The sequence below is a fragment of the Nocardia shimofusensis NBRC 100134 genome (assembly GCF_001613125.1).
In the GTDB taxonomy this organism is placed as follows: domain Bacteria; phylum Actinomycetota; class Actinomycetes; order Mycobacteriales; family Mycobacteriaceae; genus Nocardia; species Nocardia shimofusensis.
Genome location: NZ_BDBT01000020.1, coordinates 1 through 112033, shown reverse-complemented (window position 1 = coordinate 112033; position 112033 = coordinate 1). Strand labels below are relative to the sequence as shown.

Sequence of the window (112033 nt, the reverse complement as noted above, 5' to 3'; positions counted from 1 at the left end):
GCGTTGGTGGGGCTGATGTAGAGCCGGGGCATCGGACGGCGCGCGGTGGTCGCCAGCTCGCGCACGATCCGGTACATCACCGGCGCTTCCAGCTCGCTGACCGGGATCGCCCGCATGGCCTTCAACGCCAGCTTGTCGCTGTTGAAGTACGCCCAGCCGTTCACCGCGACGGCCAGCACGACAGCGAAGATCAGGATCGTGGTGTCGCCGAACATGGCTCCGGCGAACACGATCAGCGCCGAGAGCCCCGCCATGAGGCCGAACGTCTTCAGATCGTTCGCGAATCCGCGCCCGTGCATGTGCCTCCTGCCAGTCCCCCGTTCTTCGCTTCGCCGGCATCTCGGCCGACATGATGGCAACGATCGCCGACGCGCCGGAGTTCCGCGCCGCCGCGTGCCTGGCTCGCCGATGTCCGCTGGTCACGGCAGGATCGACCGCTCAGGCGGACAATGGCGCGCGACCACAGCGGCGGGTGGGGCAAGCGCGCGGCCCGGACGGTGGGAGGCGGCTCAGCCGACCCGTTCGATGGTGTAGCGCACGAGCTGCTCGAGCGCGTCGTTGGCCGGGCCCGCGGGCAGTGCGGCCAGTTCGGTGTAGGCCTGCTCGGCGTAGTCGCGCAGCTTCTGCTTGGCCAGCACCATCCCGCGCGAGCGGGCGAGCAGGTCGATGGCTTCCGCCACCGCCTCGTCGGTCTGCGGCGGCACGGCCAGCAGCTCACGCAACCGGTCGGCCTCGGGGCCGTCCTCGCGCAGCGCATAGAGCACCGGCAGGGTGTGCACGCCCTCGCGCAGGTCGGTGCCCGGCGTCTTGCCGGACTGCTCGGAGGCCGAGGAGATGTCGATGATGTCGTCGGCGATCTGGAAGGCGGTGCCGACCACGTCACCGAGCCGGGCCAGGCGTTCGACGTGTCCGGCGTCCGCGCCGGAGAAGGTACCGCCGAAGCGGCCCGCGGCGGCGATCAGCGAACCGGTCTTCTCCCACACCACCCGCAGGTAGTGCTCGATGGGGTCCTGGGTCTCGCGCGCGCCCATGGTCTCGCGCATCTGGCCGGTGACCAGTTCGGCGAAGGTCTCGGCGATGATGCGCACCGCGTCGGGGCCCAGCGTCGAGGTGAGCCGGGAGGCGTGCGCGAAGAGATAGTCCCCGGCCAGGATCGCGATGTTGTTGCCCCAGCGGGAATTCACGCTCGGTGCGCCGCGGCGCATGGTGGCCTCGTCCATCACGTCGTCGTGGTAGAGGGTGGCCAGGTGCACCAGTTCGACGACGGTGCCCGCGGTGACCAGCGCCGGATCGGTGGGGCGAGGGCCGAGCTGGCCGGTGAGGATGGTGAACAGCGGACGGAACCGCTTGCCGCCGGCCTTGGCCAGATGCAGTGCGGCGTCCTGGAGGAAATCCGCGCCGTCGGAGAGTTCGGCGATCAGCAGCTTCTCGACCTCTTCGAGGCCGTTGCGCACGGTCGCGGCGAGCTCCGCGTCACCGAGTTCCACTCCGGCGACCACCGTGCTCGAGGCACTCTCCGAGCCGCTCACTGCCGATGTGCTCATCTCGTCTCCCAGCGCCGCGTCCGACCCCACGGGTAGAGAACCTAGCGTGTCCCCGCCGCGCGGCCCATGAACACCGCCATTCGGCGGCCTACCGCACACTTTTCCACACGCCGCGCGGGGCTGGTCGTGCGGCGTGCCAGTATGGATCGCATGGGTTCAGCCGATGTCGTGACCGGTCGCGTCCTGCCGGAGCATGTGGAGGTGCTCGTGGTCGGCGCGGGTCCGGCCGGATCGGCAGCCGCGACGTGGGCGGCGCGCGCGGGCCGCGATGTCGCGCTGACCGACGCCGCGGTCTTCCCCAGGGACAAGACCTGCGGTGACGGTCTGACGCCGCGCGCCACCAAGGAATTGGAGCTGCTCGGTCTCGGCGGCTGGCTACGGGCGCACACCGTCAACCACGGCCTGCGGATGACCGGCTTCGGCCGCGAGGCGCTGCTGCCCTGGCCGGGCGGATCGTTCCCCTCCTACGGAAGCGCCGTCCCCCGAACCGAACTCGACGACAAGCTGCGCGAGACGGCGGTGAAATCCGGCGCGCGGATGGTCGAGGGCGCCAAGGCCGTCGAGGTGGTCCGCGACGGCGAGCGGGTGAGCGGGGTGAGCTTCACCGTCGGCGAGCAGACCGTCACCGTCACCTGCGACATCCTGGTGGTGGCCGACGGCGTGCGCTCCCCGATCGGCAAGCAGCTCGGCCGTACCTGGCATCGCCGGTTCGCCTTCGGCACCGCCGCGCGCGCCTACATCCGCTCCGCCCGCAGCGACGACCAGTGGATCACTTCGCATCTGGAATTGCGCGACGCCGACGGTGAGCTGGTGCCCGGCTACGGCTGGGTGTTCCCGCTGGGCAACGGCGAGGTCAATATCGGCGTCGGATCGCTCGCGACCGAGCGGCGGCCTTCGCACGTGGCGCTCAAACCGCTGCTGCGCCACTACACCTCGCAGCGTTTCGAGGAATGGGGTTTCGAGGGCGAACTGCGGGCGGTGGCCTCGGCACTGCTGCCGATGGGCGGCTCGGTGTCGAATGTGGCCGGGCGCAACTGGGTTCTGGTCGGCGACGCGGCGGGGTGTGTGAACCCGCTCAACGGCGAGGGCATCGACTACGGGCTCGAGGGCGGGCACATGCTCGGCCGGATCCTGGACTCCGAGAGTTTCGCCACGCTCGACTTCACGGCGCTGTGGCCGGACCTGCTGCGCGAACGCTACGGCCGCACCTTCTCGGTAGCGCGGCGGATCGCCGGGCTGGCCACCCATCCGCGGATGGTGCCCACCGGCGGGCCGCCGGTTATGCGCTCGAAGTACTTGCAGCGCACCGCTGTTCGAGTGATGGGCAATCTCGTCACCGACGAGGACGTGGATCTGACCGCGCGGGCCTGGCGCACCGCGGGCCGGTTGTCGATGCGCGCGGACGATCTGGTGCCGTTCGGCTGAGCCGCCGACCGGGCCGGACCACCGTCCGAGGGGCCGTCGACCAGCGCTCTCGGGCAGCGCCCGGGCCGAGGGTGCCGCAGGTTCGCGACCAGCTGTACTCGGCGAAACCAGCCCGCGGTCAGCGCGCTGGTTGCTCCCGATGCCCGCGGCCGCTGTCGAGCGGGCCGGTATATCGGGCAGGCAGCGCGTGGGAGGCTGCCCGCCGGCGACGATCGGTTCAGGACGGCGAGCGTTGAGTGCACCATTGTTCGAAGAAGTGGCGCTCGCTGTTCAGCACCCGGTGCAGCAGTTGTTCGGCGAGCGGTTCGATGGCGCGCCCGACCAGCGGCACCTTCACCTCCAGCGTGCCGGTGACCTCGAGTTCACTGCCCTCGGCGGTGGGGCGCAGGCGATGACTGCCGGTCATGGCGGCGGTGATGCCGGTGGTGGCTACCCGGAAGTCGCCTTCGGCTGTCTCACCGGACAGTGCCCGCCAGTTGTCGGTGCGGTCGAAGACGAGGTCGCCGGAGAGCACTTTGCCGACGAGGGCGGGGATCTTGTCCTTCCTGGCCCGTTCGGTCATATGGATGCGAGCGGTGCCCGGTCCGTCGGGGTGCGAGACGTCCAGAGTCGCGGTGGGGGCTTCGGCGAAGCGGGTGCGCCAGGCGTCGCCGCTGGTGAAGGCCCGGTGCAGATCATCGACCGGAACGCTGTACGGCACGGTGAAGCGAATTTTTCGGGACATGGCGGTCACGCTAGCCGAGTGCGTCGGTAGCCTGTGGCCGTGTCGGAAACCAGCCAGTCCGAAAGGCGGACGACCCGGCTGCGGCGATGGCGCGCCGGGGTGCTCGTCGCGGCGACGGCGGTCAGTGTGCTCATGGTGCTGCTGGTGTTCGCGGCGTGGCGCAACGATCACCTGATCTCCTCGGACAAGGTCGTGGCGACCGGCGAAGTGCTCTCGGCGGGCCGGTTGCGTTCGGCGGTGGTGTATGTCACTCCGGACGGCGTGACCCACAATCCGAAGGTCGGCATCCTCTACCCGACCAATCTCACCGCGGGCGAGCGCATCAAGGTCGAATACAGTCGCAGCGATCCCGATCTGGTCCGCGTCGCCGGGCGCGATGTGCGGGTCGCCATCATTCCCGCGCTGTCGGTCATCGTGGTCACCTGGTTGCTGGCGCTGCCGGTGTGGTGGCTGCTGGTGCGCGCGGGGCGGCGCGAGCCCGGAGTTGCCGGGGGCGGGTGAGCGGACAGGTGTTCGCCGGAACTTCGCGCGCCGGTCATGTCGCTGTGACGCGGAGGCGGCGCCGACACGACAGCCTGTCAGGGTGCGCGTAGCCATTGTTTCGGAGTCGTTCCTGCCGAACATGAACGGCGTCGTCAATTCGGTGCTCCAGGTGCTCGATCATCTGGACAGGCACGGCCACGAGGCGCTGGTGATCGCGCCCGACACGGTCCGTGGGCAGCCCGCGGCGCCGTGGGAGCACGGGCGGGTACCGGTGTACCGGGTGCCCGCGGTGATGGCGCCGAAGATCAGCTCGCTGCCGGTGGGGCTGCCGCAGCCGGGGATCACCGGGGTGCTGGCCGATTTCGACGCCGATGTGGTGCATCTGGCCTCGCCGTTCCTGCTCGGCGCGGGCGGGCTGTCCGCGGCGCTGCGGCTGGATCTGCCCACGGTGGCGGTGTATCAGACCGATGTCGCCGGGTTCGCGCGCAGCTACGGTCTCGCACCGGCGAGCAGGGCCGCTTGGGCGTGGACCCGCCGCATCCACCTGCGCGCCACCCGCACCCTCGCCCCCTCCACCGCGGCCGCGGCCGATCTGGCCGCGCACGGCATCCCCCGGGTGCATCGCTGGGGCCGAGGCGTCGACATCGCCCGCTTCACGCCGTCGGCGCGCAGCACCGCGCTGCGGGAGCGGTGGCTGCGCGGTCGGGACCGGCTGGTGGTCGGGTTCGTCGGTCGGCTCGCGCCGGAGAAGCATGTGGAGCGACTGGCGGCGTTGGCCGGGGACCCGCGGATCCGGCTGGTCGTGGTCGGTGGTGGTCCCGAGCGGGAGCGGCTGGGCCGGGTACTGCCCGGCGCGGTGTTCACCGGTGAACTGGGTGGCCACGATCTCGCCGAGGCGTACGCGAGCCTGGACGTGATGGTGCATCCGGGCGAGCACGAGACGTTCTGCCAGGGCGTTCAGGAAGCGCTGGCCGCCGGAATCCCGGTGATCGGCCCGGACGCGGGCGGCCCGCGCGATCTGATCTCACACTGTCGCAACGGATATCTGCTGCCGGTGGACAGATTCGAAGAACTGTTGCCGAGCGCGGTCTCCGCTCTACGCGATCCGTCCCTGCGCAGGCGCTTCGGCGCGGCGGCCCGCAGGTCGGTGCTACGGCGCACCTGGCCCGCGGTCTGCGCGGAGTTGATGGGCCACTACGCCGAGGTCACCGGCATCGACGACCGGCGCAGGCACACCGCCTGACCCGCTCGTCGGCTCGTCGGCTCGTCCGGAGGAAACGCGCACCCGGCGAGACGAATCCGGCTGTCCCGAACTAGGGTCGAGGGGTGGCGAAGACAGAGCAGCAGCGCGAGTCGTTCCGGGCCTCGCTGGACAAGCAACCGCACGAAGTCGCGACGATGTTCGACGGTGTCGCCAAGCGCTACGACCTCACCAATACGGTGATCTCGGCGGGTCAGGATCGCTACTGGCGGTGGGCGACCCGCAAGGCGCTCGACCTGCGGCCCGGCGAGCGGGTGCTGGATCTGGCCGCGGGCACCGGGGTCTCGACCGTCGAATTCGCCAAGTCGGGCGCGTGGTGCGTGGCCACCGACTTCTCCAAGGGCATGCTCGCGGCGGGCAGTTTCCGTCCGGTGCCGATGGTGGCCGGTGACGCGATGGCCCTGCCGTTCGCCGATGAATCCTTCGACGCGGTCGCCATCTCCTACGGCCTGCGCAATGTCTCGGACCCGGATCTGGCGATGCGGGAGATGCTGCGGGTGACCAAGCCCGGCGGCCGGCTGGTGATCGCCGAGTTCTCCACGCCGGTCCTGCCGCTGTTCCGCACCGTCTACATGGAGTACCTGATGAAGGCGCTGCCCCGGGTGGCGCGCGCGGTCAGCAGCAATCCGGACGCCTACGTCTACCTCGCCGAATCCATCCGGGCCTGGCCGAACCAGCGTCAGTTCGCCATGCGGATGGCCGAGGCGGGCTGGTCGGAGGTGAAGTGGCGCAATCTGAGCGGCGGTGTGGTCGCCCTCCATCGGGGTTACAAGCTCGGCTGACCCGCCCCTCCCCGCTCTGCACACCGTTCGGCACCACGCCTACCAGCTCGAACGGGGTGACGCAGGTGATATCGGACACACCTCACAGCCGCGATCCGGCGCGGTGAGGTGGATTGTCATCTGTCGCTAACGCGGGGTAAATCCGGCGCAATCGGAGATCCGCATGATCGAGGGCATGTCGGACGCATCCATCGACCCCACACCGGGTACCGCCCGAACGGCGTGCTCGTACTGTGGCGTGGGGTGCGGAATCACTGTGCAGACCTCGCCCGGCGTGACCGGCGCCCCGGTGATCGCCAAGGTCGCCGGGGACAAACTGCATCCCGCCAACGCGGGGCGGCTGTGCACCAAGGGCGCGACCCACCTCGAACTCACCCGGGCGCCGGGCCGGATGGAATCGGCCTACCGCCGTCCGCAGCGCGACCAGGTGCCGGTCCCGATCCCGGTCGACGAGGCGGTGCGCGAGGCCGCCGACCGGTTGCGGGCCGTCCTCGACGAGCACGGGCCGGACGCGATCGCGCTCTACGTCTCGGGGCAGATGTCGCTGGAGGCGCAGTACCTGGCGACGAAACTGGCGAAAGGCTTCGTGCGCACCAAGCACATCGAGGCGAACTCGCGGCTGTGCATGGCCAGTGCGGGCACCGGCTACAAGCAGTCCCTCGGCGCGGACGGCCCGCCCGGCTCCTACGACGATCTCGACCACGCCGATGTGTTCTTCGTCATCGGCGCGAACATGGCCGACTGCCATCCGATCCTGTTCCTGCGCATGGCCGACCGGTTGAAGGCGGGCGCGAAGCTGATCGTGGCCGACCCGCGCCGCACCGACACCGCCGCCAGGGCCGACCTGTTCCTGCAACTGCGTCCGGGCACCGACCTGGCGCTGTTGAACGGCCTGCTGCATCTGCTGGTGGCCGAGGGCGCGATCGACGAGCAGTTCATCGCCGAGCACACCGAGGGCTGGGACCCGATGCCGGAGTTCCTGGCCGACTACCCGCCCGAGGTGGTCGCCGAGATCACCGGCCTGGCGGAGTCCGACATCCGGACCGCGGCCCGCTGGATCGGCGAGGCGGGTGAGTGGATGACGCTGTGGACGATGGGGCTCAACCAGTCCACCCACGGCACCTGGAGCACCAACGCGATCTGCAATCTGCATCTGGCGACCGGAGCGATCTGCCGGACCGGGTCGGGGCCGTTCTCGCTGACCGGTCAGCCCAATGCGATGGGCGGGCGCGAAATGGGCTACATGGGACCGGGACTGCCCGGTCAGCGCTCGTTGCTCTCGGCGGCGGACCGGGCCTTCGTGGAGACCGCGTGGGGCCTCGAGCCGGGCACGCTGCGCACCGAGGCCGGACCGGGCACCATCGAGATGTTCCGGGGCATGGCCGAGGGCGAGATCAAGGCGGCCTGGATCATCTGCACGAATCCGGTGGCCTCGGTGTCCAACCGCAAGACGGTGATCGCCGGTCTGGAGGCCGCCGAACTGGTGATCGTCCAGGATGTCTACACCGACACCGCCACCAACGCCTACGCCGATCTGCTGTTGCCTGCCACGCTGTGGGCCGAGTCCGACGCGGTGATGGTCAATTCCGAGCGCAATGTCACCTTGATGCGGCGCTGCGTGGACCCGGTGGGCGACGCCCGCCCGGACTGGCAGCTGATCGCCCAGGTCGCCGCCGCCATGGGCTTCCCCGGCTTCGACTACGCCTCCAGCGCCGAGATCTTCGACGAGATCGTCTCCTTCGCCAATCCCGGCACCGGGTACGACCTGCGCGGCATGAGCTACGACGCGCTGGCCGAGGGGCCGATGCAGTGGCCGTGCCCGGACCCGGCGCAACGGCGCAACCCGATCCGCTATCGCAACGACGGCGTCAGCCAGGACCTGTTCACCGACGCCGGAGGCCACCGCCCCGCACTGGCCTTCCCCACCCCGAGCAGGCGCGCCGCGTTCTTCGCCCGCCCGCACATGGAGCCGGCCGAACTGCCCGACGACGACTATCCCTTCGTGCTCAATACCGGCCGCCTGCAACACCAATGGCACACCATGACCAAGACCGGTCGTGTCGCCAAGCTCACCAGGCTCGACGCCGCGCCGTTCGTGGAGGTGCATCCCCAGGACGCCGAACGGCTCGACGTGCGCGCCGGGGACCACCTCGAGATCGCCTCCCGCCGCGGCCGGGCTGTGCTCCCTGTCCGCGTCAGCGACCGGGTGCGGCCCGGTGACTGCTTCGCGCCCTTCCACTGGAACGACGAGCAGGGCGAGTACCTGACCATCAACGCGGTGACCAACGACGCGGTCGACCCGCAGTCGCTGCAACCGGAGTTCAAGCAGTGCGCGGTGTCCCTGCGCCGGGTCGCGCCGATGCCGCGTGCCGGTGACGGGCAGGCGGACACGCGACAGCGAGCGGCTGCCGATCACGAGGGCGGTCCCGGCGGGGCCGGACCGCATCCGCTGGCGGCCGCGCTCGGCCTGGACACCGTGGTCGCACCGACGCTGTCCGAACTCGAACGCGTCTATCTGGGCGGGTTTCTGGCGGCGCTGCAGACGATTCCGGTCACGGGAACGCCCGTGCTGCCGCAAGCCGCGCCGATCTCCGGATCTCGGCGGGTGTGGGTCGACGGGCTACTGGCAGGCATGTACTCACGCGGCCTCGCCGTGGCCGAGCCCAGGGCCGACACGGAAGGCTCGGCGGGCACGGAGACCGAACCCACCGCCGCGCTGCCCGCGCCGGTCACCGTGCTGTGGGCCTCGCAGACCGGTACGGCCGAGGAGATCGCCGCCGAGATCGCCGAGCGGCTGGCCGCCGAGGGATTCGCGCCGCGACTGCTGGACATGGACTCCTGCGCACTCGACGCGCTCACCGGCGACGTGCTGATCATCAGCAGCACCTTCGGCGACGGCGGGCCGCCGGACAACGGCGTGGACTTCTGGGAACGCCTGTCGGACTCCGCCGTCCGCTTCCCCGGCCTTCGCTACGCGGTCTTCGCGCTCGGCGACTCGTCCTACGACGACTTCTGCGGCCACGGACGCAAACTCGACGTTCTGCTCGCCGAACGGGGCGCACGGAGACTGCTCGAGCGCGTCGATTCCGAGCCCGATCACCAGGAACTCGCCGAAGCCTGGCTCGACGAGGTCGTCCTCGCCCTGCGCGGATCTCCGGGCGCCCCGGCGACTTTCGCCGGGGCAACGACTCCCGGTGGAGCCGCGCTCCGCGACACGGCCCCCGCAGGAGCCGATCATCGCGGCAGAACCGCGGGCCACGGCGCTCTCGGCGGCACGAGTGCCGGTGCGGGGCGCAACGCCGACCCGGCCGGAGCCTCGGCCTCCGCTCCCGCAGGCAGCGGCTCGACCATGCTGCTCACCAAGCCCGGCGGGCGGGCCGCGCTGTTCACCCGGAACGCGCCGGTCATCGCGCCGCTGGTGCGCAACGAGACGCTCACGCATCCGGATTCGGTCAAGGAGGTCAGGCGGTTCGGCTTCGATCTGCGCGGGCTCGGCGTGGAGTACGAGGTGGGCGATTCGCTGGGCGTCTGGCCGTCGAACTGTCCCGATCTGGTCGAGGAATGGCTGTCGGTGACCGGGTTGGACGGGCGGCGGACCGTGGCGATCGACGAGCGCGAGATGCCGCTGGCCGAGGCGTTGCGCACCCACTACGACATCACCAGGGTGGGCTCGGATCTGCTGGATTTCGTGGCCAGGCACAATCCGAACCAGCAGCTCGCCAAGCTGCTGCGCCGGGACAACCGCAACGAGCTGGAGAGCTTCCTGTGGGACCGGCAGGCGGTGGACGTGCTGCGCGCGTTCCCGGTGCACGCGGATCTGATCGAATGGCTGGGCGCCCTGAAGAAGCTGCAGCCGCGCCAGTATTCGATCTCGTCGAGCCCGCTGGTCGATCCGCACGAGGTACAGCTGACCGTCGGCGTGGTGCGCTACGGGGACCACGATCGCCGCGGCGGGGTGTCCTCGACATTCCTCGCCGACCGCGCGGGTACCGAGGTGCCGATCTATCTGCAACGCACCCCGCACTTCCGCCCGCCCGCGGACCCCGCCGCGCCGATGATCATGGTCGGTCCCGGCACCGGCATCGCCCCGTTCCGCGGCTTCCTGCACGAACGCCGCGCGCTCGGCGCGACCGGCCGCAACTGGCTGTTCTTCGGCGACCAGCACGCCGCGCAGAACTTCTACTACCGCGGCGAACTCGAGGACATGTTCCGCACCGGCTTCCTGACCCGCCTCGACCTGGCCTTCTCCCGCGATCAGCGGGAGCGGGTCTACGTCCAGCACCGGATGATCGAGCACGGTGCGGAACTGTGGTCCTGGCTTCGCGACGGCGCCTACTTCTATGTCTGTGGTGACGCCGCGCGGATGGCCAAGGACGTGGACGACACCCTGCTCGCGCTGGCCAGGATCCACGGCAAGCTCGACGAGCAGGGCGCGATCGCCTTCCGTAAACAGCTCGTCGCGGAGAAGCGCTACGTCCGCGATGTGTATTGAGTCGCGTTATACGGCAGGCGGATTGATCCGGGTGAAATCCGGGAGACGGTAGTAGGGGTAGTACGGGTACGGCGGTGTGGTGGCGCTCGCCTTGTCCAGGCGGGCGATCTGCTCGTCGTCCAGACGCCAGCCGACCGCGCCCAGATTCTGGCGCAGCTGTTCCTCGTTGCGGGCGCCGACGAGGACGGAGGAGACCGTCGGGCGGGTCAGCAACCAGTTCAGCGCGATCTGCGCGACGGTGCGGCCGGTCTCGGCGGCGATCTCGTCGAGCACATCGACCACCCGGTAGAGCAGTTCGTCCTCGACGGGCGGCCCGGCCTCGGCGGTGCTGTGCAGCCTGCTGCCCGCGGGCAGCGGTGCGCCGCGACGGATCTTGCCGGTGAGCCGCCCCCAGCCCAGCGGGCTCCACACCACCGCGCCGACGCCCTGATCGCGTCCGAGCGGCATGAGTTCCCACTCGTAGTCCCGGCCGACCAGCGAGTAGTACACCTGGTGGGCGACGTAGCGCGGCAGCCCGTGTTCCTCGGCGGCGGCAAGCGATTTCATCAGCTGCCATCCGGCGAAGTTGGACGCGCCGACGTAGCGGATCTTGCCCGCTCGCACCAGATCTCCGAGGGTGGCAAGCACTTCGGCGACGGGGGTGTGCGCGTCGAAGGCGTGCAGCTGGAACAGATCGATGTGATCGACGCCGAGCCTGCGCAGCGAGCCCTCGACCGCGGCGATCAGACGGGCCCGGCCCGAACCCGACTCGTTGGGACCGGGGCCGGTGGGCAAGCCGGCCTTGGTCGAGATGAGCAGCCGGTCCCTGCGGCCTTTGACGGCCGCGCCCAGCACCTCCTCGGACGCGCCGTCGGAGTACACGTCGGCGCTGTCGAACATGGTCAGACCGGCCTCCAGGCAGATGTCGACCATGCGCCTGGCCTGTGCCACGTCGACATCGCCCCACGCGCCGAACAACTCGCCGCGGCCGCCGAAGGTGCCCGCGCCGAAGCTCAGAGCGGGCACCTCGAGCCCGGAGACACCCAGTCGCCGATACTCCATGATCCCTCCTAAAGGGATTATAGTTCCGTTAACAACGACGACTGTACGCCCTGATGGCTATAAATGGAACTGGAGTCCCGTTATGACCAAGCCAGCGCAGACCGAGGATGACCGCTCCCCCGGCTCGGTGCGCCCGGGCGGCCGCACCGCCCGGGTGCGGGCCGAGGTGCTGCGGGCGGCCGGCGATCTGCTGGCCGAGCGCGGTTTCGCCGGCCTGGATCTGACCGATGTCGCCGCACGAGCCGGTGTGGGCAAGACGACCGTCTACCGGCGCTGGGGCACCCCGACCGCGGTGGTCGCCGACCTGCTCGAGGACATGGCCGAACAGTCGGTGCCGCGCGCGGATACCGGCTCACTGCGTGGCGATCTCACCGAGAACGCGCGCCTGATCGCGCGCACCCTCACCGATCCCCGGCAAGGCAGGCTGTTCCGCGCCGTCATCGCCGCCGCCACCTGCGACCCCGAAGCCGAGACCGCCCTGCACCGCTTCTACGACATCCGACTGCGCGAGTGGGGGGCGTGCGTGACCGATGCCGTCGAGCGCGGGGAGGCGCCGAGCGGCACCGATCCGCGCGCCGTGTTCTCCTCGGTCGCCGCGCCGCTGTACTACCGGCTGCTCGCCAGCGGAGACCCCATCGACGACGCGGCGGCGGTGGTGGCCGCCGAAGCGGTGATCGCCGCGATCGAGGCGGGAGTGTTCGTCGTCTCGTGAGCGACCGGTACGGGAGCAGCCGCCGCCTACCAGGTCGACAGTGCGACAGCGGCGGCGGCGGCCGAACCACCGGAGCGCCGACCACGGCCGTCGCTACAGAACCCGTCCGCGGCGCGTGTCGATCGGCGTGAATTCACCCGGCCCACTCCGGGTCGCGGCCGGTGAGGCCGAGTACCCGGTGCAGGGGCGGGGCGGCGTGCGAGACCGCGACGGAGGGACCGAACAGGCCGGGCACGCCCTCGGGCGGAGTGCCGCTGAGCATCTCCAGCAGCACCTCGATGTGGGCGTCCGCGCAGTCGAACGGCTGACCGGTCGCGCGAGCGAGATCCCAGCCGTGCACGACCAGTTCGTCGAGCGCCACCGTGGCCATGACGGGGGCGGCTTCGCGCACACCGCCCGCCTCGGTCTCGCCGTCCCATGCCTCCGGTGCGCGCCACGCATCGGTCAGCGCCCGCAGGCGCTCGGCGATGCGCGGACGCCAGTCCGGCGGCAGGTCGGGCAGCGCCGCGAGGTCGGGGGCCTGTGAGCGGCCGAGGGATTCCTTGGTGGCCGCCTGCCGGAATGCCTCGGCCAGACCGAGGACATGCACGAGCAGGGTGCGCACCGAGGTGTCCGCGCAGGGGGTGTCGGCGTCGAGTTGGTCTTCGCGTATTCCGGCCACCACTTTCTCGAGGGTGCTCGTGGCGGGTTCCATGTCGAAACGGGGCTGCATGTAGTCCTTCCAGGATGGGCGGGTCGAAGTCGGGCTCGCAATGCAGACGATGCGAACGGCCGGAAGTCATCGCCGGAACGACATCGACGCGACCGATCTCGCGGCTGCGTCGAACGATCGAGAGCGGGTAACACCGACTTCGGGCATGATCGGGGAAGGCAATTCTCGAAGTGCACGAGCGGAGAGGAGCGCACGATGGTCGATCGCAGCGCGTTCGATGCGGCGGACGAGGTGTCCGAGCCGGATCTCGTCGATCAGACGACACCGGCGGACTACCAGGAACCCGACGACCCCGAGGTGACCGCGCAGGATCCGCCGCCGGAAGCGGACCCGCGCGCCGGATGGGACGCCGACCCGGCCGATGTCGTCGACCAGTTCCTCGCCGTCCCGATCGACGACGAGGACATCGAGGAGATCTGACCGGGCAGCGTGACAGCGGCCCGGAGACGGGCTCCGGCTTGCTCAGCCGGCGATCTTGCTCCGCACGGTGGCGTGCAGTTCGCGCAGGCTGGAGCGCTCGGTGACGACCTCGAGCACCCGCAGGCCGTGGGCGTTGCCGGTGAGTTCGGCGGCCAGCTCGGCCGGGTCGACCTGGCGGTGCGGGATGCGGTAGGCCGCGCACAGCGCGGCGAGGTCCATGCCGTGCGGGGTGCCGAAGACCCGCTCGAACACGCCCGCGTACTGCGGGTCGCCCTGCTCGAGCAGTTCGAAGATGCCGCCGCCGTCGTCGTTGGCGACCACGATGGTCAGATCGGCCGGACGCGGTTCGCCCCGCCCGATCAACAGGCCCGAGGCATCGTGCAGGAAGGTCAGGTCGCCGATCAGGGCGATGGTTCGGCCCTCGTGCGCGAGAGCCGCGCCGACCGCCGTCGAGACGGTGCCGTCGATGCCCGCCACACCGCGGTTGGACAGCACCCGCACGCCGGGACGCGGCGTGGAGACCAGGGCGGCGTCGCGCACCGGATTCGAGGCGCCGAGCAACAGCTGATCGCCCTCGCGCAGCGCGTCCATCACCACGGCGGCCACGTGCAGGCCGGTCGGCTTCGGATGCCCGGCCAGCTCGGTGCGCACCGCTCGCTCGGCGGTGGCGCTCAGGTCGGCGCAGTGCCCTAGCCATTCCGGGCGCGGCGCGCCGGAGGTCACCGCGCGGGTGCCGGTGCCGACCACATTGCCGGAGACATCGGGCCAGCGCGGGCCGGTGGTCAGGGCGTAGACCGTGACGTCGGGATCGGCGAGCAGTCGCGACACCTGGCGATGCAGGGTCGGGCGGCCGGTGATGATCGCCTGGCGCGGCTTCAGCAGCGGCAGCGCCAGCGGATGCAGGGCCGGGCCGTGCATGGGGGCGGTCGGTTCGGCGACGGTGGGCAGTTGCGCCAGTTCGGGGCGCGGGCCCGCGCCGTGCCCGGAGACCACCACGGTGTCGATGCTCAGATCGATCTCGAGCGGCACGTCCAGCGTCGCGTACTGGGTGGCCGTCCACGGCGTGCCGCCCGGGCGGCCCGCGGGCTCGGATTCGCCCGCGGCGAGATCGGGGACCAGCGGTTCGCGCAGCGGAATGTCGAAGTGCACCGGCCCGGCATTGCCCGAACGGGTGCCGCGCGCGGCGGCCAGCACCCGGCAGACCGAGGATCGCCACACGCTGTTCTGCTGTTCGTAGGTGCCCGCCCCCGCGCCGTCGGCTTCGGCGATACCGAGGCTGACCGTGGCGCGCACCTGGCTGCCGAACAGGCCGAGCTGTTCGATGGTCTGGTTGGCGCCGGTGCCGAGCATCTCGTAGGGCCGGTTGGCGCTCAGGACGATCAACGGCACCCGCGCGTAATTGGCTTCCAGCACAGCCGGTCCGAGATTGGCCACCGCGGTGCCCGAGGTCATCACCACCGGGACCGGCGCGCCGGCCGAGATCGCCAGGCCGATCGCCAGGAATCCAGCGGTCCGTTCGTCGATGCGCATGTGCAGGCGCAGCCGCCCGGCCGCGTCGGCGGCCTGCAGCGCGAAGGCCAGCGGGGCATTGCGCGAGCCGGGGCACAGCACCACGTCACGGACGCCGCCGCGCACCAACTCGTCGACGACAACCCTGGCCTGCGCAGTGGACGGATTCACCTCACCAGCCTGTCAGATGCCGACGCTCTCGGCTCGGTCGGCCTGATCACAACCGGCACCCTGGCACCACCGGCGCCGATCACCGCCTGCTTCCGGTGACGAACCACCGGGAAACGCGTCGAGGTGGCGACGCGAGTCGCGTCGCCACCTCGCTCGGGAGCGTCGGCTCAGTTGGCGTGCTTCTGCACCAGGTTGCCGACCCGGGGCAGCGCCTCGATGACGTTCTTCTTCGCCGAGGAACGCAGCGAGTTGTACACCTTCTGCAGGGCCGGACGGCTGGACGACTCGGCGCGCGCGTCGGTCACGGCCAGCAGCGACTCGGCGACCGCGTCGGACTTGGCGACGAGCAGGTCGGCGAAGGTGCCGGTGCCCGCGGCCTGGTACTCCGCCCAGTAGGGCTGCAGCTGCTCGAGCAGCTTGGGCGCCAACGACTCCAGGGCGTCGGGCACGATCGACGGGCCGATCTTGTTCACGGCCGCGTAGCCGCCCTTGACGGCCAGGCCCGACGCGCCACCCTTGTCCGACACCTCAGCGTCCAGAACCTCCTTGGCTTCGGCAAGGAAGGCCGAGCGCTTCGTGTCGTCGAGCAGGGATTCAGACAGTGCTGCAACCACTTTGAGGGTCCTCCGAATAGATGTCGATGAACGAGCGCACGCCACTATACGCACAGGCGCGCCCGCGCACGCTACGGAAGTCCGGCTATCGGCTCGCAGCCTGGTCGATCAGGGCTGCCAGGGCAGCAGCTGAACCATCAATCCTTCGGCGTCGGCAAGCACTTCGCCCTGCTCGTCGCGCAATTCCGCGGTGACGAACGTCTTTCGGCCCTCGATGCGATCCGCGCGACCGGTGACGGTCAGCTGCGTCTCGAGCGGAGTCACCTTGCGGTAGTTGACGTGCAGGTACGCGGTCCGGCTGATCGGCCTGCCCGCGTAGTGCACGATCATCCCGAACAGATCGTCGAACAGCAGCGGCAGCACACCGCCGTGCGCGGCGCCGTTGCCGCCCAGGTGGTATCGGCGGAACACACCGGTGGTGGTGATGCCGTCCGGGCCCGCTTCGACCACGGTCCACGGCAGCATCAGCAAACTGCCGCGACCGGGCAGTTCGACCGAGCGGCCCGCGGGCGAATGCCCTTCGGGCGCACGGTAGGGCTCGAGCAGGTCGATCAGCTCGCGGGCCTTGCCGAGCGCGGCGCCGTAGACCTCGTCGGGGGCGTCGGCGGAGACGGCCAGGTCCTGCAGCGTCCGCATGGCTTCCACGAACGGGCCGAACTCCGGGCCGGGCGATGCGGGGGCGATCTTGGGGAATCCGCCGTGCGATTCGTAGCGGTCCGGATCGATCGCACTGGTGTCGATGCGGCGCGTGCTCGTGGCCACACCGCTCCCTGCTGCCGCGTCATCGGGAACAGGTGTCACTTCCTCGCTCATACCTGCACGGTATCGCGTGGCTTTACACCGTCAAGTCGACGGGTCGGTACCGCCGGTGACCGTGGCGCGAGCCGCGTCACGTCGGGCCGGGGCGATAATCACCGGCGTGACTTTCGATCCCAAGCTGTGGCGACCGGTCCCCGGATTCGAGAACCTGACCGACATCACCTACCACCGGCACATCGAGCAGGGCACCGTGCGTGTGGCGTTCGACCGGCCGGAGGTGCGCAACGCGTTCCGTCCGCACACCGTCGACGAGCTCTACCGGGCGCTCGACCACGCGCGGATGACCTCCGACGTCGGCGCGGTGCTGCTCACCGGCAACGGCCCCAGCCCGAAGGACGGCGGCTGGGCGTTCTGCTCCGGCGGCGACCAGCGCATCCGCGGGCGCAGCGGCTACCAGTACGCCGACGGCGAGACCGCCGACACGGTGGATCCGGCGCGAGCGGGCCGGCTGCACATCCTCGAGGTGCAGCGGCTGATCCGGTTCATGCCCAAGGTGGTGATCGCCCTGGTCAACGGCTGGGCGGCGGGCGGCGGGCACAGCCTGCACGTGGTGTGCGACCTGACCCTGGCCAGCCGCGAGCACGCCCGCTTCAAGCAGACCGACGCCGACGTGGGCAGCTTCGACGGCGGCTACGGCAGCGCCTACCTGGCCAAGATGGTGGGCCAGAAGTTCGCCCGCGAGATCTTCTTCCTCGGCCGCCCCTACACTGCCGAGGAGATGCACCAGATGGGCGCGGTCAACAAAGTGGTCGACCACGACCGGCTCGAAATCGAGGCGCTGGAGTGGACCGCCGACATCAACGGCAAGTCGCCGCAGGCCCAGCGCATGCTCAAGTACGCGTTCAACCTGCTCGACGACGGCCTGGTGGGTCAGCAACTGTTCGCGGGCGAGGCCACCCGGATGGCGTACATGACCGACGAGGCCGTCGAGGGACGCGACTCCTTCCTGGAGAAGCGCGCCCCCGACTGGACGCCCTACCCGTGGTACTTCTGAGAAGGGACATCCCGTCATGGACATCCTCGGCAGCCGAGTGATCCTGCGACCGCGTGACTACCAGGCCACCCTGGCCTTCTACCGCGACGGGCTGGGCCTGGCCGTGGCCAGGGAGTACCCGGGCGGCACGGTGTTCTTCGCGGGGCAGTCGCTCATCGAGGTGGCCGCCCACGGCGGCTCCGGCGAGGCGAGCACCTTCGACGGCGCACTCTGGTTGCAGGTCCGCGACGTCCAGGACGCGGCGGCCGAACTGGCGACCAAGGGCATCGTGATCGACCGCGCGCCGAAACAGGAGCCGTGGGGACTGATCGAGATGTGGACCAAAGACCCCGATGGAGTGCCGATAGTCCTGGTCCAGATTCCGGCCGAGCATCCGCTCCGGCGGGATTCGCGCAGGTCACAGAACTGACCGGGGCCCGGCGGGCGGGCCGGGACGCGGGCATCGAGTTGCCTTTCGCCCACCCGCCGGGGACGATTACACCCGTAGCGGCTCCCGGCCGTCGATGCCCGGGGCCCGTCAGTCCCGTCTGCCGAGTGAATCGCAGTCCCGATGTCCGGCCCAGCGCACCCCCTGTCCCCGAGGCCCACCCGTTCCGCGTGCGGGCCCGCCGACATGACACCATCCCTATCGTGAGGCCCTGCTGCGAGCGAACCATGAGCTGGAACGAGGTCGCGTCGTGAGCAACACCCTGCGAACACTGCCCATGCCCACGGGCTCGGGCGTCGTCGAGGTGCTCCCGCATCTGCGTGAGGCGCTCGAAGGTGAGCACGGTCCCGCCTGGCTGCCGGTTCCCACCTCCGACCGCCGGGAAGCGCGCAGGCTCGCCGACGCGCTCGCCCCCGGCGAGCCGATCGACGACGACGTCGCGCTGGTGGTCACCACCTCCGGCACCACCGGCGTGCCCAAGGGCGCGATGCTCAGCGCATCGGCGCTGCGGGCCAGCGGCACCGCCACCCACGAGCGGCTCGGCGGTCCGGGCACCTGGCTGTTGGCCCTGCCCAGCCACCACATCGCCGGTCTGCAGGTGCTGTTGCGCAGCATCCTGGCCGGCACCGAACCCGCCGTGCTCGACGTGTCCGGCGGGTTCCTGCCCGAAGCGCTGGCCGGCGCGATCTCCGGGATGCGCGGCGAGCGCCGCTATACCGCGCTGGTTCCCACCCAGCTGATCAAGGCCCTGGACGAACCCGACGCCGCCGCCGCGCTCGCCGACTTGGACGCGGTGCTCGTCGGCGGCGCCGCCACCCCCGCGCCGGTCTACGAGCGGGCCCGATCGATGGGCATCAACGCGGTGCGCACCTACGGCATGAGCGAGACCTGCGGCGGCTGCGTCTACGACGGAGTCCCGCTGACGGGCGTCGAGGTCCGCGTCGAGGACGGCCGGGTGGTGCTCGGTGGACCGATGATCGCCCGCGGCTACCGCGGTCAGCCCGACCATCCCGCGTTCGCCGAACCCGGCTGGTTCCGCACCGACGACGCGGGCAGCTTCGACAACGGCGTACTGCGGGTGACCGGCCGGCTCGACGAAGCCATTCTCACCGGCGGCCTGCTGGTCATTCCCCAGGTCGTCGAGGACGTGCTCGTCACCCATCCGTCGATCAGCGAGTGCGCGGTCCTCGGCCTGCCCGACGAGCGACTCGGCCAGCGGGTCGCGGTGGCCGTCGTGCCCGCCGCGGGCGCGACGCCGACGCTGGAGGATTTGCGGGTGCATGTGGAGCGCGAACTCGACCCCACCTCCGCCCCGCGCGAACTCGCCATCGTCGACGAACTGCCGCTGCACGGCCCCGGGAAGCCGAACCGGAACAAACTGCGCGAACTGCTGACGGCTCGGTCCGCCACCTGACCCCGTGCCGGGCCGTCGCGGAAGACCGGGCGAGCGGGCGCATTAGGCTGCCCGCATGGCCACAGCAGCGCAATGGATCGAGGGGGCGCGGCCGCGCACCCTGCCGAACGCGATCGCCCCGGTGATCGCGGGCACCGGAGCCGCCGCCGCGCTCGACGCCGTCGTCTGGTGGAAAGCCGTTGTCGCGCTCCTGCTCTCGGTGGCGTTGATCCTCGGGGTGAACTACGCCAACGACTACTCCGACGGCGTGCGCGGCACCGACGACGATCGCGTCGGTCCGCTGCGGTTGGTCGGCTCCGGGCTTGCCTCTCCCACCGCGGTCAAGACCGCCGCGATCGGCTGCTTGGCCCTCGGCGCGGTCCTGGGTCTGGTGCTCGTGTTCAGCACCGCCTGGTGGCTGCTGTTGATCGGCGCGGCCTGCCTGGCGGGCGCCTGGTTCTACACCGGCGGCGGCAAGCCCTACGGCTACAGCGGATTCGGCGAGGTGGCCGTGTTCGTGTTCTTCGGCCTGGTCGCCGTGCTGGGCACCCAGTTCGTGCAGGCCGAGCGGATCGACTGGGTGGGCACGGCGCTCGCGGTCGGGGTCGGCTCGTTCTCCAGTGCCGTGCTGGTGGCGAACAACCTGCGCGACATCCCGACCGACACCGCCACCGGCAAGATCACCCTGGCGGTCACCCTCGGCGACGCCCGCACCCGCACACTGCATCTCGTGCTGCTGACGGTGCCGTTCCTGCTCACCCTGGCACTGGCCCTGCACACGCCGTGGGCACTGGCCGGCCTGCTGGCCGCGCCGCTCGCGGTGCGGGCCAACGCCCCGGTGCGCGGCGGCGGCAACGGGCTCGAACTGATTCCGGCCCTGCGGGATTCCGGCTTGGCGCTGCTGGCCTGGTCGATCCTCTGCGCGGTCGCGCTCGGGCTGGGCTGAGCCGTTCCGGAGTCCGCGGCGCCACTACGCGACCGGCGCCACCACACATCCGGCACCACCGCGCAGTCGGCGCACCTCGGATACGGCGCCACATTCCGCGCGAGCGACTGTGGCCGCGCCGTACTCGGCGGAGCTCAGTCCCCGTCCGGAACCAGCACGCCGAGCACCCAGTTCACCAGCGAGATGATGATGCCGCCGAAGACCGCCGCCCAGAAGCCGGTGACCTCCAAGCCGTAACCACCGGTGTCGACCACGTCGGTGAGCGCCGCGGTCAGCCACAGCATCAGGGCGTTGATGACCAGCAGGAACAACCCGAGGGTCAGCAGGATCAGCGGCAGCGCCAGCAGCTGCACGATCGGCTTGACCAGGGCATTGACCAGGGTGAACAGGGCGGCGATGGCCAGCACGACGACGATCTTCGCCCCCGTCCCGGCATCGTCGGGACTGAGGATATCGATACCGCTCACCCACGCCGCCGCCAGCCAGATGGCCACCGCGTTGATGATCAGTCGGATCACAAGCTGCATGCGCCCATGCTAAGCGGCACAGGCCTGTTCGCGCGGGTCTCGCGCGCAGACGGCCGGAAGCCGCTCAGGCCGCGCGGCCGGCGTCGAGCAGCACGTGCACCCGCGGGCGCAGATCCTCGACGATGCCCGCGCCGCCGAACAATCGCACCGTGGCCGGGTTCGGGGCGCGCAGCACGGCCAGCAGCATGTGCCCGGATTCGATGCTCTTGTCCTTGCGCGCCAGCGCCTCTCGTAAGGACAATTCGAGCACCTTCTTCGCCTCGCGGGTGAACGGGACGTGCCCGCCGCTGCGGTCGCGACCGAACAGTCCGCGCCGTTGCTGCGGCTCGGCGCGGTCGAGCGCGTCCGCGCCGAAGCTCGCTTCCAGCGATTCGCGCACCGCGTCGAGGTCGATGCCGATCGAGCGCAACGCCTCTGCGTCCTCGGGCCCCAGCGGCGCACCCGCGCCTGCCTCCGCGAGCGCCCGCCGCGCGCTCTCGTGGGTGAGCCCGGCGCTGTCGGCCACCAGCGCCGACAGGCCCGGTTCGGCGTGTGCGAGCAGGCCGAGCAGCACGTGCTCGACGTCGATGCGAGGCGAGCGCAGTTCGCGGGCCTCTTCCTGCGCCGCGACCACGGCCGTCCGCGCCGATCGGCTGAATCGTTCGAACATCACTTGCCGCCTTTCCGGTTGTGCTTCTGGTGCACCGCTTGCTTGCTGACCTCGAGCGCGTCGGCGATGGCCTGCCAGGACCAGCCCTGGTCCCTGGCGTTTCGCACCTGAATCGCCTCCAAACGCTCGAGCAGCCTGCGCAGTGCGCGGACCGCGCGCAGCCCGATCTCGGGATCGGGGCTGCCCGCCGCGGCCGCCAGAGTTGTCGCTTCGGTCATGGCGTCAATTTTGATTGACACTCTCGGCGCTTGTCAACAAAAATTGACGAACTCGGCGAAAGGGGCTGCTCGGAGGTACAACACAGCATCGGCTGCGGAGAAGCGCGGGCCGGAATCCACGCGCCGAGAAGGGGTCAGCCGTTCCAGATCCCGGTGCTGTGGAACTCATCGATGACGGCGGTCGGCTCGGTCAGATCCCAGCCTTGCGCCGCCACCCAGTCGTCGTCGAAATAGGTGTCGGCGTAGCGATCGCCGCCGTCGCACAGCACGGTGACCACGCTGCCGCTGCGGCCTCGCGCCAGCATCTCGCCGATCAGGTGGAACACCCCCCACAGGTTCGTGCCCGTCGAGGCGCCGATCCGCCTGCCGAGCACCCGGCCGCCGTAGCGCATGGCCGCGATCGAGGCGGCGTCGGGCACCTCGATCATCCGGTCGACCACCTGACCGACGAACGACGGTTCCACCCGCGGCCTGCCGATGCCCTCGATGTGTGAGGGCATGCCGGTCTGGTAGCCGGCGTCGCCGGTCTCGTAGCCGCCGTAGAACGCGGAGTTCTCCGGGTCGACCACGGCGAGCCTCGTCGCATGCCTGCGGTAGCGGATGTAGCGGCCGATGGTGGCGCTGGTGCCGCCGGTTCCCGCGCCCATCACGATCCACTCCGGCACCGGATGGGTCTCCAACTGCAACTGGGTGAAGATGCTGTCGGCGATGTTGTTGTTGCCGCGCCAGTCGGTCGCCCGTTCGGCGTGGGTGAACTGGTCCATGTAGTGGCCGCCGGACTCGGCCGCCAGCCGCGCCGCCTCGGTGTACATGTCCGGCGGGCGGCTCACGAAATGACAGCGGCCGCCTTGCGCTTCGATCAACGCGATCTTGCGCTGCGAGGTGCCCACGGGCATCACCGCCACGAAGTCGAGCCCGAGCAGCTTCGCGAAGTACGCCTCGCTCACCGCCGTCGATCCCGACGACGCCTCCACCACCGTGGTGCCCTCGGTGATCCAGCCGTTGCAGATCGAGTACAGGAACAGCGAGCGGGCCAGCCGATGCTTGAGGCTGCCGGTGATGTGGGTCGACTCGTCCTTGAGATAGAGCTGGACATTCCAGTCGGCGGGCAGCGGATAACGCAGCAGATGGGTGTCCGCGCTGCGCTGGGCATCCGCGTCGATGAGGCGGACGGCGTTGTCCACCCAGTCGCGCGGGGCGCTGCGATCGCAGTACTTCACCGGATGCCTCGCATTCGCTCGCAGTCGCCCTATGCCGGTCCGTCGCCCTCGGACTCACCGCGTAGCCTGGCCCGCAACTGCGCCTTGTCCTGCCTTCGCTTGGCGTCGACCGCCGCGATGTCGGCGTTGACCCGCCCGCGCAGCCCCTTGAACAGCGTCAGCGACAACGGCATCGCGATGAGCAAGGCGAAGAGCACGGCCACCACCAGCGGCACCTGCACATCGATGAGGGCGGCGACACCGAGGACGACCGCGGTGATGACGGCGACCAAGGCCAGCCGCGCCAGGGTGTACAAGCCCAGGTTGACGGCCAGGCTGCGGCCCACGCGCGGGTTCGATCCAGTCGATTCGCTCACGCCGACCAGGGTAGGCGACCCGGTTTGCGGGCCCGACGCGCCCTCGCCGGACAGGCATCCGATTTGTCCATTACTTCGCCTTTACCCGCTGTAGGTGATTCGAGTACCTAGGGGGTGGAGTGCGACGATGGCGCCATCTGATGAGGGACTGTCGAAGAACGGAGAGGTTTGCTATGAGTGCGATCACCGTCGGCGGCCAGGACACCCTGCTGACCCCCGGGCAAGTCGCCGCACTGTTCCATGTCGATCCCAAGACCGTCACCCGGTGGGCACACGCGGGCCGTCTCGGATCGCTGCGCACTCCAGGCGGACATCGCCGTTTCCGCGAGTCCGAGGTCATGCAACTGCTGAAGTCGCTGACCACCGAGGCCAAAACGGAGCACTGACCGGCTGCCGAAGGTCACTTCCCGAGTGGTCCACGCTGTGCGTGGACCACTCGCAGGGCTACCCTCGGTAGCAGGAGGTGAGCCACGTGGCATATCTGTTGGCCCTCATCGCAGTGATCGCGGTGGCAGTGCTGATGTGGAAGGCGTTCGGCCCGGGAAGAATCGATCCGTCCGCAACCCCTCCAGCCCCTCCGCGGCGTCGCCCGATCCTGGGCCCCGACGACGATCCCGACTTCCTCTGGCGGATCTCGCGCGAGCAGCAGCGCCGCGACAGGGAAGGCCCCAAGGAGCACTAGCCGCCCGGCCCCCCGGCCCAGCCGCGCCGCTTCCCAGACGAAGCAGATCCGCCACTGGTCGGTGCGTCAGAGGTAGGGCCTAGGTCAGGCCGGCGTAGCTGTGCAGACCGCTGATCACCAGGTTGATGATGAAGAGGTTGAACAGCATGGCGACGAAAGCGGCGACATTGATCCAGGCGGCCTTGGTGTCGCGCCAGCCGGACGTCGCCCTGGCGTGCAGATAGGCGGCGTAGAGGACCCAAGCGATGAAGGAGCAGGTTTCCTTGGGGTCCCAGCCCCAGAAGCGACCCCAGGCGGCTTCGGCCCAGATGGCGCCGAGGACGACGCCGGCGCCGAAGAGGGGGAAGCCGACGATGGTGGTGCGGTAGGCGAGACGGTCGAGGGTCCGCGCGTCGGGGAGGCGGCGGGCGATGGCGCCGAAGACGTTCGAGGACTCCTCGCCTTCGGGCTGGCGCAAGCGGTAGAGGAACAGCAGGCTGGCGACGCCGGAGACCATGAAGACTCCGCTGCCGACGCTGACGATGGTGACGTGCAGCGGCAACCAGAACGAGCGCAGCGCGGGGACGACGGGCGCGGCGTCGGCGTAGAGGACCGTGCCCGCCAGGAACATGAGGACCAGCACGGGCACCAGCAGGAACACCCAGGTGGCGCGGTGGCGCTGTTCGCGCAGCAGCCAGAAGCCGACGAGCACGGTCGCGGCGCAGGCCATGGTGACGAACTCGTACATGTTGCCCAGGGGGAACCGGTCGGTGGCGAAGCCGCGCAATACGATCGAAGCCACGTGCAGGGCGAAGGCGACGACCAGCACCGAGAACGCCATATTGCCCAGGCGCACCGGCAGTGGCGTGGACGGCGCCTCGATCACCTTGCCGGGGCCGCTCGGCCGATCGGCGCTGCCGCCGCCCACACCGACGAGTTCACGCTCCTCGCTCCTGCGAACCTGAGCGGAGGCGAACTGCCACAGCAGCAGCCCGAGCACCAGCGCGTAGACGACCAGCGCCGATTTGAAGGCCAGGTCGCTGTACTGGGCGAGGGTGTCGTCGATCGGCATCGTCAATCTCCCGTGCTGTCGGCCCCGGTGCGAGCCGTGGTCTTGTCCGTGTCGAGCAGCCGGGCGCGCAGCCGGTCGAACTCGTCGCCCCAGCCCGCCTGGTCGGTCCTGGCCAGGCCGCCCATCTCTACTACGGTGCGTCGTTGCTCCACGGTACCGGTCGCGGCCGCCGCCGGGTACACCCGGATCCAGATCCGGCGCCGCTTGACCAGCAGCGACACCAGCAGACCCGCCAGCATGGTCAGTGCGCTCACCAGCACCCACTGCTGGGCGGGATCGTGCGAGACCTGCAGATTGACGAATTCCTTGGCCCCGTCGAAGGTGACCACGGCGCCGTTGGACAGCGTGGCCGACTCGCCGGGGCGCAGGTTCACCCTGGCTTCCTTGGTCAGCCGCTCCTGACGCACCAGTTCCTGATCGAGCGAGAACAGCGACTGCGGGCGGCCGGTGTCCAGGCCGGTGTCGCCGCGGTAGATGTCCACGGCCACGGCCGGGTCGTCCATGCGCGGGAAGACCGATGTCAGCAGGCTGCCGTGCAGCATGGCGGTCGGGGCGAACAGACCCTCGATGGCGATCTGGTTCTTGCGGCGCTCCTCGTCGGTGGCGTACATGCCGCCGGGCGGGTCGATGCGCAGCACGCCGCCGGACAGGAAGGTGCGGGCGTCGGTGGGCGCCCACTGGATGGTCTCGGTCCTGGTCCGGCCGTCGGGGAAGGTGACGGTGAAGGTCGGCGCGTAGCCGTGGCCCTGCAGGTAGATGCGATCGCCCGCGACGCGCAGCGGATGGTTCACGCGCAGCGTGGTGTCGCGCCAGGTGCCGGTGGCCAGGTCCTCGCCTGCCTGATAGGAGATGTTGGAGGTGAACATCTCGGCCTGGCCGGTCTCGAGGTAGTCGGCGCGGAAGTCCTTCACCCGCACGCAGATCGGGGTCATCCCGGTGCCGTCGTTGACATTGCCCGCCCGGAACGAGTCGTAGACCGCGGGCGAGGTGGTGCAGAAGCCGGGCCCGTCGTCGGCGATGACGATGACGCTGCCCTCGTAGCCGAACAGCTTGCCCACCGCGATCGAGGCCAGCAGCCCGACCAGCGCCAGATGGAAGACCAGGTTGCCGAATTCGCGCAGATAGCCCTTCTCCGCGGAGACGGTGATCTCGCCTTCGCGACCGACCCCGGTGCGGACCTCCGTGCGCCAGCCGCGCAGTCCGGCCCTGGCGTGTTCGACGACCTCGTCCGGCGTGCGCGCCGACTCCGCCGTGTCATGGTGCGGCAGGCGGGAGAGGTTGCGCGGCGCACGCACCGGCGGGGTGCGCAGCGCGCGGTAGTGATCGACCGTGCGGGGCAGGATGCAGCCCACCAGCGAGATGAACAGCAGCACGTAGATGGCGGTGAACCAGGAACTGCCGAACACGTCGAACAGTTCGACCCGGTCCATCCACGGTCCGAGCGTCGGGCGGTCGGCGATGTACTGCTCGACCTTCTGCTCGTTGAGGCTGCGCTGGGGCAACAGCGCGCCGGGAATGGCGGCAAGCGCGAGCAGGAACAACAGCACCAGCGCGGTGCGCATGCTGGTCAGCCCACGCCAGGTGTTGCGGACCAGTGCCCACGCGCGGCCCGGTGCGGACTGACGCGGCGGGGTGGTCGGAGCGGAATCGGGTCGCTGGTCGGTCACGGTCATATCGGCAGAGTCACCTCGGAGACGAACGCGTCGCGCACCCAGGCGACGAACAGATCCCACGCGCCGGTCACCAGCGCGACGCCGACCGCGACGAGCAGGATGCCGCCGACGATCTGGATGGTGCGGGAATTGCGGCGCAACCAGCCGACTCCGCGCAGTGCGCCCGCCGAGCCGAAGGCCAGCACGACGAAGGGCAGGCCGAGGCCGAGGCAGTAGGCGACGATGAGGGCGACGCCGCGCGCGGCGGTGGCGCCCTCGGTGCCCGCCGCCACCGCCATGACGCCGGACAGCGTCGGGCCGAGGCACGGGGTCCAGCCCAGCGCGAACACGCCGCCGAGCAGGGGCGCTCCGACGAGACTGGTGAGCCTGCGCGGCTCCATTCTGGTGTCGCGCTGCAATGCCGGGATGAGGCCGATGAAGGCCAAGCCCATCACGATGGTGACCACGCCGCCGACCCGTTGCAGCAAGTCCCGGTTCACATTGAGGGTCTGGATGACGCCGAACACCGTCGCGGTCGCCAGCACGAAGACCACGGTGAATCCGGCGACGAACAGTCCGGCAGCGCCCGCCACCCGCAATTTCGCCGATCCGCGGCGCACCTCGGTCGCGGTGGTCGTGCGCGAGTTCGCGGCCGCGCCCGCTGTCTTGGCTGTACTCGCTTCGGAGGCGGTGACCGGCGGCGCTTCCGCGCCGACCAGACCGGCCAGATACGACAGATAGCCCGGCACCAGCGGCACCACGCACGGCGAGGCGAACGACACCAGCCCGGCCAGCAGGCAGGCGCCGAGCGCGAGCAACAGCGGACCGGTGGCCGCGGTCTGCTGGAACGAATCCCCCACCCCGGCGAGCACGACGGTCATACCCTGGCCTCCCCGGCGATCCTCTCGACGACCGGCTGCAGATCCTCGGCCAGCAGCGTGCGCAGGAACACCGCGGCCACTCGGTGCTCACGGTCGAGCACCAGGGTGGTGGGGATCACGCTGGTCGGGAAGTTGCCGCCGAGCGCGAGCAGGGTGCGCATCGGCGGGTCGTAGATCGAGGGGTAGGCGACCTTGTTCGAGGTCACGAAATCCTGCGCCTTGTCCCGCTGCGGATCACGCACATTGATGCCGAGGAAAGCGACGCCGGAATCCTTGGTCGCCTCGTAGACGTCCTCGAGCGCGGGCACCTCGGCGCGGCACGGGCCGCACCACTGTCCCCAGAGATTGATCACCACGACCTGACCCGCGAAGTCCGACACCGAGATCGTCTCGCCGTCGTTCATCAGGTCGGGGCCGGACAGTTCACCGATGGTGCCCCGCGTTTCGGGCGGGTCGTAGTAGATGTCGGTCTTGCCGCCCGGAGAGACGAATTCGAAGGTGCCGCCCTGGCTTACCGCGTCGGTTCCGGTGGAGCAGCCCGCGATCCCGGCGACCAGCGCCACGCAGGCCAGCAGCACCGCGACGACCCGGCCCGGCGCCCCCGCGGGCGCGGGCCGGTTCGGGGGAACCGACGCGGGGCGCCTCATGCGCCGTGCACCGTGGGATCCGATGCGCCCGCCGGCTCGGAGTAGACGATGTCGACCAGGGTGTCGCCGCGATAGACAAGCGAGGTCAGCGAGGCCAGCGAGCACTGCCGGTGGCGCGGGTCGTGCCACAGGCGCTGTCCCTGCAGGAAACGGCGCAGCGTCCACACCGGCAACTGATGCGACACCAGCACGACCTCGCGGCCCGCCGCCTCGACGCGCGCCTTGTTGACCGCGGCCAGCATCCGGTGCGCGATCTGCAGGTAGGGCTCGCCCCAGGACGGGGTGAACGGGTCGCGCAGCTTCCACCAGTGCCTCGGCTTGCGCAGCGCGCCGTCACCGACGGAAACCCGCAGGCCCTCGAAGGTGTTGCCCGCCTCGATCAGGTTCTCGTCGGTGCGCACGGTCAGACCGTGTTGCTCGGCGATCGGCGTGGCGGTTTCCTGCGCCCGCTGCAGCGGCGAGGCGATGACCAGCGCGATGTCGTGATCGGCCAGTGCGCGCGCGACCGCACCGGCCTGCGCGCGACCGGACACCGAGAGCGAGAAGCCGGGCAGGCGTCCGTAGAGGATCCCGTTGGGATTGTGCACCTCGCCGTGGCGCAGCACGTGCACGATGGTTTCGATCTCGTCGTCGACGATGTCCGGGTCTGCTTGCGCCACAGGGGGTTTCGTGGTGGCGGGAGCGGCATCGGCTACCGCCGCGGCGGCGGGTGTCTCGGTGGCGGCCCGCTCGGCGGCGGGGGTGGCGGCATCGACGGGTTCGTGGCTGTCGGCGCCTGGTTTGTCGTGGTCGGAACTCACGCGCGGATTCCTTCGGGGGTGGCGGCCGCGGCCGCGCGAGCGGCGGCGGGCAGGGCGGCGGCGATACGGTCGAATGCGTTCTCGTCGAGCGCGGCGGAGACGAACCACGCCTCGAACGCGCTCGGCGGCGCGTAGACGCCACCGTCGAGCAGTGCGTGGAAGAAGGCGGGGAAACGCCAGGTCTGGCTGGCTTTGGCGGTGGCGTAGTCGGTGACCGGACGATCGGCGAAGAACACGCTCACCATATTGCCCGCGAACTGGACCTGATGCTCGACCCCTGCCGCCGTCAGCGCTTCGCCGAGCAGTCCGCCCAGACGCCGGGCATTGCTGTCCAACGCGGCGTACACCGCGTCGTCGGCCGCGCGCAGCGAGGCCAGGCCCGCGGCGACGGCGACCGGATTACCCGAGAGCGTGCCCGCCTGGTAGACCGGCCCGAGCGGGGCGAGCTGATTCATGAACTCGGCGCGTCCGCCGAACGCCGCGGCGGGCAGGCCGCCGCTCATCACCTTGCCGAAGGTGTAGAGATCGCCCGCGACGCCCTCGAGGCCGTACCAGCCCGAGCGGCTGACCCGGAAGCCCGTCATGACCTCGTCCATGATCAGCAGTGCGCCGTTGTTCGCGGTGAGCTCGCGCAGGCCCGCGTTGAAGCCGGGCAGCGGGGCGACCGCGCCCATATTGCCCGCCGCGGCCTCGGTGATCACGCAGGCGATCTCGCCGGGGTGGGCGTCGAAGGCCGCGGCGACCGCGGCCAGATCGTTGTAGGGCAGCACGATGGTGTCGGCGGCCTGCGCGCCGGTCACGCCGGGCGAGGTGGGCAGGCCGAGGGTGGCCACGCCGGAGCCGGCGTCGGCCAGCAGCGCGTCCACGTGACCGTGGTAGCAGCCGGCGAACTTGATGATCTTGGTGCGTCCGGTGCAGCCGCGCGCCAGCCGCACCGCGCTCATGGTCGCCTCGGTGCCCGAGTTCACCAGCCGCACCCGCTCGACCGGCTCGACACGCTCGACGATGTGCTCGGCCAGCTCGATCTCGCCCTCGGTCGGCGCGCCGAAGGACAGGCCGCCGGTCGCGGCCTCGCGCACCGCCTCGACCACCGCCGGGTGCGCGTGCCCGAGGATCATCGGACCCCAGGAGCAGACGAGATCCACGTAGTTGTTGCCGTCGACGTCGGTCATGGTGCAGCCGGCCGCCGAGGCGATGAAGCGCGGCGTCCCGCCGACGCCCTTGAAGGCGCGAACCGGCGAATTGACCCCACCGGGAATCACCGAGCTTGCCCTGTCGAACAGGCGGGCGGACACCACCGCCGACGCGTCACCGATCGAGGAGGCACTGGTCGCGCGCGGAGAAGAACTCACGGCCTCCAGTGTCGCAGCCCCGCCGGAGGGCATCGACGACAGGGTGTAGGACACGTGATACGCACCGCAACGACGCGCCGAAAACGGTTTCCGCGGATTACCCGCGACGGGCGCGGCCGGTGCGTAATCTCTGTGCGTCGGGCACCCAGCGTCGGGAAGGATCACATGCTCTCTGCGGTCGGTTCAGCCTCGGTCGTTTCAGCGTCGGTCGTTTCACCGTCGGTCGTTTCACCGTCGTACGGCTCGGCGTCGTCCGGCTCGGTGCCGGTCGGTTGCGCGTCGGTCCGTTCTGCGCCGATCGGATCCATGGCGATCGGTCTCGCATCGGTCGCCACCGGCGCCCTGGCCGCCCTGGCCATCTGCGCCGGGCCCGCGACCGCGGCCGAACCCGTCCTCGCCATCGATCAGGGCCGCGCGGGTGTCCACCTGAACCACGACGAGACCGTATGGCTCGCGGGCGGACCGATCCCCGCGCTGGTGACGATGGTGATCCCGCCCAGTTCCCTGGGGGCGGGCCTGCATCCGGACACCGCCCTGTGGCGCGACGGGAACGGCAACATCCGCGCGTCGCTGCGCCAGGTGATCTCCGAGAGCGCCCGGCACCCCGACGGCACCGTCTCGATCTTCCTCAACGCGCCGGGCACCCACAACGGGCGGGTGATCGACGTGTATCAGAACTGGGGCGACTGAGTCCGGGCGCGGCCGGGTCTCCGCCACCGAGCAACACCTCACCACCGGGCAACACCTCGCCACCGGGCAGCACCTCGATCCCGCCCGGACCAGGACGTCGGCCGCATCACCCTGCGGCGATCCGTGCCCTGGCCTCCTCGACGTACGGCGTGCCGATCGCCTCAGGAGCGAAGCGAACGACTCCGCAGGATCCGGTCGACAGCATCGACGAGAGCCACGCCGGCCAGCGCGACCAGCGCGGCGGCGAGAACGAGCCACGGGCCCGCATAGCGCACCGAATCATGGGCGGGGAGTTCGCCTTGCGCCGCGAACGCGGTGTCCAGCACCCCGTTGCGCCAGCTCGCCACCGCGGCCGCCACCAGCAGCACCGCCACGACGACTTCCACCGCCGCGAACCCTCGACCTCGTCGCACGGTCACCCTCCGCTCCCCTCGGCCGGGTTCGCGCCGGCGGACCCGCCGCGCGCGGCCAGCGCCTCGGTCAGCGCCGCCCGCAATCCCCGATGGTCTTTGGCCCACGCCTGCGCAAGTCCCCCTTCGCGCAGCCGGAGCCCGATGCCGGTGCGCCTGCGCGGCACGCCGCTCAGCTCGCCCAGCGCTCTCGCCGACTTCCATTCGTCGTCGGTCCAGGAGTCCGCGTCATCCCACGAAACCCCTTGCAGCGAAGCCGCGTCCAGCGGGCCCACCCCGTCTTCGGGCAGTACCTCGCGGATGGCCGACAGCGGGACGGTCTCGGCACCCTGGTGCAGCGCCGAGGGGGTGAGTCGCACGCTGACGTGCGTGCGCGCGGCCAGCACCTGCACGGACGCGAAAGCGGCGATCAGAGCGCCGCAGAAGGTCAGGGCGAACCAGTGGGGTGTCGCGCCTGCCGCCATCTCGGCCACGAGGATCAGCGCGCAGGCGATGGGGCCGTAGCTCACGGTCCACCAGCACGCTCCCGGTTCGTAGAACAGGACGGTCTCCTCAGCGGGCTCGACCCGCTCGTCGCGGACCTCGTCGGCATCCCTCTCGGTCACGCGCCGCCCCCTCGCGCTGCCGTCAGCCGGCCAATCCGGGCAGCAGCAGCAGCGCCACGGTGACCAGTCCGAACAGAACCAGCAGGCTGAGAACGATCACGTCTTTCCGAATGCCCTGCGGCTGTTGGATCACCACGCGCATCGATGCCTCCGATCTCCCGGATGTCTCCGGACACCGTCAGCGCGCAAAGCCCGATAACGTATGACCATCGACCACCGGTTCCCATGTCTCCTGTGACAACCCTCACGATACAGGTCCAGCTCAGTGCGACCAATTCGATGCGGTTGCCAACCCCGGTTCACTTGTTGGTTATGGAGAAGTACCCATTCGACTCCGGTCGGTAACTTCCGTACAGCGCGCCGCCGGCGAGCACCCCCTGCACGATGGTCACCGCACCCGCCACGAAAGCCACCGCGCCGCCGGAACCACCCAGCGTGAACAGGGCGACCAGCGCTGCGAGCACGAACCATGTGCCGCCCACCGTCAACAGCGTGCGGCTCCACACACGTCCCTTGGTGAACAGGTGCACCGCACCCGCCGCGGCGGCCGCCAGCACCAGCCCGCCCATGACGAGGAACACCACATACATCGAGACGTACAGTTGCGCGCCCGCCTCCGGCATCGGCTGCTGCGCGTCCTCGACGAGGCGGCGCTCGAACTCCGCGCGATTGCCCAGGGTGTCGATCGCACCGGCGATCACCCGCACGACACCGAGAGCGATCACGGCCCACCACAACTGGGCGGCAGTGCGCACACTCTCCGGTGCGGGCGGCGCGAGTTCGGGTTTCGCCGGAAAGGAAGTGGGCGGCGGGGGCGGCAGTGTGCCCGGCGGCGCGGATCCGTGCGGGAAACCGCTGGGCGGGGCGGAGCGGGATGGCGGCGTCACGACAACCAGTGCGCGGCCTCGGTCGCCCAGTAGGTGAGGACGATGTCGGCCCCGGCCCGCCGGATGCTGGTCAACGACTCGAGCACGGCGGCCTCACGATCGATCCAGCCGCGTTCGGCGGCCGCGGTGATCATCGAGTACTCCCCCGAGATCTGATAGGCGGCCACCGGCACCGTGGCGCGGTCGGCGACCTCGCGCAGGATGTCCAGGTAGGCCATCGCCGGTTTCACCATGACGATGTCGGCGCCCTCGGCCAGATCCAGATCGAGCTCGCGCATGGACTCGCGGCGGTTGGCCGGGTCCTGCTGGTAGCTACGGCGATCGCCTTCCAGCGAGGACGAGACGGCCTCGCGGAACGGGCCGTAGAAGGCCGAGGCGTACTTGGCGGCGTAGGCCAGGATGCCGGTGTCGGAGCGGCCCACCGCGTCGAGTCCGCGCCGGATCGCGCCGACCTGACCGTCCATCATGCCGCTGGTGCCGAGGAGATCCGCGCCTGCTTCGGCCTGCGCGATGGCCATGTCCACATAGCGGTGCAGAGTCGCGTCGTTGTCGACCTCGCAGGCAGCGTTCAGCACGCCGCAGTGCCCGTGGTCGGTGAACTCGTCGAGGCAGGTGTCGGCCATGACGACGGTGGCGTCGCCGACCTCCTCGGCCAGCGCGCGCAGCCCCCGGTTGAGGATGCCGTCGGGGTCACTGGCCTGACTGCCCGCGGCGTCCTTGTCCTCGGCCAGCGGGACGCCGAAAAGCATCAGCCCGCCGACGCCCGCGGCGACCGCCTCGACGGCGGCCTTGCGCAGCGAATCCATCGAATGTTGTTGCACGCCCGGCATGGAGCCGATCTCGCGCGGTTCGTCGAGTCCGTCGGCCACGAACATCGGCAACACCAATTGCCGTGGCTCCAGGGTGGTCTCGGCCACGAGACGACGCAGCGCGGGGGTGCGGCGCAACCGTCGGGGGCGGTCCGTTCCGGTCATGGATCGCACGATACGCCTGCGCTGCGGGCCCGGTTCGAGCGGCCGTTTCCGCTCCACTCACCGAGGAGCGAAATCCCTTGTGGCCAGCCGATTTCTGTCGGTGCCCACGGGTACAATCGAAGATGTGTTCGAGGGAATCCGCCGGGTTCCCGATCGTGAGGGGAGGATGCAGGTGCCCACCACCGCAACCGCCGGAGCCGGCAGGCAGACACAGTCCCGGGCCATCACGCCGTACCGGCCGCTGGAGAAGCAACCGCTGCCCGCCGGACGGCCGCGTTCCTGGTACATCACCCACAACCGCAGGCTCAAGGCCATGCGCCTGTCCATCGCCCTGCTCGACTCGGGCGTCCACTACCCCGCCCAGGCCAGCAACGAGAAGATCCGGCGCACCGCCGAATCCGTGGGCATCCGCCCGCCGTCGGATCGGACCTGCCGTCTGGTGCGCACGCTGCTGCGCTACAGCCGCTGAGTCCACCGCCGCCGAAAACCGGATGGGGCGGGCGATCACTCGCCCGCCCCATCCGACGGCCTGTCGGCTCTGCCTGCGACCTATCGGCTGCGGCGGCTCTTCTTGCGCGGCGGGGGCAGCAAACCCTCGGCGCGCAGGCGGGCGGCGTGCTCGGCGAGCGCCTCCACCAGCGGACCGACCTGGGCGACCTCGGGCTGCACGTCCACGCGCAGGCCGAACTCGACAGCGGTCTCGGCGGTCTTCGGGCCGATGCAGGCGACGATGGTGCGGGCGTGCGGCTTGCCCGCGATGCCGACCAGATTGCGCACCGTGGAGGACGAGGTGAACAGGACCGCGTCGAAACCGCCGGTCTTGATCATCTCGCGGGTCTCCGCGGGCGGCGGGGAGGCGCGCACCGTGCGGTAGGCGGTCACGTCGTCGATCTCCCAGCCGCGGTCGCGCAGACCTTCGGCCAGGGTCTCGGTGGCGATGTCGGCACGCGGCAGCAGCACCCGGTTCACCGGATCGAACACGTCGTCGTAGGGCGGGAAGTCCGCCAGCAAACCCTCGGAGGACTGTTCGCCCGAGGGCACCAGCTCCGGGTTGATGCCGAAGGAGCGCACCTTCTCGGCGGTGGCCTCGCCCACGCAGGCGATCTTCACGCCGGAGAACGCGCGGGCGTCCAGACCGAATTCGGCGAACTTCTCCCACACCGCGCGCACCGCGTTGGTGGAGGTGAAGACCACCCACTGGTATCGGCCGTCGACCAGGCCCTTGACCGCCCGCTCCATCTGCGCGGGGCTGCGCGGCGGCTCGACGGCGATGGTCGGCACCTCCATCGGGATGGCGCCGTGGGTCACCAGCCGCTCGCTCATCTCGGCGGCCTGGTCCTTGGTGCGCGGCACCAGCACGGTCCAGCCGTAGAGCGCGCGCGATTCCCACCACGACATCTTCGAGCGGCTGGAGACCGCCTTGCCGATGGTCACCACCAGCGGGCCGACCAACTCCGAGGCCGCGCTGTTGAGCGTGGCCAGGGTCGCCTCGATGGTGCGCTGCTGACGGGTGGTGCCGCGCACGGTCACCGCGACCGGGGTCTGCGAGGCCATGCCGTGCTCCACCAGCGCGCTCGCCGTCTCGGCCAGGTGACCGGAGGTGGCGTGCAGCACCAGCGGGCCGGGCGCGGCGGCCAGCGCCGCCCAGTCGACCTCACCGCGCACGTCGGCCTCGGTGTGGCCGGAGCCGAGCGCGATGCCCGCGTAGCTGGGCACTGCCGAGCCGTTGGGCAGGCCGGGCAGCACCTCGAAGACCATGTGCGAACGAGTCACCGTGGTGACCTCGGTGATCACCGAATCGGTGGTCAGCGGGTCACCGGCGACGACGCGCACCACATCGTGACCGTTACGGGCCTCGGCGATGAGGGTCTTGGCGACCTCGGCGGGCTCGCCGAGGGCCGGACGAACGTCCACCGGGCGGGTGCCGTCCGCGTTCTCCTCGACCTGGACGCCGATCAGCGCGAGCACGCCCTTGTCCACATCGGGATCGGTGAAGGCCAGCGTCGCCCTGCCGAGCACCTCGCGCGCACGCACGGTGAGCAGCGCCGGGTCGCCGGGTCCCGACCCGACGAACAGGATCCGACCGGGGTGCTTCTTGGTGGCTCGGCTCATTGAGGGTTCTCCATCGGACTGGGATTGCTGAAGTCTGTGTCTGGCGGGCTCGCGTCGGCGAGCAGGTCGCGCGCGCCGAGTTCCAGCAGTTCGCGGGCCAGCGCGCGGCCGAGTTCGGCCGCCCGAGTCGGGTCGCCGACCACCGAGGCGCGCAGCACCTCCGAGCCGTCGATCGCCGCGGCGCATCCGCGCAGCGACAGCTCCTCGACGATCCTGCCGTCGTCGTCGAGCGATTCGACGACCTCGGCCAGCGCCCCTACCGGCGCGGTGCATCCGGCTTCCAGTTCGGCCAGCAGCGCGCGTTCGGCCGCCACCGCGGCTCTGGTCGCCGCGTCGTCGAGCCCGGCCAGCGCCTCGGCGAGCGCGGTGTCCTCGCTACGACACTCGACCGCCAGCGCCCCTTGCGCTGGGGCCGGAAGCATCTGCACGGGTTCGAGCGCCTCGGTCACCACCTCGGTGCGACCGATGCGCGCCAGGCCGGCGCGGGCGATCACCACGGCGTCGAGCTCGCCGGAGCTCACCATGCCCAGCCGTCTCTCGACGTTGCCGCGCAGGGGCACGACCTCCAGACCGAGCCCGAGCGCGCGCAACTGTGCCATACGCCGCGGGGCGGAGGTGCCCACCGTGGAACCGGCGGGTAGCTCGCCCAGGACCAGACCGTCACGCGCTACCAGGGCGTCGCGCGGGTCCTCTCTCGGCGGGATCGCGGCGATGACGAATCGCGGATCGGGCGCGGTCGGCAGATCCTTGTAGGAGTGCACCGCCACGTCGATGGAGCCGGCCAGGAGCTCGTCGCGCAGCGCCGAGGTGAACACCCCGACGCCGATCTTCGCCACCGGATCGGAGGACATGTCGCCGGGCGTCTTGACCACCACCAGTTCGGCCGGGTGACCCGCGGCGACCAGGGCGTCACGCACGGTGCCCGCCTGGGTCATCGCGAGCAGACTGCCGCGGGTGCCGATGCGTAGCGGGGCACCCGTCCCCACCGCGGTCACATTGCCCTCTTCCTGCGCGACGGTCATGCCGGGGTTTCCTCCTCACCGAGGTACTGCTCGAGGCCCAGGGTGTGCCCGGGCGTGAAGTCGTCGGCCAAGCCGGCGCTGCCGTCGTTGCCGATCGTGCTGATCTCCATCGGCGCGGCCACCGCCTGCGCCGCGCCCGGCTTGAGCTCGAAGAGCTCGCGCAGCGCCTCGGCGTAGCTGTCGCCCCCCGGCGTGGACGCCAGTTGCTTGACCCGCACCGTCGGCGCGTGCAGCAGCTTGTCCACCACCCTGCGCACCGTGCGCGCGACCTCGTCGCGTTCCGGTTCGGCCAGGGCGGGCAGTCGCGAATCCAGGCGGAGCAGTTCGGCCTCGACCACCTCGGCGGCGCGCTGACGCAGCGCCGCGACAGTGGGAGTGACCTCGGCCATCCGCTGTCCGGCCAGGTACTTGGCCAGTTCCTCGGCGACGATCGAGCGCGCGGCGGCGGTGTCGTCGGCCGCGGCGCCCGCGGCCGGATCGCGTTGCAGCGACTCGATGTCGATGACGGCGACGCCGGGCAGTCCGGCCACGGCCGGTTCCACATCGCGCGGCAGACCGAGATCGCAGAACACCAGCGGACGTTCGCCGACCGGGAACTCGGCGCGATCGCGATCGGCGAGCGCGCGATGGGTGTCGGCCAGCGTCACCACCGCGCCGACCGCGCCGGTACAGGAGAGCACCACGTCGGCGCCGGACATCGCCTCGGGCAGCCGGGACAGTTCCAGCGCGGCGGCCTCCACCCCGTGCGAGGCGGCGGTCTCGGCCAGTCTGCGAGCCCGCTCGATGGTGCGGTTGACCACGATGATGCGGCCGATGCCGCCGCGGGCCAGGTGCGCGACCGACAGTCCGCCCATCGCGCCCGCGCCGACCACCACGGCGGTCTTGCCCGCCAGGTCACCGAGCACCTGCTTGGAGCGGTCCAGCGCCACCGAGACCACCGACGCGCCCGCGCGGTCGATGCCGGTCTCGGCGTGCACGCGCTTACCGACCCGCAGCGAGTGCTGGGCCAGTTCGTGCAGGGTGCGCCCGACGGCCTGCCGGTCGTCGGCGGTGGCGTAGGCGCCGCGAATCTGGCTGAGCACCTGCTGTTCGCCGATCACCATCGAGTCCAGGCCGCTGGCCACCGCGAACAGGTGCTCGGCGGCGGCCTCGCTGTAGCGGACGTAGGCGTGCCTGGTCAGCTCCGCCATCGGCAGACCGGAATGCTCGGCGAGCAGTTCGCCGACCTCGGCCAAGCCGCCGTGGAAGGCGTCGACTACCGCGTACACCTCGACGCGATTGCAGGTCGAGACGATCATGGCTTCGGAGATGTGGCTGGAGGCCAGCATGGTGTCGATCAGCTTGGGCCGGTCGGCGTCGGTGATCGCCACCTTCTCGAGTACCGATACGGGCGCGCTGCGATGCGAGACCCCGACGAGAAGAACGCTCATGGTGTGACCACCGATCCCTTGCTGGTTGGCTCCATTGCCTGATGCGAGGTTGCTCGAGGGCCCGCCGAGCGCGTGATGGCGGCGGGAACGGTCGCCGCGCGAGCGGCGGAGGCGGGGCTGCGCGCGGCCCGGCCGGAGGCGGCCGCGGCTTCGGGCAGTACAGCGAGCGCATCGTTGTCGTTCTCGGCGTTGCGTGCCCGCTCGAACGACAGCAACTGCATCTCGACGGCCAGATCCACCCGGCGCACCTCGACGGAGGCGGGGGCCTGCAGGCCGAGCGCGGCGAAGCTCAGGATCGACTGCAACCCGGCGGCGACCAGCTGGTCGCAGGCCTGCTGGGCTGCGTCTTCGGGGACCGCGAGCACCGCGATGGTCGGGCGCAGTTCGGCGACCGCCTCGGCCAGATCCGCCACGTCGCGGACCTCGAGTCCGGCCACCGGCAGGCCGATCATCTCGGGATCGTTGTCGAAGATGCCGACGACGGTGAATCCGCGCCTGCGGAAGCCGCCGTAGCCGACCAGGGCGCGGCCGAGATTGCCCGCACCGACCAGCACCACGCGATGTCCTTCGGACAGACCGAGCACGTCCTCGATCCTGGCCCGCAGCTTCGCCACGTCATAGCCGACACCCCGAACACCGTTGGGGCCGAGGAACGACAGATCCTTGCGCAGCTTGGCCGAATTGACACCCGCCGCGACAGCCAGTTCCTCACTCGATACGATGGGCACACCATCGTCGGCGAGCATCGCCAGCACCCGCAGATACGCGGCCAGCCGGGCGACGGTCGCCTGTGGAATGTCCTTCTGCACGGCGCGCAGAGTTTCGCCGGAGACGCCACCAGGCGTCTCGTGCTGCTCTGTCACGTCGTCGGCTCCTGCCTGCCGAACCTGCGCACAGGCCCGGTTCGTCATTCGACCTCCGGTCCGGGCGAACGCCGGTACCCTGGTCGATTTCTGTCGGATTTCGCGGCGGCTCCGCAGCCTCGGCATGCGGGTCGCGTGCCACCACCGTAACCGCTTGTGAAGCCATGCACAAAGTCGGTGAAATTGGCCTCATTTTCCGGCGCGACCAGCACGGCGGCGAAATCGGACTACGATCGTGGCTCCTCAGCGGCCCAGATCGGCGCGCAGGCGCGGCTCGTCGACATCGAAATAACTGTGCTCACGCCCGTCGAGCAGCACGACCGGCAGCCGGTCACCGTACTCGGCGCGCAGTTCGGGGTCGGTCGCGGCGACTTCGTCGACGTCCACGGTCGACGGTTCGATATCGAAATCTGCGCAGATCTCACGCAGTTGCGCAAGTGCGGTGACACACATATGACAGCCGGCCCGAGTCAGCAATGTCACAGTGTGAGCCGAACTCGTTCCGTCGCGTTGCGCGCCGTTTTCCATGGAATCTGTCATGGCGGCTATTAAATCGTGGGCGGCGAGTGTTCGACACTAGTGTGGACAGGGTTCGCGCGAACGGGCGGAGGTTGTGGTGCCGGAACGATCGAAGGTGGGCAGGACGGGTTTCGTCGCGGGCCGGTTCGGCGAGCTGCCGGTGCGGTGGAGTCTGGGCCCGCTCGGTCAGAACCTGCAGGAGCAGCTCGCGCGCATCTCGCGCAGCCCGTTCGGGCCGAGCGAAGAGGAGCTGCGGGCCAATGTCGCCGGCGAGGCCAGTGCGGACGCGGCGCTGTCGCTGCACGAATCCGAGCTCGCCGAGAGCGGCCACCGTCCCGAGGTGCCGCGCGATCTGACCGCCGCGGCGTTCTTCGACGTGGACAACACGATGGTGCAGGGCGCTTCGATCGTGCATTTCGCCCGGGGCCTGGCCGCGCGCAAGTACTTCAAGACCTCCGACCTGGTCGGTGTCGCCTGGAAGCAGGTGAAGTTCCGGGTCACCGGCAAGGAGAACAGCACCGACATGGCCTCGGGCAAGGAGAAGGCCCTGGCGTTCATCGCCGGTCGCTCCACCGCCGAACTGGCCGCCCTCGGCGAGGAGATCTACGACGAGATCATCGCCGACAAGATCTGGCCCGGCACCAGGGCGTTGGCACAGATGCATCTCGACGCCGGTCAGCAGGTCTGGCTGGTGACCGCGACGCCGGTGGAGCTGGCGCAGGTGATCGCCAAGCGCCTCGGCCTGACCGGCGCGCTGGGCACGGTCGCCGAGAGCGTGGACGGCACATTCACCGGACGCCTGGTCGGCGACATCCTGCACGGGCTGGGCAAGGCGCACGCGGTGCGCGCGCTGGCGATCCGGGAGGGGCTGAACCTCAAGCGCTGCGCGGCCTATTCCGACAGCCACAACGACGTGCCGATGCTCTCGCTGGTCGGCACCGCGGTCGCCATCAATCCCGATGCCGACCTGCGCGAGGTCGCCAAGAACCGGGGCTGGGAGATCCGCGATTTCCGGACCGGGCGCAAGGCCGCCAAGATCGGCGTGCCCACCGCGCTGGCACTCGGCGTCGCCGGTGGCGCGGTGGCGGCGGCGATCACCCGCCGCCGCGAGCACGTGTGACGGGACGGCCCGTGGCCGACCGCTAACCCGTGAACGGGTTGCGCCGCTTGGTCAGCAGCTTGTAGATGGTGTGCTGGATGGTCTCGCGGACCTGGTCGGTGACCTCGAACATGGTCATCGGGTCCTCGGCATCGGAGGGGTCGTAGCCGGTGGTCGGGATCGGCTCGCCGAACTCGATGTACCACTTCGACGGCAGCGGGACCACGCCCAGCGGACCGAGCAGCGGGAAGGTCGGGGTCACCGGGAAGTACGGCAGGCCGAGCAGGCGCGCCAGCGGCTTGAGATCGGCCAGCTTCGGATAGATCTCCTCCGAGCCCACGATCGAACACGGGATGATCGGCACGCCGGTGCGCACCGCGGCCGCCACGAAACCGCCGCGGCCGAACCGCTGCAGCTTGTACCTGTCGGCGTAGCCCTTGCCCACGCCCTTGAAGCCCTCGGGGAACACTCCGGTGAGCTCACCGGAGCGCAGCAGCCGTTCGGCGTCCTCCCGGCAGGCCAGCGTGTGGCCCGCCTTGCGCGCCAGCATGCCGAGCACCGGTGTCTCGAAGACCAGATCGGCGGCGAGCAGTCGCAGGGCCCGCTGGGCCGGATGATTGTCGTGCACCGCCAGCTGCAGCATCAGCCCGTCCACCGGAATGGTGCCCGCGTGGTTGGCGACGATGAGCGCGCCGCCGGTCGTGGGGATATTGCCGATGCCTTCGACCTGCACCCGGAACCAGTGATCCGACAACGGGCGCAGGGTGGGCAGGATGACGTTCTCGAGCAGATCGGCGTCGAAACCGAATTCGTCGACCTGATAATCCCCCGCCACCCGGCGCCGGGCGAATTCGGCGGCGCCGCTGATCCGCTTGGTCAGCCCGTCGCGAATCAGCTCGCTCAGTGATTGCGGCTGCGGAGGCTCGGCGGCGGTCAGCCGGTCGGTCAGCGAAGTCACCCCGCCGGAGACGGTCCCGGCCGGCAGTTCCGGCCAGCGACGGGTGGGCGGACGCGACTTGGCCTCCATGGTCGCTTCACGCAGGTGGATGATCTTCGCGACGTCGTTCATGTATGTGCTCCCGTACCGGCCCCGACGAGGCCGAGCAGTCTCTTTTCTGCGGCATCGATCCACCGGGAATCGATGACGGGTCGCAACGCTGCGCCCCCTATGAAGTCGTCGAACGCCTGAACCGTCGTCCACCGCGGCTCGAACCGAAGCTCGGCGCGCATGCGGGTCGTGTCCAGACCACATCCGAAATGGAAATAGTCGAGTTGCTCGGCGCTGAAGTCACGCATCACGTTCTCCATCAGCGCCCGTCCCGCGGTACGGAACAGTGCGAACGGCAACGGCAGTTCCAGCCTACCGGCCCGCCGAACCGCCTGGGACAGAGTCAGCGCGCCGTCACCCGCCACATTGAAGGTGCCGCTGCGCGCGGTGCGCGCCGCGTGCGCCAAGGCCGCGACCGCGTCCTGCTCGTGCAGCAACTGTATGCGCGCGTCACGCCCGAACACCGTGGGCGTGAGCGGCCAGCGCAGGTATTGCACACCCCGGCGAGCCAATCGCGGCCCGACGGTGGGGGCCAGCCGCAGGATCGCGGTGGCGATATCCGGACGGCGGCGCGCCATACTCCGGACGAAACCTTCGATTTCGATGCAATCGCGGGCGAACCAACCGCTCGGTGGCTTTCGCGCGCTCATTTCCTCGGTGAATTTCGCCGGGTCCTTGGGACTGCAGCCGTACACCGCCGAACTCGAGCGGACGACCACCCGGCGAATGGACGGAGTTTTCTGACACACCGCGAACAACTGCATCGCGCCGAGAACGTTCAGATCTTTCATCACCGCGCGACCACCCGGCGACGGCGGACGGGACAGCACCGCGGTATGCACCACAGTGTCCACCTCGTTTCCTCCGATCACCTTGCGGATCAGTGGATTGCGGATATCGGCGCGCACGAATTCCGCGTGCCCCATTCGGCGCTGGAACTCCCGGCTCGGCGTCACGGTGTCCACCGCGATGATACGTTCGATCGCCGGGTCCTGGGCGAGTTCGGCCACGACATTGCCGCCGAAGAATCGGCCGGCGCCGGTGACCAGCACCACCTTGGGAGTGTGCCCTTCTCTCACGTCAGAACCCATCGCGCCGAATCCCACCTGCCAGGCCCCCGTACCGGTATTCGAGTCAAGCGTAGCGGCGCTACACCACCGCTGCCGAGAGTATTAACCAGGTCCTAACAATGACTTCAGTCACCAGAAACACCGTCCGGTTTCAAACCGAATTATTTCAAAAAGCGAGGCCCGCCACCGAGAAGGTGACGGGCCTCGCCTCGAGCTGATCGCGCAGGCTCACTTGCCGAGTTTGCGCCGCTGAACACGCGTGCGGCGAAGCAGCTTGCGGTGCTTCTTCTTCGACATGCGCTTGCGGCGCTTCTTGATCACAGAACCCATAGGGTGTCCTCGCGTTCTCTCTACTCGGCGCGCACGCCGTGGCGTACGCCTAGCTTGTTTCGGCGTCCGGGCCGCCGGCGGCCACCGGACACCACGAACTGGCGCCGCAGGCAGGCGGACACGAACCGAGGATTCATCCTACCGGTCGCCCGGCTCGCGCCCGACCGGGGGGATGGTCGATCAACCGGCGTCGAAGTAGGACGTCTCCAAGTAGTCGTGGACGGCTTTGGCATGGACGCGGAAGGACCGGCCGACCCGCACCGCGGGCAACTCGCCCGAATGCACCAATCGGTAGACCGTCATCTTCGAGACCCGCATCAGATTCGCCACCTCGGCGACGGTGAGGAATTGCGTTCCACCGCCGAGTACGGACTGCCCCGGCGCGCCGGGACCGCTCTGTGCACGGGAACCACCACGACCGCCGGTCGAGCCCGGCGTTCCAGGTGACGATCCCGAACTGTTTCCAGACATCTTGTCAGACATCATTGCACCATCGACCTCCGGCACGTCCGCGCCGCCGGCTTCCCCACCGGCGGAACAGACACGCACGTGCTCCTTGAAGCTTAGCGGGACCAGTGGGATTACTGCGACGGGTGTGAGAAATACGCCCTTTACGCCGGATTCATGACTACGACGTTACGACGAAGCCACGACGCCACCGCTACAACGCAACCGTCACCTCGCCACCGTCACATCGACCGCCGCCGTCACAACGAATGCCATCGCGACAATCCCGCGACGGCGACCCTGCCACGGCGACCTGATCTCTACTCCGACGAGGCGCCCTGTTCGACCGAACGTTGTTTGGCCGCGTGCAACGCCTCCAGGAATGCCGAGCGTACTCCCGCTCGCTCGAGTTCGCGAAGGGCGGCGGCAGTGGTCCCGGCGGGCGAGGTGACCGCGGCGCGCAGGTCCACCGCGCTCTGCTCGGCCTCGTCGAGCAGCGCGGCCGAGCCGACCATCGTCTGCACGACCAGCTGGGTGGCGACCTCACGGGTGAGCCCGAGCCCGACGGCGGCGTCCACCATCGCCTCCACGACCAGGAAGAAATAGGCCGGACCCGACCCGGACACCGCGGTCACCGCGTCCATCTGGGTTTCGGGCACGGTGACCACCTTGCCCACACTGGAGAGCACATCGGCGACCAGCTCGAGTTGCTCGGGCTTGGCGTAGCGGCCGGGCGCGAGCACGCTCATCCCCTGCCCGACCAGCATCGGGGTGTTCGCCATGACCCGCACGACGGGGAAGCCCGCGGGCATCTTGGCCTCCAGGCGCGCGGTCGGCACGCCCGCGGCCAGCGACACCAGCACCTGATCGCGACCGCCCACGTTCAGCTCGGCCTTGCCGAGGGCAACGAGCACGCCGTCCACATCCCCCGGCTTGACCGCGACCACCAGCAGATCGGCCCCGACGGCCCCGTCGGCGATCTCGCCGGTCACCCGCACCCCGAACCGGCCTGCGATCAGCTCGGCCCGGTCGGCATGGGTCTCGACGACCACCAGATCCTTGCCCAACCGGCCGGATTCGAGCAGTCCGGCGATCAACGCCTCCCCGATCCGGCCACCACCGATCACCGCAATTCTCGTCATGGCTGTCAAGGCTAGCCGCGGCGGGGAACGCCGGTCGCGGCGAGTCAGCCGCGACAGCAGAGCGAGTCAGCCGCGACAGCGGAGCGAGTCAGCCGCGACGGCAGAGCGAGTCAGCGCTGCGGCAGCAGGGCGAGTTGCCTGCTCTGGGCGACCACCGCACCGGTGCTGTCGAGCACGAGCTGATCGCAGTCGAACATCCGCCCGCCCACTTCGTGCGTGGTGGCGATGACGCGCAACCAGCCCGGGGCGGGCCTGCGGCGCAGGTAGGTCGTCATCTGCACGGTCGGCGCCCAGCCGAAACGGCCGAGGTTCATCGGCACCGGCGGGCTGATGTCGGCGGTCATCATGGCGAAGTACGCCGCGACCTCGGGGTCGCGCTGATCGCCGTCGAACGGGCGGATCCACAGCCGCAGCCGGGGCAGGCCCTGCTCGCCGTCGAGGAACGGCGCCCATCCCCGGTCCATCGCGAGGTCGGCGCCCACGGAGACGTTGACGATCTTGCCCATCGGGGTGTCGGCGTAGCCGACCGCGTCCGGGGACGGCTCGGCGGGCATGTCGTCGTGATCGTGGGCGAAGATCGGCTCGGCGTCGTCGAGGTGCCCGAAGGTGAACGCACTGCGCACCCGGGGCTTGCCGTCTTGGATGAGGGTCACGTCGACCAGGCAGATCTGGCGGCCCACCTTGCGGGTGCGTACCTCGTAGTCCACTTCGCCCGGTTCGGGAGCGCCGAGGAAGTCCGAGCTCGCGGCGATCGGGGCCATGTCCGCCCGCTCGGGTTCGCTCGCGCGCAGCCATGCGGTCGCCGCGGCGGCGCTGCCCGCGACCATGGTGCCGCCGTGCACCTTGGGGCCGACGGTCCAGGTATCGGCGATGACACCGCGATAGCGGGCCGTGTCGTCGCCGGCAGCCGACCCGAGGGCACCGTCGTCGATCCGCCGCACCGCGCAGACTTCGCCGAACGGCGCATCGAGCGCGGCCTGTCGTCCGGCGCCAGCGGTCGCCGCGCTTTCGGACACGTCCGTGGTCATGAGCACTCCTTCGTCCACTCCCGGCGGTCCGGCCCCGGGATCGCAGGGGGTTCGTACAGCGTACAAGGACGCTAGCGGACCGAGATACGAGACATCGCGTCGGGGGTGTCCGAAATAGCCGGTCGGTCAGGTGGATCCGGCACGGGCCGAGGACGGGCTCGGCGCGGGCAACCGGTTGAGGTGCTCGCGAGCGAAGGCGAGCGTGCGGCCCAGCATGGCCGCGCGAGCGGAGGCCCCGCGCGCGTTCTGGGTGTTGATCTCGGCGACCGCGTGCCCGGAGAAACCCGCCGCCACCAGCTGCGCGCACACCTGCGTGCACGGCTGGGAGCCCTCACCGGGGACCAGGTGCTCATCGTGGGCGGCGCCCCGGCCGTCGGCCAGGTGCAGGTGCGCCAGGTTCGGGCCCATCCGCGCGGCCAGCGCCAGCGCGTCGGCGCCCGCGGTGGCGGTGTGCGACAGATCCAGCGTGTAGTGCTCGAAACCGGTGTCGGTGGGGTCGTAGGAGGGACTGAACGCGGTCAGCCCCCAGCCGGGTCCGCCCCGGCGGGCCAGCCGCTGGGCGGCCTTCTCCCCGCGACCGAACAGCGTGTCGGCACGCATCGGGAACATGTTCTCCACCGCCACGACCACCTCGCTCGCCTCCTCGAGCGCGGCCACCTGCTCGGCGAACCCCTCGGCATAGCGGCGCTGCCAGCGGAACGGCGGATGCACCACGACGGTATCGGCGCCGAGCGCCTCCGCGGTGTGCACGCTGCGCTCCAGCTTGGCGACCGGGTCCGCGCCCCACACTCGCTGCGAGATCAGCAGGCACGGCGCGTGCACCGCCAGCACCGGCACGCCGTAGCGGCGTGCGTAGCTCCGCACGGTCGTGACGGACTGGCTGGCCGTCTCGGCCCACACCATCAGCTCGACGCCGTCGTAGCCCAGCTCGGCGGCGTAGCGGAACGCCGCCTCGGTGTTCTCCGGGTAGACCGAGGCGGTGGACAGGCCCACCCGGATCGCGCGGCGCGCGGGCAGATTCGCGCTTGCCGCCGGTGCGCTGGTGAGCGGTGCGGCGGTCCCGGGGTCGCCCTGCCCCGCCTGGTCGGTGTGCCCCACGTGCCCCACAACCACCGCTCTCCCGAATCGGTTCCGAATGGATCGGTTCGTGTCGAATTCAGTTCGTACTGAGCAGGAATGCCAACGGCCCGAGCGTCACGAAGATGCCGACCACGACCGCGATGACGGTGCTCAGGATGTCGTCGGTGTGGCGCAGGATGCGCACCAGCGCCACCAGGCCGAGGATGACGATCATGGCCAAGGTCAGCGCGACCCAGGGCAGCATCTCCCACATCCGCTCGAATCCCTTGAACATCAGCATGCCCGCGATCGCCGCACCCGTGCTCTGCGCGCCGAGGATCATCCACTGCCTGCGATTGGCTTCGGCCTCGGGATCGCGTTGCGCAGCGGCTGGTTCGCCGCGCCGCTTGCCCTTCGGGTTCTCGCCGCCCGCCCGCTTGGCGCCGACCAGGGCGGCGGCCCCGCTCAGCCCTTTGACGCCGGTGAGCCGGGCGGGCTTGACCGACTTGACCCGCGAGGCCAGGCCCGAGATCGACCGCTTGCCCTTCGCGGGCGGCTCGTCGTCGTAGTCGATCGGCTCGAGGTCCTCGCCGGTGTAGTCCTCGTCGTAGCCGTACGGGCCGGGACGATGCTCGCCGGTGTCGAAGAATTCCCCGTCGTCGAACTCGCGGTCGTAGTCCTCGTCGAAGGAGTTCTGCTCGAAGTCCTCGCCGGGGTAGTCCTCGTCGGGGTAGTCCTCACCGAAGGAGCCCTGCTCGAAGTCCTCGCCGGGGTAGTCGTCGCGTCCGCGCCGGTCCTTCTCGAACGAGGGCGGACCGCCGAATCCGGGGGGCGGAGGGCCGAACGCGGGTGCCGATCGCCGCTGCTCGCGGCCGGCCCGGCGGGCCGCGTCGGCCCGCTCGGCGCCGTCGCGCAGCAGGTCGCCCGCGACGGTCTGACCGGAGAGCAGTTGCTGGTCCTGGCTGGCCAGACTCCACGCCTGGGTGGGGATGGCGCCGGATTCCGGCGCCGGAGCCCCGTGCGGCACAGGCGATCCGGGAGGTCCGGCGGGCGCGGGTGGTCCGGGCGGGGCGGCCGAATTACGCCTGCGGGCCGACCAGGCGGGCAGGCCGCCGCGCCCCCGCGCGGGGGGCTCGGGTGCCCGCGCATCCGGACCGGGGCGCGGCGGCATCGGCGACAGCGGCCGCGGCGCGGGGCCGAAGTCCGGCGGTGGCGGCGCCCAGCCGGTGGCGGGCGGGCTCGGCTCGTCGGCGGGAGCGATGGGGGCGGGATAGATCTCGGTGACCTCGGCGGCGCGCCGGCGATCGGCACGGCTGAGGCGGCCGCTGTCGGGACCGGGACGGTCGGCGCTCTGCGTCGGACCGGCCTGGGGCGGGGGCGCGAGCGGGACCGGGGCGGGGGCCGCGGGCGGGGCAGGCGGCTCGAAAGCCCGTGGCGCAGGCAGCGGCTGGGAGTTCGCGGGCTCGAAGCTCGGTGGAGCCGGGGGCTCGAAGCTCGGTGGAGCCGGCGGCTCGAAGCTCGGCGGAGCCGGGGGCTCGAAGGCTTGCGGCGGGGCCGCGAAGGAGGCCGGGCCGACCCCGGCGGTCGGGCGCCCGACGATGACCGTGGCGTTGTCGTCGGGGTCGAGCTTGCGCCTACGTCCGCTGCGGCCGGTGGACGGCGCGGGGGCGGCAGCCGGGTCGTCGTCCGATCCGGGGACGCCGTGCCTGGCGGCGGGAGCCGGGGGCGCGGAGGTGGCCGGGGCCAGCGGGTCGTAGCGGGTGATCGGACCCGACATCGGCGAATCGCCGGGCGATTCGGCCGGTTCGTGGGCCGCCTCCGCGTCGGGGGCCGAGTGCGCACCGCCGTCGCGGATCACCGGTAGGTCGCCGGTCAGTTCGGCCACCGAGATACCGCGACCACCGCGCCTTCGCCTGCCGCCGCCGGAGGACGACCCCTGCTGGCCGTTGCGCGCCAGCAGTTCGGCCACCGACAACTGCTTGGAATCCTCGCTCATTTACGACACCGTTTCGATCGGACCCGATTTCGCGCCGTCACCCTCGGACAGTGGCACCGTGTTGATCATCGCGCCGGGCACCGCGACCACCGGGCCACCGTTGGTATCGGTATCCAGTTTGCGCAGGATCAGCCCTTCGCGCATCGCCCAGGGACAGATTTCGATGCTGTCCAGCGACAACGCCCGCATACTCGCCTCCGCGACCAGCGCCCCAGCTACCAACTGTTGCGACCGATCCGCACTCACGCCTTCCAATTCCGCCCGGTCCGACGCCGTCATCCGGGAGATGAACGCGATCAACTGACGCAGGCCTGAACTGGTCAGTGTACGTCGCACCCTGGGTCCCGCGCCCGATGGAGCCGCGCCGGTCAGCCTGGCCAGCGATCGGAAGGTTTTCGAGGTGCCCACGGCCAGGTCGGGCAGGCCCGCGCCCATCACCTGTTTGCTCGGCACGACCAGTTCGGCGTCGAGCCAGTCGCGCAGGACCGCGATCCGGCGCTTGCCCGGCGGGTCCTCGCGCAGCCACTGCCTGGTCAGCCTGCCCGCGCCGAGTTGCAGCGACAGCGCCACATCGGGGTCCTCGTCGCCGCCGGAGGTCAGTTCCAGCGAGCCGCCGCCGATATCGATGTTGAGAATGCGGCCGGCGCTCCAGCCGTACCAGCGCCGCACGGCGAGGAAGGTCAGCCGCGCCTCGTCCTCACCGCTGAGGATCTGCAATCGCACCCCGGTCTCGGTGCGTACCCGCTCGAGCACTTCCTCGGAGTTGGTCGCGTCGCGCAGCGCGGAGGTCGCGAACGGCATGAGTTCTTCGCATTGCGAGGTCTCGGCGATGCTGGCGAATTCGTCCACCGTCGAGATCAGCCGCTGGGCGCCGGCTTCGGTCAGGCAACCGTCGTCGTCCATGTTCTCCGACAGCCGCAAAGTGGCTTTAGTCGAACTCATCGGCATGGGGTGGCCACCGCGATGCGCGTCCACGACGAGCAGGTGGACGGTATTGCTTCCGACGTCGAGTACCCCAAGGCGCACACGAATACGTTACTGGGTCGACCAGCGGTTACGTGCGGGCGAGGGGAACTGTTAGCGTCACAGACCGTGACGGTAGGCGCATCGGCCGACAGCCCGACCCGGCCCCGACCAGCAGACAAGATCACCCCGGCCCCCGAGGTGGATCTGGATTTTCCGCGCGAATGGATCGAATTCCTCGACCCCGCGGACGAAGAACACCTGATCGTCGCGGACCTGACCTGGCTGCTGTCGCGCTGGACGTGTGTCTTCGGCACCCCCGCCTGCCAGGGCATCCTGGCCGATCGCCCCGACGACGGGTGTTGCTCGCACGGCGCTTTCCTCTCCGACAAGGAAGACCAGCAACGTCTGCGCGACGCTGTGAAAATGCTCACACCGCAGGACTGGCAGCTGATGGACCAGGCTCGTGACGACAAGGGCAAGCTCACCAAGAAGGGCTATCTCGAACTCGACGAACTCGACGACGAACCTGCCCTGCGTACCCGCCGCTACGAGGGCGCGTGCGTGTTCCTCAACCGCCCCGGATTCGAAGGCGGGGTCGGCTGCGCGCTGCACACCATTGCGCTGCGCCGCGATCTGCCTCCACACACGGTGAAGCCGGATGTGTGCTGGCAGTTGCCGATCCGACGCACCCAGGAGTGGGTGGACCGGCCCGACGGCGTCCAGATCCTGCGGACCGTCGTCACCGAGTACGACCGGCGCGGCTGGGGCCCCGGCGGCGCGGATCTGGACTGGTACTGCTCGGGATCACCGGACGCGCACGTCGGCACGCGGCCGGTCTGGCAGTCCTACGGCCCCGAGCTCACCGAACTGCTCGGCGCGCCCGCCTACGAGGAACTGGCCAGGCACTGCCGCAGGCGCGAGGGCCTCGGCCTGGTCGCCGTGCACCCGGCCACCGTGCACGCCGCACGCGCGGCCGAACAGTCCTGACCCGCCGCGCGGCGACCCGTCCGGCCGCACGGCGGCCCCGCCCTCCCCCGCGCGTTTCGCTCGGCCCGAGTTCGATGAAGAAGCCCTGAACATCGCGCGTACAACGCGTCCCGCCGAGTGGCAATCCGCCCGGCGTGTGGTTGTCTGTGGGTCATGAGGAAAGCTCTGATCGTCGCGTCGCTCGCCGCGGGCACGGTGCTGGCCGCCGCAGGCGGCGCGCACGCCGAACCCGCCGCCGATCCCACCCGGTACTCGGATGTCACCGCCACCTTCGTCGACGCGCTCGATCCCGCGGCGCTCGAGGCGAAGGCCCAGGGCAAGAACCTCATCATGAGCCCCTACGGTGTCTCCCGGACGATCGCCTGCCGCGGCGACGGCGCCGCGGTGCCGTACTACGACTGCCAGCAGGAAGACGACCTGGGCTGGATCACCCTGCGCCTTACCGATCTGCCGGGCCTCGGCCCCACCTGGTACTACCTGCCCTGACCCGGAACCGGCAGCCTCTCCCCGAGAGCGGCCCCGCCCCTCGAACATCACCACTGAACACCACACGGCCCTCGAATGCTTCCCGCGTTCGGGGGCCGACCGGTTTCCGGGCGCTCAGGCCTCGAGCTTGTAGCCGAGACCGCGCACCGTCACCAGGTGCTCCGGCTTGGCCGGGTCGGCCTCGATCTTCGAGCGCAGGCGCTTGACGTGCACGTCGAGGGTCTTGGTGTCGCCCACGTAGTCCGCGCCCCAGACCCGGTCGATCAGCTGGCCGCGGGTGAGCACCCGGCCGGAGTTGCGCAGCAGGTACTCCAGCAGGTCGAACTCCTTGAGCGGCAGCGTGACCGGGCTGCCGTTGACCAGCACGGTGTGCCGGTCGACATCCATGCGCACCGGGCCCGCCTCCAGCACGCCGCTCTCGCCGTTGCCCTCGAGATCCTCGCCCGCGCCGCGGCGCAGCACCGCGCGGATGCGGGCGATGAGCTCGCGCGCGGAGTACGGCTTGGTGACGTAGTCGTCGGCGCCCAGTTCCAGCCCGACGACTTTGTCGATCTCGCTGTCACGCGCGGTCACCATGATGACCGGCACGCCGCTGCGAGTGCGCAGCTGCTTGCACACGTCCGTGCCGCTCATGCCGGGCAGCATGAGGTCGAGCAGCACGATATCGGCGCCGGAACGGTCGAATTCGGCCAGCGCGGACGGACCGTCACCGGCGACGGTGACCTCGAATCCCTCCTTACGCAGCAGGAACGCGAGCGGGTCGGCCAGCGACTCCTCATCCTCGACGATCAGAACTCTCGTCATCTGCGTGCCTCCACACCATTCGGTCTGCCCGGTCCCTGCGGACGCGGCGCGTTTTCCTTCGTACTCGTCTCGGCGCCGTCGGATTCCTCGTCGAGGCCGGCTTCGAGATGAGCGGGTATGCGCAGGGTGAACGTCGAACCGGTGCCCAACTTGCTCCACAGGGCGATCTCGCCGTTGTGGTTGGCCGCGACGTGCTTGACGATGGCCAGGCCGAGACCCGTGCCGCCGGTCGAGCGCGAGCGCGCCTTGTCGGAGCGGAAGAACCGTTCGAACACTCTTTCCTGGTCTTCTTTGGCGATGCCGATGCCGCGGTCGGTGACCGACATGGCCACATACTGCCCGCGCAGCGCCCGGCTCACCGAGACGTGCGAGCCGCTGGGTGAGTAGGCGATCGCGTTCTCGACCAGATTGGACAGCGCGGTGACCAGCAGCGTCTCGTCGCCGAGCACTTCCAGCCCGCTGGGCCGGTCGGTACTGACGGTGATACCCGCGGCCTCGGCGGCGGTGCGGGAACGATCCACGGCCTGCATGACGACGGTGTCGACATCGACGACCTCGAGCTCGGGCAGCTTCTCCGCGCCCTGCAATCGCGACAGCGCGATCAGCTCGGTGACCATCTTGCCGAGCCTGCGGGATTCGCCGAGCACTCGTTTGCCGAAGTGCCGGACCGCCTCGGGATCGTCGGCCGACTCCAGCATCGCCTCGGCCAGCAGGCTCATCGCTCCGACCGGGGTCTTGAGCTCGTGGCTGACATTGGCGACGAAGTCCCGCCGGGTGGCCTCCATGCGGGCCTGCTCGGAGTCGTCGTCGGCGAACAGGACGGTGAAGCCGGTCTCCTCCTGCGACAGAGGCCGGGCGACGCCGCGCACGGCGATGCGGCTGCGGCCGGGCAGCGGGTTCTTGGCGGTGAGGTCGAACTCCGCGGACTCGCCGGTGGCGAGCACCTTCTCCACCGCCGCCCAGGCGCGCTCGTCGAGCAACCGGTTGCGGACCAGCCCGAGTTCCTCGGCGCGCGGGTTCACCAGCACCACGTCGCGGTAGCGGTCGACGACGGCGATGCCGCTCTCGGAGGCGAGCACGATCAGGTCGAGCACCTGCGACATGGTCAGCCCGGTGTCGACCTGCCTGCGGGCCGCCAGCCGGGCGTTGACATACGGCACGAGCAGCCCACCGACGGCCAGTCCAGCGACAGCCGCGAGGACTGCCAGAACAACGGACTGCGCGACACTCACACTTGAATCGTACGGTCGCCGACGCCGAGGACAACGCCGGGTTCGTGAAGTTCCACGCAGGTCACAGGCGATTTCAGCCGCGTTGGCCGGGTGTTAACGCATTGTTCGCCAGGCGTGTCATGACACGCCTGGCGAACATCCGATCACCAGCCGGGGTTGCCCCGTACCGGGACGTTGACGAAGCTCGGCCGGTTCGGATCCAGCTGCAGATGCTGCGGTTTGAGACCGGTGTCGGCCAGCATCGTCAGGATCGGCAGACCCTTGGGGAAATTGCCCGCGAACACGTCCACGCGCAGCCGGTGTCCCGGCTTCAGCACCGCATGGGTCGCGGGCAGCGCGATGTCGAGGGTGACCGCCTCGCCCGGCGTCACCAGCTTCCGGTTCTCCAGCGAGGCGACCGGCCGCGGATCGGTGTAGTCGCCGTTGGCCGAGCGGCTGCTGCGCGATTCGTCGATCTCGCTCAGCGAGGCCGCCAGCTGCCCCGAGGACAACACCGTGGAGCGACCGTCCGGGGCGACGTCGTTGATCGTCACCGACCAGTAGCCGTCGACCGCGTCGTGCACGGTGTTCAGCCGGATCGCCACCGGACCGGAGATCTCCGTCGCCTCCGCCACCGGCGCGCTGGTGAAGGTCAGCCCGTTGGTCTCGTGGATGCGCGCGTCCGCGCCGCAGGCGTCGATCGCGGCGAGCACGCCCGCCGTGGCCTGTCCGGCGTCGTTGGAGCACAGGCCGGTGAGACCCGGAGCGACGGTGAGCCGCTGGGTGCTGCCGTCCTCGCTCGCCAGCAGCGAGCCGTCGTACACGCTGTGCGCGGTGCCGCTCGGCGTGCCCGACAGGTACATCCGCCGGTGCTCGGCGGCCTCCTGGACGGGCGCGGAGTCACCGAAGCCCGCGCGGGTGATCCAGCCGCCACCCTGCTCGCGCAGCGTCACCGGGCCGTAGCGATCGATGCCGTTGTCGATGTCCTTGAGCCAGCGGTCGAACCACGCGCGCTGCAGCACGTCCAGCCGCGGCGGCAGGCCGGGCTTGCCCGACTCGGCGCCGGAGTTCAGGTGGTAGGTGTTGCCCATCAGCAATTGCTTCTGGCCGGGCGCGACCGCGATCTGGTTGTAGATCTGGGACTGCGAGTAGGTGAACAGATCGTGCCAGCCGCCGACCACGAAGGTCGGGATGGTGATCCGGCTCGGATCGCCCAGCCACGCGGCGCGTTCGGGGCTGTCGGCCGAGAGCAGGCTGCGCACCCGCGGGTCCAGATCCTCGACGCGGGTCTGGCTGTAGGCGTTGAGGAACACGTCCATGTAGGTCAGCGGCGAGTCCATCCGGTCGGTCAGCCACTGCTGATCGAAATTGCCGGTGACCAGCGACTGCACGTCCGGAATCCACTTGAGCGAGTTGATCGCGGTCAGCCACAGCGGGATGAAGTTCATGCCGAAGCCGCCGCCGGGGGCGAGCACGTCGTTGATCAGATCACTGCCCGGCACGATCGGGAAGATGGCCTGCAGCGCGGGCGGCGCCTTCTCCGCGGCCTGCACCTGATTGATCGCGGAATAGGAGATGCCGGACATGCCGACGCGCCCGTTGGACCACGGCTGGCGGGAGGCCCAGTCGATCACCTCGACGGTGTCGCGCTGCTCGCGGTCGCGCAGCATGTCCCACTCGCCCTGGGAGAACCCGGTGCCGCGCACGTCGACCACCAGCTGCGTGTAGCCGCTGCGCACCAGGCTGCGATCCACCGAGAAGTTGCGCAGCGCACCGCCGCCGAGCGCCTTGGTGAGATCGGTGACGCCCGACAGCGGTGTGCCGGTCATGTCGATCTCGCGGGCGAGGCCGATCATCGCGTCGGACAGGCCGGGCACCTCGCTCGCGTGGTCGGCGAGGTTGGAGACCAGCTTGGTGTAGGGGGTCATGTTGACCACCGTGGGCGCGGCGATCGGGGCGGGAAGGCCGAAAACGTCTGCCGGACGGTAGAGATTCGCTTTGAGCACCGTGCCGTCACTCATGGTGATCGGCACATCCCAGGTGATATGGATGTTCGGGTAGGTCTGCGGGCCGTCGTGGGTGGCCGCCCATGCCTGCCCGGCGGCGCCGCCGTCGGGACCTGTCGGCAACGGCCCGGCCGTCGCACCGCCCGCACCGAGGAACGGCAGGATCAGCGCGGCCGCCATACCGGCCACCGTGATCCGGAACGCTTTTCTCATCGCCTGTGGTCCACCTCTCCGCTGAAATGGGACGGCGGAATTCTCCCACACTTACCGTGGAGTAAGAACCATGGACGACCGACAGTGTGGACGAGTCGAGCCTTGTGAACAGTCACGATCCGCTGTTCACCCGCTCGGGCAAATGCCCGGCGTGACAATGCGACCCGGTCCGCAGTGCCGAAAAAGGCCCGGCCGTCACCCGGCCGGGCCTTTCGGAACGAATCACTCACTCTGCGACGCGAAAGCGTCGAACGGGGATTACCTGCCGCCTTGACCTGCGACCGCGGCCGCACCCGCGGCGGCGGCCTCCGGATCCAGGTATTCCCTGGCGCGCACCGGGCGCAGGTTCTCGTCGAGCTCGTAGCGCAGCGGGATGCCGGTCGGAATGTTCAGCCCGGCGATCTCTTCGTCGGAGATCTGGTCCAGATGCTTGACCAGCGCGCGCAGCGAATTGCCGTGGGCGGCGACCAGCACCGTCTTGCCCGCCAGCAGTTCCTTGGAGATGGTGGACTCCCAGTAGGGCACCATCCGGTTCACCACGTCGAGCAGGCACTCGGTCTCGGGGATCTCGATACCGGCGTAGCGCGGGTCGCCCGCCTGGCTGTATTCGTTGTCGGCCTCGATGGCCGGCGGCGGGGTGTCGTAGCTGCGACGCCACAGCATGAACTGTTCATCGCCGTACTTGTCCCGGATCTGGGCCTTGTTCTTGCCCTGCAGTTCGCCGTAGTGGCGCTCGTTGAGCCGCCAGTCGCGGACCACCGGGATCCAGTGCCGGTCGGCCGCGTCCAGAGCGATGTTCGCGGTGGAGATGGCGCGGCGCAGCAGCGAGGTGAAGACGATGTCGGGCGCGATGCCGTGCTCGGCGAGCAGTTCACCGGCGCGCTTGCCCTCGGCGATGCCCTTGTCGGTGAGGTGCACGTCCACCCAGCCGGTGAACAGGTTCAGGGCGTTCCATTCGCTCTCGCCGTGGCGCAGCAACACGAGGGTGTACGTCATGGCCCGTAGTCTAACGACGCGCCGGGGGCGATCCCGGTGGCGGTCTCCTCACGCCGACGCGCCGAGCGCGGTCAGCAGACCTGCCCCGACCAGCGTCGCGTTCTCCCCGAGCTCGCTGGGCACCACCCGCAGATCGCCGAGGAACTGGATGCGCGCGTGCGCGCCGAGCGCCTCCTGCAAGGGCCGCCACAACGGTTCGCCTGCCTGGGCGAACCCGCCGCCGACCACCACCAGATCCACGTCGAGCAGCGCCGCGGCCGACGAGATGACCTGTCCCAGTGCGATACCCGCGCGCCGCAGCGCCGCCTTCGCGATCCGATCGCCTGCCTCGGCGGCGGCCGCGAGTTCCACTCCGGTGGCGCCCTCCCAGCCGCGCTCGCGAGCCCAGCGCACCGCGGACGGACCGCTGGCCACCGCCTCCACGCAACCGACACCCCCGCACGCGCACGGATCGGTGGAGCCGGGCACGATCATGTGGCCGATATGCCCGGCGTTGCCGGTGTGCCCGACCGCGACCATGCCGCCGACGATGATCCCGCCGCCGATTCCCGAGGAGACCGTCATGGCCAGCGCGTCCGGGGTCTGGCGGGCCGCGCCGAAATGCCGCTCCGCCAACGCCAGACAGACGCCGTCGACCGCCATTCGCACCGTCGCGCCGGGGAAGAGCTCGCGCACCGCGTCCACCAGCGCGAAGCCGTCGCGCCATTCGGGGATGTTGAGCGGCTCGACCACTCCCACGGTCGCGTCCACCGGCCCGCACGCGCCGATCCCGACGATCGAGACGGTGTGGCCGTTGGCCGCGGCGAGCAGCAGTCCGCGCACGGCGTCCCAGACTCCGCTGGGCGGCACGGTGATTCGCCCCACCTCGTGGGTGACTCCGTCGGCCCCCACCAGTCCGACGGCGATCTTGGTGGCGCCTATGTCGAGTGCCAGAACAGTCATCAGCCGAACCCCCGGTTCCCCAGGCGTGCACACCGGATCGCCGCGCGGGGCGGCGTCGGCGTGCGCGCATGCTTGTCTCGCGCGGTAACGCTACGTGGTTGCCGCCGCGCGACCGGCGTCAGGTACCGGTGCCGGAGGCTGTCGGGTACCGGTACCGGAGGCTGTCAGGAATCGCCGCCGGAGCCGTCCTCGCCGGTGTTCACCAGGTGTTCGAAAGGCTGCAGATTCTTCAGCGACTCACCGCGCGACACCCGCCACTTCCATTCCCGGCGAATCGATTCCGCGAAGCCCAGCTCCAGCAGCGTGTTGAAGTCGGCGTCGACCGCCTCGAGCACCTGACCGAAGACGCGGTCCAGCTCGTCGGGGGTGATCGCGTGCGAGGCCAGCCTGCCGACCAGGTAGATGTCGCCGACCCGGTCCAGGGTGTAGGACACCGCGTAGAGCCTGCGATTACGTCGCAGCAGGAACTTGTAGACGCCCTCGAAGTTCTCGTCCGGCTTACGGCAGACGAAGGCCTCGACACGCACACCGTGCTTGCCGACGTTGAGCATCACGGTGGTCTTCAGCTTGCGCTCACCGGGCAACACCACGACGAAGACGTCGTCGGCCGGACGGGTGTATTCGATCTCGCGCTCGCGCAGCGTCTCGTCGATGATCGCCGTGGTCTCGGCGATCCCACCGGTCACGCTCATCAGGACACTCCCACCCGGCGTCGTCGCGACGCCCGCGATCTGGTCTGGGACGGCGTGCTCCGGCCCGGACCGGAACGCGCGCCGTGGAAATCGTGCAGTGCGGCGGAATAGCTGTCCAGCAGCCCCTGCGCGGTGTGCGCCCAGGAGAAGCCGGTGGCGTGCTCGACGGCGCGCTCACCCATCACGCGCAGCCGCTCCGGATCGTCGAGCAGCGCGCCGAGGGCGTCGGCCCAGTCCGGAATGCGATGCCCGCGCACCAGCAGGCCGGTCACCCCGTCGACCACGGCGGTGCCGAGCCCGCCCACCTCGGCGGCCAGCACCGGGGTGCCGCTGGCCTGCGCCTCGAGGGCGACCAGGCCGAAGGATTCGTTGTAACTGGGCACCGCGACCAGATCGGCGGCGCGATAGACCCGCACCAGCTTCTCCGGCGGCTGCGGCGGCAAGAAGGTGACTCGATCGCTGATGCCGAGCTCGGCGGCCAGTTCGATCAGCGCGTCGGGGCGTTGCAGGCCCGAGCCGGACGGGCCGCCGACGATGAGCACGCGCAGCGCACGCTCCGGCGCCCCGCGTTCGGCATCGCGGCGCAACACCTCGGCGGCGGCGCGCACCAGCACGTCGGGCGCCTTCAGCGGCTGGATGCGGCCGACGAACGCGACGATCCGCTCGTGCGGGGACAGGCCGAACTCGGCACGCGCGGCGGCACGGTCGCCGGGGTGGTAGAGGCTCAGGTCGGCGCCCGGCGGCACCACGTGGATCCGCTGGTCCTCGGCGCCGTACAACTCGACGAGCTGACGCGCTTCCTCGGCGGTGTTGGCGACCATCCGGTCGGCCTCGGCGATGATCTGCTTCTCGCCGATCTCGCGGGCCAGCGGTTCGGGGACATCCCCCTCGGCGAGCGCGGCGTTCTTCACCGCGGCCAGGGTGTGCGCGGTGTGTACCAGCGGTACCCGCCAGCGGTCCCTGGTCAGCCAGCCGACCTGGCCGGACAGCCAGTAGTGCGAGTGCACGAGATCATAGTAGCCGGGAAGTTGCCGAGCTTCCTGCCGCAGCACCTCCGCGGTGAACGGGCACAGCTGGGTGGGCAGGTCGTGCTTGTCCAGCCCCTCGAAGGGACCGGCCACCACATTGCGCACCAGCACGCCGGGCGCGGCCTCCTGCACCGGCGGGACGTGCGAGGACGTGGCCCGGGTGAAGATCTCCACCTCGGTGCCTCGCTGCGCCAATTCGACAGCCGTACGCAGCACATACACATTCATCCCGCCGGCGTCTCCGGTGCCGGGCTGGGCAAGCGGGGAGGTGTGCACAGACAGTACGGCGATGCGGTTCGGCCGACGGTCCACACGATGACTCACGCCGTCCAGTGTGCACGCATCCTCCGGCAGCCGGACGGCTGGTCTCCGCCGAGTGACCCCTATCACCTCAGGTGCCCGTCCGGGTCCGTCACGGACGGACTTCCGTCACCCGATGTCGTCGGCGAACTGCCCGACTTCGGCGACGAACCGCTCCGGGTCCTCGATGAACAGTCCGTGTTGTGCGCCCTCCCAATACGAGCCGCGCGCCTTCGGGGCCGTCTCGGCGATGAATCGGCCGTTGGCGATCGGCACCACCGGGTCGGCGGTGCCGTGCAGCACGAGCACCGGAACGTCCAGCTTGCGCAGGGTCTCGGTGTTGTCGGAGGTCCGGTAGAACAGCGCCTTGCGCACGGCGGGCGGGGTGGCCAGGCTCATGCCGAACAGGCGCTGGGCGTCGACGCCCTTGTCGCGACGGTCGCCGGTGTTGGCGTTGCCGAAGGCCATGAAGCCGCGCATCGCCTTGCCCGGGCTCTCCTCGAACACCCCGGCCATCGCCTGCGTCAGCGCCGTGCCGACCTCGGCGCCGGGCACCCGGCCGATATTGGCCATCGACCCGACGTAGACCACGCCGCCGACCGCGCCGGTGCCGTACGCGGTGAGGTAGTCGCTGATCACGATGCCGCCGTAGGACCAGCCAAGCAGGATCGCGTCCTCGGTCACGTTCTCGGCGGCCAGCACGGCGGCGAGATCGGCGGCCCAGTTGGCCGGATCGTCGTAGCCTGCGGCAGGGGCGTCGGAGTAGCCGTGGCCGCGCAGATCGAGCGCGATCACCCGGAACCGCTGCGCCAGCTGCTCGGCGGCCTCGCCCCAACAGGTCAGATTGGCCGACCATCCGTGCACGAGCACCAGCGGCCTGGCCCCTTCCGGTCCGCTGACCCGATAGACGATCCTGGTGCCATCCGCGCTGACCGCGTCCCGTGTAGCCATACCCGCATGCTAGGTGCCGGTCACGCACCGCGCGCCGGGTGGCCCGCAGCACCGGCCTAGGATCGAGGCTCATGAGCACTCGCACCGCGGTCGTCACGGGAGCAAGTTCGGGCATCGGGGAGGCCACCGCGCGCCACCTCGCGAGCCAGGGCTGTCACGTCTACATCGGCGCCCGCCGGATCGACCGGTTGCGCAAGCTGGCCGACGAGATCGGCGGCACCGCACTCGAACTCGACGTCACCTCCGAGGATTCGGTGCGCGCCTTCACCGACGCGATTCCCCGCGTCGACGTGCTGGTCAACAACGCCGGTGGCGCGAAGGGCCTGGCGCCGGTCGCCGAGGCCGATCTCGACGACTGGCGCTGGATGTGGGAGACCAACGTGCTCGGCACGCTGCGCGTCACCAAGGCGCTGCTACCGAAGCTGATCGACTCCGGCGACGGCCTGATCGTCACCATCACCTCGGTCGCCGCCTTCCACGCCTACGACAACGGCTCCGGCTACACCTCGGCCAAGCACGCCCAGGCTGTGTTGCACCGCACCCTGCGCGGCGAGCTGCTCGGCAAGCCGGTCCGGCTCACCGAGATCGCGCCCGGCGCGGTGGAGACCGAGTTCTCCCTGGTGCGCTTCGACGGCGATCAGGAACGCGCCGACCAGGTCTACGCGGGCATCGACCCGCTGGTGGCCCAGGACATCGCCGAGATCGTCGGTTTCGTGGCCTCGCGACCGCCGCACGTCAACCTCGACCAGATCATCGTCGCGCCGCGCGACCAGGCGGCTCCGGGCCGCTTCGCCCGCCGCGGCTGAACCGGGGCGGTCTACAGCCGCAGGCCCACCGTGACCGGTTCCGGCTCGAGCACGATGCCGAAGCGCTCGGCGACGCCGTCGCGGACGGTGCGGGCCAGTTCCACGATGTCGGCCGCGCGAGCCTCGCCCCGGTTGGTCAGGGCCAGCGTGTGTTTCGTGGACAGCCGGGCGGGCGCGTCCTCGCCGGGGAAGCCCTTGCCGAAACCGGCCCGCTCGATCAGCCAGCCCGCCGAGAACTTCACGCCGTCGGGCGCGGGATAGGTGGGGATCGTGATCTCGCCCAACCGGGCGACGATCGCCTCGCGCACCGGTTCGACCCTGGCCTGCGGCACCACCGGGTTGGTGAAGAACGAGCCCGCGCTCCAGGTGTCGTGGTCGGCCGGGTCGAGCACCATGCCCTTGCCCGCGCGCAGTCGCAGCACGGCGGCGCGCACGTCGGCGGCCGGGCGGCGCTCGCCCTCGGCGGCGTCCAGCGCGCCCGCGAGTTCGCGGTAGCGCAGCGGCGCGCTCAGCCCGTCGGCGCGCAGCGCGAATTCGACGGCGAGCACCAGGGCGGCGTCGCTGTGCTTGAGCACGCTGGTGCGGTAGCCGAAGCCGAGTTCGGCGGGTTCGGCCCAGCGGATCTCGCCGCTCGCCCGGTCGAGCAGCCGGACCCGGCGCAGCTGATCGGCGACCTCCACGCCGTAGGCGCCCACGTTCTGCACCGGCGTCGCGCCCGCGGAACCCGGGATGCCGGAAAGGCATTCGAGCCCGCCGAAGCCGGCGGCGACCGTCGCGGCGACCACCCCGTCCCAGTCCGCGCCGGCCTCCGCGATCACGCGTGCCGCGCCCGTCTCGACGGACACGCTGTCGGCGCCGGGATCGGCCACTGTCGCCGCGACCGCGTCCTCGGGCCGGGCGATCTCCACGCCGGTGGTGGCCACCCGCACGACCACGCCGTCGAAGCCCTCGTCGCAGATCAGCAGATTGGACCCGCCCGCGATCAGCAGCACCGGCACTCCGGCGGCATCCAGCGTCCGCACGGTGGCCACCAGCGCGTCGGTGCTCGCGCATTCGGCGAGCACCGACGGACCGCCGACGCGCAGGGTGGTCAGCTCCGCCAGCCGGACCCCCTCGCGCACCACCGCGCCCGTTCCGGCCAGCAGGTCGCGGACCGCATCGCCCGACACCACAGGTGAGATTCGCACGCCCCAGACGGTAGCGTGTCGACCCATGGCAACACCCTTGGCGTACACGGCCGCCTACTCCCATTCCGTTTCGGCCGTCCGCGCGGCATTCTCCGACGAGCAGTACTGGAAGGACCGCATCGCCGAGGTCGGCGGTCCGCACGCGCGTCTGGAGTCGGTCACCGCCCAGGGCGGCGACACCGTCCATATCCGCATGGTGGAGGTCATCGCCGCCGAGCTGCTGCCGCCCGCCATCACCGCCGTGCGCCCCGGCGACCTGGTCATTCCCCGCGTCGAGACCTGGAACGGCCTGTCGGGGACCTTCGACGCCACCGTCGAGGGCGCGCCCGCCAAGATGTCGGGCACCATCGTTCTCAGTGGGGACGACAAGGCCGCCACCACCGTGGTCGACGGCTCCATCGAGGTGAAGGTTCCGCTGTTCGGCGGCAAGATCGAGGCCGCGATCAGGGAGCGTCTGGTCGAGCTCCTGCGTGCGGAGGAAGAGTTCACCAACACGTGGCTGTCGGGTCGCTGACCGGCCCCGCGACCACCGATCGGGTCGCCGCCTTCTAACGTAGGCAGCATGGCACGTCGTCTGGACTACTCGGCTCGCTATCCGTTGCACACCCCCGCGGACCTGTGGGAAGCGTTGTCCTCCCGTGACTACTGGGAGGCGCGGATGGAGAGGATGCGCGAGCTGACGCCCGGCAACGACGTGCACAGCCTCGAGGTCACCCATTCCGGTATCGAGATCGTGCTGCACCACATCCTGCCGCGGGAGATGCTGCCGGAGATCGCGCAGACGGTGATCCGCAAGGACATGGTCATCACCCGCAAGGAGAGCTGGAGCCGGTTCGATCACGAGGAGACCGAGGGCCGGTTCTCCGCGTCCATCCCCGGTGGCCCGGGAACCCTGCGCGGCGACATCACGCTGTTCCCCACCGACACCGGCTGCACCATGCGGTTCTCCTCCGAGGCGAAGGTGTTCATCCCGATGGTGGGCCCGCGCCTGGAGCAACTGATGCTGGTCAACCTGGTCGATCTGTTCCGCGGTGAGGCGGAGGAAACCGTGAAGTGGCTGGAAGAGCGCAAGCCGACCAGCTGAGCACCCGCCCGATCGGCACCATCACCCGCGGCACCACCGGGGTGAATCGGCTGCGTCGCAGCGACCGGTGGCTGGTGCACGACGAGCTGGTGCGGACCAGGCTGCGCGAGGCCCCCGATCCACTGGTGGTGGATCTCGGCTACGGCGCGAGCCCGTGGACCACGCTGGAACTGGCGACCCGGTTGCGCGCCGCCCGTCCGGACGTGCGGGTGGTCGGCCTGGAGATCGATCCGGCCCGGGTGGTCCCCGGCCGCGACGGCGTGGTGTTCGCGCGCGGCGGTTTCGAATTGGCCGGTCTGCAACCGGTGCTGGTGCGCGCGTTCAATGTGCTGCGCCAGTACCAGGAGGCCGAGGTGGCGGGCGCGTGGGCGAGGATCACGGACAACCTCGCCCCGGACGGACTGCTCGTCGACGGCACCTGCGACGAGCTGGGCCGGCGGTGCGCATGGGTGTTGCTCGACCGCGCCGGCCCGGTCTCGCTGACGCTGGCCTGGGATCCGTTCACCGTCGAGACGCCCTCGGATCTGGCCGAACGCCTGCCGAAGGTGCTCATCCACCGCAATGTGCCCGGCGAAAAGGTGCACGCTTTGCTGGCCGCGGCCGATCGGGCGTGGGCGCACGCGGCGGCGATGGCCCCGTTCGGTCCGCGGGTGCGCTGGCGGGCGGCCGCGCGGCTGATGCGTGAGCAGGGTTTCCCGGTTCGCGAATACCGCAGGCGGATGCGCGACAACGTGCTCTCCGTGCCGTGGTCCGCGGTTGCTCCCGCCGCCTGATCACGGCCCGCGTCCCCCGACCACACGCGGTCCGTCGTCGTGATGCTGTCCGGAGGATGCAGGGTGGAGCATGGCGCGGGCTCGGGCCGCGAACCCGGCGACGCGGGGCCTCTCACACGGCGTCGAGCGCTCACACGGCGTCGAGCGCGCGGTGTACTCGCACGGCGCTGCGCTGCGGGAGTCCGGCGACGACGGTGGCGATCTCGGCGGGCCTGCACCGGCCGATGGTCACCGCGTCGCGCACCACCTCGTCGAGCGCGGCCTGGGCGATGTCCGTCTCGGCCAGATCGGTGATGGTCCGCACCGGCGTGGTGACCAGGAACGGCCCGGCCGATTCCACATCCGCCCCGGCCAGCGTGCGACGCAGCACCACCAGATGCGAGGTCACCGGCGGACGTCCCGCGCCGACCGACAGATGCAGGAAGCGTGGGCGCAACCGCCCGAGGCCGTGCAGATCGGCGGCGCTGTGATGGGAGACCGCGACCGCGCCGTCGAACCAGGCCGACCACATCGCGAATTCGTCGAGCGGCCCGTCCGGCCATTCACTCAGCCGCAGGATGCCGATCCCGGCCCGGCGGACCGTGCCCGCGGCCAGCGCGTCGCGGACCCGCGCCTCACACCCGGTGCGCAGCACCTGACGGGTGGTGAAGTACCCGGCATGCCTACCCGCGAGTCGCCGCAGGACACGCCACGGTCGGTCGACGGATTCGGGTGCGCGACCCGCCGCTTCGCCAGCCATGATCACAGGCTACGCCGCGATCCTGTGTCTGATGTCACATTCGGGTCCCTCAATGCCATCACAGAGCCCGCACAGAAATGTGCGGAAGAATCGTCGGCATGACTACGAAGCCCCCCGTCACCGCGCGGGTCAGCAGGCGCACATTGGTGATCGCCCTGGCCGTGGTGGCCACGCTGCTGGTCACGGCCCTGGTCGCCGCCGAGGTGTACATACGAGACCGCGTCTCCTCCTGCATCAGCGACCAGTTCGAGCAGCAGATGGGCTCGACGATCGATGTCGACTTCGGCGCCAAGCCGCTGTTGATCACCTGGGTCGACGGCAAGGTCTCCTCGGTGACCATCGACAGCGAGGGCGACAAGTTCGGTCCCGCCGTCGGCATGGACGTGCACGCCACGTTCGAGGATCTGGAGATGAACGAGGACGGCAGCGGTACGGTCGGCAGTTCCTCGGCCGAGGTCACCTGGAGCGAGGAGGGTATCGCCGAGACCCTCGGCGGCCTGGTCAGCGGCGTGGACTCGTCGGCTTCCAGCGACACGATCACCCTGGACGTGCTCGGCGGATTGGCTCAGCTCGAGGTCCGTCCGCAGGTGATCGACGGCGCGGTCGACGTGCAGACCATGTCCGCCGAACTGCTCGGCATCGGCCTGCCCACCGATCTGGTGGCCGGCATCGTGGATGTGTTCACCCAGAGCCTGCAGAGCTATCCGATGGGCTTGAAGGCCACCGACATCGAGGTCACCGACAACGGCATCGATGTCACCCTGGCGGGCGGGCGCACCGAGTTGGAGAGCACCGGCCAGGGCGACGTCCGCTGCTGAGGCTCGGGCCGCGAGACCCGCTCAGTCGCCGGAACCGTCCACGCCGGAACCTTGCACGCCGAAACCTTCCAGAACAGCACGTGATTTGGACAGCCCGAGGCGCGTCGCCCCCGCCGCGAGCAGTTCGGCGGCCGCCTCGGCGGTGCGGATGCCGCCACTGGCCTTGATGCCCAGGCGTCCGCCGACGGTCTCGGCCATCAGGCGCACCGCGTGCACGCTCGCTCCACCGGCGGGATGGAACCCTGTCGAGGTCTTCACGAAGTCGGCGCCCGCGCGCTCGGCGGCCCGGCAGACCTCGACGATCGCCTCGTCCGGCAACGCCGCGGACTCGATGATCACCTTGAGCACCGCCCGATCGGCGATCGCCTCGCGCACGGTCAGGATGTCGGCGAGCACCGCGTCGTACTCACCCGCCACCGCCGCGCCGACGTCGATGACCATGTCCACCTCGGCGGCCCCCTGATCGACCGCGAGCCTGGCCTCGGCGCCCTTCACCAGCGAGTGGTGCTTGCCGGAGGGGAACCCCGCGACGGTCGCCACCGCCAGACCCGGCGCCCGCACCGGCAGCATCGACGGCGACACGCAGATCGCGTACACCCCGAGTTCCCTGGCCTCGGCCACCAGCGCGGCCACGTCGGCATCGGTGGCCTCCGGCGCGAGCAGCGTGTGATCGATGCGGTCGGCCACCTCGGCCCTGGTCCACGACGGGTTTTCCGGCATGCGGCGCAGTCTGGCACACACCGGCCGCGCCACCGCCGCGGAGGCAGGGAAATGGCGTTGCCAGGTCGGCGGTGCGTCCAGCAGACTTGAAAACAGACAGGTCGGCGGATCGTGTGCACGGCCCATCACGGCTCATCACGGCTCATCACGTCCCGGAGGAGACACGATGCTGATCCGACGCGAACAACCCGCCGACGCTCCCGCCATCGCGCGGGTGCATCGCAGCGCGTTCGCCGCCGTGCACGGCACGGTCGGCGCCACCACGAACATCACCTCCGCCGGCACCACGGGCACGAGCACCGCGGCCACGCCGACGAGCCGGGAGAACGACACAGCTCATGCCGCGCAGGCCGGACCCGAGCCGGTCGAGGTGGGGCTGGTCGAGAAGCTGCGCCGCGATTCCGCGTGGATCGCCACCCTGTCACTGGTGGCGATGGAATTCGACGAGGTCGTCGGGCACATCTGCCTCACCAGGGCCGCGGTGGGCCCGTTCCCCGCGCTCGCGCTCGGACCGCTCGGCGTGCATGCCGACCACCAGCGCGCCGGGGTGGGTTCGGCGTTGATGCACGCGGCGATCGGAGCCGCCGACGCACTCGACGAACCGCTGATCGGCCTGCTGGGCAGCCTGGAGTACTACCCGCGGTTCGGTTTCGTGCCGTCCGCGCGGCTGGGCATCACCCCCGACGAACCCCGTTGGGTCTCGCATTTCCAGGTCAGGGCGCTGACCGCCTTCGAGCCCCAGATCTCCGGCGAATTCCACTACGCCGAGCCGTTTTACGAGCTGTGATCGGCGATCGCTCGCGAGGGGTCGCCGACACCCGGCGACCCGGTTCCGGGAGCCTGTGAGAATGAGTTCATGAGTCCCGCTCAGCCCGACCTGGAAGCCCGCCGCTACGTGCTGACCCTGGGATGCCCGGACCGCCCCGGCATCATCGCCAGGATCACCTCGTTCATCGCCGAGTTCGGCGGTTCCATCTCCGAAGCCGGTTACCACTCCGACGCCGAGACCGGCTGGTTCTTCACCCGCCAGGCCATCACCGCGGCCACCGTGCCGTTCCCGATCGAGGAACTGCGCGCCCGCTTCGGCGAGGTCGCGGCCGCGTTCGGCCCGGAGACCGACTGGCAGGTGCTCGATTCCGGGGTGCCCAGACGCGCGGTGCTGCTGGTCAGCCGCGACGGCCACTGCCTGCACGATCTGCTCGGCCGGGCGGCGTCCGGCGAGCTGCCCGCCACCATCGAGGCCGTCATCGGCAACCATCCCGATCTGGCGGGCATCACCGAGGCGCACGGGGTGAAGTTCCACCACGTGCCCTTCCCCAAGGACCCGGCCGAGCGCGGCCCTGCCTTCGACGAGGTCAGGTCGCTGGTCGACGCGCACGAGCCCGACGCGGTGGTGCTGGCCCGCTTCATGCAGGTGCTGCCGCCGCAGCTGTGCGAGCACTGGGCGGGCAAGGCGATCAACATCCACCACAGCTTTCTGCCCTCGTTCGTCGGCGCCCGGCCCTATCACCAGGCGTTCGCCCGCGGCGTGAAGCTGATCGGCGCCACGTGTCACTACGTGACCCCGGAACTGGACGCGGGCCCGATCATCGAGCAGGACGTCATCCGCATCGACCACGCCGACACGGTGCGCGACATGGTGCGCCAGGGCCGTGACATCGAACGGGTGGTGCTGGCCAGGGGCCTGCGCTGGCACCTGGAGGGCCGGGTGCTCGTCCACGGCCGCCGCACCGTCGTCTTCTCCTGAACGCCGATCTCCCGATACGTCCGCGGGCGGCGTCGCGGCGTCCGCCCCGCTGCCGCGCCCCGGGTCCGCTACTGCCGCGTCAGCCCGCGACTTCGGTCCGGCGCGCACCCGCGGCGTCCAGCACCCGCGCGAGTACGGCGTTGAAGCGCTCGAACTGCTCGACATTGCCGAGGTGCCCTGTCTGGAGCACCTCGTAGCGTTCCAGGCTGCCCACCGATTCGAGCATCTCGGCGATCAGTTCGGCGTGCACCGGCGGGGTGAGATCGTCGCGGGAACCGGCCAGGATCGTGGTCGGCACCAGCAGATTCTTCGCCGCCTCGCCCACATCCATGACGGCGAGCAGCTTGCCGAATTCGGCGCGGATCGCCGCCGGGCACGAGCGCACGATCGCCATGCCGAAATCGATGTGGTCGCGCGGACTGGCCAGGGACATGATCTGGCGGGCGAACAGCCAGCGCACCGGGGCGATCGGTGGGAACACGATGGGCGAGCCCAGGCCGAGCCGTCCGACGATCGCGGGTAGCGAGATCCCGGTCCGCTTGAACGGCATCGGCCGGTTGAACAACGGCACCACAGTGGTGGTGGCGACCAGGCCGTGCGGGGCGGTGTTGGTCATCAGCACCGCGTGCGCCCGGCGGGTGACCTCGCGCGGGTAGCGCGCGGCCCAGGCCTGCACGGTCATGCCGCCGAGGCTGTGGGCGACCAGCACCGCCCGGCGACCCGAGGGCACGGCGGCATCGAGTACCGCGGTCAGGTCGTCGGCGAGCAGATCCATGGTGAGCGGCGCGTCGCCGCGTTCGCTCTCGCCGTGACCGCGCACGTCGTAGGCGATGACCCGATACTCCCCGGCGAAGGCGTTGATCTGAGCGTTCCAGTATTCGATGGCGCAGGTCCAGCCGTGGATCAGCACGACGACCGGCGCCTCGGCCGGGCCGTAGGCGTGCACGCGCAGGCGCGCGCCGTCGGCGGTGGTCACCGGTATGACATCGCACGCCGCGGTGGGCGGGTCGAACGCCGCTGTCGGGTAACGGCGCGAGCGCAGTTTCGCCCGGTGCGCGGCGGACCACGCTGCGAACCACGCCCGGAGCTGCGCCAAGACGGCGGCCAGCTGTGCACGCATCGGACACTCCTTTGTGTTACTGCTAGGAACAGTAATACCTGTCGGAGTTCGAAGCCACCGTGAGATGTGACAGTGAGATGTGACAGCCAGGGCTACGTGTGGTCGATCACCATCGAGGTCCGCGCTGCACCTCGTCCACCTTCGGCCGCACATCGGCCAGGTAGATGCCGGTCGCGATGATCGAGACGAAGGCCAGCAGGCCGAGGCCGCCGGGCTGCAACAGCAACAGCAGCGTGGCCACGCCCAGAATGGCCAGCCAGATCGGTTTGGTCTGCTTGTCCACAGCGGTGAAAGCATCGGCGCGCTGCCGCACGGCGTGAATCAGCGCGAAGATCGTGGCGCCGAGCGCGGCGAGCCACAGCACGAGCAGAATCAGGCCGGTCAGGCCGTTCACGGTGTCCACCTGTCCATGATACGAAAGCCGAGATACGAAAACCGCCCTCACGCAGCCGGGCTGCGCGAGGGCGGGTCGATCCGGCGCCGGAACGCGGGATCAGACGGACTTCGGCGCGGTCTTGCGAGCCGGCGCCTTCTTGGCGGCGGGCGCCTTCTTGGCGGCGGGCTTCGGCGCGGCCGGAGCGGGAGCGGCGGGATCGGTCGCAGTCTCGGTGGCGATGTCCACGACCTCCGCCTCGACCACCGGCTCGACCACATCGGCATCGATGACCTGCGCGGGCTCCTCGGTCTTGGCGGGACGACCCAGCAGGCCGTTCACCTTGCCGACGACATCCTCGGCCCGCGAGGTGGCGTCCTTGTAGAGGGTCTCCACCCGGCCGATGCGCTGCTCGACCACGTCGTTGGCGCGCAGCCGTTCGACGGTCTCCTCGCCGCGGGCGGCCAGTTCGGCGTAGAGATCGATCGCCTTGGCGTAGTACTCCTCGGCCAGCTTGCGCAGTTCCTCGGCGGTCAGCTTCTCGCGCAGCTCGGCAAGGTCGTCGGGCAGCTCGCCCGGCAGGCCGGACAGCCGCTCGCGCAGCGATTCGAACTGGGCCTGGACATCGGCGGGCACGTGGGCGATGCGCTCGCGGGCCTGGCCCGTCACGTCGGCTGTCGAGCCCGCCTTCTCGCGCACCTGGGTGACGACGTCCACGGCGGCCGCGTACACGGCGTCCCCGGCGCCGACGGCGGCGAGCAGCGGCTTGGTCACGGTTACGGTCTTCTCGGTCATGATCGGCTCTCCTGGCGTGGCGGAGTGTCTTCTGGTGTCGGGCTCGGAACGTCGCTGTCCCATTCCCCCTGCTTCTCGTCCGCGCCGTTCTCGCGGCGGAACGATTCATAGATGTCCAGCAGGACCTGCTTCTGACGCTCCGTGAGGGAGGTGTCGCCCAGCAGCGCGTCCCGAACCGGACTGTGCGGCCGCTCCTCGAGATAGCCGGCCCGTACGTACAAGACCTCCGAGGACACGCGCAGCGCTTTCGCGATCTGCGTGAGCACCTCCGCGGACGGATTGCGCAACCCCCTCTCGATCTGACTGAGATAGGGATTGCTCACCCCCGCCAGCGCGGCCAGCTGACGCAACGAGACTTGCGCGGCTTCGCGCTGCGCCCTGATGAAACCTCCGATGTCGTGCGCCGCGTGCGCTACGCGCCGCTCGGGATGGTCTGCCATCACTCACCTTCTGGCGGTTGTACATGGTCGAGTCTAGGGAAGAGTGCTAGCAGTTGCAAGCACTCTGTTAGCAGTGTGTCGTCGCGCCGGACTGTCGAGGCAAGTGTCGTTCAGCCCTGGAACAGCAGGTGCGAAATGGTGTAGATCGCCAGGCCGGCCAGCGAGCCGACCACCGTGCCGTTGATGCGGATGAACTGCAGATCCCGCCCCACCTGCAGTTCGATCTTCTTGCTCGCCTCCTCGGCGTCCCACTTGGCCACCGTGTCGGTGACCAGCGTGGTGATCTCCCCGGCGTAATTGCTCACCAGATACCGCACGCCGCGGTCGAGCCAGCCGTCCACCTTGGTGCGCATCTCGTCGTCGTCGCGCAAGCGCTGGCCGAGCTGCTGCACGTTCTCGGCGACCTTACGCCGCAGCGTGCTGTCCGGGTCGTCGGCCGATTCCAGAATGAGCCGCTTGGCCGCGCGCCACGTCGCCTCGGCCAGGCCGGTGATCTCCTCGCGGCCCATCACCTCGGACTTGACCCGCTCGGCCTTCTTGATCATCGCCTCGTCGTGCTGCAGATCGTGGGCGAATTCCTCGAGGAACCGGTTCGCGGCCAGGCGCACCTCGTGACCGGGTTCCGAGCGCACCTTCCAGGTGAACTCCACCAGCTCGCGGTAGATCTTCTCCGAGAGCAAGATGTTGACGAACTTCGGCGCCCACTGCGGCGCCTGTTCCAGGATCACCTTGTCGACGGTCTCCTGACTGGCCAGCGCCCACTGGTGCGCGCGTTCGGCCAGCAGATCGATCAGCGCGACCTGGCGGTTGTCGGCCAGCAGCTCGGCCAGCACCCGCCCGATCGGCGGTCCCCACAGCGGTTCGGCGATCCGTTTGACGATGGTGTTGTCGATGATCTGCTCGACATCCTCGTCACGCACCGCCCCGACCACCGCACGCAGGATGGTCGAGCTCTCCTGCGCGACCCGTTCGGCGTGCCCGCGGTCGGCCATCCACCGGCCGACCCGCAGCGAGACCTGCGCCGAGCTCACCTTCTCCGAGACCACCTCCGGCGCCAGGAAGTTGGTGCCGACGAAGCTGCCCAGGCTGGCGCCGAGCTGATCCTTCTTCTTGCGGATGATCGCGGTGTGCGGGATGGGCAGACCGAGCGGATGCCGGAACAACGCCGTCACCGCGAACCAGTCCGCCAGCGCGCCGACCATGCCCGCCTCGGACGCGGCGCGCACGTAGCCGACCCACTCCCCACCGCCGCCGCGCGATTCCAGCCATCGGCAGCACAGGTAGATCACCGTCGCGAGGGCGAGCAGGCCGGTCGCGAATACTTTCATCCGGCGCAGATCGCGCTTCTTGGCCGCCTCGTCGACGAAGAATCCCGTCGGCGCGGCCGGATTCACCGCGGGAGCGGGCCGCGGGGGCGCGATCTCGGGGGCGGTGAGGTTGCCGGGAGCTTTCTCCATGTCATCCATTCTGCTGTGCCATAAGCTGTAGACCGATCCACCGGACCGTCCCACCCGAACCGAACGAGGGAGCCGACCCTGTCCACCGAAGACCTTGTCGACGTCGGTGAACGTGCCGACCGACCGGCGGCCGTGCGCTCAGGCCGGGTGGACGGCCGCAAACGCCGGTGGCGCCAGCACAAGATCGATCGTCGCGAAGAGCTGGTCGACGGCACGCTGGCGGCGGTGCGCGCCCGCGGCGCCTCCGCGGGCATGGACGAGATCGCCACCCAGATCGGCGTCTCGAAAACCGTCCTCTACCGCTACTTCGCCGACAAGAACGACCTGGTCCACGCGACCATGCAGCGATTCATCGAGCAGACCCTGATGCCGCGCGTGTACGGCGCGATCAGCCTGGACGCCGGCGAATACGAACTGACCCGCTCGGCGCTGACGGCCTACGTGGTGACCGTGGACGAGGACCCCGAGGTCTACCGCTTCATCATGGGCAACGGCTCGGACTCCTCCTCGCTGGCGGAGTTCGAGAAGCTGTTCGCCGATGTCGTCTCCGTAGTGCTCAGCGAGCGCGCGGGCTCGCGCGGTATCGACACCACCGGCTCCCAGCTGTGGTCGTATGTGCTGGTCGGCGGCATCCAGCTGGCGACGCACTGGTGGACCACCGACAAGTCGCTGACCCGCGAGGAAGTCATCGACTACCTCACGATGATGGTGTGGAGCGCGATCGAGGGCATGGCCCGCACCGGCGGCTCGCGGGTGGAATTCAACAAGCAGCAGCATGTGCTGCCGGTCCCGGAAGTCGATCCGACGGTCTGATATCGACCGGTTCCCGTGCGGTCGACATCACACCGTCTGCCGTTAGGCTGAACGCGGTGGTGCGCCCTCGTTCGTCGAAGCCGGGGGTGGGCAGGATCACCACCCGATCTCGGCGGCACCAATGGAGGTACCTCGATGGCGAAGCACGTGCCGACCTCGCGGCTGGCCCGTGGCACCAAACTGGGCGCGGTGGCCGCGGGCACGGTGTTGCGCAATCAGCGCACCCGGTTGTCGATGCGCGGCCGCTCGGAGGCGGTCCGGGAGAAGATGGCCGAGGAGTCCATGCTGCGGACCATCGAGCAGGTGGTCGTGGTGCTGGGCACCATGAAGGGCGTCGCCATGAAGCTGGGCCAGATGATGTCGGTGCTGGATCTGGATCTGGTGCCCGACACCCATCGCGATCGCTTCCAGCAGCGCCTGGCCGTCTTGCGCAATGCCGCGCCGAGCGTGCCGTTCGCCGGGATGCGCCGAGTGGTCGAGGAGGATTTCGGCGCGTCGCTGGAGAGCGTGTTCGCCGAGTTCGAGCCCGAGCCGATCGCGGCGGCCTCCATCGGCCAGGTCTATCGCGCCCGGCTGCACGACGGCAGACAGGTCGCGGTGAAGGTGCAGTACCCCGGCATCGACGTCGCGGTGCGCGCGGATCTGAAGAACCTCGCCATGTTCCGCAAGGTGCTGCAGTCGGCGATGCCGTGGGTCACCCCGGCGGTGCTCGACGAGCTGCGGCTGAACATCGAAAGCGAGCTCGACTACAGCGCCGAGGCAGCCACTCAGGCTCAGCTGGCCCAGCTCTACGCCGACCACCCGTTCATCGTGGTGCCGCGCACCCTGGTCGAGCACTGCACCACCCGCGTGCTGGTCTCGGAGTACCTGCCGGGACGTTCCTTCGATGAGGCCAGGGAGTTGCCCGAGGCCGAACGCGATCGGATCGGCGAGATCATCTACCGCTTCTACGTCGGCTCGCTGTTCGAGTTCGCCGAATTCTGCGGCGACCCGCATCCGGGCAATGTGCTCGTCCTCGACGACGGGCGTGTCGGCTTCCTCGATTTCGGCCTCTACAACCGGATGGATCGCAAGCACGTCGATTTCGAGATCACCTGCCTGCGCGCGGCCGCCGAGGAGCGCGCCGAGGACCTGCGCGAGCTGATGATCGAGCACGGTGTGATCGATTCCCCCGAGGAGATCGGTGCGGAGGAGAGTCTCGAATACGTGCTGTCGGCGTCGGAATGGTGTCTGGTGGACGAGGAACTCACCATCACTCCCGAATTGGCCAGTGGCGCTTTCCTGCTCGCGGTCGATCCGCGGGCGAGCGAATTCGCCGGCATGAAACAACAGAATCTGCCGCCGGAGCACCTGTTCTCCCGGCGCGCGGATTTCCTCACCTTCGGCATGCTCGGCCAATTGCGCACCACCGCGAATTGGCATCGCATCGCCAGGGAATGGCTCTACGACGAAGAGCCGGTCACCGATCTGGGCAAGGCCCACCGCCGCTGGCGTGAAGAACACCTTCCACCGCAGAACCGACAAGCGTCGGCAGGCCGCGCGCCGCGACGATGATCAGGAGTGGCAGACAGTCATGACACAGACCCGCGAATTCGATCTCACCGTATTCGGCGCCACCGGATACGTCGGCAAGCTCATCGCCGAATACCTGCTCGGCGCGGCTCCCGCCGACGCCCGCATCGCGCTGGCGGGCCGCTCGGCGGCCAAGCTCGCGCTGGTCAAGGAGGAACTGGGGCCGGGCGCGAAGGACTGGGCGCTGGTGGTGGCCGATATCGCCGACCAGGCCGCCCTCGATGCCCTGGCCACCCGCACCAAGGTCGTCGTCACCACGGTCGGGCCGTATCTGCGGTACGGCATGCCGATGGTCGAGGCCTGTGCCAAGGCGGGCACCCATTACGCCGACCTGACCGGTGAGCCGCTGTTCATCCGCGACGCCATCGATACCTGGCACGACACCGCCGTCTCCACCGGCGCCAAGATCCTGAACTCCTGTGGCTACGACTCGGTGCCCTCGGATCTGAGCGTCTACCAGCTCTACCGCCGCACTGTCGCCGACAACACCGGCGAACTCACCGACGTCACCCTGGTCGCCGCGGCCAAGGGCGGCGTCAGCGGCGGCACCATCGATTCCATGCGCGCCCTGATGGAAGCGGTGGCGCAGGACCCCTCGAAGACGAAGGTACTGACCGATCCGTACGGGCTGACCCCGGATCCGGCCCGTGAGCCCGAGGTCGGGAAACTGTCCGATCAGGCCCTCGGGCGCGCGAGCGACATCCACCCCAGTCTGGACGGCTGGGTGGGCACCTTCGTGATGGCCGCCCACAACACCAGGATCGTGCGGCGTAGCAACGGCCTGCTCGGCTGGGTGTACGGCAAGAATTTCCGCTACCGCGAGGTGATGAGCGCGGGCTCCTCGACGCTGGCGCCGGTCATCGCGGGCGCGATCAGCGGCGCTTCGCTGGTCGGTGTCGGCGCCCTCGCCTCGCTGTCGCGAGTGTCGTTCGGGCGCAAGCTGCTCGACAAGGTGCTGCCCGCGCCCGGTACCGGGCCCAGCGAGGAGACCAGGCGCACCGGCTGGTTCAGCATGAAGACCGTCGCGCACACCACCTCCGGCGCGACATACCTGGCCACCTTCGCCGGCACCGGCGATCCCGGCTACCAGGCCACCGCCGTCATGATCGGCGAGACCGGCCTTGCGCTGGCCTTCGACGACCTGCCGGAGATCGCGGGCGTGCTCACCCCGGCCGCCGCCGTGGGCGACGCGCTCACCGCGCGGCTGCGCGCGGCGGGCATGACCATCGAGGTCGAACCCGCCTGAGGCCGCACCGGGTGAGCGGCGCCCGCGAATCCGCGTGCGTCCGCTCACAATCGACCCCGGACCTGCCCCGCACCACCCTCGCCCGCCGCTAGAGTCCCCACCGGTAGGCGGTTGTACCCGGAAGCGAGGGGGCGAGGCGGATGGTGCCGGATACCGGGCAGGGGCTGGCCAGGGGGCTGTACGCGGCGGCGGTGAGCGGGAGCGGGGGCGAGCGTTTCGAACTCGCCCCGGATGTCGCGGTGAATCTCGCCGCCGCGTGCGACAAGCTGGTCGAGGATCTCGGCGCCGCGCTGACCGCGGGCGAAGCCGCGAGCACGGTGACCGGCTTCCCCGATCTGCCCACCGGCCGAGCGCTCACCGCGGGCTTCGCGCACAAGGGCACCCAATTGCGGGCCACGGTAGCGGCTTTCCAGGAGACCGCCCTGCTGTTCAAGGCCGCCTATCTCGCCGCGGGCCAGCGCTTGGCCGAAGCCGAAGCCGCCCATCGCGACGCCCTGCTGGCGGTCGCCGACTATCTGGACCAGCGATGAACCCCGCGCCCTGCGACGCGGGCACGAGCGCCGATCCCGCGGTGATCGGTGCTCGCCACCTACCGACGGCGCGGTGATCCGATGGTCGACCCCGCTGCCAGAGCCGCCGCCGAAGAGATCCTCGCGCGCGGCCGCGCGCTGGCCGACGCCGCCGAAACCTCCGGCGCGGGAGTCGAACCCGCCTATGCTCCGGAGCGCGAGCGGTTCGCCGCCTACACCCACGCCGAGATCTGGCAGCAGGTGCGCGAGGCCCTCGACCCCGCCGCGCTGGGCGAGACCGCCGAGGCGTGGCGCACCGGCGCCGACACCCTGGCCGAGGCGTTCCAGACCTTCGCCGACGCCACCGCCCGCGAATTCGCCCGCTGGTCGGGCGGTTCCGCCGAGGCCGCGAGCCGGGCGACCCGCTCGTTCGTCACTCTCGGCACCCAGGCGCACGAGGTGTGCCGGACGGTGCAACGGCTGATCGAGCTCGATCGCGATGTGGCACAGACCATCCGCGCCGCCGTCCCGCCGCCCGCGCGCTACGTCCCGCTCGCCGATCCGGTGGCCGAGGCCGTGCTGGGCGGGCGGCGGCGGATGGAGCACGAACGCGCCGCCGCCGAGGTCGAGGCCGACGTGCGCGACATCATGACCTACGTCTACTCACCCACCATGCCCGCCACCGGCGACAGCGTGCCCCGGTTCAGACCACCCGATCCAGGCCCGACGGGTGGGAGCGCCGCACGGTGAGATGGGTCCTCACCCCGGACGAGTTCACCCACGTCTGGGAAAGCGAAACGAACCTGGACCGCAGGCCGTATCCGGTGAACATGATGCCCGCCTCGCTGGTGCGCACGGAGGCCGAGCACGCGGCGCTGCGGCTGCCGCAGCGGTTCGCCCGGCAGGCCGATCCGGATCTCGCCGCCGCGCTGATGCTGTGCGCGCGCAACGACGCCACCACCATCACCGTCTCCGGCGAACGAAACTTCCCCGGCCGCAACGGCAGCGGCGACAACCGCGTGCTGATCTTCGCCGCCGTCGTCCACCACCACGCGGGCATCCTGATCGCGAGCCCGGAGAAGATGACGGTGCTCATGTGCCACGCCCGCACCCTGGGCGCGCGCCTGGTGCAGGCGATCGGCTCGGCCCAGCCGGGCAGGCTCGGCACGATGCGGGAGCCGCGGGACATGGTGCTCGGCGAGCTGACCAAGGGCGCGGCGCCGGGCAACGGCCCCGAGCGCTTCCGCAACACTCTGCGCAAACCGCTGGACGGGCGCGGCTTCATCACCGTCACCGTCGATCCGGAGAACCCGATGTCACCGCCGACCCGGCACCGCAGCTGGCTCGACGTCTCCGGCGACGGCCGCTACCTGCTCACCACCTCCCACGACCTGATCCTCGCCCCGGTCTCCGACGAGGATTTCGCCCAGCATCTGCTGCGGCTCGCGCAGATCCGCTGATCGGCCCGACGGCCCGCTCGCGTGTGGTAACTGTGGACGATGCCGAACAACTGGCCGGGGGACGTCGCCGAACTGCTGCGCGCCGAGGGCGTGCGGATCGCCGACCTGGACACGTCCGCCACCCCGGGCTTCGACGGGACCAAGGTCGAAGGAATGGACCTGCTCGCCGAACGCTCCGCCGTGCTGTCGGATCTGCAGGCGAAGCTGTTCGCCAACGGCAGATCCGGCGACCCGCGCAGCGTGCTGCTGGTGCTGCAGGGCATGGACACCGCGGGCAAGGGCGGCATCGTGCGCTCGGTGATCGGCGCGGTGGACCCGCAGGGCGTCGATCACGCGGCGTTCGGGGTGCCGACCGAGGAGGAGAAGCGCCACCACTACCTGTGGCGCATCAACAAGGCGCTGCCGCGCGCGGGCCAGCTGGGCGTGTTCGACCGCTCGCACTACGAGGACGTGCTCGTCGCCCGGGTGCGCAAGCTGGTGCCGGTCCGGGAATGGGAGCGGCGCTACGACGAGATCAACCACTTCGAGAAGCTGTTGCGCGACGAGGACATCACCCTGGTGAAGGTGGCGATGTTCGTCTCCCTCGACGAGCAGAAGAACCGGCTGCGCGAACGCCTGGAACGCCGCGACAAATACTGGAAGTTCAACCCCTCCGACATCGACGAACGCGCCTTCTGGCCGGAATACCGCGAGGCCTACCAAGCCATGCTGGACCGCACCAGCACCGAACACGCCCCCTGGTTCGTCATCCCCTCCGACCGCAAGTGGTACTCCCGCCTGGCCATCAACGAACTGCTCATCCACGCCCTGTCGGGTCTGAACCTGGACTGGCCCGACGCCCAGTTCGACATCGAAGCGGAGAAGCGCCGCCTCGAAGCGTCCTGACCCACCGGCATTCCGCACCAGCCGCTCCCGACGCCACCGCCCGGCCGGTCGGCGACCGTGCCTAGAGCCGGCGCATGACCGAGACGACGGTGCCCAGGATCACCGCCTGGTCTCCGTCGATGACCTCGTAGGCCGGATTGCGCGGCTCGAGCAGCGTGTGCCCGCCGCGGCGGCGCAGCACTTTGACGGTGGCCTCCTCGCCGATCATGGCCGCGACGATGTCCCCGGACTGCGCCTCCTGCCCGCTGCGCACCACCACCGTGTCGCCGTCGCAGATGGCCGCCTCGACCATCGAGTCGCCGCGCACCCGCAGCGCGAACACCGTTCCCCGGCCCACCAGTTCGCGCGGCAGCGTCAGGGTGTCGTCGCAGTGCTCTTCGGCCAGGATCGGCGTGCCCGCGGCGATGTCGCCGACCACCGGCACGGTCACCGTGTTCGCGCTGCTCACCGCGCCGGGTTCGGCCCGCAGGAACAGCCGCACGTCGATCGGCCGCGCGACCGCCGTCCCGCGCCGCAGGAACCCGCGTTCCTCGAGCGCGCGCAGATGCCGGGCGACCGTCGAGGGCGAGCGCAGCCCGACGGCCTCGCCGATCTGCCTGGCGCCGGGCGCGTACCCGTGCTCGACCACCCACTCCCGGATCACCTCCAGAATGCGGCGCTGCCGCTCGGGCAGGGTCGAGGTGTCCAGATACTCGAAGTCGTAGTCGGTCACCGGGGCATGGTAGGCCGTGACGCGGTGAGCTTCGGCACAGACAGATCAGCCGGTCCGGGCCGAACGGCCCACCCGATGCAGACCAAGGCCACGGCGGGCGCAGACCCTCGGCCACGGGGACACCGACGAAGGCCACCGACCCGCGCCTCGTTTCGTGTTCTCTCAGGTTCACCGACGATGATGGGCCGTGCCCGACCGCCCGGCGGCGCGCACGCCACTAGCATCGTCGGAGCAGGCCCCATCGTCAGGCTAGCGAAAGGCGTGGTGAACGCACGGTGAGCAACAATCCGGGACGGCGCAATCTCTTGCAGGAGGCCGAGCGAGCCGACCGCAGGCGCAAGATCGTCATCCAAGCGGGTGTGGCCGTGGTGCTGGTCGCCCTCATCGCGGCGATCGGCATCGGTATCGCCATGCGCGGCGACGACGGTCCGGCCGCCACCCCGACCATTCCGGCCCCGAGCGATCCCGTCGCCGGCGCGGTGACCGGCTCGATCACCGACAGCGGCGCCGTGCGCGTCGGCAAGGCCGATGCCCGCGTCACCGTCCGAGTGGTCGCCGACCTGCAGTGCCCGGCCTGCAAGAACTTCGAGACCGCTTACGGCAAGGTCCTCGAGGACGCCGTGAACAGCGGCGTCGCGGCCGTGGAGTACAACGTCATCTCCTTCCTCGATCGCGCCTCCACCAACGAGTACTCGAGCCGCGCGGCCAACGCCGCCTACTGCGTCGCCGAGCAGGATCCGGCGAAGTTCCAGGGCTGGCTGGACCGCATGTACGCCCAGCAGCCCGCCGAGGGCGGTCCCGGCCACACCGACGAACAGCTCGTCGCGATCGCCGTGGAGTCCGGGTACACCGACGCCGTCGCGGGCTGCATCGAGGACCGCACCTATGCGACGTTCGTGGCCGACAAGACCCAGGCCGTGTTCGGCGAGGGCGTCAACTCGACGCCGACGGTATTCGTCGACGGTGCGAAGATCGCGCCGACCGAGCTCGAGCAGGCGATCGCCGAGGCGGCTGCGGGACAGTGATCGTCGCCCCTGCTCGTTCCGCCTGGCTGATCCTGCTGTTCGGCCTGGCGGGCTGGATCGCCTCGGTGACTCTCACCGTCGAGCGATTCATGATCTTCGTCGACCCGGCCTACACCCCGTCGTGCAGCCTGAACCCGGTGCTGTCCTGCGGTTCGGTGATGGTGACCGATCAGGCCGCCGTCTTCGGCTTCCCCAACCCGCTCATGGGCATCGTCGGCTTCTCGGTAGTGGTGACGCTCGGCGTGCTCGCCGTCGCCCATGTCGGGATGCCCCGCTGGATCTGGGGCGGGCTGTGGGCGGGCATGCTGCTCGGCGTCGTCTTCGTCTGCTGGCTGATCTTCCAGAGCCTCTACCGGATCGGCGCGCTGTGCCCCTACTGCATGGTGGTGTGGGCGGTCGTCACCCCGCTGCTGGCGGTGCTCACCGACCTGCTGTGGGGACGGTCCGGCGGCCCGCTCGGAATACTGGCCGAGTGGCGCTGGACCATTGTCGCGGTGTTCTACGCGGTGGTGCTGCTGCTGGTCTTCCTGCGCTTCCAGGACTACTGGCTGAGCCTCGCCTGAGCAACAGGAGCCTCGACGCGCACCGACGAGCCATACGCCGGTGCGACGGCTTCCGGCTCGGCGAGCCCCGGTGGCGGCCGGGCGCGGGATCAGTTCGGAGTTCCCAACCCCAGTTCGACGCTCACCACACGCTCGATCCCGTTCGCGCCGACCACGCCGATGCGCACCGTCTCCCGGGGACGACGCTTGTCGATGGCGGCGCGCAACGCGCGCGAGGTGCCGATCGCCCGCCCGTCCAGCGAGACGATGGTCTCCCCGTCCCTGATGCCTGCCCCGTAGGCGGGCATCCCGTAGAGCGCGACGTCGACGCGGGCGCCGCTCGGCCGGGCGTCGGAGATCAGCACACCGAGTGTGGCGGTCTGCCCGATGTGCACGCTGTCGCTGGGAATGCCCGACCGGATCTGCTCGACCACCTTCATGGCGGTGTCGATCGGCACCGCGTACCCGCCCGCCCGCGCCGGTTCGGCCCGAGCACGCGACGGCGAGGGGATCGGCCGCTGCGATTCGGTGCTCGCGGGCGCGGCCGGTTCGGATTCCGGCCGGGTCTCCCCCGACGACGCGGTCACCACGCCCACCACGGTCGCCTGCCGGTCGGCGAGCGCGCCGCCGGACTGCCCCGAACTCACCGGCGCCTCGATCTCGACCATGCCGCGCAGCGCCTTTCGCGAGAAATCGGCGGCATTGAGCGCCACGATCGTGCTGTTGAGCGCGGTGATCCGCCCGGGGGTCGCGGTGGGCGTGCCGCCGGCGCCGCCCGCGTTCCCGAGCGCGAGCACCTCGTCGCGCACCCGCAACCCGGAGGAACTGCCCAGCCGGGCGGTCGGCAGGTTCTTCGCGCCGACCAGCGCCAGCAGCGCGATGTCGGCCGTCGAGTCGTAGCCGAGCACGGTCGCCTCGAACTCCTCACCCGTCGCGACGGAGACGACACCGACCTCTTCGGCCCCTTTGATCACGTGATGACTCGTCAGCACCTGCCCGTCGGCGGTGAGCACGATCCCCGAGCCCGCGGTGCCCTGCCCGAAAGCGCGGGTGCGGGTGGTGATGTGAACCATCGCCGGGCTCAGCGCGGCGGCGACCTCGGCCTGGTCCAAGGGCGGCGCGGGCGGCCTGGTGAGGGTCGCGGTCGTGGTGCCGGATTCCTGGAACGGCCACCCGCCGCCGAATCCGAGGAATGCGGTCACCAGCATCGCGACGATCACGAGCACAGCGGTCGCGCCGCCGCCACCGCGCCGATCGTCGTGCATGCGCCCACCGCCTCCCCCGGTCCGGCGACCGGAACTCGTCCCATTGTGGTGGTAGACGACGCCGATCGGTTGGCAATCCGGTGCATGCGCCGGTAGGCATGTACGCATGAGCACCGCTGCTGCCGCATACGCCCTGTCCTCGCCGGAGGGTTCGTTCCGGAAGATCACCGTCGAACGCCGCGAACTGGGCCCGCACGACGTGCTCATCGACGTGAAATACGCGGGGATCTGCCATTCCGACATCCACACCGCCCGCAACGAATGGGGCGGCGCGCACTACCCGTGCGTGCCCGGTCACGAGATCGCGGGCATCGTCGCCGCGGTCGGCAGCGCGGTCGCCGGGTTCGCTCCCGGCGACCGGGTCGGTGTCGGCTGTCTGGTCGACTCCTGCGGCAAGTGCGAGAACTGCCTCGCCGACGAGGAGCAGTACTGCCTGCGCGGCTCGGTCATGACCTACAACCATCCGGTCGCCGAGTCCGTGCAGCCGGGCGGCTACACCCTCGGCGGCTACTCCACGCAGATCGTCGTCACGGAGAATTTCGTGCTGCGCATCCCCGAGGGCATCGGCCTGGATGTCGCCGCGCCGCTGCTGTGCGCGGGCATCACCCTGTTCTCCCCGCTGCGGCACTGGGATGCCGGCCCCGGCAAGCGGGTCGCGATCGTCGGCATGGGCGGTCTCGGCCATATCGGCGTGAAGCTGGCCGCCGCGATGGGCGCGGAAGTGACCGTACTGAGCCATTCACTGAGCAAGCAGGAGGACGGCAAGCGATTCGGCGCCCACCACTACTACGCCACCAGCGACGACCAGACCTTCCGCGACCTGCGCAACCGCTTCGATCTCATCCTCAACACCGTCTCCGCCGACCTGCCCGTGGAGAAGTACCTGCGACTGCTCCGCCGGGACGGCACCTTCGTCATGCTCGGCATGCCGGAGAACCCGGTGACCCTGCGCACCTTCCACCTGGCCGCTGTCCGGCGCTCGCTGGCCGGTTCCATGATCGGCGGCATCGCCCAGACCCAGGAGATGCTGGAATTCTGTGCCCAGCACGGGATCGGCGCCGAGATCGAGGTCATCTCCGCCGACGAGATCGACAACGCCTACGACCGGGTGGTCGACAGCGACGTGCGCTACCGCTTCGTCATCGACGCGGCCACCATGTAGCCGCGCCCGGCATGGAGTGAGCGCGGGTCCGGCCCGATCGCTACGTTTGTGCTGTGGCCGACAACGAGACCGACGCGAACACCGCCGAGGAGAGTTCCCCCGGCACGGCTCCTCCCGGGGCGATTCCCGTCGGCTCCACTCCCACCGACGACGGCGCGGACCGGCCGGGCGCTCCGCTCGCCGGGGGGTCGGCGCGGCCCAGGAGAGCGGTACGCACCGAGGTCGACATCGCGCCGCCGCCGTGGCTGTTGCGGGTCTTCCTCCTCGGCGCGGCGACCATCTGCGGTCTGCTGGTCGGCCTGTGGATGCTCGAGCGCCTGCAGGGCCTGCTCACCATCCTGCTGGTCTCGCTGTTCCTGGCGTTCGCGATCGAGCCCGCCGTGAACTGGCTGGCCGCGCGCGGCATGAGACGCGGTCTGGCCACCGGACTGGTGTTCATCGGCCTGATCGCCGTCACGTCCGCCTTCTTCGGCACGCTCGGCGCCCTGCTGGTCGACCAGGCCATCTCCCTGGTTCAGAACGCGCCGACCAATGTCGTGCAGCTGGTCGACTGGATCAATCGCACCTTCAACACCCAGCTGTCCGCCGACGACATCAGCAAGTACGCCACGGAATGGAGCGGCCAGCTCGAGGGCTATCTGGTCGGCTTCGCCGAAAACGCCTGGGGCATCGGCACAGCGGCCGTCGGCGCCCTGTTCCAGGTCCTGGGCATCCTGCTGTTCACCTTCTACTTCGCCGCCGACGGCCCCCGCTTCCGCAATGCCGTCTGCTCGTTGCTCCCACCCGAGAAGCAAGTACACGTGCTGCGCGCCTGGGACATCGCCGTGGACAAGACCGGCGGCTACATCTACTCCCGTGCCCTGCTCGCCCTGTGCGCGGCCGTCGCCCACTACGCCGCCCTGCGCATCCTCGACATCCCCTCCGCCCTGGCCCTCGCCCTCTGGGTCGGCGTCGTCTCCCAGTTCATCCCCACCGTCGGCACCTACCTCGCCGGCGCGCTCCCGGTCATCGTCGCCCTCGTCGACGACCCTCGCGCGGCCCTGTGGATCCTCGGCTTCATCCTGATCTACCAGCAGTTCGAGAATTACGTCCTGCAGCCGAGAATCACCGCCACCACTCTCGACATGCACCCCGCGGTGGCCTTCGGCGCGGTCCTCGCCGGCGCGGCGTTGCTCGGCCCGACCGGCGCACTGCTGGCCATCCCCGTCACCGCCACCGTCCAGGCCTTCGCCGGCGCCTATATCCGCCGCTACGAAGTCAAGTCCGACGACACCGGTACACCCGAGCCCGGCGGGAAAACCGGCCGCAAGAAGCGCTGGACCGGCTTTCTCCCGTCGAAACGACACCCCGCGGACAGCCCGCGGGTGAACCCGCGGCGGAAGGATAACGGCTGACCGAGCCGAGCGCATGCGCGCCGAAGGTCGGTGGCGCGCCCGCACGTCACCTCCGGGATGTCAGTGTTACTTTTCGACAGCGGCGGCGGCCCGGCGCCGGACGCGCCGGGCGGCGGCGACCATATTGCGCAGCGAGGGCTCGAGCTGCCAGTAGTGGCGGGTCTTGAGACCGCCGTCGGGGTTGGCCCACAACCGTTCCGGGGTGACGGCTTCGGCCGCGGCCGAGAGCAGTTCGTCGAGTTCGTCGATGTCGGGAATCCGCGCCGAACGGCTCTCGTAGACGCCGGGTCCGACGCCGTGGCTGAGGCCGTGACCGCCCGCGGCGTCCTCTTTGAGCGCCTTGAGCACCCATTCGGTGGAACGGGTGGCCACGATGGCGGTGACGTCGGCGTCGAGTTCCTCGATGGCGTCGACGATCTCGGTGCGGCCGGAGTAGCCGATGTGGGTGTGGATCTGGGTGTCGGCCCGCACCCCCGAGGTCGCCAGGCGGAACGCGCCGACCGCCCAGCGCAGGTACTCGGCGCGGCCGCGATCGTGCAGCGGCAGCATCTCGCGGATGGCGGGCTCGTCGACCTGGATGATGGCGATACCCGCCTTCTCCAGATCCACGACCTCGTCGCGGATGGCCAGCGCCACCTGGTCGGCGGTCTCGTAGAGCGGCTGGTCCTGGCGCACGAACGACCGCGCGATCATGGTGACCGGACCGGTCACCATGCCCTTGACCGGCTTGTCGGTCAGCGACTGGGCGTAGCTGATCCAGTCCACCGTCATCGGCGCGGGACGCGAGACGTCGCCGTAGATGATCGGCGGGCGCACGCAGCGCGAACCGTAGACCTGCACCCAGCCGAAGTGGGTGGTGGCGAAACCGTCCAGCAGTTCGGCGAAGTACTGGATCATGTCGTTGCGCTCGTGCTCGCCGTGCACGAGCACGTCCAGGCCGATGTCCTCCTGCAGGCGGATGGTGGCCTCGATCTCGGCTTCGATGCGCTTGCGGTATTCCTCGTAGGACAGCCGTCCCTCGCCGAGGTCGTAGCGGGCCTGACGGATGCGATCGGTCTGCGGGAACGAACCGAGCGTGGTGGCCGGGACCGGGGGCAGGTTCAGCCTGGCCTGCTGGGCGGCGCGACGCTCTTCGTAGGGCTCGCGCGAACGCATCTCCGAGGTGATGGCGTAGACGCGCTGGCGCACGGCGTGCTTCTGCTTGAAGTGCACCTCGCGCGGACGCTTGCGCCACTTGTCCGACGGGCCCTCGGTGAGCGCCTTGGCCAGCGAGACGACCTCACCGACCTTCTGCTTGGCGAAGGCGAGCCGGTCGGCGACATTGCCGTCGATGTCGTATTCGACGAGCAGGTCGTAGGGCACGTGCAGCAAGGTGCTGCCGGTGGAGACCACCAGATCAGGGCAGACCTTGGTCAGCGCGTTGAGGTATTCCAAGGTCACGTAGCGGTCGGCGCGCCAGACGTTGCGGCCGCTGATGACGCCGGCGTAGAGCCGCTTGCGGCGGATGCCGGGCACCTTCGCCAGCTCGTCGGGGTCGATGCGGTAGCTGGCCAGATCCAAACCGATGGCCTCGACGCCGGTGGCCGCCAGGATGTTCAGCGCCGGGCGGAAATCGCCGTACTGGCCGGTGACCAGGATGCGCGGACGCAGCGGCGCCTTGGACAGCCGCTGGTAGGCGCGCTCGAAGGCGGCGAGTTCGGCCTCGGTGCGTTCACCGGTGAAGGCGGGCTCGTCGAGCTGCACGCAGGTGGCGCCGCGCTTGGCGAGGATCTCGAACAGTTCCTCGTAGTACGGCAGCAGCTTGTCGAGCAGAGTCAGGGTGTCGAAGCCTGCCTCGCCGGGCTGGGCGCCCGCCTTGGACAACAGCAGCAGCGAGGCGGGGCCGACGATCACCGGGCGCAGTTCGATCCCGACGGCCATCGCGCGGTCGAACTCGTCGAGCAGCGCCTCCGGATGCAGGGAGAACTCGGTGTCGGGCTCGAGTTCGGGCTGGCGGTAGTGGTAGTTGGTGTCGATGAAGCGCACCAGCTCCAGCGGCGGTAGATCGGGTCGGCCGCGCGCCATCAGGAAGTAGAAGTCCAGCGGGTCCATTCCGTCCTGGTGGGACCGGAAGCGCTGCGGGACCGCGCCGAAGAGCAGCGCGTTGTCCAGGATGTGATCGTAGAAGGAGAAGGTGTTGCCGGGGACCTGGGTGAGACCGGTCGCGGCCAGCTCGCGGAACTGGCGGTCCTGGATGTCGCGCCCGACCTCGACCAGCTCCTCGCGGCTGAGCGTGCCGTGCCAGTAGGACTCCAGCGCCCGCTTGAGTTCCCGGTGCGGTCCGATCCTGGGGTAGCCCAGGATGCTCGATCCGTAACCCTCGGTGACGTTGACCATGCGCGGGAACCTTCTTTCGATCGGCTGCGCGTGAACCGCCGAACGGCGACGCACAGCGTTGCGCTCTCGTCCTTGCAGCTTATGTCGGCCGCCGCGGGAAGCACCGCGAAGCGCCGGTCGGCAGCGGTATCCACGCTGTCGCTGTCGCTGTCGGCAGTAGCGGGGTGCGCGACACCCCGCTACCGCACGCGGCGGTAACGGGGTGCGTCACAGACCCGCGGCAGACCTGGGTTGTTACTTGTTGTACTGGTAGAAGCCCGCGCCGGACTTCTTGCCGAGCAGACCGGCCTCGACCATACGCATGAGCAGCGGCGGGGCCGAGTACAGCGGCTCCTTGAACTCGGCGTACATGGAGTCGGCGATGGACTTGACGGTGTCCAGGCCGACCAGGTCGGTCAGCGCCAGCGGACCCATGGGGTGCGCACAGCCGAGCACCATCGCCTTGTCGACGTCTTCCTTGGTGGCGAACCCGGACTCGACCATGCGGATGGCCGAGAGCAGGTAGGGCACCAGCAGCGCGTTGACGACGAAACCGGAGCGGTCGGCCGAGCGCACGACCTGCTTGCCCAGCACCTCGCTCGCGAAGGCTTCCGCGCGCGCGGAGACGGCCGCGCTGGTCTTGAGGGTGGTGACCAACTCGACCAGCGGCAGCACCGGCACCGGGTTGAAGAAGTGCATGCCGATCACGCGCTCGGGGCTGGCGGTGGCGACGGCGATCTTCATGATCGGGATGGAGGAGGTGTTGGAGGCCAGCACCGCGTCCGGATCGGTGACGACCTTGTCGAGCTCGGCGAAGATCGAGGTCTTCACCTCTTCGTTCTCAAGAACGGCCTCGACGACCAGCTGACGATCGGCGAAGTCGGCGAGATCGGAGGTGAAGCGCAGCCGCCAGGCGGCCTGCTCACGTTCACGCTCGGTGATCTTGCCGCTGCTGACGCCGCGGTCCAGCGAACGTAGGATGCGGGCGCGGCCTGCGGCGGCCAGTTCCCTGGTCTGTTCGTAGACGAGCACGTCCACGTGCGCACGGGCGCACACTTCCGCGATTCCGGCACCCATCTGTCCGGCGCCGATGACTCCGACACGCTGAATCTTCTCGCTGCTCACGTCCCGCTCCTGCTGGTCTGGTGTGGCTGGGGTCTGGTCTGGCTGGGCTGGCTGGTCCCAAGGTATAGGGATGCCCTCCCTCGCTGGGGCTGTTCAGCGAGGGAGGGCAGTACACCCCTACTGGCGTAGAGGACGACTGGTCCGCAGACGGGGCATGGGTGGTCCCGTCACGAAACCGGAGTTGTCACCGGCCGTTTCGGCTCAGTGGAACTGACCCTCTTCGGTGGAGCCCTTCAGCGCGGCCGTCGAGGTGTTCGGGTCGACGGTGGTGGCGATGCTGTCGAAGTAGCCCGCGCCGACCTCGCGCTGGTGCTTGATGGCGGTGAAGCCACGCTCCTCGGCAGCCTTGAACTCGCGCTCCTGCAGGTCGACGAAGGCGGTCATGCCCTCGCGGGCGTAGCCGTGCGCCAGGTCGAACATGCCGTAGTTGAGCGAGTGGAAGCCGGCCAGGGTGATGAACTGGAACTTGAAGCCCATGGCGCCCAGTTCCTTCTGGAACTTCGCGATGGTCGAGTCGTCCAGGTGCGCCTTCCAGTTGAAGGAAGGCGAGCAGTTGTAGGCCAGCAGCTGGTCCGGGAACTCGCCACGGACGGCCTCGGCGAACTTCTTGGCGACCTCGAGGTCCGGCACGCCGGTCTCCATCCAGATGAGGTCGGAGTAGGGCGCGTAGGCCTTGGCGCGGGCGATGCAGGGCTCGATGCCGTTCTTGACACCGTAGAAGCCCTCGGCGGTGCGGGTGCCGTCCAGGAACTCGCGGTCACGCTCGTCGACGTCGGAGGTCAGCAGGGTGGCGGCCTCGGCATCGGTGCGGGCGATGACGACGGTCGGCACGCCGGCGACGTCGGCGGCCAGACGCGCGGAGGTCAGGGTGCGGATGTGCTGCTGGGTGGGGATGAGCACCTTGCCACCGAGGTGGCCGCACTTCTTCTCCGAGGCCAGCTGGTCTTCCCAGTGCGAACCGGCGACACCGGCGGCGATCATGGCCTTCTGCAGCTCGTAGACGTTCAGCGCGCCACCGAAGCCGGCCTCGCCGTCGGCCACGATCGGGGCCAGCCAGTTCTCGACCGAGGTGTCGCCCTCGACCTTGGCGATCTCGTCGGCGCGCAGCAGCGCGTTGTTGATGCGACGCACGACCTGCGGCACCGAGTTGGCCGGGTACAGGCTCTGGTCGGGGTAGGTGTGACCGGACAGGTTCGCGTCACCGGCGACCTGCCAGCCCGACAGGTAGATGGCCTTCAGGCCGGCGCGGACCTGCTGCACGGCCTGGTTGCCGGTGAGGGCGCCGAGGGAGTTGATGTAGTCCTCGTTGTTGACCAGGTCCCAGAGGATCTCCGAGCCGCGGCGGGCGAGGGTGTGCTCCTCGACGACGGTGCCCTGGAGCTTCACAACCTGCTCGGCGGTGTAGTTACGGGTGACGCCCTTCCAGCGCGGGTTGGTGTCCCAATCCTGCTGGATTTCCTCGGCGGTCTTCGGGGTGCCGGTGGTCGACATTCCTGACTCCACTTCCTTCGGTAGGTCGGTAGGTCGGCCGCTACGAGACCGAGCATCACGCTCGAACTGCTGGGGCGGCGCTTTGCAGGCTTGCTATGCCTTCGGGGTGTACTCACAAACGATGGCATACGAAGAAATGGCCGTCTACCTGTTCTTTGTGTGAAATCCAGCTAGCTTTGCGGCCCTCGTTGCTAACTTTGCAAAATTTGCCTGCGAATAGCAGGGGTGAAATCTACCCACGGGTAGCCCTGACGTGCGGCTTTACCATAACGCCCGTACTGTTTTGCCCGCCCTCCGGGGGACCCCGCACGACGCGCCGTAGTAGCGTTGTTGTGAGTCGTTTCACAAGAGCGGGCGGGCGCCCTCCCTGTGGCTCGCGCCACCGGGCCCGGTTCGGCCCGGCACGCCGCCGGCATGCGCGAGACTGGTCGTGCCGGCTCGCGCAGATCGCCGAGCCCCGCCCCGACAGGAGACAGCGATGCGCAGATTCCTTGCCGCCACGGCCGTCGCCGCAGGCTGCGCGGTCACCCCGTTCGTCGTGCCCACCGCGGCGCAGGCCGCGCCGGCGACCGGCGTGGTCGAGTCGGTCGAGCCGCTGGCCGCGATCGCGACGCCGCCCGCGGCCGGGGCGGGCGCCCGCCTGCTGTACGGCTCGACGACCGTCGGGGACGCGCCCACCACGGCGAGCGCGGCCGTCTACTTTCCGCAGGGCAAACCGCCTGCCGGCGGCTGGCCGGTGATCGCCTGGGCGCACGGCACCGTGGGCATCGGCGACGACTGCGCCTACAGCATCGCCGGACCGGGGGCGCGCGAACGCGACTGGGCCTACCTGGGCGCCTGGCTCGACCAGGGCTACGCGATCGTCGCCGCCGACTACGCCGGGCTCGGCACGCCGGGCGAGCATCCCTATCTCGACGGCATGGTGGAGGCGCACAACATCGTCGACGCGGTGCGCGCGGCCACCGCCGAGTACCCGTCCTTGTCTGGCAAGTGGGTCGTGGTCGGCCAATCACAGGGCGGCGCGGCGGCCGTGTTCACCGCCCGCCACGCCACCGAGCTGGGCGGCCCTGACCTGGACTACCGGGGCGCGGTCGGCACCGGGGTGCCCGCCTACATCGAAGACGCGCTGCAGTTCCTCGGCCCGAATGTGCCGCCGATCGAACTCGGCCCGCATCTGAGCGCCTATGTGCTGTACCTGCTCGCCGGCCTCGAGACCGCCCATCCGGAGCTGGGCATCGAGACCCTGCTGACCGACACGGGCCGTGACTGGGTCGAGCGCGGGCGCAGCGCGTGCCTCGAGGATTTCGGCAACGAACTCAGCGCGAACAACGTCGTGCTCGGCACCCTGTTCGCCCGCCCGCTGAGCTCCCTGCCCGATGCGCACGGCATGCTCGCGAGCTACCTGGGCCTGCCCGAATCCGGCTACGACCGCCCGCTGTTCCTCGGCCACGGCCTGCGCGACACCGACGTGCTCACCCCGCAGACCCTGCGCTTCGCCGCCACCCTGATGGCGCGCGGCGAGCCGGTGACACTGAAGGTCTACAACGAGGACCACAGCAGCGCGGTGAACGCCTCACTCGTCGATTCGATTCCGTTCGTGCGCGCCCTCTTCGACTGAGCGCGCGAGGTGTTCGCGGCAGGCCGCCGCGAGCGAGCCCGTGACCCAGGTGTCGACCTCGCGCCTGCTGCGGAGCCGCACGACCACGAGCTGCCCGTGGATGCCCTCCAGCGGCGGCACCAGCTCGGTGTACTTGTTCCGCGTCCGGTACGCCCAGCGCACGATGTGTTCGGGATCGGTGAAGAAATGGCGCAGCGGGCCTTCGACATTGCCGTTCCACAGCTCTTCGCGACGCAGCCTGCGGCGCAGCGTGCGCCGCACAACGCTGGGCAAGGTCACTCGGTAGAAGGGCAGATCGAGCCAGACCAGCAGGTCGGCGCGGGCGGCGAGAAGGGGCCGGGCGATGCCGTATTGCCACTCGGTGGTCCACGCAGGCGCTGCGACGAGGGCGCGCACATCGTCGAGGAAGGCGCCGCGCGGGGTCCAACCGGGGCCGTGGAAGAGCCCGTCGATCTCGGTGTGCGCGCCGCCGGAGATCTCGGCGATCCTGGCCGCGAGGGTGGTCTTGCCCGCCCCCGACACACCTGCCACGAGCACTCGTTCCGGGCGCGCGGGCAACGGATCGGTGTACGAGAGCACCGACCGATCCTAGGGGGTGGGCACCGGCTGCCGCAGGGCCAGCGCGCGCACCACGTCGAGTCCGAGACCTGGGGCGTCGGCGCGCAACTGCTCCTCGGTGTACGCCCCGCACCGCACCGCGCGCAGCACGGTCGAGGCCAGCGCCTGCGCGGTGGCGGGCTCGTCGACCACATCCGCGCCCCCGCGCGCGCCGAGGTAGGCGCCGAGCCGAGGCACCGCGACCTCGACGGCGGATCGGAAGAAGTCGTAGGTGGCCGCCCAGCGCGTGATCAGGTGACCGGGGTGCATGTCCCAGCCCTGGTAGTAGCCGCGCCGCAGCGAACGGGTGACCAGGCGGTGGTGTTCGCGCAGGGCGGCGGGCGGGTCGGTCTCGGGCACGATCTGGGTGGAGCCGTCGCACACCCACACCCCGGTCTGCGCCGCGGCGACCTGCATGACCGCTTTGGCGTGGTCGGCGGCGGGATGGTCGAGCGCCTGGTACGGGGCGGCGACGCCGCAGTCGGCGGTGTAGTCGTAGGTGCCGAAATGCAGGGCGTCGCACCGGCCTTCGGCGAGGGTGATCATCCGCGCGACCGGCGCGTTGCCGTCGGGACCGACGATCGCCTGCGGGCTCTCGATCTGCAGTTCGAAGCGCAGCGACCCGGCGGCGAATCCGCTGCCGCGTTCGAGTCCCTCGCACAGCGCGACCAGCGCCGAGACCTGTTCGGCGGCGCGCAGTTTCGGCACCGTCACGACGAATCCCGGCGGCACGCCGCCTGCCCCGTCGAAAACCAGCTCCAGCGTGCGCAGCGCGCGTCGCCGTTCCAGTCCGCCGAGTCCTTTGGTCCGGATGCCGAACCGGCGCGGTCCGTGCGCGGCGCTCGCCCAGTGTGCCAGGATCTCCCCTGCCGCCAGCGCCGCCGCGTCCTCCTCGGCGTCCGGGCGCGGGCCGTAGCCGTCCTCGAAGTCGATGCGCAGGTCCTGGATCGGGTCGCCGCGCAGCCGCTCGCGCACGGCGTCCAGCACCCCGGCGGTGTCGAGGTCGGCCAGATCGTCGCGATGCCGGTCGAGGAGGGCGAGGGCGGCCGCGCCCCAGGTCGCCGGGGTCTCGGCGGTGACCTGGTCGGCGGGCACGTACGCGGTGTGGATCGGCTGGACCCGCTCCCCCGGTCCGCGATAGTGCGCCCGCAACCCCGCGTCGACGGCCTCGAGCATGGCCTCGATCCGGGCGCGGACGTTCTCCGGCAACCGCGTCGCGGTCATCGTGACACTCCTTCTCGCAGGGCTCGCCAGATACGGTCGGCGGTCATGGGCAGCCGGTACATCCTGACGCCGGTGGCGTCGCGAATGGCGTTGGCCAGTGCGGGCGCGACCGGGTTGTACGGGGACTCGCTCATGGATTTCGCGCCGAGCGGACCGAGTTCGTCACTGGTGGCGGCGAATTCGACCTCGGTGACGGGCAGATCGGCGGCCTGCGGAATGTGATAGTGGCGCAGCACGTCGGTGGTGACGACTCCCCGCTCGCTGCGCATGTCCTCGTACAGCGCGGTGCCGATGGCCTGGGCGACACCGCCTTCCACCTGTCCGCGGCACTGTGCCGGATGCAGCACCGTGCCCGCGTCGGCCGCCTGGATCGACTGGAGGATGCGCACCTGCCCCGTGGCCGGATGCACCGCCACCCGGAAAGCCTGCACATTGAAACTGACCGAGCGCGGTGTACCCGCGTGCGACGCACGGGCGAGCACATCCCCGTCGGCGGTGAGCTCGGCCGCGGTGACCAGCCGGGAACCACAGCGCACACCGTCGGGGCCGAGCGCGCAGTCGCCCGGTGCGGAACCTGTCAGCTCGGCGGCCCTGGCCAGGATCTGTTGCCGCAACTCGACAGCGGCCAGATGGGTGACCTTGCCCGCGACCACGATGCCGGTCGAGCCGAACGCGCCGGTGTCGTAGCCGACCAGGTCGGTATCGGCCTGGCGGATGTCGATCAGGCCGGTGGGCACCCCGAGCGCGGCGGCGGCGAGGCCGACGTGCACGGTCGTCGTACCGTTACCGAATTCGGCTGTGCCGACACGCAATTCGTAGCGGCCGTCACGGCACAGGGTGATCGAGGCGTCCGAATGGTGGCCGCGCGGCGGGATGGTCGCGATCATCGCCAGCGCCATCCCCTCCCCGACCAGCCAGTCCGGGCCGGGCGCGGTGACGCCGTTGCCGCGCCGCAGCGCGGCCCGCGCCTTCGCCAGACACTGGTCCAGGCCGTAGCTGCCGAACATCAGGTCGCCCGGCTCGACATCGGCGCCGACGAACGGGTCCCCGGGGACGATCACATTGCGGGCGCGGAACTCGAACGGGTTCATCCCCAGTTCCCTGGCCAGCTCGTCGAGCGCGCACTCGATGCCGAAGATGATCTGCCCGAGCCCGTATCCGCGGAACGCGCCGGAGGGCACATTGTTGGTATAGGCCGACCGGGCGTCGACCCGCTTGTTCGGGCAGCGGTAGACCTCCACCGACTCGCTCACACCGTGGAACATCACGCCCGGGCTGTGATTGCCGTACGCGCCCGCGTCGGTGAGCACGTCCACCGCCAGCGCGGTCAGGGTGCCCATCGCGTCCGCGCCCGCGGTGACCTCGACCCGCATCGGATGTCTGCTGGTCGCGGAGACGAACTCCGCCGAACGCGTGAACTCGTAGCGCACCGGCCGCCCCGTCCGCAGCACGGCGAGCGCGATGAGGTCTTCGACCAGCATCTCCTGCTTGGCCCCGAACCCGCCGCCGACCCGCGCGGCGAACACCCGCACCCGGTCCCGCTCGAGTCCGAAGATCTCACACAGCTCCGCCCGCACCAGGAACGGCACCTGCGTGCTCGACCGCATCACCAGCCGTCCGCTCGTGTCCAGCCAGCCGATCCCGCCGTGTGTCTCCAGATGCACATGCTGCGCGCGCGGACTGTGCCACACCCCGCGCACCACCTTCGCCGCCCGCGCCAGGCCGTCGGCGAGCGAGCCGACTTCCCCGTGCACCTCGGCGACGAGATTGCGCGCCGGGTCGGCGATCCGCGCGTCACCGGTCTTCTCACCGTGCAACAGCGGCGCTCCCTCGGCCAGTGCGTCCTCCGGCTCGAACACCGCGGGCAGCAGCTCGTATTCGACGCGCAGCAACCGGCACGCCGCCAACGCGGCGCCGAGGTCGTCGGCCACCACGGCCGCGACCCGTTGCCCCACGAACCGCACCGTGTCGTCCAGCACGTAGGTGTCGTCGGGATCATCGGCGCGCGCCTGGTGCCTGGCGGTGGAGAAGGCGCGATCCGGCGCGTCGGCATGGGTGAGCACCGCGCGCACCCCCGGCAGCGCCTCGGCCTCGGCGGTATCGATCGACACGATCCGCGCGTGCGGGTGCGGGCTGGTCAGGACCGCCAGCTCCAGCGGCGCGGTCGGCGGCGCCTGATCCGATTCCCCCGCGAGGAAATCCATAGTGAACGGTTCGGTCCCGCACACGATGCGCGGGCCCGCCGGTGCGCGCAGGTCCGCGCCGAGCACGGATCCGGTCCCGAACGGATAGCGCTCGCCCGCCGACTCGGCGGGAGCGGCGAGCCCGGCTGGTCCGGCCGTCGCGGTCGATACAGCCGGTCCCGTCGTCGCAGTGGATTCGGCGGGCGCGGGTGCTCCAGCCAAGCCACCGCTCCCGGCGGAGCCGAAAGGATCGCTCGCCCCAGCGGCCCCGGCCACCTCGGGGAATACGGTGGACCCGCCGGTCTCGGCATGGCCGAAGGGATCGCGCGTGCGCGCGGCACCGAGTGCGGCGAGAATCGGCCGATAGCCGGTGCAGCGGCAGAGGTTTCCCTTGAACAGTTCCGGGAGATCCTCGGCCGCGGGCGCGGCGGGCGTCCCACAGGACAGGCCGGCCGCGGTGACGACCATGCCCGCAGTGCAGAAGCCGCATTGGAAGGCCGATTCCTCGAGGAAGCGCCGCTGGATCGGATGCGGCTGCTCAGGAGTGCCGAGTCCGGTCGCGGTGGTGACCGCGGCGCCGTCGACGCGGTGAGCGGGAGTGACGCAGGAGTGGACGGGCAGCCCGTCGAGCATGACGGTGCACGCGCCGCAGTCCCCGGCATCACAGCCCTTCTTCACCGCGAGCGCGCCGTGCTCGCGCAGCAGGGTGCGCAGGCACTGACCGGGCCGGGCGCCGGTTTCGACAGTGCGGCCATCGATCTCGAATTTCACGACCGGGCACCGCCTGCCAGTTCGGAGCACACCTCGTGGGCGAGCAGGCCGGTGACGTGCGCGCGCCATGCGGGATCGCCGTGCGGATCGTCGAACCAGAGTTCCGGATCGATGCCCGCCACGGCCTCGTCGATCTCCTCGCGGGTGGGCGCGCCGTAGAAGCCGAGGACGACCGGCTTGCTGGTGGCCGCCGAGACGGTGAGCGCGACCGTGCCGTCGATATCGCGGCGGCCCATCACCACGGCGCCCGAGCGCCCGAGCGGAGCCAACGCGACCTTGCGTATCGCCGTGCGCGACATCAGGATCAGCGAATTCACCTTCAGCGCGCGCAGCACGTCGCCGGGTTCGAGCACGGTGCGCCCCGGGCCGAGGACGAAGTCGCGCAGGGCGATCCGGCGTTCCCCACCCGAGGCGGGCCAGATCACCGCGTCGGCGTCCAAGGCCACCAGGGCGGCCAGCACCGCGCCCGCGGGCAGCGCGAGGCAGATGTTTCCGCCGACTGTCGCACTGCGCCAGATCTTGTGCGAGGCCAGCAGCGCCCGGCAGGACGCGGCGAACAAGGCGGTGGCGGGCAGACCGAACCAGCGCGGGGAGAGGCCGAGTTCCCGCCCCGGCGTCGCCCCGGCGAACTCGGCCAGCGTGCACGTCGCGGCGATCTCCAGACCGCACTCGTGCAGGGTCAGCGCGGGCCAGCCCAGGCCGGTGAGGTCGACGAGCCGATCCAGGCGCTCCTGCGGCTCGGAATAGAGGAAGGTCCCGCCCGCCAGGATCGCGGTCCCCGGTGCCGACGACCTCGCCGCGGCGAGTTCGGCCCGGTCACGGGGTACGACGACCTCCCGGATCGTGTCCAGATCCATCTCGCACCTCCATCTCCCGGACGGCCCACGGTAGGGGCGCGCGATTGCCGCGGTGTTGCGCTACGAGCACGACCGTGTTGCGTCCGCGTCACCGACCCCGGCCGCGGCCGACGCACCACGGCAGTATCCATGGCCGAGCAACCGATCAGTGATCAACGCGCCCTGCGGAGCGGCGCGGCAGCAGCAGAGCGGGGATCGCGGCGAGGGCCATCAGGATCGGCGCGACCAGGTAGGCGTCCCTGAACGCCTCCGCCAGGGCGGGCGCCAGTGCGGCGTGCGCGGCGGGATCGAGATCGTGCAGCGCCTGCAGACCACCGGTGATCGGCAGCAGGGCGGACAGCACCACCACGACCACCGCGGTGCCGACCGCCATGGCCGTGGTGCTGATCAGGTTCACGGTCGTACTGCCGCCCGCCTGCTGTTCCGGGGTGAGCGCGCGGGTAGCGGTGGTGATGGCGGGCATCATCGTGCCGCCACCGCCCGCGCCCATGAGCAGCATCGCCGCGCAGAGTCCCCAGTAGGAGCTCTCGGTGTCCACCTGGGCGCGGAACAGCAGGAAGCCCACGATGCCGACCGCGATCGAGGCAGGCAGGTAGCGGCCCGGCGGGAACCGGTCGATGAGCCTGCCCGCGACCTGCATCGTGACACCGGACGCCAGCGCGAACGGGATACCGAGCGCTCCCGCCACCAAGGCGGATTCACCGCGCACCACCTGGAAGTACAGCGGCTGCAACAGCATCGCGCCGAAATAGCCCGCCGCGAACAGGCCGACCAGGGCGGACGCGGCCCCGACCTCGCGCCGACGCAGGATCCGCAGGTCCAGCAGCGGCTGCGGGGCGGTGAATCCGCGGTGCACGAAGATCGCCACCAGCGTCGCGCCTGCCAGCAGCGGCAGCACGACCCGCCCGAACGGTAGCCCGCCGTGTTCCCCCGCGGCGGTGAGCCCGTAGATCAGCAGAGCCAGGCCGGGCGACATCAGCGCGAGCCCGATCGTGTCGATGCGCCGACGCGGTTGCGGATCATCGCGCGGAAAGACCCGCCCGGCGAGGAGCAGCACCACCGCGGCGACGGGCACGTTGACGAAGAACATCCAGCGCCAGGACATCTCGTCGATCAGATAGCCACCGAGCACCGGCCCCGCGAGCGGACCGACCAGGATCGCCAGCCCCATCGTGCTCATGGCTCGACCCAGCCGCTCCGGGTCCGCCGCGCGCAGCAGAACCGTCATCCCCACCGGCATGAGCAGCCCACCGCCGACCCCCTGGAGGATGCGGAAGGCGATCAGCGACTCGATATTCCATGCCGCGCCCGCCAACAGCGAACCGACCGCGAAGATCGTCACGGCCACCAGGTACAAGCGTTTGGCCCCGAATCTGCCCATGGCCCACGCGGCGACCGGGACCACTCCGGCGACCGCGAGCGCGTATCCGGTCGACACCCATTGGATGGTGGTCAGCGGCGCCGCGAACTCGGCCGAGAGCCGGTTGATCGCCACATTGACGATCGTGTGGTCCAAAGTGGCCATGATCGAACCGACCACCAGGACGAGGGCCACCGTCATCGGGTTGCGGGACGCCTGCTCCGGCCGGGCCTCGGACTCGGCCGCCCGCACGCTGGGGCGCATGTCCCTCACCGCCCGTACGGGCGGACTGCCCGCGCCGCGCGAAGCGCCTCGCCCCACCAGACCAACTGGTCGAGCAGGGTTGTCGCGGCGGTATCGGCCTCCCCACCCGCCACCGGTCCGCCCGGTGCGTCCTCGGACCGCCACGGGTTGTGGAAGCTGACGGTGTCACGCACGGTGACCGCGTGGAGTTCGGCGAACACGCCCCGCAGGTGCTCGACCGCGCGCAGCCCGCCCGACATCCCGCCGTAGCTGACGAACCCCACGGGTTTGGCCTGCCATTCCCGGCCGTGCGCGTCGATGAGATTCTTCAGCGCCGCCGGGTAGCTGTGGTTGTACTCCGGCGTGACGATCACGAACGCGTCCGCGTCGGCGAGCGCGGCACGCGTGTCGGCGGCCCCCGGCGCGGGCGCCCCGAAGGTGTGCGGCAGGTCGAGTGCCCCCACATCGACGGAAGTGACCAACAGATCCGGCCGGGCCTCGGCTCGTGCCAGGAACCAGTCGGCCACGACCGGCGCGTAACGTCCCTGCCTGCTGCTGCCGACCACCACGGCCAGCCGCAGCGGCGGCGCGACCGTTGAACTGATCGATGTCGATGTGTGCGTCATCGCGATCTCCCACTCATGCGTTCGGCGACTCCGTCGGTCGCCCGCACACCACCTTTCTTCCTCAACTATTGTTGAGGTCAAGCTCCGCAGGCCGATTCCCCGTATCGGGTGAACACTCGCGCCCGCCGCCAGAACAGGCGGCATGTGACACATTTTTGTGACACACTCGAGGCATGACCGCCATTCCGATCCGCGAACTGTCTCACCACACCGCACGGACCCTGGCGTTGGTCAAAGCCGGGGAGTCGGTCGATATCACCGAGCGCGGAACGATCATCGGCCGCATCGTCCCCGTGGACCCGGTGCACGACGTGCGGGTTCGCCTCACGGCCGCAGGTCGGATACGCCCCGCGTCGCGTGGCCGGTCGGACCTCCTCGCCGAGCTTCGCCGCCGCCTTGCGCAGGCCCCCGCCGACGGCGTCGGGCGCGGTAGCGCGGCGTTGCAGGACCTCCGCGACGGTGAGCGGTACTGATGATCTATCTCGATACGAGCGCGCTGGTGAAGCTGGTCCACCAGGAAGCCGAGACCGATGCGCTCGTGAACTGGCTCGACGATCGACCCGACATTCCATGGGTCGCATCCGCATTGGTGGAAGTAGAACTGGTCCGCGCGGTACGCATCGCCGAACCGGCAGATCTGATCCATGTGCCCGCAGTCCTCTCCCGGCTGGACCTGGTGGAGATCGACGGCATCGTGCGGGCGAACGCCGCGGCGGTGAGTCCGGCCACTGTCCGAAGTCTGGACGCCATCCACCTCGCCACCGCCCTCGAACTCGCGGCCGACCTGACCGCACTGGTCGCCTACGACAAACGACTCGGCGACGCCGCGACAGCAGCAGGGTTGCCCTGGGCCGCTCCACACTAGAGGCGCAGCGGGGTGCTTTATGACCGCCACCGTCGACAACGTCTTCGGCCGCCGGCTGCCCGGAATGAACTGCTACAGCAGCGGCGAGTCGAGCTCGTTGAGAGCCGGTTCGACCGGCAGCCATGTCCGTCTATGGGGCGACGGTGATCACGATCTTCGCCCTGGCATGTTCGGACTCCATGTAGTCGATGGCCGCGGGGGTCTCGGCCAGTGGATAGGTCCGGTCGATGGCCGGGCGGACATCGCCTGACTCGATCAGCTCGCGGAGCTCTGTCAGCGACGCCGGACTCTGCTCAGCCAGCGGACCACGGATCGACGGTTTCACGAACGGCCGAGCCAGCTGGCCGAGCGCGAGCAAACCGACCGGGCCGAACAAGCTGCCACCGTCGAAGTTGCCGCCACCGGACAGGACCAGGGTGCCGGTGGGTTCGACCAGGCGAAGGAGCTCGCGCAGGCCCCGGGTGCCCGCCAGGTCGAGAACGGTGTCGTAGCGGCCGGTCACGGTCTCGCGGGTGTAGTCGAACACGTGCCCGGCGCCGAGGGACCGTGCCGCCTCGACATTGCGGGTACTGCACACCGCGGTGACCTCGGCACCCTTGGCCCGGGCGATCTGGACCGCGAACGTGCCGACCCCACCGGAGGCACCGATGATCAACACCCGCTCCCCGGCGTTGATGTGACGCAGGCAGGTCAGGGCGGTGTTGGCGGCCAGCGGCACGGCCGCCGCTTCCTCGAAGCTCAGATTCTTCGGCTTTCGGTCGAGCAGAACGCGCGGTACCGCGAGGTACTCCGCGAACGCGCCGCTGACCGCCTCCCCGAACACCTCGTCGCCCACCGCGACATCGGTGACCCCCTCGCCCACCGCCTCGACCGTCCCCGCGAAGTCCCCGCCCTGCACCAGGTTCGCCGGCCCCTTGCCACGGAACACCGACCGATCCATCCACCGCGCGATCTTCGGATCCCCCCGCATCACATGCCAGTCCCGCGCGTTCACCGACGCCGCACGAACCCGAACCAGCACCTCCCCCGCCCCCGCTTCCGGGCACCCGACATCGGCCACCGCCAACATCGCCGATGACCCGTAAACCTGCTGCACGATTGCCTTCACCCCGACAACGCTAGGCGGCGCGACCACCCACACACATCAGGGAATTCCCCGAGGTAGCCCGGATTCAGGACACCGTCCGATCGCCCTGTTACACCAGACATTCGGACTTGCCCCTGACCGGCGCTGCACGATTCGGGCGGTTCATCTCGATCATCCGCGGGATCACGCTCGACGGGAAGCTGTTCGAGTCGGCGACCGCGGCAGCTCGTGCACGTTCGGGGTCGACAGGCGAGCAGGTCCGCGATCAGTGAGCCCGGGCGATCAGGGCGGCTTGGGCGCGGGCGACCGCGCGGCCGGTCTCGGCCTCGTCGACCGTGCGAACCTGCCCGTCCCGCACGATGATCCGCCCGTTCACGAGCAGGGCGGCCAGCGGCGGACGGTCACCGAGGATCAGCGCGACCACCGGGTCGTCGATGCCGGCGTGCGCGGGGGTGTCCAGCCGCCACAGGGCCAGGTCGGCGAGCTTGCCGGGTTCGATGGAACCGATCTCGCGCTCCCGGCCCAGCACTCTCGCCCCGCCCATCGTCGCCAGTTCCAGCGCGGTGCGCACGCTCATCGCGGTGGGCCCGCCGACCGCGCGGGCGTAGAGCAGGGCAGTGCGCGGTTCGTCGAGCATGGCGCCGGACTCGCTGCTCGCCGCGCCGTCCACGCCGAGCCCGACCGCGACCCCGGCGCGCAGCAGATCGGGCACCCTGGCGATGCCCGCGCCGAGGCGGCCGTTGGACGTCGGGCAGTGCGCGACGCCCGCGCCGTGCCGGGCCAGCGTGGAGATCGCCGGATCGTCGAGGTGGATGGCGTGCGCGAACCACACGTCGGGACCGACCCAGTCGAGGTTCTCGAGGTACTGCGTCGGGGTCGCGCCGAAATGCTCTCGGCAGTAGTCCAGTTCGTCGACGGTCTCGGCCAGGTGGGTGTGCAGGCGCACGCCGTGCGCCCTGGCCAGCGCCGCGGATCCGCGCAGCAGGTCGGGGGTGACCGAGAACGGAGAACATGGGGCGAGGGCGATCCGCAGCATCGAGTCGAAGGACGGGTCGTGCCAGCGGGCGATGGCATCGGCGCTCGCGGTGAGGATGTCGTCGAGCGATTCGACGATCGAATCCGGCGGCAGCCCACCGGCGCTCACGCCCAGATCCATCGAACCGCGACAGGGATGGAAGCGCAGGCCCACCTCGGCGGCGGCGGCGATCTCGGCCCCGAGCAGGTCGCCGCCCTCGCGCGGGAACACGTAGTGGTGGTCGGCGGCGGTCGTGCACCCGGTGCGGGCCAGGGTGGCCAGCGCGCCGGTGGCGGCGACGCGCACGGCGTCCTCATCGATGCCCGCCCAGATCGGGTAGAGCGTGCGCAGCCACTCGAACAGGGTCTGGTCGGCGGCCAGGCCGCGGGTGATCCACTGGTAGAGGTGGTTGTGGGTGTTCACCAGGCCGGGAGTGAGCAGGCAGCCTCGGCCGTCGATGCGGGGCGCGTCGAGGGCGGGCGCGGGACCGGAGCCGACCGCGCCGATCCGGTTGCCGTGCAGCACGACATGGCCGGTGCGGTATTCGGTTCCGGCCGCGTCGACCGTCGCCACGGCACAGCCGTCGATCACCATCGTCGGCGCGCCGCGCCCCACCCCATGCACTGCCGCCGCTTTCGCTGTCACCGCGCTCCGCCCACCGCACTCGCTCGTGCTCACAACTGCCATGCCTGCCCCGCATCCGGTGCGTCAGTGCGGCGCAGCGTGGCCTCGATCAGTCCGTAGGGCCGGTCGTCGGCGTGGTAGACCTCGCCGTGATTGGCGATGCCGAACCGGCCCAGGTCGTAGTCGAAGTGGTGTTTGTTGGGTGCGGCCAGGCGGATCTCGGCCAGCACCGGGAAGTCGGTGAGCGCGGCCGAGCCCATCTCGAACAGCGTCTGCTGCAACGCTTTCGAGTGGTGGGTGGCGAACACTGCGATCATCCTGGCCACCACGCCCGTGTAGGTGGCCTCCCAGTCGACGCCCTCGATCTCGGCGAAGCGCCACTGCGCGGTCAGGGAGGTCGCCAGCATGCGGTCGTCGGTGGGTTCGAGCACGGTGAACTCGTCGCGCAGGAATCCGGCGAACTCCGAGCCGGTCGATTTCAGCAGCACCAGATCCCGCACCCCGCCGACCACCCAGGAACCGGCGTGCCCGACCGTCACGGCCGCCGTGCGCACCTGCGGTCCCTGCCTGACCCAGGTGAACGCGTGTTCGCCCGCGCCGACCCGCGCCCGCTGCCACGGGTAGTCCTCGATATCGATGCGCGCGGCGTGCACGGGCGCGATGTCGTCGACGAAATGCCTGGCCAGCGCGAGCCCGTACTCCTCGATCGGGCTCAGGCCGGGATCCTTGGCGAAGGCATAGGCGGTCTGCTTCTGGGTGTCGGTCGGCAGCACCGCGGATTGGTCGCCGCTGATGTAGGCGTCGGCGAAATCGCCGCGCAGCGTGGTGGAGACGTTCACGTCGCGGATCTCGTGGCGCGGCCCGTCGCGGCGGATGCGCACGATGCGGTTCTCGGACTTGCCGTAGCGGTTGTCCGTCAGTTCGATCGGCCCGGTCAGCGGCATCGGCGCTCAACTCCCTCGATAGGTGGAAAAAGCGAAGGGCGACAGCAGCAACGGCACGTGGTGGTGCCCAGGGCCGGTCACCGCGAAGGTCACCGTCACCTCCGGGTAGAAGGTCGCCTCGCCCCGCGCCGCGAAATAGTCCCCGGTGGCGAACACCAGGCGATAGGTCCCCGGACCCAGTCCCGAGGCCAGTCCGGGCACCCGGCCGTCACCGTTCGTGCTCGCCACAGCGATCCGATCTCCGTCCGCGTACAGGGCCACACCCACACCGACGGCGGGCATCCCGCGCACGGCATCGAGGACGTGCGTGCTCACGGTTGCCCCGAAGCCCGGCACGTCGGGCGCACCGGTCTCGCGGGCCCGATCCGGGTCACCCCGCACCGATCCGTCCGGGTCACCTGCCTCCGATGTCGGCGACGACTCCGGCTTCACCGGCGTCCCCACGCCGGGCCTGCGCTGCGCGCCGTCGGCATCGTTCAGCTCGGCCAGCAGACGCTCCAGCCGGACGCGGTTGATCGCGGCCAACTCCACGCGCACCACCTCCCGCTCGGTCGCCGGGTCGTTGTCCAGCCGCGAGCGCAGCAGTTCGAGCAGTTCCCCGCCGCTGCGTCCGGCGGCACACACCAGGTAGATGTGGCCGAAGCGCTGTTCGTAGGCGCGATTGCCCTCGGCCAGCGCGTCGAGCACCGCGCGATCCGCGCCGCCGACCCCCGCTTGATCACGCGCCGATTCCGCGTCCACCGGCCGGTCGCCGATGCGCGGATGCCCGGCCAGCGCCGCAGCGATCCGGTGCTCGTCGAGGTCGGCGAGCACCGCGTCGGCGGCGGCGAACAATCGCTCGGCGGTCACGTAGGGCCTACCCGCCAGCACACCGCGTACCCACTCCGGCGAGGAACAGCACGCTCTCAGCGCGGCCGCCGCGTGGTCCTCGCTCAGCGCGTCGAACGCTGCCGCCGTCTCCGGGGCGCCCGTCGGCGTCGTTCCGGTCGTTCCGGTCCCCGCGGCCGCATCGGTTCCGGCGGCCTCCTCGACCGCATCCGCGATGGATGCCACGCCGGTCCCGGTGCCGCCGGTCGCGTCGAGGGGCACGTGCGCCGGCCCGGCGCCCGCCTCCGCGCCCACCGGTTCTCCCGAGTCGCGCCTCATCGGTCCAGCATCGGCGACCGTGCGCGGTCTCGCCAGCCGAGGCGACAAGATCACTTCCGGCGTGTCGGAATCGTGACGGCCACTCGCGCCGCACGTTTCCCGATGGTCACACGGCCGCAACCCGAGGTGGTTACGGTGACCGTCATGTCTGCCGTTGCCGTCGGAATCGTGCTCGCCGCGGGCGCCGGCACCCGTTACGGCTGCCCGAAGGCGCTGGCCGAGGGCGGCGCTTGGTTGCGCGCGGCGATCGCCGCGTTGCGGGAGGGCGGGTGCGCGCGGGTGGTCGTGGTGCTCGGGGCGACCGGGCCGAATCACCAGGGGCTCGGCATACCGCCGGATGTGCGGACGGTGTGGGCGCACGACTGGGCACGGGGGCTGTCGGCGTCGCTTCGCGCCGGGCTGCGGGCGGCCGCGGGCGGTGATTACGCGGTGATCATGCCGGTGGACACCCCGGACGTGGGCGCGGCGGTGGTGGCCCGCGTCGTCGAGGCCGCCTTACACGCTCCGAGCGGGCTGGCCCGGGCCGTTTTCGCGGGTCGTCCTGGACATCCCGTTGTGATCGGACACAGTCACTGGGCCGGAGTGGTCGCGGCTGCTACAGCGGATCAGGGCGCTGCGGCCTATATCAGCGCCAGGGACGATATGGTGTGCGTCACGTGCGATGATCTGGCGACGGGTATCGACCATGACTTCCCGGCCACTACCGCACGTTGAGCGGAGTTGAGAACTGATGCGCGACATCGTCGACGACCTCTTACAGGTGTGGTACTCGGGTCGGACGGGTGGACTCGCGACCGTCGTGCGCAGCGTCGGAGACGGCCGGTGGCCGGTCGGCAGCGCGCTGCTGGTGGACCCCGACGGCGTGGTGCACGGCGCGGGCCTCGGCGGCTCGGTCGACGACGCCATCCGTGACGCGGCGGCCACCGCCGCACGCACCGGCAGGCGCGCCATGCACCGGCTGCCTGTCCCCACCGGCGAGCCCGGCGTCGCGGTCGGCGCCACCATCGACGTCTTCGCCGAACCGTTCTCCCAGCACGACTTCACCGAGTTCCCCACGGTCGCGGCCGAGATCGCCGCGCACCGGCGGGTGACGGTGTTCACCGTGGTGTGGAACCCGGACACCGATCTGATCGGCCAGCACCTCATCACCGACAAACGGCACAACACCGAACTGGTCGCACTGCCCGAGTCCGATATCTTCGTCGCCTCGTTCGCGCCCGCGCCGCGCATGATCATCTTCGGCGCCAACGCCTACGCCGCCGCGCTCACCGTGCAGGCCCGGCTGCTGGGCTACCGCGTGACCATCTGCGATTCGCGCGAGGAGTTCGCCGCCCCCGAGGCCTTCCCCGGCGCGGAGGTCGTCGTCGACTGGCCGCACCGCTATCTGAACACCCTGGCAGGCGCGGGCGAGATCGATGCGAGCACCGCCATCGTCGCTTTCGCCCACGATCCGAAGTTCGAGATCCCGTTGCTCACCGTCGCCCTTCGCCTGACCGACCTCGGGTACCTGGGCGCGGCGGGCTCCTACACCGCGCACCTGCGCCGGATGGAGGATCTGCGCGCGGGTGGTTTCGACGAGGCGGCGCTGTCGCGGCTGCACTCGCCGGCCGGTCTCGATGTGGGCGCGCACACCCCTGCCGAGACCGCGGTGGCCATCATCGCCGAACTGCTGGCGGTGCGCACCGGCCGCGACGGCGGCTCGCTGTCCCAGCACGGCGCGGCGCTGCCCGCGACCGGTGTTTTCGACGGGCGCGCCACGGTGGGACTGTAATTCCCCCGAGGGGGAGCCGACTCGCACCCGGCGGTAAGACGAACCACAGTTGCGCCCGGTGCCCGATGGGGGACAGTGGTTGACGTGATCCTCACTGTGACAATGAATCCCGCCTACGACATGACCTACCGGGTCGAGCGATTCGAACGCGGACGCCCCCATCGGGTCCGTTCGGTCGAGCAGCGCATCGGCGGCGAGGGCATCAATGTGACGCGGGTGCTCAATCAGCTCGGACGTTACGCGCGCGCGACGGGATTCTCCGATCACGCCTTCGCGGCGGCCGCCGAGCTGGAACTGCCGGTGGACTTCGTGCACGCGCTGCCGTGGGTCCGGCGCACCGTGGTGGTCAGCGAATCCGACGACGGTACCGCCACCGCCCTGGCCGAGCCGGGGGCCCGGGTGACCAACCCGCACGCGGGCGATCAGCTGGCGGTACGGGTGGCCGGGCTGCTGCCCGACATCGGCGGCCTGGTGATCTCTGGGTCGCTGCCGGGAGGTATCGATGCGAGCCTCCCGGCAGCGATCGCCGACACCGCTATCGCGGCCGGGGTGCCCACCATCTGCGATGTCGAGGACGAGGCGCTGCGGCTGGTGGCCAAAGTGCCCGGCGTGGTGCTCATGCCCAACCGCTCCGAACTGCGCACCCTGACCGGGCAGGAACCCGCCACGCCACGCGAGGTCGCCCGCTGCGCGCGCCCGCTGGTGGAGTCCGGGGTCCGAGCGGTGGTGGTGACCAGGGGCGCGCAGGGCATGGTCGCGGTCACCCGGGAGGGTGCCTGGACCGCGGGCCTGCCGCGACCGCTCGCGGGCAACCCCACCGGAGCCGGTGACTCCGCGGCGGCCGCGGTCATCTCCGCCCTGGCCGCGCCCGGCGCGCCGGACTGGCCCGCCATCCTCGTCGACGCCGTCGCCACGGCCGCCGCCGCGGTGGTCATCCCGGTGGCCGGCGAGATCGACCGCAGTCTGCGCACCCAGCTCGCGCCGACCGTCCGGATCGACGAACTACCCCTGACCTAGTTCGGCCCTGCCGCTTCGGTCGCGGGCGGATCGGCGAGGGTGTCCTCCAGCAGCCAGCCGCCTGCCGCCAGATGCTCGGCGACCCTGGCCACATCGACCGGGTCGGGCTGTTCCATGGCCAAGCGCGCGATGGCGTTCACGATGGCCTCGCGGGTGATCTCCGTCTCCGGGTTGTCGCGCACCAGTTCCTCGGCGACCATCACGACTTCGTAGTCGGTCAGATGCCGGTGCAGCACCGCGAACAACGCGACGTAATCCGACGTGGGCACGCCTTGCGGATATCCGGCGCGCAGCCAGTCCAGGATGCGCGCCAGCATCCCCGAATTCGACTCTGGCTCGGTCACTGGACGACGCCTCCTACTCTCCGAACAGATGGATTCCCAGCCGGGCGGCCAGGAATGCCTTGGCGGTGTAGAGGATGCCGGTGAGCACCGCCGCGATGATCAGGCCGAAACAGGCGAACGCACCGGCCATCGCGACTCTGTTGCGCTCGGCGACGCCGCCTTCGTCGACCGTATCGGCCGCCGACCACCAGCGCACGCCGAGCGCGAAGACGGCAGGCAGGCCGACGCCGAGCACCAGCGCGGCCACGACGACGTGCCACAGCGAGCTCAGATTGGTGAGCAGTGTCTGCACGGGCTGGCTCCTTCTACGGCCGGGTGGGACTGGTCGGGAACGGCGGGTTCCGGTCGGCCCCGGCCGGTCCGGCGGGCTGTGGTTCCACAGGCCGCGGCTCTGCGGGCTGCGGCTCTGCGGGCTGCGGCTCTGCGGGCTGCGGCTCTGCGGGCCGCGGCTTCACAGCCTCGGCCGCCGGGGGTGTGTCCCCGGGCCAGACATTGACATTGGTGGTGTCGACCCGGTCCCGGCGCGAACGCAACCACATGAACCCGCACAGCCCGACCAGCAGGGCGAACACCACCAGCACGCCGGGCAGCCCGCCGATCGAGTGCGCCAGCGCCCAGCAGATCGCGCCGACCAGACCGGCCATCGGCAGCGTCAGCAGCCAGGCCACCGCCATCCGGCCCATCACCGACCAGCGCACCTCCGCGCCCTTGCCGATGCCGCTGCCCAGGATCGAGCCGGTCGCGGTCTGCGTGGTCGACAGCGGGAGGCCGAAATGCGCCGAGCTCAGGATGATGGCCGCCGACGACGTCTCCGCGGCCAGGCCCTGCGGCGATTCGATGTCCACCAATCCCTTGCCCAGGGTGCGGATGATGCGCCAGCCGCCGAGGTAGGTGCCCGCGGCGATGGCGACCGCGCAGGAAGCCATCACCCACAGCGGCAGTTCGTCGTCCTTGGTCACCGTGCCGTGCGCGACCAGCGCCAGGAAGATCACGCCCATCGTCTTCTGCGCGTCGTTGGTGCCGTGCGCGAGCGAGACCAGCGAGGCCGAGCCGACCTGACCCCAGCGGAATCCGGTGCGCCTGGTCTCCTCGTCGGCGGGAGCGGTGATGCGGTAGACCGCCCAGGTGCCGATCGAGGCGACCAGCGCCGCGACCACCGGAGCGAGCAGCGCGGGCAGCACGATCTTGGTGAGCACCCCCGACGACCCGGACGACCAGATGACCCCGTTCCAGCCGAGCGCGGCGATGGTGGTGCCGATCAGGCCGCCGAACAGCGCGTGCGAGGAACTCGACGGCAGCCCGAACAGCCAGGTCGCGACGTTCCACAGAATGCCACCGACCAGTCCGGCGAAGACGATGAGCAACAGATCCTGCCCGTCGACGGCGTCGAGTTGCACGATCCCCTTGGCCACCGTCGCCGCCACTTCGACCGAGAGGAAGGCGCCGATGAGGTTCAGCACCGCCGAGAGCGCCACCGCGACGCGGGGCTTGAGCGCGCCGGTGGCGATGGAGGTCGCCATCGCGTTGGCGGTGTCGTGGAAGCCGTTGGTGAAATCGAACGCGAGAGCCGTCGCGATGACGATCAGCAGCACCAGTAGTTCGGCGGTCACCTGTCCAGTGTGCGGTAACCGAATGTTCGATTGCCATGCAGTTGCCGTCCGCGTGCGCGTGGTATCGGCACCCTATAATGCCGAACCCCCGCACCGGACCGCAGCGCGTCCGCCCTGGTCGGCGGCGTGATCGAGCCGGTCAGGGCAGCAGGCCGCGCACGGTGTCGATGGTGTCGACCTGATCGGGGGTCTTGTCCGGCCGGTACCGGACCACCCGCGCGAAACGCAGCGCGACGCCGCCGGGATAGCGGGGGCTCACCTGCACGCCGTCGAGGGCGATCTCCACCACCAGCTCCGGCCACAGGTACACGGTGTGTTCGTCGCGGGCGCGTTCGTGCCGCGGGAACTCGGCGGTCTGCCAGGCCAGCAGCGCGTCGGTGAGACCTTTGAACGTCTTGCCGACCATGACCGGCTCGCCGGTGCGCGGATCGCGCGCGCCCAGGTGCAGATTGGACAGGTACCCGGTGCGCCTGCCGTAACCCCATTCCGCGCCGAGCACGATCAGATCCAGCGAATGCACCGGTTTGATCTTCAACCAGGACCGCCCGCGCCTGCCCGCCGCGTACGGCGCGCTCAGCGACTTGACCATCAGACCCTCGTGCCCGGCTGCCAGCGCACCGTCGAGGTATTCGGCGGCGGTCTCGACGTCGGGCCGGATGAGCGCCGGAATCGTATGCGAGCCTGCCACCGACAGCAGCGCCTCGCGCCGCTGCGACAGCGGCGCGTCCAGGAGATCCCGCCCGTTCAGGTGCAGGCAGTCGAAGAAGTACGGATGCAGCAGCAGTTCACGCGAGGAACTCAGCGGAGGCAGCAGCAGCGCGCCGGGCGGCAGGTGCCTGGCCGTCGCGGCGTCGAACTCCGGGGTCACCGTGAGGCCGGGCGGACGGGCTCCTCCGGCAGCGACCGTGGATCCAGCAGGCCCGGAGCGGTCGGAAGCACGCCTGCCCTCGGCGCCGTCGACCTTCTCGGCGAAGCCGGAGTCCGCAGCGAAGCCGGAGTCCGCGGCGAGGCGGGGACCGGCCGAAACCGGGGCGTCGGCGTCGACCGGGGGGACGAGCGTGGCGAAGCGGCTCATCGTCTCCTGGAACGGCCGCGGACGACCGTCGTCGGTGAGCGCCAGCGTCTCCCCGTCGAGCACCACGCTCTCGCACTCCAGCCCGCGCACCAGAGCGACGAGTTCGGGCACGCCGTCGGTGATCTCACGCAGCGCGCGGGTGAACACCCGGACCCGGGTGCCGTGCCGGTGCACCTGGATACGAGCGCCGTCGAGTTTGTGCTCGATGCTGACCTCGCCGCCGAACTCGGCCGTGGCCTCGTCCAGCGAGGAACCGGGCGAGGCCAGCATGGGCTGGATGGGCCTGCCCACCTCCAGCCGGAACGCCGCGAGTTCCTCGGCGCCGCCGCGCAGCGCCGCGACCGCGGTCACCGGCAACCGTCCGGACAGCATGTAGGCGCGGCGCACCACCGGCAGCGGCACCCCGGCCGCCTCGGCCACGGCCTCGGCGACCAGCGCGGTCAGCGCGCCCTGGCGCAGTTCCCCGGTGAGCAGGCGGGGCAGATACTCCTGTTCGGCCGCGGTCGCCGCCGACCACAGCTCGGTCAGCAGTTCCTTGCGCCGGGCTGCCGAGCCGGGACCGGCCTGCGCGGCCACCTCGTCGAGGATCGACTCCACGGCGGTCACCGTGGCGGTGGGCAACGC

The 112033-nt window shown here is 70.2% G+C and carries 115 protein-coding genes and 1 pseudogene (1 of these 116 cut by a window edge); 42 read left to right on the top strand and 74 right to left on the bottom strand.

What is annotated here, in order from left to right:
- Both htpX and NS3_RS19600 read right to left on the bottom strand, forming a co-directional pair.
- Positions 1-299, bottom strand: partial view of a zinc metalloprotease HtpX gene (htpX, locus tag NS3_RS19605; protein ID WP_067861776.1) — the 5' end (the start) only. Its footprint begins 610 nt before the window's first position; 299 of the gene's 909 nt are visible here — the first part of the coding sequence; the start codon lies at positions 297-299; the stop codon falls past the left edge of the window.
- A 210-nt stretch (positions 300-509) separates the two neighbouring features.
- Positions 510-1544, bottom strand: coding sequence for a polyprenyl synthetase family protein (locus NS3_RS19600; RefSeq protein WP_067861773.1), 1035 nt, complete (start codon positions 1542-1544; stop codon positions 510-512).
- Positions 1545-1694: 150 nt separating this feature from the next.
- On the opposite strand from NS3_RS19600, the gene NS3_RS19595 reads away from it, so the two are divergent.
- Positions 1695-2969 carry a geranylgeranyl reductase family protein gene (locus NS3_RS19595; protein WP_067861866.1) on the top strand — a complete coding sequence of 425 codons (1275 nt, stop codon included), beginning with the start codon at positions 1695-1697 and terminating at the stop codon, positions 2967-2969.
- Between the two features lie 217 nt (positions 2970-3186).
- Here the strand turns inward: NS3_RS19595 and NS3_RS19590 are convergent, their stop codons facing one another.
- Positions 3187-3693 (bottom strand): DUF2505 domain-containing protein, encoded by a 507-nt coding sequence (locus NS3_RS19590; RefSeq protein WP_067861769.1) that lies wholly within the window; start codon positions 3691-3693, stop codon positions 3187-3189.
- Positions 3694-3732: 39 nt separating this feature from the next.
- Between NS3_RS19590 and NS3_RS19585 the strand changes: the two genes are divergently transcribed.
- The 4 genes from NS3_RS19585 to NS3_RS19570 all read left to right on the top strand — a co-directional run bounded on the left by NS3_RS19585 (position 3733) and on the right by NS3_RS19570 (position 10711).
- Entirely contained in the window at positions 3733-4194 is a 462-nt protein-coding gene (locus NS3_RS19585; RefSeq protein ID WP_067861862.1) for a DUF3592 domain-containing protein, read from the top strand.
- A gap of 82 nt (positions 4195-4276) precedes the next feature.
- On the top strand, positions 4277-5419 hold the full coding sequence (locus NS3_RS19580) for a glycosyltransferase family 4 protein (RefSeq protein WP_067861766.1): 1143 nt from the start codon (positions 4277-4279) through the stop codon (positions 5417-5419).
- Between the two features lie 83 nt (positions 5420-5502).
- Positions 5503-6219 (top strand): demethylmenaquinone methyltransferase, encoded by a 717-nt coding sequence (locus NS3_RS19575; protein WP_067861762.1) that lies wholly within the window; start codon positions 5503-5505, stop codon positions 6217-6219.
- A gap of 175 nt (positions 6220-6394) precedes the next feature.
- Positions 6395-10711 carry a bifunctional nitrate reductase/sulfite reductase flavoprotein subunit alpha gene (locus NS3_RS19570; RefSeq protein ID WP_157101426.1) on the top strand — a complete coding sequence of 1439 codons (4317 nt, stop codon included), beginning with the start codon at positions 6395-6397 and terminating at the stop codon, positions 10709-10711.
- 6 nt (positions 10712-10717) lie between these two features.
- Here the strand turns inward: NS3_RS19570 and NS3_RS19565 are convergent, their stop codons facing one another.
- A complete protein-coding gene (locus NS3_RS19565; protein ID WP_067861757.1) occupies positions 10718-11752 on the bottom strand; it encodes an aldo/keto reductase in 1035 nt (344 codons plus the stop codon).
- An 82-nt stretch (positions 11753-11834) separates the two neighbouring features.
- On the opposite strand from NS3_RS19565, the gene NS3_RS19560 reads away from it, so the two are divergent.
- Positions 11835-12464 carry a TetR/AcrR family transcriptional regulator gene (locus NS3_RS19560; RefSeq protein ID WP_067861754.1) on the top strand — a complete coding sequence of 210 codons (630 nt, stop codon included), beginning with the start codon at positions 11835-11837 and terminating at the stop codon, positions 12462-12464.
- A gap of 133 nt (positions 12465-12597) precedes the next feature.
- On the opposite strand, the gene NS3_RS19555 is transcribed toward NS3_RS19560, so the two are convergent.
- On the bottom strand, positions 12598-13176 hold the full coding sequence (locus NS3_RS19555; protein ID WP_067861751.1) for a TIGR03086 family metal-binding protein: 579 nt from the start codon (positions 13174-13176) through the stop codon (positions 12598-12600).
- 195 nt (positions 13177-13371) lie between these two features.
- Here NS3_RS19555 and NS3_RS19550 point away from each other — a divergent pair, with 195 nt between their 5' ends.
- Positions 13372-13596 carry an Rv3202a family protein gene (locus NS3_RS19550; RefSeq protein ID WP_067861748.1) on the top strand — a complete coding sequence of 75 codons (225 nt, stop codon included), beginning with the start codon at positions 13372-13374 and terminating at the stop codon, positions 13594-13596.
- A 42-nt stretch (positions 13597-13638) separates the two neighbouring features.
- Here the strand turns inward: NS3_RS19550 and menD are convergent, their stop codons facing one another.
- The 3 genes from menD to NS3_RS19535 all read right to left on the bottom strand — a co-directional run bounded on the left by menD (position 13639) and on the right by NS3_RS19535 (position 16703).
- Entirely contained in the window at positions 13639-15276 is a 1638-nt protein-coding gene (menD, locus tag NS3_RS19545) for a 2-succinyl-5-enolpyruvyl-6-hydroxy-3-cyclohexene-1-carboxylic-acid synthase (protein WP_067861745.1), read from the bottom strand.
- 167 nt (positions 15277-15443) lie between these two features.
- Positions 15444-15890 (bottom strand): DUF6918 family protein, encoded by a 447-nt coding sequence (locus NS3_RS19540; protein WP_067861742.1) that lies wholly within the window; start codon positions 15888-15890, stop codon positions 15444-15446.
- Positions 15891-15998: 108 nt separating this feature from the next.
- Positions 15999-16703, bottom strand: coding sequence for a PaaI family thioesterase (locus NS3_RS19535; RefSeq protein WP_067861739.1), 705 nt, complete (start codon positions 16701-16703; stop codon positions 15999-16001).
- A 106-nt stretch (positions 16704-16809) separates the two neighbouring features.
- Between NS3_RS19535 and NS3_RS19530 the strand changes: the two genes are divergently transcribed.
- The 4 genes from NS3_RS19530 to NS3_RS19515 all read left to right on the top strand — a co-directional run bounded on the left by NS3_RS19530 (position 16810) and on the right by NS3_RS19515 (position 20469).
- Positions 16810-17703 (top strand): 1,4-dihydroxy-2-naphthoyl-CoA synthase, encoded by an 894-nt coding sequence (locus tag NS3_RS19530; RefSeq protein WP_067861736.1) that lies wholly within the window; start codon positions 16810-16812, stop codon positions 17701-17703.
- 16 nt (positions 17704-17719) lie between these two features.
- Positions 17720-18112, top strand: a complete 393-nt coding sequence (locus NS3_RS19525) for a VOC family protein (protein ID WP_067861733.1) — start codon at positions 17720-17722, stop codon at positions 18110-18112.
- A gap of 295 nt (positions 18113-18407) precedes the next feature.
- Positions 18408-19544: an o-succinylbenzoate--CoA ligase gene (gene menE / locus NS3_RS19520; protein WP_067861859.1), complete on the top strand. Its 1137-nt coding sequence runs from the start codon at positions 18408-18410 to the stop codon at positions 19542-19544.
- A 55-nt stretch (positions 19545-19599) separates the two neighbouring features.
- A complete protein-coding gene (locus NS3_RS19515) occupies positions 19600-20469 on the top strand; it encodes a 1,4-dihydroxy-2-naphthoate polyprenyltransferase (protein ID WP_067861730.1) in 870 nt (289 codons plus the stop codon).
- A gap of 134 nt (positions 20470-20603) precedes the next feature.
- Here the strand turns inward: NS3_RS19515 and NS3_RS19510 are convergent, their stop codons facing one another.
- From NS3_RS19510 to NS3_RS19490, 5 genes are all read right to left on the bottom strand, one after another.
- Complete coding sequence (locus NS3_RS19510) at positions 20604-20996, bottom strand: phage holin family protein (RefSeq protein WP_067861727.1); 393 nt, start codon at positions 20994-20996, stop codon at positions 20604-20606.
- 64 nt (positions 20997-21060) lie between these two features.
- The gene (locus NS3_RS19505) at positions 21061-21645 is read right to left on the bottom strand and encodes a Clp protease N-terminal domain-containing protein (protein WP_067861724.1); all 585 of its coding nucleotides are present in this window, start codon (positions 21643-21645) and stop codon (positions 21061-21063) included.
- Positions 21645-21863, bottom strand: coding sequence for a hypothetical protein (locus NS3_RS19500; protein ID WP_067861721.1), 219 nt, complete (start codon positions 21861-21863; stop codon positions 21645-21647). Before NS3_RS19500 ends, NS3_RS19505 begins: the two co-directional genes overlap by 1 nt.
- Positions 21864-21997: 134 nt before the next feature.
- Positions 21998-23083 carry an L-cysteine desulfhydrase Cds1 gene (gene cds1, locus NS3_RS19495; RefSeq protein WP_067861718.1) on the bottom strand — a complete coding sequence of 362 codons (1086 nt, stop codon included), beginning with the start codon at positions 23081-23083 and terminating at the stop codon, positions 21998-22000.
- A gap of 29 nt (positions 23084-23112) precedes the next feature.
- Positions 23113-23409, bottom strand: coding sequence for a DUF4229 domain-containing protein (locus NS3_RS19490; RefSeq protein ID WP_373865325.1), 297 nt, complete (start codon positions 23407-23409; stop codon positions 23113-23115).
- Positions 23410-23612: 203 nt separating this feature from the next.
- Between NS3_RS19490 and NS3_RS19485 the strand changes: the two genes are divergently transcribed.
- Positions 23613-23825 (top strand): BldC family transcriptional regulator, encoded by a 213-nt coding sequence (locus NS3_RS19485; protein WP_067861712.1) that lies wholly within the window; start codon positions 23613-23615, stop codon positions 23823-23825.
- Positions 23826-23911: 86 nt separating this feature from the next.
- The gene (locus NS3_RS19480) at positions 23912-24121 is read left to right on the top strand and encodes a hypothetical protein (protein ID WP_067861709.1); all 210 of its coding nucleotides are present in this window, start codon (positions 23912-23914) and stop codon (positions 24119-24121) included.
- 79 nt (positions 24122-24200) lie between these two features.
- Here the strand turns inward: NS3_RS19480 and ccsB are convergent, their stop codons facing one another.
- The 7 genes from ccsB to NS3_RS29555 all read right to left on the bottom strand — a co-directional run bounded on the left by ccsB (position 24201) and on the right by NS3_RS29555 (position 30812).
- The gene (ccsB, locus tag NS3_RS19475; RefSeq protein ID WP_067861706.1) at positions 24201-25172 is read right to left on the bottom strand and encodes a c-type cytochrome biogenesis protein CcsB; all 972 of its coding nucleotides are present in this window, start codon (positions 25170-25172) and stop codon (positions 24201-24203) included.
- A 2-nt stretch (positions 25173-25174) separates the two neighbouring features.
- Complete coding sequence (gene resB, locus NS3_RS19470; RefSeq protein ID WP_067861703.1) at positions 25175-26845, bottom strand: cytochrome c biogenesis protein ResB; 1671 nt, start codon at positions 26843-26845, stop codon at positions 25175-25177.
- Positions 26842-27705, bottom strand: coding sequence for a cytochrome c biogenesis CcdA family protein (locus tag NS3_RS19465; RefSeq protein WP_067861700.1), 864 nt, complete (start codon positions 27703-27705; stop codon positions 26842-26844). The genes resB and NS3_RS19465 overlap by 4 nt, the downstream gene beginning before the upstream one ends.
- The gene (locus NS3_RS19460; RefSeq protein ID WP_084495743.1) at positions 27702-28352 is read right to left on the bottom strand and encodes a TlpA disulfide reductase family protein; all 651 of its coding nucleotides are present in this window, start codon (positions 28350-28352) and stop codon (positions 27702-27704) included. Before NS3_RS19460 ends, NS3_RS19465 begins: the two co-directional genes overlap by 4 nt.
- Entirely contained in the window at positions 28349-29011 is a 663-nt protein-coding gene (locus NS3_RS19455) for a histidine phosphatase family protein (protein ID WP_373865324.1), read from the bottom strand. The genes NS3_RS19460 and NS3_RS19455 overlap by 4 nt, the downstream gene beginning before the upstream one ends.
- 137 nt (positions 29012-29148) lie before the next feature.
- Positions 29149-30504 carry a glutamate-1-semialdehyde 2,1-aminomutase gene (gene hemL, locus NS3_RS19450; protein WP_084495752.1) on the bottom strand — a complete coding sequence of 452 codons (1356 nt, stop codon included), beginning with the start codon at positions 30502-30504 and terminating at the stop codon, positions 29149-29151.
- Between the two features lie 161 nt (positions 30505-30665).
- A complete protein-coding gene (locus NS3_RS29555) occupies positions 30666-30812 on the bottom strand; it encodes a hypothetical protein (RefSeq protein ID WP_169811661.1) in 147 nt (48 codons plus the stop codon).
- On the opposite strand from NS3_RS29555, the gene NS3_RS19445 reads away from it, so the two are divergent.
- The gene (locus tag NS3_RS19445) at positions 30811-31194 is read left to right on the top strand and encodes a hypothetical protein (protein WP_067861697.1); all 384 of its coding nucleotides are present in this window, start codon (positions 30811-30813) and stop codon (positions 31192-31194) included. The genes NS3_RS29555 and NS3_RS19445 overlap by 2 nt on opposite strands.
- A gap of 161 nt (positions 31195-31355) precedes the next feature.
- Here the strand turns inward: NS3_RS19445 and NS3_RS19440 are convergent, their stop codons facing one another.
- The 4 genes from NS3_RS19440 to hemB form a co-directional block, all read right to left on the bottom strand.
- Positions 31356-31613: a hypothetical protein gene (locus NS3_RS19440; RefSeq protein WP_157101425.1), complete on the bottom strand. Its 258-nt coding sequence runs from the start codon at positions 31611-31613 to the stop codon at positions 31356-31358.
- Positions 31610-32209 carry a transport-regulating membrane protein Mce1N gene (mce1N, locus tag NS3_RS19435; RefSeq protein WP_067861689.1) on the bottom strand — a complete coding sequence of 200 codons (600 nt, stop codon included), beginning with the start codon at positions 32207-32209 and terminating at the stop codon, positions 31610-31612. The genes NS3_RS19440 and mce1N overlap by 4 nt, the downstream gene beginning before the upstream one ends.
- Positions 32210-32508: 299 nt before the next feature.
- On the bottom strand, positions 32509-33096 hold the full coding sequence (locus tag NS3_RS19430; RefSeq protein WP_157101424.1) for a hypothetical protein: 588 nt from the start codon (positions 33094-33096) through the stop codon (positions 32509-32511).
- Positions 33093-34070: a porphobilinogen synthase gene (hemB, locus tag NS3_RS19425; protein WP_067861682.1), complete on the bottom strand. Its 978-nt coding sequence runs from the start codon at positions 34068-34070 to the stop codon at positions 33093-33095. The genes NS3_RS19430 and hemB overlap by 4 nt, the downstream gene beginning before the upstream one ends.
- A gap of 172 nt (positions 34071-34242) precedes the next feature.
- On the opposite strand from hemB, the gene NS3_RS19420 reads away from it, so the two are divergent.
- Positions 34243-34539, top strand: coding sequence for a hypothetical protein (locus NS3_RS19420; protein WP_067861847.1), 297 nt, complete (start codon positions 34243-34245; stop codon positions 34537-34539).
- An 80-nt stretch (positions 34540-34619) separates the two neighbouring features.
- Here the strand turns inward: NS3_RS19420 and NS3_RS19415 are convergent, their stop codons facing one another.
- The 5 genes from NS3_RS19415 to NS3_RS19395 all read right to left on the bottom strand — a co-directional run bounded on the left by NS3_RS19415 (position 34620) and on the right by NS3_RS19395 (position 40025).
- On the bottom strand, positions 34620-36182 hold the full coding sequence (locus NS3_RS19415; RefSeq protein WP_067861679.1) for a bifunctional uroporphyrinogen-III C-methyltransferase/uroporphyrinogen-III synthase: 1563 nt from the start codon (positions 36180-36182) through the stop codon (positions 34620-34622).
- Complete coding sequence (hemC, locus tag NS3_RS19410; protein WP_067861676.1) at positions 36179-37204, bottom strand: hydroxymethylbilane synthase; 1026 nt, start codon at positions 37202-37204, stop codon at positions 36179-36181. Before hemC ends, NS3_RS19415 begins: the two co-directional genes overlap by 4 nt.
- A complete protein-coding gene (locus NS3_RS19405; protein ID WP_067861672.1) occupies positions 37201-38634 on the bottom strand; it encodes a glutamyl-tRNA reductase in 1434 nt (477 codons plus the stop codon). The genes hemC and NS3_RS19405 overlap by 4 nt, the downstream gene beginning before the upstream one ends.
- The gene (locus NS3_RS19400; protein WP_067861844.1) at positions 38631-39497 is read right to left on the bottom strand and encodes a redox-sensing transcriptional repressor Rex; all 867 of its coding nucleotides are present in this window, start codon (positions 39495-39497) and stop codon (positions 38631-38633) included. The genes NS3_RS19405 and NS3_RS19400 overlap by 4 nt, the downstream gene beginning before the upstream one ends.
- A 243-nt stretch (positions 39498-39740) precedes the next feature.
- Complete coding sequence (locus tag NS3_RS19395) at positions 39741-40025, bottom strand: glutaredoxin family protein (RefSeq protein ID WP_084495751.1); 285 nt, start codon at positions 40023-40025, stop codon at positions 39741-39743.
- An 88-nt stretch (positions 40026-40113) separates the two neighbouring features.
- On the opposite strand from NS3_RS19395, the gene NS3_RS19390 reads away from it, so the two are divergent.
- Positions 40114-41136 (top strand): HAD family hydrolase, encoded by a 1023-nt coding sequence (locus NS3_RS19390; RefSeq protein ID WP_373865323.1) that lies wholly within the window; start codon positions 40114-40116, stop codon positions 41134-41136.
- 22 nt (positions 41137-41158) lie between these two features.
- On the opposite strand, the gene NS3_RS19385 is transcribed toward NS3_RS19390, so the two are convergent.
- The 9 genes from NS3_RS19385 to NS3_RS19350 form a co-directional block, all read right to left on the bottom strand.
- Positions 41159-42184, bottom strand: coding sequence for a lysophospholipid acyltransferase family protein (locus tag NS3_RS19385; protein ID WP_067861666.1), 1026 nt, complete (start codon positions 42182-42184; stop codon positions 41159-41161).
- Complete coding sequence (locus NS3_RS19380; RefSeq protein ID WP_067861838.1) at positions 42181-43254, bottom strand: NAD-dependent epimerase/dehydratase family protein; 1074 nt, start codon at positions 43252-43254, stop codon at positions 42181-42183. Before NS3_RS19380 ends, NS3_RS19385 begins: the two co-directional genes overlap by 4 nt.
- 207 nt (positions 43255-43461) lie before the next feature.
- Complete coding sequence (locus NS3_RS28580; protein WP_003402602.1) at positions 43462-43563, bottom strand: 30S ribosomal protein bS22; 102 nt, start codon at positions 43561-43563, stop codon at positions 43462-43464.
- A 180-nt stretch (positions 43564-43743) separates the two neighbouring features.
- A complete protein-coding gene (locus NS3_RS30590; protein ID WP_373865322.1) occupies positions 43744-44034 on the bottom strand; it encodes a helix-turn-helix domain-containing protein in 291 nt (96 codons plus the stop codon).
- Positions 44035-44330: 296 nt separating this feature from the next.
- The gene (gene proC, locus NS3_RS19370) at positions 44331-45152 is read right to left on the bottom strand and encodes a pyrroline-5-carboxylate reductase (RefSeq protein WP_067861664.1); all 822 of its coding nucleotides are present in this window, start codon (positions 45150-45152) and stop codon (positions 44331-44333) included.
- Positions 45153-45262: 110 nt separating this feature from the next.
- Positions 45263-46180: a thioesterase family protein gene (locus tag NS3_RS19365; RefSeq protein ID WP_084495749.1), complete on the bottom strand. Its 918-nt coding sequence runs from the start codon at positions 46178-46180 to the stop codon at positions 45263-45265.
- Positions 46181-46306: 126 nt separating this feature from the next.
- A complete protein-coding gene (locus NS3_RS19360) occupies positions 46307-47173 on the bottom strand; it encodes a sugar phosphate isomerase/epimerase family protein (protein ID WP_067861832.1) in 867 nt (288 codons plus the stop codon).
- Positions 47174-47336: 163 nt separating this feature from the next.
- A complete protein-coding gene (locus tag NS3_RS30455; protein WP_067861661.1) occupies positions 47337-49235 on the bottom strand; it encodes an Rv0497 family membrane protein in 1899 nt (632 codons plus the stop codon).
- Complete coding sequence (locus NS3_RS19350) at positions 49236-50261, bottom strand: Ppx/GppA family phosphatase (protein ID WP_067861657.1); 1026 nt, start codon at positions 50259-50261, stop codon at positions 49236-49238.
- A gap of 66 nt (positions 50262-50327) precedes the next feature.
- Here NS3_RS19350 and NS3_RS19345 point away from each other — a divergent pair, with 66 nt between their 5' ends.
- Together NS3_RS19345 and NS3_RS19340 are read left to right on the top strand one after the other, a co-directional pair.
- Positions 50328-51188 (top strand): DUF3109 family protein, encoded by an 861-nt coding sequence (locus NS3_RS19345; protein WP_067861654.1) that lies wholly within the window; start codon positions 50328-50330, stop codon positions 51186-51188.
- Positions 51189-51341: 153 nt separating this feature from the next.
- Entirely contained in the window at positions 51342-51674 is a 333-nt protein-coding gene (locus tag NS3_RS19340; RefSeq protein ID WP_067861651.1) for a hypothetical protein, read from the top strand.
- 114 nt (positions 51675-51788) lie between these two features.
- Here the strand turns inward: NS3_RS19340 and NS3_RS19335 are convergent, their stop codons facing one another.
- From NS3_RS19335 to NS3_RS19300, 8 genes are all read right to left on the bottom strand, one after another.
- Positions 51789-52478: a response regulator gene (locus tag NS3_RS19335; protein ID WP_067861648.1), complete on the bottom strand. Its 690-nt coding sequence runs from the start codon at positions 52476-52478 to the stop codon at positions 51789-51791.
- Entirely contained in the window at positions 52475-53710 is a 1236-nt protein-coding gene (locus NS3_RS19330) for a sensor histidine kinase (RefSeq protein WP_067861645.1), read from the bottom strand. The genes NS3_RS19335 and NS3_RS19330 overlap by 4 nt, the downstream gene beginning before the upstream one ends.
- A 143-nt stretch (positions 53711-53853) precedes the next feature.
- The gene (locus NS3_RS19325) at positions 53854-55908 is read right to left on the bottom strand and encodes a CocE/NonD family hydrolase (RefSeq protein ID WP_067861642.1); all 2055 of its coding nucleotides are present in this window, start codon (positions 55906-55908) and stop codon (positions 53854-53856) included.
- A 258-nt stretch (positions 55909-56166) separates the two neighbouring features.
- On the bottom strand, positions 56167-56904 hold the full coding sequence (locus tag NS3_RS19320; protein ID WP_067861639.1) for a phosphoglyceromutase: 738 nt from the start codon (positions 56902-56904) through the stop codon (positions 56167-56169).
- Between the two features lie 48 nt (positions 56905-56952).
- Positions 56953-57846 carry an ROK family protein gene (locus NS3_RS19315; protein ID WP_067861636.1) on the bottom strand — a complete coding sequence of 298 codons (894 nt, stop codon included), beginning with the start codon at positions 57844-57846 and terminating at the stop codon, positions 56953-56955.
- A 164-nt stretch (positions 57847-58010) separates the two neighbouring features.
- Positions 58011-58538, bottom strand: coding sequence for a type III secretion system chaperone family protein (locus NS3_RS19310; protein WP_174550492.1), 528 nt, complete (start codon positions 58536-58538; stop codon positions 58011-58013).
- A complete protein-coding gene (gene mshA / locus NS3_RS19305; RefSeq protein ID WP_067861633.1) occupies positions 58538-59890 on the bottom strand; it encodes a D-inositol-3-phosphate glycosyltransferase in 1353 nt (450 codons plus the stop codon). The genes NS3_RS19310 and mshA overlap by 1 nt, the downstream gene beginning before the upstream one ends.
- Before the next feature lie 105 nt (positions 59891-59995).
- A complete protein-coding gene (locus tag NS3_RS19300) occupies positions 59996-60817 on the bottom strand; it encodes an alpha/beta fold hydrolase (RefSeq protein ID WP_067861629.1) in 822 nt (273 codons plus the stop codon).
- 71 nt (positions 60818-60888) lie between these two features.
- Here NS3_RS19300 and NS3_RS19295 point away from each other — a divergent pair, with 71 nt between their 5' ends.
- A complete protein-coding gene (locus tag NS3_RS19295) occupies positions 60889-61623 on the top strand; it encodes an SDR family NAD(P)-dependent oxidoreductase (protein WP_067861626.1) in 735 nt (244 codons plus the stop codon).
- Between the two features lie 11 nt (positions 61624-61634).
- Here NS3_RS19295 and NS3_RS19290 read toward each other — a convergent pair whose 3' ends face one another.
- Positions 61635-62792 carry a UDP-N-acetylmuramate dehydrogenase gene (locus NS3_RS19290; protein WP_067861827.1) on the bottom strand — a complete coding sequence of 386 codons (1158 nt, stop codon included), beginning with the start codon at positions 62790-62792 and terminating at the stop codon, positions 61635-61637.
- Positions 62793-62835: 43 nt separating this feature from the next.
- Here NS3_RS19290 and NS3_RS19285 point away from each other — a divergent pair, with 43 nt between their 5' ends.
- Genes NS3_RS19285 through NS3_RS19275 form a run of 3 tightly spaced genes read left to right on the top strand, consistent with a single transcriptional unit; the run spans position 62836 to position 64667 of the window.
- Complete coding sequence (locus tag NS3_RS19285; RefSeq protein WP_067861623.1) at positions 62836-63324, top strand: DUF2505 domain-containing protein; 489 nt, start codon at positions 62836-62838, stop codon at positions 63322-63324.
- Between the two features lie 48 nt (positions 63325-63372).
- Positions 63373-63894: a DUF2505 domain-containing protein gene (locus NS3_RS19280; protein ID WP_067861620.1), complete on the top strand. Its 522-nt coding sequence runs from the start codon at positions 63373-63375 to the stop codon at positions 63892-63894.
- Entirely contained in the window at positions 63864-64667 is an 804-nt protein-coding gene (locus NS3_RS19275) for a class I SAM-dependent methyltransferase (RefSeq protein ID WP_245649696.1), read from the top strand. The genes NS3_RS19280 and NS3_RS19275 overlap by 31 nt, the downstream gene beginning before the upstream one ends.
- A gap of 130 nt (positions 64668-64797) precedes the next feature.
- On the opposite strand, the gene NS3_RS19270 is transcribed toward NS3_RS19275, so the two are convergent.
- Positions 64798-65406 carry a type IV toxin-antitoxin system AbiEi family antitoxin domain-containing protein gene (locus tag NS3_RS19270; RefSeq protein ID WP_067861821.1) on the bottom strand — a complete coding sequence of 203 codons (609 nt, stop codon included), beginning with the start codon at positions 65404-65406 and terminating at the stop codon, positions 64798-64800.
- A 98-nt stretch (positions 65407-65504) separates the two neighbouring features.
- Here NS3_RS19270 and NS3_RS19265 point away from each other — a divergent pair, with 98 nt between their 5' ends.
- Positions 65505-66224, top strand: coding sequence for an LmeA family phospholipid-binding protein (locus NS3_RS19265; protein WP_067861616.1), 720 nt, complete (start codon positions 65505-65507; stop codon positions 66222-66224).
- A 21-nt stretch (positions 66225-66245) separates the two neighbouring features.
- Here NS3_RS19265 and deoC read toward each other — a convergent pair whose 3' ends face one another.
- Positions 66246-66944: a deoxyribose-phosphate aldolase gene (deoC, locus tag NS3_RS19260; RefSeq protein ID WP_067861613.1), complete on the bottom strand. Its 699-nt coding sequence runs from the start codon at positions 66942-66944 to the stop codon at positions 66246-66248.
- 166 nt (positions 66945-67110) lie between these two features.
- On the opposite strand from deoC, the gene NS3_RS19255 reads away from it, so the two are divergent.
- Both NS3_RS19255 and purU read left to right on the top strand, forming a co-directional pair.
- Complete coding sequence (locus NS3_RS19255) at positions 67111-67731, top strand: GNAT family N-acetyltransferase (RefSeq protein WP_067861611.1); 621 nt, start codon at positions 67111-67113, stop codon at positions 67729-67731.
- A gap of 69 nt (positions 67732-67800) precedes the next feature.
- The gene (gene purU, locus NS3_RS19250; RefSeq protein WP_067861609.1) at positions 67801-68691 is read left to right on the top strand and encodes a formyltetrahydrofolate deformylase; all 891 of its coding nucleotides are present in this window, start codon (positions 67801-67803) and stop codon (positions 68689-68691) included.
- A gap of 79 nt (positions 68692-68770) precedes the next feature.
- On the opposite strand, the gene NS3_RS19245 is transcribed toward purU, so the two are convergent.
- From NS3_RS19245 to NS3_RS19225, 5 genes are all read right to left on the bottom strand, one after another.
- Complete coding sequence (locus NS3_RS19245; protein WP_067861607.1) at positions 68771-69811, bottom strand: alpha/beta fold hydrolase; 1041 nt, start codon at positions 69809-69811, stop codon at positions 68771-68773.
- Positions 69812-69917: 106 nt separating this feature from the next.
- A complete protein-coding gene (locus NS3_RS19240; protein ID WP_067861605.1) occupies positions 69918-70214 on the bottom strand; it encodes a DUF2516 family protein in 297 nt (98 codons plus the stop codon).
- A gap of 90 nt (positions 70215-70304) precedes the next feature.
- On the bottom strand, positions 70305-70979 hold the full coding sequence (locus tag NS3_RS19235; protein ID WP_067861603.1) for a heparin-binding hemagglutinin: 675 nt from the start codon (positions 70977-70979) through the stop codon (positions 70305-70307).
- Entirely contained in the window at positions 70976-71419 is a 444-nt protein-coding gene (locus tag NS3_RS19230) for a helix-turn-helix domain-containing protein (protein ID WP_067861601.1), read from the bottom strand. Before NS3_RS19230 ends, NS3_RS19235 begins: the two co-directional genes overlap by 4 nt.
- A 110-nt stretch (positions 71420-71529) precedes the next feature.
- Positions 71530-72876, bottom strand: a complete 1347-nt coding sequence (locus NS3_RS19225) for a DUF445 domain-containing protein (protein WP_084495740.1) — start codon at positions 72874-72876, stop codon at positions 71530-71532.
- Between the two features lie 132 nt (positions 72877-73008).
- Here NS3_RS19225 and NS3_RS19220 point away from each other — a divergent pair, with 132 nt between their 5' ends.
- The 7 genes from NS3_RS19220 to NS3_RS19190 all read left to right on the top strand — a co-directional run bounded on the left by NS3_RS19220 (position 73009) and on the right by NS3_RS19190 (position 79361).
- Positions 73009-73689, top strand: a complete 681-nt coding sequence (locus NS3_RS19220) for a TetR/AcrR family transcriptional regulator (protein ID WP_084495739.1) — start codon at positions 73009-73011, stop codon at positions 73687-73689.
- 135 nt (positions 73690-73824) lie between these two features.
- The gene (locus NS3_RS19215; RefSeq protein ID WP_067861597.1) at positions 73825-75243 is read left to right on the top strand and encodes an ABC1 kinase family protein; all 1419 of its coding nucleotides are present in this window, start codon (positions 73825-73827) and stop codon (positions 75241-75243) included.
- Between the two features lie 19 nt (positions 75244-75262).
- Complete coding sequence (locus tag NS3_RS19210; RefSeq protein WP_067861814.1) at positions 75263-76507, top strand: saccharopine dehydrogenase family protein; 1245 nt, start codon at positions 75263-75265, stop codon at positions 76505-76507.
- Positions 76508-76647: 140 nt separating this feature from the next.
- A complete protein-coding gene (locus NS3_RS19205; RefSeq protein WP_067861595.1) occupies positions 76648-77037 on the top strand; it encodes a hypothetical protein in 390 nt (129 codons plus the stop codon).
- Positions 77038-77118: 81 nt separating this feature from the next.
- Positions 77119-77766 (top strand): hypothetical protein, encoded by a 648-nt coding sequence (locus NS3_RS19200; protein WP_067861811.1) that lies wholly within the window; start codon positions 77119-77121, stop codon positions 77764-77766.
- Positions 77763-78476: an ESX secretion-associated protein EspG gene (locus NS3_RS19195; RefSeq protein WP_067861594.1), complete on the top strand. Its 714-nt coding sequence runs from the start codon at positions 77763-77765 to the stop codon at positions 78474-78476. The genes NS3_RS19200 and NS3_RS19195 overlap by 4 nt, the downstream gene beginning before the upstream one ends.
- 39 nt (positions 78477-78515) lie before the next feature.
- The gene (locus NS3_RS19190; protein ID WP_067861592.1) at positions 78516-79361 is read left to right on the top strand and encodes a PPK2 family polyphosphate kinase; all 846 of its coding nucleotides are present in this window, start codon (positions 78516-78518) and stop codon (positions 79359-79361) included.
- 61 nt (positions 79362-79422) lie between these two features.
- Here the strand turns inward: NS3_RS19190 and lexA are convergent, their stop codons facing one another.
- Entirely contained in the window at positions 79423-80073 is a 651-nt protein-coding gene (lexA, locus tag NS3_RS19185; protein ID WP_067861590.1) for a transcriptional repressor LexA, read from the bottom strand.
- A 275-nt stretch (positions 80074-80348) separates the two neighbouring features.
- On the opposite strand from lexA, the gene NS3_RS19180 reads away from it, so the two are divergent.
- Both NS3_RS19180 and NS3_RS19175 read left to right on the top strand, forming a co-directional pair.
- Positions 80349-81098: a DsbA family protein gene (locus NS3_RS19180; RefSeq protein WP_067861589.1), complete on the top strand. Its 750-nt coding sequence runs from the start codon at positions 80349-80351 to the stop codon at positions 81096-81098.
- Complete coding sequence (locus tag NS3_RS19175) at positions 81095-81661, top strand: vitamin K epoxide reductase family protein (RefSeq protein WP_067861587.1); 567 nt, start codon at positions 81095-81097, stop codon at positions 81659-81661. Before NS3_RS19180 ends, NS3_RS19175 begins: the two co-directional genes overlap by 4 nt.
- Positions 81662-81750: 89 nt before the next feature.
- On the opposite strand, the gene NS3_RS19170 is transcribed toward NS3_RS19175, so the two are convergent.
- Positions 81751-82905: a S1C family serine protease gene (locus NS3_RS19170; RefSeq protein WP_067861585.1), complete on the bottom strand. Its 1155-nt coding sequence runs from the start codon at positions 82903-82905 to the stop codon at positions 81751-81753.
- Positions 82906-83011: 106 nt separating this feature from the next.
- Here NS3_RS19170 and NS3_RS19165 point away from each other — a divergent pair, with 106 nt between their 5' ends.
- Positions 83012-84067: an NAD(P)-dependent alcohol dehydrogenase gene (locus NS3_RS19165; RefSeq protein ID WP_067861584.1), complete on the top strand. Its 1056-nt coding sequence runs from the start codon at positions 83012-83014 to the stop codon at positions 84065-84067.
- 53 nt (positions 84068-84120) lie between these two features.
- Positions 84121-85461 (top strand): AI-2E family transporter, encoded by a 1341-nt coding sequence (locus NS3_RS19160; RefSeq protein WP_245649695.1) that lies wholly within the window; start codon positions 84121-84123, stop codon positions 85459-85461.
- 66 nt (positions 85462-85527) lie between these two features.
- On the opposite strand, the gene metE is transcribed toward NS3_RS19160, so the two are convergent.
- The 3 genes from metE to aceA all read right to left on the bottom strand — a co-directional run bounded on the left by metE (position 85528) and on the right by aceA (position 90432).
- A complete protein-coding gene (gene metE / locus NS3_RS19155; RefSeq protein WP_067861582.1) occupies positions 85528-87837 on the bottom strand; it encodes a 5-methyltetrahydropteroyltriglutamate--homocysteine S-methyltransferase in 2310 nt (769 codons plus the stop codon).
- A 234-nt stretch (positions 87838-88071) separates the two neighbouring features.
- Entirely contained in the window at positions 88072-88941 is an 870-nt protein-coding gene (locus NS3_RS19150) for a 3-hydroxybutyryl-CoA dehydrogenase (RefSeq protein ID WP_067861580.1), read from the bottom strand.
- 201 nt (positions 88942-89142) lie between these two features.
- On the bottom strand, positions 89143-90432 hold the full coding sequence (gene aceA / locus NS3_RS19145; protein WP_067861578.1) for an isocitrate lyase: 1290 nt from the start codon (positions 90430-90432) through the stop codon (positions 89143-89145).
- Between the two features lie 478 nt (positions 90433-90910).
- Here aceA and NS3_RS19140 point away from each other — a divergent pair, with 478 nt between their 5' ends.
- A complete protein-coding gene (locus NS3_RS19140; protein ID WP_067861576.1) occupies positions 90911-92050 on the top strand; it encodes an alpha/beta hydrolase family protein in 1140 nt (379 codons plus the stop codon).
- On the opposite strand, the gene NS3_RS19135 is transcribed toward NS3_RS19140, so the two are convergent.
- The 6 genes from NS3_RS19135 to NS3_RS19110 form a co-directional block, all read right to left on the bottom strand.
- Positions 92006-92629 carry a P-loop NTPase family protein gene (locus NS3_RS19135; RefSeq protein ID WP_067861574.1) on the bottom strand — a complete coding sequence of 208 codons (624 nt, stop codon included), beginning with the start codon at positions 92627-92629 and terminating at the stop codon, positions 92006-92008. The two genes, NS3_RS19140 and NS3_RS19135, sit on opposite strands and share 45 nt — an antisense overlap.
- 9 nt (positions 92630-92638) lie before the next feature.
- On the bottom strand, positions 92639-93871 hold the full coding sequence (locus tag NS3_RS19130) for a DUF6986 family protein (RefSeq protein WP_067861572.1): 1233 nt from the start codon (positions 93869-93871) through the stop codon (positions 92639-92641).
- Entirely contained in the window at positions 93868-96825 is a 2958-nt protein-coding gene (locus NS3_RS19125) for a molybdopterin-dependent oxidoreductase (protein WP_067861570.1), read from the bottom strand. Before NS3_RS19125 ends, NS3_RS19130 begins: the two co-directional genes overlap by 4 nt.
- On the bottom strand, positions 96822-97682 hold the full coding sequence (locus tag NS3_RS19120; RefSeq protein WP_067861568.1) for an FAD binding domain-containing protein: 861 nt from the start codon (positions 97680-97682) through the stop codon (positions 96822-96824). The genes NS3_RS19125 and NS3_RS19120 overlap by 4 nt, the downstream gene beginning before the upstream one ends.
- Positions 97683-97827: 145 nt before the next feature.
- Complete coding sequence (locus NS3_RS19115) at positions 97828-99306, bottom strand: DHA2 family efflux MFS transporter permease subunit (protein ID WP_067861805.1); 1479 nt, start codon at positions 99304-99306, stop codon at positions 97828-97830.
- Positions 99307-99311: 5 nt separating this feature from the next.
- The gene (locus NS3_RS19110) at positions 99312-99911 is read right to left on the bottom strand and encodes an NADPH-dependent FMN reductase (protein WP_067861566.1); all 600 of its coding nucleotides are present in this window, start codon (positions 99909-99911) and stop codon (positions 99312-99314) included.
- A gap of 173 nt (positions 99912-100084) precedes the next feature.
- Here NS3_RS19110 and NS3_RS19105 point away from each other — a divergent pair, with 173 nt between their 5' ends.
- Together NS3_RS19105 and NS3_RS19100 are read left to right on the top strand one after the other, a co-directional pair.
- A complete protein-coding gene (locus tag NS3_RS19105; RefSeq protein ID WP_067861564.1) occupies positions 100085-100384 on the top strand; it encodes a type II toxin-antitoxin system Phd/YefM family antitoxin in 300 nt (99 codons plus the stop codon).
- Complete coding sequence (locus tag NS3_RS19100) at positions 100384-100776, top strand: type II toxin-antitoxin system VapC family toxin (protein ID WP_067861562.1); 393 nt, start codon at positions 100384-100386, stop codon at positions 100774-100776. The genes NS3_RS19105 and NS3_RS19100 overlap by 1 nt, the downstream gene beginning before the upstream one ends.
- Before the next feature lie 130 nt (positions 100777-100906).
- Here the strand turns inward: NS3_RS19100 and NS3_RS19095 are convergent, their stop codons facing one another.
- The 5 genes and pseudogenes from NS3_RS19095 to uraD all read right to left on the bottom strand — a co-directional run.
- A complete protein-coding gene (locus NS3_RS19095; RefSeq protein ID WP_067861560.1) occupies positions 100907-101884 on the bottom strand; it encodes an NAD(P)-dependent alcohol dehydrogenase in 978 nt (325 codons plus the stop codon).
- Positions 101885-102128: 244 nt separating this feature from the next.
- Positions 102129-103472: an 8-oxoguanine deaminase gene (locus NS3_RS19090; RefSeq protein ID WP_067861558.1), complete on the bottom strand. Its 1344-nt coding sequence runs from the start codon at positions 103470-103472 to the stop codon at positions 102129-102131.
- Positions 103473-103552: 80 nt separating this feature from the next.
- Positions 103553-104446, bottom strand: coding sequence for a factor-independent urate hydroxylase (gene pucL, locus NS3_RS19085; RefSeq protein WP_067861556.1), 894 nt, complete (start codon positions 104444-104446; stop codon positions 103553-103555).
- A 6-nt stretch (positions 104447-104452) separates the two neighbouring features.
- Positions 104453-104782, bottom strand: coding sequence for a hydroxyisourate hydrolase (uraH, locus tag NS3_RS29825; protein ID WP_281205972.1), 330 nt, complete (start codon positions 104780-104782; stop codon positions 104453-104455).
- A 135-nt stretch (positions 104783-104917) separates the two neighbouring features.
- Positions 104918-105409: pseudogene (gene uraD, locus NS3_RS29820) on the bottom strand (2-oxo-4-hydroxy-4-carboxy-5-ureidoimidazoline decarboxylase); the annotation flags it as partial.
- A 327-nt stretch (positions 105410-105736) separates the two neighbouring features.
- On the opposite strand from uraD, the gene NS3_RS19075 reads away from it, so the two are divergent.
- The 3 genes from NS3_RS19075 (at position 105737) to NS3_RS19065 (ending at position 108380) form a co-directional block, all read left to right on the top strand.
- Positions 105737-106306: a nucleotidyltransferase family protein gene (locus NS3_RS19075; RefSeq protein ID WP_067861801.1), complete on the top strand. Its 570-nt coding sequence runs from the start codon at positions 105737-105739 to the stop codon at positions 106304-106306.
- Between the two features lie 16 nt (positions 106307-106322).
- Entirely contained in the window at positions 106323-107363 is a 1041-nt protein-coding gene (locus tag NS3_RS19070) for an XdhC family protein (RefSeq protein WP_067861555.1), read from the top strand.
- An 84-nt stretch (positions 107364-107447) separates the two neighbouring features.
- A complete protein-coding gene (locus tag NS3_RS19065) occupies positions 107448-108380 on the top strand; it encodes a hexose kinase (protein WP_245649694.1) in 933 nt (310 codons plus the stop codon).
- Here the strand turns inward: NS3_RS19065 and NS3_RS19060 are convergent.
- The 4 genes from NS3_RS19060 to NS3_RS30125 all read right to left on the bottom strand — a co-directional run bounded on the left by NS3_RS19060 (position 108377) and on the right by NS3_RS30125 (position 112030).
- Positions 108377-108697 (bottom strand): DUF3349 domain-containing protein, encoded by a 321-nt coding sequence (locus NS3_RS19060; protein ID WP_067861553.1) that lies wholly within the window; start codon positions 108695-108697, stop codon positions 108377-108379. The two genes, NS3_RS19065 and NS3_RS19060, sit on opposite strands and share 4 nt — an antisense overlap.
- Positions 108698-108737: 40 nt before the next feature.
- Positions 108738-109016, bottom strand: coding sequence for a hypothetical protein (locus NS3_RS19055; protein WP_067861550.1), 279 nt, complete (start codon positions 109014-109016; stop codon positions 108738-108740).
- A gap of 13 nt (positions 109017-109029) precedes the next feature.
- Positions 109030-110334, bottom strand: coding sequence for an inorganic phosphate transporter (locus tag NS3_RS19050; RefSeq protein ID WP_084495737.1), 1305 nt, complete (start codon positions 110332-110334; stop codon positions 109030-109032).
- 139 nt (positions 110335-110473) lie between these two features.
- Positions 110474-112030 carry an ATP-dependent DNA ligase gene (locus tag NS3_RS30125; protein ID WP_245649699.1) on the bottom strand — a complete coding sequence of 519 codons (1557 nt, stop codon included), beginning with the start codon at positions 112028-112030 and terminating at the stop codon, positions 110474-110476.
- Positions 112031-112033: the final 3 nt, after the last annotated feature.

What these genes read in the sequence shown, in the direction of transcription:
- NS3_RS19600 (WP_067861773.1), bottom strand. Translation starts at nt 1,544, where the DNA reads ATGAGCACATCGGCAGTGAGCGGCTCGGAGAGTGCCTCGAGCACGGTG.
- NS3_RS19595 (WP_067861866.1), top strand. Translation starts at nt 1,695, where the DNA reads ATGGGTTCAGCCGATGTCGTGACCGGTCGCGTCCTGCCGGAGCATGTG.
- NS3_RS19590 (WP_067861769.1), bottom strand. Translation starts at nt 3,693, where the DNA reads ATGTCCCGAAAAATTCGCTTCACCGTGCCGTACAGCGTTCCGGTCGAT.
- NS3_RS19570 (WP_157101426.1), top strand. Translation starts at nt 6,395, where the DNA reads ATGTCGGACGCATCCATCGACCCCACACCGGGTACCGCCCGAACGGCG.
- NS3_RS19565 (WP_067861757.1), bottom strand. Translation starts at nt 11,752, where the DNA reads ATGGAGTATCGGCGACTGGGTGTCTCCGGGCTCGAGGTGCCCGCTCTG.
- NS3_RS19560 (WP_067861754.1), top strand. Translation starts at nt 11,835, where the DNA reads ATGACCAAGCCAGCGCAGACCGAGGATGACCGCTCCCCCGGCTCGGTG.
- NS3_RS19555 (WP_067861751.1), bottom strand. Translation starts at nt 13,176, where the DNA reads ATGCAGCCCCGTTTCGACATGGAACCCGCCACGAGCACCCTCGAGAAA.
- NS3_RS19550 (WP_067861748.1), top strand. Translation starts at nt 13,372, where the DNA reads ATGGTCGATCGCAGCGCGTTCGATGCGGCGGACGAGGTGTCCGAGCCG.
- NS3_RS19535 (WP_067861739.1), bottom strand. Translation starts at nt 16,703, where the DNA reads ATGAGCGAGGAAGTGACACCTGTTCCCGATGACGCGGCAGCAGGGAGC.
- NS3_RS19525 (WP_067861733.1), top strand. Translation starts at nt 17,720, where the DNA reads ATGGACATCCTCGGCAGCCGAGTGATCCTGCGACCGCGTGACTACCAG.
- menE (WP_067861859.1), top strand. Translation starts at nt 18,408, where the DNA reads ATGCCCACGGGCTCGGGCGTCGTCGAGGTGCTCCCGCATCTGCGTGAG.
- NS3_RS19515 (WP_067861730.1), top strand. Translation starts at nt 19,600, where the DNA reads ATGGCCACAGCAGCGCAATGGATCGAGGGGGCGCGGCCGCGCACCCTG.
- NS3_RS19510 (WP_067861727.1), bottom strand. Translation starts at nt 20,996, where the DNA reads ATGCAGCTTGTGATCCGACTGATCATCAACGCGGTGGCCATCTGGCTG.
- NS3_RS19505 (WP_067861724.1), bottom strand. Translation starts at nt 21,645, where the DNA reads ATGTTCGAACGATTCAGCCGATCGGCGCGGACGGCCGTGGTCGCGGCG.
- NS3_RS19500 (WP_067861721.1), bottom strand. Translation starts at nt 21,863, where the DNA reads ATGACCGAAGCGACAACTCTGGCGGCCGCGGCGGGCAGCCCCGATCCC.
- NS3_RS19485 (WP_067861712.1), top strand. Translation starts at nt 23,613, where the DNA reads ATGAGTGCGATCACCGTCGGCGGCCAGGACACCCTGCTGACCCCCGGG.
- ccsB (WP_067861706.1), bottom strand. Translation starts at nt 25,172, where the DNA reads ATGCCGATCGACGACACCCTCGCCCAGTACAGCGACCTGGCCTTCAAA.
- resB (WP_067861703.1), bottom strand. Translation starts at nt 26,845, where the DNA reads ATGACCGTGACCGACCAGCGACCCGATTCCGCTCCGACCACCCCGCCG.
- NS3_RS19465 (WP_067861700.1), bottom strand. Translation starts at nt 27,705, where the DNA reads ATGACCGTCGTGCTCGCCGGGGTGGGGGATTCGTTCCAGCAGACCGCG.
- NS3_RS19460 (WP_084495743.1), bottom strand. Translation starts at nt 28,352, where the DNA reads ATGAGGCGCCCCGCGTCGGTTCCCCCGAACCGGCCCGCGCCCGCGGGG.
- NS3_RS19445 (WP_067861697.1), top strand. Translation starts at nt 30,811, where the DNA reads ATGGCGATCGGTCTCGCATCGGTCGCCACCGGCGCCCTGGCCGCCCTG.
- NS3_RS29555 (WP_169811661.1), bottom strand. Translation starts at nt 30,812, where the DNA reads ATGGATCCGATCGGCGCAGAACGGACCGACGCGCAACCGACCGGCACC.
- hemB (WP_067861682.1), bottom strand. Translation starts at nt 34,070, where the DNA reads ATGACCGGAACGGACCGCCCCCGACGGTTGCGCCGCACCCCCGCGCTG.
- NS3_RS19415 (WP_067861679.1), bottom strand. Translation starts at nt 36,182, where the DNA reads ATGAGCCGAGCCACCAAGAAGCACCCCGGTCGGATCCTGTTCGTCGGG.
- hemC (WP_067861676.1), bottom strand. Translation starts at nt 37,204, where the DNA reads ATGACCGTCGCGCAGGAAGAGGGCAATGTGACCGCGGTGGGGACGGGT.
- NS3_RS19405 (WP_067861672.1), bottom strand. Translation starts at nt 38,634, where the DNA reads ATGAGCGTTCTTCTCGTCGGGGTCTCGCATCGCAGCGCGCCCGTATCG.
- NS3_RS19395 (WP_084495751.1), bottom strand. Translation starts at nt 40,025, where the DNA reads ATGGAAAACGGCGCGCAACGCGACGGAACGAGTTCGGCTCACACTGTG.
- NS3_RS19385 (WP_067861666.1), bottom strand. Translation starts at nt 42,184, where the DNA reads ATGAACGACGTCGCGAAGATCATCCACCTGCGTGAAGCGACCATGGAG.
- NS3_RS19380 (WP_067861838.1), bottom strand. Translation starts at nt 43,254, where the DNA reads ATGGGTTCTGACGTGAGAGAAGGGCACACTCCCAAGGTGGTGCTGGTC.
- NS3_RS28580 (WP_003402602.1), bottom strand. Translation starts at nt 43,563, where the DNA reads ATGGGTTCTGTGATCAAGAAGCGCCGCAAGCGCATGTCGAAGAAGAAG.
- NS3_RS30590 (WP_373865322.1), bottom strand. Translation starts at nt 44,034, where the DNA reads ATGTCTGGAAACAGTTCGGGATCGTCACCTGGAACGCCGGGCTCGACC.
- proC (WP_067861664.1), bottom strand. Translation starts at nt 45,152, where the DNA reads ATGACGAGAATTGCGGTGATCGGTGGTGGCCGGATCGGGGAGGCGTTG.
- NS3_RS19365 (WP_084495749.1), bottom strand. Translation starts at nt 46,180, where the DNA reads ATGACCACGGACGTGTCCGAAAGCGCGGCGACCGCTGGCGCCGGACGA.
- NS3_RS30455 (WP_067861661.1), bottom strand. Translation starts at nt 49,235, where the DNA reads ATGAGCGAGGATTCCAAGCAGTTGTCGGTGGCCGAACTGCTGGCGCGC.
- NS3_RS19340 (WP_067861651.1), top strand. Translation starts at nt 51,342, where the DNA reads ATGAGGAAAGCTCTGATCGTCGCGTCGCTCGCCGCGGGCACGGTGCTG.
- NS3_RS19335 (WP_067861648.1), bottom strand. Translation starts at nt 52,478, where the DNA reads ATGACGAGAGTTCTGATCGTCGAGGATGAGGAGTCGCTGGCCGACCCG.
- NS3_RS19325 (WP_067861642.1), bottom strand. Translation starts at nt 55,908, where the DNA reads ATGAGAAAAGCGTTCCGGATCACGGTGGCCGGTATGGCGGCCGCGCTG.
- NS3_RS19320 (WP_067861639.1), bottom strand. Translation starts at nt 56,904, where the DNA reads ATGACGTACACCCTCGTGTTGCTGCGCCACGGCGAGAGCGAATGGAAC.
- NS3_RS19315 (WP_067861636.1), bottom strand. Translation starts at nt 57,846, where the DNA reads ATGACTGTTCTGGCACTCGACATAGGCGCCACCAAGATCGCCGTCGGA.
- NS3_RS19310 (WP_174550492.1), bottom strand. Translation starts at nt 58,538, where the DNA reads ATGAGCGTGACCGGTGGGATCGCCGAGACCACGGCGATCATCGACGAG.
- NS3_RS19300 (WP_067861629.1), bottom strand. Translation starts at nt 60,817, where the DNA reads ATGGCTACACGGGACGCGGTCAGCGCGGATGGCACCAGGATCGTCTAT.
- NS3_RS19295 (WP_067861626.1), top strand. Translation starts at nt 60,889, where the DNA reads ATGAGCACTCGCACCGCGGTCGTCACGGGAGCAAGTTCGGGCATCGGG.
- NS3_RS19285 (WP_067861623.1), top strand. Translation starts at nt 62,836, where the DNA reads ATGGCAACACCCTTGGCGTACACGGCCGCCTACTCCCATTCCGTTTCG.
- NS3_RS19280 (WP_067861620.1), top strand. Translation starts at nt 63,373, where the DNA reads ATGGCACGTCGTCTGGACTACTCGGCTCGCTATCCGTTGCACACCCCC.
- NS3_RS19270 (WP_067861821.1), bottom strand. Translation starts at nt 65,406, where the DNA reads ATGGCTGGCGAAGCGGCGGGTCGCGCACCCGAATCCGTCGACCGACCG.
- NS3_RS19265 (WP_067861616.1), top strand. Translation starts at nt 65,505, where the DNA reads ATGACTACGAAGCCCCCCGTCACCGCGCGGGTCAGCAGGCGCACATTG.
- deoC (WP_067861613.1), bottom strand. Translation starts at nt 66,944, where the DNA reads ATGCCGGAAAACCCGTCGTGGACCAGGGCCGAGGTGGCCGACCGCATC.
- NS3_RS19255 (WP_067861611.1), top strand. Translation starts at nt 67,111, where the DNA reads ATGCTGATCCGACGCGAACAACCCGCCGACGCTCCCGCCATCGCGCGG.
- purU (WP_067861609.1), top strand. Translation starts at nt 67,801, where the DNA reads ATGAGTCCCGCTCAGCCCGACCTGGAAGCCCGCCGCTACGTGCTGACC.
- NS3_RS19245 (WP_067861607.1), bottom strand. Translation starts at nt 69,811, where the DNA reads ATGCGTGCACAGCTGGCCGCCGTCTTGGCGCAGCTCCGGGCGTGGTTC.
- NS3_RS19235 (WP_067861603.1), bottom strand. Translation starts at nt 70,979, where the DNA reads ATGACCGAGAAGACCGTAACCGTGACCAAGCCGCTGCTCGCCGCCGTC.
- NS3_RS19230 (WP_067861601.1), bottom strand. Translation starts at nt 71,419, where the DNA reads ATGGCAGACCATCCCGAGCGGCGCGTAGCGCACGCGGCGCACGACATC.
- NS3_RS19225 (WP_084495740.1), bottom strand. Translation starts at nt 72,876, where the DNA reads ATGGAGAAAGCTCCCGGCAACCTCACCGCCCCCGAGATCGCGCCCCCG.
- NS3_RS19215 (WP_067861597.1), top strand. Translation starts at nt 73,825, where the DNA reads ATGGCGAAGCACGTGCCGACCTCGCGGCTGGCCCGTGGCACCAAACTG.
- NS3_RS19210 (WP_067861814.1), top strand. Translation starts at nt 75,263, where the DNA reads ATGACACAGACCCGCGAATTCGATCTCACCGTATTCGGCGCCACCGGA.
- NS3_RS19205 (WP_067861595.1), top strand. Translation starts at nt 76,648, where the DNA reads ATGGTGCCGGATACCGGGCAGGGGCTGGCCAGGGGGCTGTACGCGGCG.
- NS3_RS19200 (WP_067861811.1), top strand. Translation starts at nt 77,119, where the DNA reads ATGGTCGACCCCGCTGCCAGAGCCGCCGCCGAAGAGATCCTCGCGCGC.
- NS3_RS19190 (WP_067861592.1), top strand. Translation starts at nt 78,516, where the DNA reads ATGCCGAACAACTGGCCGGGGGACGTCGCCGAACTGCTGCGCGCCGAG.
- NS3_RS19170 (WP_067861585.1), bottom strand. Translation starts at nt 82,905, where the DNA reads ATGCACGACGATCGGCGCGGTGGCGGCGGCGCGACCGCTGTGCTCGTG.
- NS3_RS19165 (WP_067861584.1), top strand. Translation starts at nt 83,012, where the DNA reads ATGAGCACCGCTGCTGCCGCATACGCCCTGTCCTCGCCGGAGGGTTCG.
- metE (WP_067861582.1), bottom strand. Translation starts at nt 87,837, where the DNA reads ATGGTCAACGTCACCGAGGGTTACGGATCGAGCATCCTGGGCTACCCC.
- aceA (WP_067861578.1), bottom strand. Translation starts at nt 90,432, where the DNA reads ATGTCGACCACCGGCACCCCGAAGACCGCCGAGGAAATCCAGCAGGAT.
- NS3_RS19140 (WP_067861576.1), top strand. Translation starts at nt 90,911, where the DNA reads ATGCGCAGATTCCTTGCCGCCACGGCCGTCGCCGCAGGCTGCGCGGTC.
- NS3_RS19130 (WP_067861572.1), bottom strand. Translation starts at nt 93,871, where the DNA reads ATGACCGCGACGCGGTTGCCGGAGAACGTCCGCGCCCGGATCGAGGCC.
- NS3_RS19120 (WP_067861568.1), bottom strand. Translation starts at nt 97,682, where the DNA reads ATGGATCTGGACACGATCCGGGAGGTCGTCGTACCCCGTGACCGGGCC.
- NS3_RS19115 (WP_067861805.1), bottom strand. Translation starts at nt 99,306, where the DNA reads ATGCGCCCCAGCGTGCGGGCGGCCGAGTCCGAGGCCCGGCCGGAGCAG.
- NS3_RS19110 (WP_067861566.1), bottom strand. Translation starts at nt 99,911, where the DNA reads ATGACGCACACATCGACATCGATCAGTTCAACGGTCGCGCCGCCGCTG.
- NS3_RS19105 (WP_067861564.1), top strand. Translation starts at nt 100,085, where the DNA reads ATGACCGCCATTCCGATCCGCGAACTGTCTCACCACACCGCACGGACC.
- NS3_RS19100 (WP_067861562.1), top strand. Translation starts at nt 100,384, where the DNA reads ATGATCTATCTCGATACGAGCGCGCTGGTGAAGCTGGTCCACCAGGAA.
- NS3_RS19090 (WP_067861558.1), bottom strand. Translation starts at nt 103,472, where the DNA reads ATGGTGATCGACGGCTGTGCCGTGGCGACGGTCGACGCGGCCGGAACC.
- pucL (WP_067861556.1), bottom strand. Translation starts at nt 104,446, where the DNA reads ATGCCGCTGACCGGGCCGATCGAACTGACGGACAACCGCTACGGCAAG.
- NS3_RS19075 (WP_067861801.1), top strand. Translation starts at nt 105,737, where the DNA reads ATGTCTGCCGTTGCCGTCGGAATCGTGCTCGCCGCGGGCGCCGGCACC.
- NS3_RS19070 (WP_067861555.1), top strand. Translation starts at nt 106,323, where the DNA reads ATGCGCGACATCGTCGACGACCTCTTACAGGTGTGGTACTCGGGTCGG.
- NS3_RS19060 (WP_067861553.1), bottom strand. Translation starts at nt 108,697, where the DNA reads ATGCTGGCGCGCATCCTGGACTGGCTGCGCGCCGGATATCCGCAAGGC.